General features: G+C 66.9%; 105 protein-coding genes and 1 tRNA gene (2 of these 106 cut by a window edge). 50 read left to right on the top strand and 56 right to left on the bottom strand.

Going from position 1 to position 113,591, the window contains the following annotated elements; all coding sequences use genetic code 11:
• Together C1927_RS06360 and radA are read right to left on the bottom strand one after the other, a co-directional pair.
• Positions 1–1,705, bottom strand: the 5' portion of a protein-coding gene (locus C1927_RS06360; RefSeq protein ID WP_079221119.1) for an ATP-binding protein. 152 nt of this gene lie to the left of the window's left edge; only the first 1,705 of its 1,857 coding nucleotides appear in the window; the start codon lies at positions 1,703–1,705; its stop codon lies off the left edge, out of view.
• 173 nt (positions 1,706–1,878) lie between these two features.
• Complete coding sequence (gene radA, locus C1927_RS06355; RefSeq protein WP_079221118.1) at positions 1,879–3,258, bottom strand: DNA repair protein RadA; 1,380 nt, start codon at positions 3,256–3,258, stop codon at positions 1,879–1,881.
• A 203-nt stretch (positions 3,259–3,461) separates the two neighbouring features.
• Here radA and C1927_RS06350 point away from each other — a divergent pair, with 203 nt between their 5' ends.
• Positions 3,462–5,519, top strand: coding sequence for an EAL domain-containing protein (locus tag C1927_RS06350; RefSeq protein ID WP_108746208.1), 2,058 nt, complete (start codon positions 3,462–3,464; stop codon positions 5,517–5,519).
• Between the two features lie 363 nt (positions 5,520–5,882).
• Here C1927_RS06350 and cyoD read toward each other — a convergent pair whose 3' ends face one another.
• The 15 genes from cyoD to C1927_RS21340 form a co-directional block, all read right to left on the bottom strand.
• A complete protein-coding gene (gene cyoD, locus C1927_RS06345; protein WP_079221116.1) occupies positions 5,883–6,224 on the bottom strand; it encodes a cytochrome o ubiquinol oxidase subunit IV in 342 nt (113 codons plus the stop codon).
• On the bottom strand, positions 6,224–6,862 hold the full coding sequence (cyoC, locus tag C1927_RS06340; protein WP_108746207.1) for a cytochrome o ubiquinol oxidase subunit III: 639 nt from the start codon (positions 6,860–6,862) through the stop codon (positions 6,224–6,226). The genes cyoD and cyoC overlap by 1 nt, the downstream gene beginning before the upstream one ends.
• Positions 6,859–8,856 (bottom strand): cytochrome o ubiquinol oxidase subunit I, encoded by a 1,998-nt coding sequence (gene cyoB, locus C1927_RS06335; protein ID WP_108747782.1) that lies wholly within the window; start codon positions 8,854–8,856, stop codon positions 6,859–6,861. Before cyoB ends, cyoC begins: the two co-directional genes overlap by 4 nt.
• A gap of 2 nt (positions 8,857–8,858) precedes the next feature.
• A complete protein-coding gene (gene cyoA, locus C1927_RS06330; protein WP_108746206.1) occupies positions 8,859–9,908 on the bottom strand; it encodes a ubiquinol oxidase subunit II in 1,050 nt (349 codons plus the stop codon).
• 304 nt (positions 9,909–10,212) lie between these two features.
• Positions 10,213–11,463 (bottom strand): hypothetical protein, encoded by a 1,251-nt coding sequence (locus C1927_RS06325; protein ID WP_159095310.1) that lies wholly within the window; start codon positions 11,461–11,463, stop codon positions 10,213–10,215.
• 107 nt (positions 11,464–11,570) lie between these two features.
• Positions 11,571–11,927, bottom strand: a complete 357-nt coding sequence (locus tag C1927_RS06320; RefSeq protein ID WP_079221112.1) for a hypothetical protein — start codon at positions 11,925–11,927, stop codon at positions 11,571–11,573.
• Positions 11,928–12,478: 551 nt separating this feature from the next.
• Positions 12,479–13,003 carry a hypothetical protein gene (locus tag C1927_RS06315; RefSeq protein ID WP_108746204.1) on the bottom strand — a complete coding sequence of 175 codons (525 nt, stop codon included), beginning with the start codon at positions 13,001–13,003 and terminating at the stop codon, positions 12,479–12,481.
• A 299-nt stretch (positions 13,004–13,302) separates the two neighbouring features.
• Positions 13,303–14,985: a TonB family protein gene (locus tag C1927_RS21590; RefSeq protein WP_216821170.1), complete on the bottom strand. Its 1,683-nt coding sequence runs from the start codon at positions 14,983–14,985 to the stop codon at positions 13,303–13,305.
• Positions 14,982–16,409 carry a DNA-binding protein gene (locus tag C1927_RS06305; RefSeq protein ID WP_108746203.1) on the bottom strand — a complete coding sequence of 476 codons (1,428 nt, stop codon included), beginning with the start codon at positions 16,407–16,409 and terminating at the stop codon, positions 14,982–14,984. Before C1927_RS06305 ends, C1927_RS21590 begins: the two co-directional genes overlap by 4 nt.
• A gap of 4 nt (positions 16,410–16,413) precedes the next feature.
• A complete protein-coding gene (locus C1927_RS06300; RefSeq protein WP_108746202.1) occupies positions 16,414–17,154 on the bottom strand; it encodes a PP2C family serine/threonine-protein phosphatase in 741 nt (246 codons plus the stop codon).
• Positions 17,155–17,171: 17 nt separating this feature from the next.
• Positions 17,172–17,852: a VWA domain-containing protein gene (locus C1927_RS06295; RefSeq protein ID WP_079221108.1), complete on the bottom strand. Its 681-nt coding sequence runs from the start codon at positions 17,850–17,852 to the stop codon at positions 17,172–17,174.
• A gap of 351 nt (positions 17,853–18,203) precedes the next feature.
• Complete coding sequence (locus tag C1927_RS06290; protein ID WP_159095309.1) at positions 18,204–18,644, bottom strand: hypothetical protein; 441 nt, start codon at positions 18,642–18,644, stop codon at positions 18,204–18,206.
• A gap of 91 nt (positions 18,645–18,735) precedes the next feature.
• Positions 18,736–19,215 (bottom strand): hypothetical protein, encoded by a 480-nt coding sequence (locus tag C1927_RS06285; protein ID WP_079221106.1) that lies wholly within the window; start codon positions 19,213–19,215, stop codon positions 18,736–18,738.
• On the bottom strand, positions 19,212–19,427 hold the full coding sequence (locus tag C1927_RS21345; protein WP_159095308.1) for a hypothetical protein: 216 nt from the start codon (positions 19,425–19,427) through the stop codon (positions 19,212–19,214). The genes C1927_RS06285 and C1927_RS21345 overlap by 4 nt, the downstream gene beginning before the upstream one ends.
• A gap of 256 nt (positions 19,428–19,683) precedes the next feature.
• Positions 19,684–20,283, bottom strand: a complete 600-nt coding sequence (locus tag C1927_RS21340) for a hypothetical protein (protein WP_159095307.1) — start codon at positions 20,281–20,283, stop codon at positions 19,684–19,686.
• Positions 20,284–20,662: 379 nt separating this feature from the next.
• Between C1927_RS21340 and C1927_RS21335 the strand changes: the two genes are divergently transcribed.
• Complete coding sequence (locus C1927_RS21335) at positions 20,663–21,565, top strand: hypothetical protein (RefSeq protein ID WP_159095306.1); 903 nt, start codon at positions 20,663–20,665, stop codon at positions 21,563–21,565.
• Between the two features lie 306 nt (positions 21,566–21,871).
• Here C1927_RS21335 and C1927_RS06270 read toward each other — a convergent pair whose 3' ends face one another.
• The 6 genes from C1927_RS06270 to C1927_RS06255 all read right to left on the bottom strand — a co-directional run bounded on the left by C1927_RS06270 (position 21,872) and on the right by C1927_RS06255 (position 28,306).
• Complete coding sequence (locus C1927_RS06270) at positions 21,872–22,525, bottom strand: DUF2971 domain-containing protein (protein ID WP_159095305.1); 654 nt, start codon at positions 22,523–22,525, stop codon at positions 21,872–21,874.
• 81 nt (positions 22,526–22,606) lie between these two features.
• The gene (locus tag C1927_RS21330) at positions 22,607–22,963 is read right to left on the bottom strand and encodes a hypothetical protein (RefSeq protein ID WP_159095304.1); all 357 of its coding nucleotides are present in this window, start codon (positions 22,961–22,963) and stop codon (positions 22,607–22,609) included.
• Positions 22,964–23,158: 195 nt separating this feature from the next.
• Positions 23,159–23,989, bottom strand: coding sequence for a hypothetical protein (locus C1927_RS21325; protein WP_159095303.1), 831 nt, complete (start codon positions 23,987–23,989; stop codon positions 23,159–23,161).
• A 240-nt stretch (positions 23,990–24,229) separates the two neighbouring features.
• Positions 24,230–24,305, bottom strand: a tRNA-Thr gene (locus C1927_RS06265).
• A 36-nt stretch (positions 24,306–24,341) separates the two neighbouring features.
• Positions 24,342–25,346: a 2-hydroxyacid dehydrogenase gene (locus C1927_RS06260; protein WP_108746197.1), complete on the bottom strand. Its 1,005-nt coding sequence runs from the start codon at positions 25,344–25,346 to the stop codon at positions 24,342–24,344.
• A 74-nt stretch (positions 25,347–25,420) separates the two neighbouring features.
• Positions 25,421–28,306 carry an autotransporter domain-containing protein gene (locus tag C1927_RS06255; protein WP_108746196.1) on the bottom strand — a complete coding sequence of 962 codons (2,886 nt, stop codon included), beginning with the start codon at positions 28,304–28,306 and terminating at the stop codon, positions 25,421–25,423.
• A 162-nt stretch (positions 28,307–28,468) separates the two neighbouring features.
• Between C1927_RS06255 and C1927_RS06250 the strand changes: the two genes are divergently transcribed.
• The 4 genes from C1927_RS06250 to treA all read left to right on the top strand — a co-directional run bounded on the left by C1927_RS06250 (position 28,469) and on the right by treA (position 34,652).
• Positions 28,469–29,071, top strand: coding sequence for a sigma-70 family RNA polymerase sigma factor (locus tag C1927_RS06250; protein ID WP_174208676.1), 603 nt, complete (start codon positions 28,469–28,471; stop codon positions 29,069–29,071).
• Positions 29,068–30,036 carry a FecR domain-containing protein gene (locus tag C1927_RS06245; RefSeq protein WP_108746195.1) on the top strand — a complete coding sequence of 323 codons (969 nt, stop codon included), beginning with the start codon at positions 29,068–29,070 and terminating at the stop codon, positions 30,034–30,036. The genes C1927_RS06250 and C1927_RS06245 overlap by 4 nt, the downstream gene beginning before the upstream one ends.
• A 10-nt stretch (positions 30,037–30,046) precedes the next feature.
• Positions 30,047–32,818, top strand: coding sequence for a TonB-dependent receptor (locus C1927_RS06240; RefSeq protein ID WP_108746194.1), 2,772 nt, complete (start codon positions 30,047–30,049; stop codon positions 32,816–32,818).
• 214 nt (positions 32,819–33,032) lie between these two features.
• The gene (gene treA, locus C1927_RS06235; RefSeq protein WP_108746193.1) at positions 33,033–34,652 is read left to right on the top strand and encodes an alpha,alpha-trehalase TreA; all 1,620 of its coding nucleotides are present in this window, start codon (positions 33,033–33,035) and stop codon (positions 34,650–34,652) included.
• Between the two features lie 93 nt (positions 34,653–34,745).
• Here treA and C1927_RS06230 read toward each other — a convergent pair whose 3' ends face one another.
• From C1927_RS06230 to murJ, 7 genes are all read right to left on the bottom strand, one after another.
• Positions 34,746–35,423 (bottom strand): lysoplasmalogenase, encoded by a 678-nt coding sequence (locus C1927_RS06230; RefSeq protein ID WP_108746192.1) that lies wholly within the window; start codon positions 35,421–35,423, stop codon positions 34,746–34,748.
• The gene (locus tag C1927_RS06225; RefSeq protein WP_079221077.1) at positions 35,420–37,303 is read right to left on the bottom strand and encodes a M61 family metallopeptidase; all 1,884 of its coding nucleotides are present in this window, start codon (positions 37,301–37,303) and stop codon (positions 35,420–35,422) included. Before C1927_RS06225 ends, C1927_RS06230 begins: the two co-directional genes overlap by 4 nt.
• Positions 37,304–37,517: 214 nt before the next feature.
• Positions 37,518–38,468, bottom strand: a complete 951-nt coding sequence (ispH, locus tag C1927_RS06220) for a 4-hydroxy-3-methylbut-2-enyl diphosphate reductase (protein ID WP_108746191.1) — start codon at positions 38,466–38,468, stop codon at positions 37,518–37,520.
• 27 nt (positions 38,469–38,495) lie between these two features.
• Positions 38,496–39,020, bottom strand: coding sequence for a signal peptidase II (gene lspA / locus C1927_RS06215; RefSeq protein WP_079221075.1), 525 nt, complete (start codon positions 39,018–39,020; stop codon positions 38,496–38,498).
• The gene (gene ileS, locus C1927_RS06210; protein ID WP_079221074.1) at positions 39,020–41,851 is read right to left on the bottom strand and encodes an isoleucine--tRNA ligase; all 2,832 of its coding nucleotides are present in this window, start codon (positions 41,849–41,851) and stop codon (positions 39,020–39,022) included. The genes lspA and ileS overlap by 1 nt, the downstream gene beginning before the upstream one ends.
• Positions 41,848–42,795 (bottom strand): bifunctional riboflavin kinase/FAD synthetase, encoded by a 948-nt coding sequence (locus C1927_RS06205; RefSeq protein ID WP_079221073.1) that lies wholly within the window; start codon positions 42,793–42,795, stop codon positions 41,848–41,850. Before C1927_RS06205 ends, ileS begins: the two co-directional genes overlap by 4 nt.
• A gap of 75 nt (positions 42,796–42,870) precedes the next feature.
• Positions 42,871–44,475, bottom strand: coding sequence for a murein biosynthesis integral membrane protein MurJ (murJ, locus tag C1927_RS06200; protein ID WP_108746190.1), 1,605 nt, complete (start codon positions 44,473–44,475; stop codon positions 42,871–42,873).
• Between the two features lie 117 nt (positions 44,476–44,592).
• On the opposite strand from murJ, the gene rpsT reads away from it, so the two are divergent.
• A complete protein-coding gene (gene rpsT / locus C1927_RS06195) occupies positions 44,593–44,862 on the top strand; it encodes a 30S ribosomal protein S20 (RefSeq protein WP_079221071.1) in 270 nt (89 codons plus the stop codon).
• A 162-nt stretch (positions 44,863–45,024) separates the two neighbouring features.
• Here the strand turns inward: rpsT and cgtA are convergent, their stop codons facing one another.
• The 3 genes from cgtA to rplU form a co-directional block, all read right to left on the bottom strand.
• Complete coding sequence (gene cgtA / locus C1927_RS06190) at positions 45,025–46,077, bottom strand: Obg family GTPase CgtA (RefSeq protein WP_079221070.1); 1,053 nt, start codon at positions 46,075–46,077, stop codon at positions 45,025–45,027.
• A 174-nt stretch (positions 46,078–46,251) separates the two neighbouring features.
• Positions 46,252–46,515, bottom strand: coding sequence for a 50S ribosomal protein L27 (rpmA, locus tag C1927_RS06185; protein WP_004148333.1), 264 nt, complete (start codon positions 46,513–46,515; stop codon positions 46,252–46,254).
• An 11-nt stretch (positions 46,516–46,526) separates the two neighbouring features.
• Positions 46,527–46,844 carry a 50S ribosomal protein L21 gene (gene rplU / locus C1927_RS06180; protein ID WP_004148331.1) on the bottom strand — a complete coding sequence of 106 codons (318 nt, stop codon included), beginning with the start codon at positions 46,842–46,844 and terminating at the stop codon, positions 46,527–46,529.
• Between the two features lie 310 nt (positions 46,845–47,154).
• On the opposite strand from rplU, the gene uvrA reads away from it, so the two are divergent.
• The 4 genes from uvrA (at position 47,155) to C1927_RS06160 (ending at position 52,179) form a co-directional block, all read left to right on the top strand.
• A complete protein-coding gene (gene uvrA / locus C1927_RS06175) occupies positions 47,155–50,148 on the top strand; it encodes an excinuclease ABC subunit UvrA (RefSeq protein ID WP_108746189.1) in 2,994 nt (997 codons plus the stop codon).
• On the top strand, positions 50,148–50,555 hold the full coding sequence (locus tag C1927_RS06170) for a thioesterase family protein (RefSeq protein WP_108746188.1): 408 nt from the start codon (positions 50,148–50,150) through the stop codon (positions 50,553–50,555). The genes uvrA and C1927_RS06170 overlap by 1 nt, the downstream gene beginning before the upstream one ends.
• Before the next feature lie 90 nt (positions 50,556–50,645).
• The gene (locus C1927_RS06165) at positions 50,646–51,371 is read left to right on the top strand and encodes an enolase (RefSeq protein ID WP_108746187.1); all 726 of its coding nucleotides are present in this window, start codon (positions 50,646–50,648) and stop codon (positions 51,369–51,371) included.
• Between the two features lie 58 nt (positions 51,372–51,429).
• Positions 51,430–52,179: an enolase gene (locus C1927_RS06160; protein WP_079221066.1), complete on the top strand. Its 750-nt coding sequence runs from the start codon at positions 51,430–51,432 to the stop codon at positions 52,177–52,179.
• A gap of 92 nt (positions 52,180–52,271) precedes the next feature.
• On the opposite strand, the gene C1927_RS06155 is transcribed toward C1927_RS06160, so the two are convergent.
• Positions 52,272–52,718, bottom strand: a complete 447-nt coding sequence (locus C1927_RS06155; RefSeq protein WP_108746186.1) for a copper chaperone PCu(A)C — start codon at positions 52,716–52,718, stop codon at positions 52,272–52,274.
• A gap of 34 nt (positions 52,719–52,752) precedes the next feature.
• Between C1927_RS06155 and C1927_RS06150 the strand changes: the two genes are divergently transcribed.
• From C1927_RS06150 to C1927_RS06135, 4 genes are all read left to right on the top strand, one after another.
• Complete coding sequence (locus C1927_RS06150) at positions 52,753–53,529, top strand: enoyl-CoA hydratase/isomerase family protein (RefSeq protein WP_108746185.1); 777 nt, start codon at positions 52,753–52,755, stop codon at positions 53,527–53,529.
• 138 nt (positions 53,530–53,667) lie between these two features.
• Entirely contained in the window at positions 53,668–54,576 is a 909-nt protein-coding gene (gene tesB, locus C1927_RS06145; protein ID WP_079221063.1) for an acyl-CoA thioesterase II, read from the top strand.
• Positions 54,577–54,579: 3 nt separating this feature from the next.
• Entirely contained in the window at positions 54,580–55,089 is a 510-nt protein-coding gene (locus tag C1927_RS06140; RefSeq protein ID WP_108746184.1) for a pathogenicity-like protein, read from the top strand.
• A gap of 144 nt (positions 55,090–55,233) precedes the next feature.
• Positions 55,234–56,454, top strand: a complete 1,221-nt coding sequence (locus C1927_RS06135; protein ID WP_108746183.1) for a sigma-70 family RNA polymerase sigma factor — start codon at positions 55,234–55,236, stop codon at positions 56,452–56,454.
• Positions 56,455–56,513: 59 nt separating this feature from the next.
• Here the strand turns inward: C1927_RS06135 and C1927_RS06130 are convergent, their stop codons facing one another.
• A complete protein-coding gene (locus C1927_RS06130) occupies positions 56,514–57,089 on the bottom strand; it encodes an EF-hand domain-containing protein (protein WP_108746182.1) in 576 nt (191 codons plus the stop codon).
• A gap of 163 nt (positions 57,090–57,252) precedes the next feature.
• Here C1927_RS06130 and C1927_RS06125 point away from each other — a divergent pair, with 163 nt between their 5' ends.
• The 3 genes from C1927_RS06125 to C1927_RS21320 all read left to right on the top strand — a co-directional run bounded on the left by C1927_RS06125 (position 57,253) and on the right by C1927_RS21320 (position 59,645).
• Positions 57,253–58,008 carry an arginyltransferase gene (locus C1927_RS06125; protein WP_108746181.1) on the top strand — a complete coding sequence of 252 codons (756 nt, stop codon included), beginning with the start codon at positions 57,253–57,255 and terminating at the stop codon, positions 58,006–58,008.
• 38 nt (positions 58,009–58,046) lie between these two features.
• On the top strand, positions 58,047–59,261 hold the full coding sequence (locus tag C1927_RS06120; RefSeq protein ID WP_079221058.1) for an endonuclease/exonuclease/phosphatase family protein: 1,215 nt from the start codon (positions 58,047–58,049) through the stop codon (positions 59,259–59,261).
• A 225-nt stretch (positions 59,262–59,486) separates the two neighbouring features.
• Complete coding sequence (locus C1927_RS21320; protein WP_159095302.1) at positions 59,487–59,645, top strand: hypothetical protein; 159 nt, start codon at positions 59,487–59,489, stop codon at positions 59,643–59,645.
• An 88-nt stretch (positions 59,646–59,733) separates the two neighbouring features.
• On the opposite strand, the gene purT is transcribed toward C1927_RS21320, so the two are convergent.
• Positions 59,734–60,921: a formate-dependent phosphoribosylglycinamide formyltransferase gene (gene purT / locus C1927_RS06115; RefSeq protein WP_108746180.1), complete on the bottom strand. Its 1,188-nt coding sequence runs from the start codon at positions 60,919–60,921 to the stop codon at positions 59,734–59,736.
• Between the two features lie 132 nt (positions 60,922–61,053).
• Here purT and C1927_RS06110 point away from each other — a divergent pair, with 132 nt between their 5' ends.
• The 6 genes from C1927_RS06110 to C1927_RS06085 are packed head-to-tail and all read left to right on the top strand — an operon-like array spanning position 61,054 to position 65,033.
• On the top strand, positions 61,054–61,935 hold the full coding sequence (locus tag C1927_RS06110; RefSeq protein ID WP_079221056.1) for an SPFH domain-containing protein: 882 nt from the start codon (positions 61,054–61,056) through the stop codon (positions 61,933–61,935).
• A gap of 41 nt (positions 61,936–61,976) precedes the next feature.
• On the top strand, positions 61,977–62,156 hold the full coding sequence (locus C1927_RS06105; protein WP_079221055.1) for an Arc family DNA binding domain-containing protein: 180 nt from the start codon (positions 61,977–61,979) through the stop codon (positions 62,154–62,156).
• Positions 62,153–62,332 (top strand): DUF4177 domain-containing protein, encoded by a 180-nt coding sequence (locus C1927_RS06100; RefSeq protein WP_079221054.1) that lies wholly within the window; start codon positions 62,153–62,155, stop codon positions 62,330–62,332. Before C1927_RS06105 ends, C1927_RS06100 begins: the two co-directional genes overlap by 4 nt.
• Before the next feature lie 2 nt (positions 62,333–62,334).
• Entirely contained in the window at positions 62,335–63,624 is a 1,290-nt protein-coding gene (locus tag C1927_RS06095) for an alpha/beta fold hydrolase (RefSeq protein ID WP_108746179.1), read from the top strand.
• Positions 63,621–64,214, top strand: coding sequence for a PH domain-containing protein (locus tag C1927_RS06090; RefSeq protein WP_108746178.1), 594 nt, complete (start codon positions 63,621–63,623; stop codon positions 64,212–64,214). The genes C1927_RS06095 and C1927_RS06090 overlap by 4 nt, the downstream gene beginning before the upstream one ends.
• Positions 64,215–64,223: 9 nt before the next feature.
• Entirely contained in the window at positions 64,224–65,033 is an 810-nt protein-coding gene (locus tag C1927_RS06085) for a M15 family metallopeptidase (RefSeq protein ID WP_108746177.1), read from the top strand.
• Between the two features lie 46 nt (positions 65,034–65,079).
• On the opposite strand, the gene C1927_RS06080 is transcribed toward C1927_RS06085, so the two are convergent.
• The 4 genes from C1927_RS06080 to C1927_RS06065 all read right to left on the bottom strand — a co-directional run bounded on the left by C1927_RS06080 (position 65,080) and on the right by C1927_RS06065 (position 68,693).
• A complete protein-coding gene (locus C1927_RS06080) occupies positions 65,080–65,451 on the bottom strand; it encodes a DUF423 domain-containing protein (protein WP_108746176.1) in 372 nt (123 codons plus the stop codon).
• Between the two features lie 102 nt (positions 65,452–65,553).
• Positions 65,554–66,627: an SRPBCC family protein gene (locus tag C1927_RS06075; RefSeq protein ID WP_079221049.1), complete on the bottom strand. Its 1,074-nt coding sequence runs from the start codon at positions 66,625–66,627 to the stop codon at positions 65,554–65,556.
• Between the two features lie 231 nt (positions 66,628–66,858).
• Positions 66,859–67,500 (bottom strand): response regulator transcription factor, encoded by a 642-nt coding sequence (locus C1927_RS06070; RefSeq protein ID WP_108746175.1) that lies wholly within the window; start codon positions 67,498–67,500, stop codon positions 66,859–66,861.
• Positions 67,500–68,693, bottom strand: coding sequence for a sensor histidine kinase (locus C1927_RS06065; protein ID WP_108746174.1), 1,194 nt, complete (start codon positions 68,691–68,693; stop codon positions 67,500–67,502). The genes C1927_RS06070 and C1927_RS06065 overlap by 1 nt, the downstream gene beginning before the upstream one ends.
• A gap of 151 nt (positions 68,694–68,844) precedes the next feature.
• Here C1927_RS06065 and C1927_RS06060 point away from each other — a divergent pair, with 151 nt between their 5' ends.
• The 5 genes from C1927_RS06060 to C1927_RS06040 are packed head-to-tail and all read left to right on the top strand — an operon-like array spanning position 68,845 to position 71,876.
• Positions 68,845–69,441 carry a GNAT family N-acetyltransferase gene (locus C1927_RS06060; protein WP_079221046.1) on the top strand — a complete coding sequence of 199 codons (597 nt, stop codon included), beginning with the start codon at positions 68,845–68,847 and terminating at the stop codon, positions 69,439–69,441.
• Positions 69,442–69,449: 8 nt separating this feature from the next.
• Positions 69,450–70,241, top strand: coding sequence for a septum site-determining protein MinC (minC, locus tag C1927_RS06055; RefSeq protein WP_174208675.1), 792 nt, complete (start codon positions 69,450–69,452; stop codon positions 70,239–70,241).
• Between the two features lie 35 nt (positions 70,242–70,276).
• A complete protein-coding gene (gene minD, locus C1927_RS06050) occupies positions 70,277–71,086 on the top strand; it encodes a septum site-determining protein MinD (protein ID WP_079221045.1) in 810 nt (269 codons plus the stop codon).
• A 2-nt stretch (positions 71,087–71,088) separates the two neighbouring features.
• A complete protein-coding gene (gene minE, locus C1927_RS06045) occupies positions 71,089–71,349 on the top strand; it encodes a cell division topological specificity factor MinE (RefSeq protein WP_079221044.1) in 261 nt (86 codons plus the stop codon).
• Between the two features lie 47 nt (positions 71,350–71,396).
• Entirely contained in the window at positions 71,397–71,876 is a 480-nt protein-coding gene (locus tag C1927_RS06040; protein ID WP_108746172.1) for a hypothetical protein, read from the top strand.
• Positions 71,877–71,961: 85 nt separating this feature from the next.
• Here C1927_RS06040 and C1927_RS06035 read toward each other — a convergent pair whose 3' ends face one another.
• From C1927_RS06035 to C1927_RS06025, 3 genes are all read right to left on the bottom strand, one after another.
• Entirely contained in the window at positions 71,962–73,185 is a 1,224-nt protein-coding gene (locus C1927_RS06035; RefSeq protein ID WP_108746171.1) for a DUF819 family protein, read from the bottom strand.
• Positions 73,186–73,335: 150 nt separating this feature from the next.
• Complete coding sequence (locus tag C1927_RS06030) at positions 73,336–75,414, bottom strand: S9 family peptidase (RefSeq protein WP_108746170.1); 2,079 nt, start codon at positions 75,412–75,414, stop codon at positions 73,336–73,338.
• A gap of 202 nt (positions 75,415–75,616) precedes the next feature.
• Complete coding sequence (locus C1927_RS06025; RefSeq protein WP_079221040.1) at positions 75,617–77,581, bottom strand: oligopeptide transporter, OPT family; 1,965 nt, start codon at positions 77,579–77,581, stop codon at positions 75,617–75,619.
• A 295-nt stretch (positions 77,582–77,876) separates the two neighbouring features.
• On the opposite strand from C1927_RS06025, the gene C1927_RS06020 reads away from it, so the two are divergent.
• From C1927_RS06020 to C1927_RS06010, 3 genes are all read left to right on the top strand, one after another.
• Positions 77,877–78,401: a hypothetical protein gene (locus tag C1927_RS06020; RefSeq protein WP_254051541.1), complete on the top strand. Its 525-nt coding sequence runs from the start codon at positions 77,877–77,879 to the stop codon at positions 78,399–78,401.
• A gap of 91 nt (positions 78,402–78,492) precedes the next feature.
• Positions 78,493–79,641 (top strand): heparan-alpha-glucosaminide N-acetyltransferase domain-containing protein, encoded by a 1,149-nt coding sequence (locus tag C1927_RS06015; protein WP_108746169.1) that lies wholly within the window; start codon positions 78,493–78,495, stop codon positions 79,639–79,641.
• A 128-nt stretch (positions 79,642–79,769) separates the two neighbouring features.
• A complete protein-coding gene (locus tag C1927_RS06010) occupies positions 79,770–81,524 on the top strand; it encodes an oligopeptide:H+ symporter (RefSeq protein WP_108747779.1) in 1,755 nt (584 codons plus the stop codon).
• Between the two features lie 20 nt (positions 81,525–81,544).
• Here C1927_RS06010 and C1927_RS06005 read toward each other — a convergent pair whose 3' ends face one another.
• The 3 genes from C1927_RS06005 to C1927_RS05995 form a co-directional block, all read right to left on the bottom strand.
• Entirely contained in the window at positions 81,545–83,533 is a 1,989-nt protein-coding gene (locus tag C1927_RS06005) for a prolyl oligopeptidase family serine peptidase (protein WP_108746168.1), read from the bottom strand.
• Positions 83,534–83,603: 70 nt separating this feature from the next.
• Positions 83,604–85,592 carry a S9 family peptidase gene (locus C1927_RS06000; RefSeq protein ID WP_079221038.1) on the bottom strand — a complete coding sequence of 663 codons (1,989 nt, stop codon included), beginning with the start codon at positions 85,590–85,592 and terminating at the stop codon, positions 83,604–83,606.
• 183 nt (positions 85,593–85,775) lie between these two features.
• Positions 85,776–86,411 carry a LysE family transporter gene (locus tag C1927_RS05995; RefSeq protein ID WP_079221037.1) on the bottom strand — a complete coding sequence of 212 codons (636 nt, stop codon included), beginning with the start codon at positions 86,409–86,411 and terminating at the stop codon, positions 85,776–85,778.
• A 137-nt stretch (positions 86,412–86,548) separates the two neighbouring features.
• Between C1927_RS05995 and C1927_RS05990 the strand changes: the two genes are divergently transcribed.
• From C1927_RS05990 to C1927_RS05980, 3 genes are all read left to right on the top strand, one after another.
• The gene (locus C1927_RS05990) at positions 86,549–87,454 is read left to right on the top strand and encodes a LysR family transcriptional regulator ArgP (RefSeq protein ID WP_079221036.1); all 906 of its coding nucleotides are present in this window, start codon (positions 86,549–86,551) and stop codon (positions 87,452–87,454) included.
• A gap of 123 nt (positions 87,455–87,577) precedes the next feature.
• Positions 87,578–88,162 (top strand): hypothetical protein, encoded by a 585-nt coding sequence (locus tag C1927_RS05985; RefSeq protein WP_079221035.1) that lies wholly within the window; start codon positions 87,578–87,580, stop codon positions 88,160–88,162.
• A 43-nt stretch (positions 88,163–88,205) separates the two neighbouring features.
• Complete coding sequence (locus C1927_RS05980; RefSeq protein ID WP_079221034.1) at positions 88,206–88,652, top strand: GNAT family N-acetyltransferase; 447 nt, start codon at positions 88,206–88,208, stop codon at positions 88,650–88,652.
• Between the two features lie 17 nt (positions 88,653–88,669).
• Here C1927_RS05980 and C1927_RS05975 read toward each other — a convergent pair whose 3' ends face one another.
• The 3 genes from C1927_RS05975 to C1927_RS05965 form a co-directional block, all read right to left on the bottom strand.
• On the bottom strand, positions 88,670–89,629 hold the full coding sequence (locus C1927_RS05975) for a hypothetical protein (protein ID WP_152027046.1): 960 nt from the start codon (positions 89,627–89,629) through the stop codon (positions 88,670–88,672).
• Between the two features lie 81 nt (positions 89,630–89,710).
• Positions 89,711–90,208 (bottom strand): hypothetical protein, encoded by a 498-nt coding sequence (locus C1927_RS05970; RefSeq protein ID WP_152027045.1) that lies wholly within the window; start codon positions 90,206–90,208, stop codon positions 89,711–89,713.
• The gene (locus C1927_RS05965; protein WP_237772014.1) at positions 90,193–91,320 is read right to left on the bottom strand and encodes a PAAR domain-containing protein; all 1,128 of its coding nucleotides are present in this window, start codon (positions 91,318–91,320) and stop codon (positions 90,193–90,195) included. The genes C1927_RS05970 and C1927_RS05965 overlap by 16 nt, the downstream gene beginning before the upstream one ends.
• 216 nt (positions 91,321–91,536) lie before the next feature.
• On the opposite strand from C1927_RS05965, the gene mqo reads away from it, so the two are divergent.
• The 11 genes from mqo to C1927_RS05910 all read left to right on the top strand — a co-directional run bounded on the left by mqo (position 91,537) and on the right by C1927_RS05910 (position 104,412).
• Positions 91,537–93,225, top strand: a complete 1,689-nt coding sequence (gene mqo / locus C1927_RS05960) for a malate dehydrogenase (quinone) (RefSeq protein WP_108746167.1) — start codon at positions 91,537–91,539, stop codon at positions 93,223–93,225.
• A gap of 331 nt (positions 93,226–93,556) precedes the next feature.
• On the top strand, positions 93,557–95,752 hold the full coding sequence (locus C1927_RS05955; RefSeq protein ID WP_108746166.1) for a TonB-dependent siderophore receptor: 2,196 nt from the start codon (positions 93,557–93,559) through the stop codon (positions 95,750–95,752).
• Between the two features lie 284 nt (positions 95,753–96,036).
• Complete coding sequence (gene mdcA, locus C1927_RS05950; protein ID WP_079221028.1) at positions 96,037–97,680, top strand: malonate decarboxylase subunit alpha; 1,644 nt, start codon at positions 96,037–96,039, stop codon at positions 97,678–97,680.
• Between the two features lie 10 nt (positions 97,681–97,690).
• Positions 97,691–98,011 (top strand): malonate decarboxylase acyl carrier protein, encoded by a 321-nt coding sequence (gene mdcC, locus C1927_RS05945; protein ID WP_108746165.1) that lies wholly within the window; start codon positions 97,691–97,693, stop codon positions 98,009–98,011.
• Positions 98,008–98,916, top strand: coding sequence for a biotin-independent malonate decarboxylase subunit beta (locus C1927_RS05940; RefSeq protein ID WP_079221026.1), 909 nt, complete (start codon positions 98,008–98,010; stop codon positions 98,914–98,916). The genes mdcC and C1927_RS05940 overlap by 4 nt, the downstream gene beginning before the upstream one ends.
• Entirely contained in the window at positions 98,913–99,623 is a 711-nt protein-coding gene (gene mdcE / locus C1927_RS05935) for a biotin-independent malonate decarboxylase subunit gamma (RefSeq protein ID WP_079221025.1), read from the top strand. Before C1927_RS05940 ends, mdcE begins: the two co-directional genes overlap by 4 nt.
• On the top strand, positions 99,616–100,257 hold the full coding sequence (gene mdcG, locus C1927_RS05930; protein WP_079221024.1) for a malonate decarboxylase holo-[acyl-carrier-protein] synthase: 642 nt from the start codon (positions 99,616–99,618) through the stop codon (positions 100,255–100,257). Before mdcE ends, mdcG begins: the two co-directional genes overlap by 8 nt.
• Positions 100,254–101,111: a triphosphoribosyl-dephospho-CoA synthase MdcB gene (gene mdcB / locus C1927_RS05925; protein WP_108746164.1), complete on the top strand. Its 858-nt coding sequence runs from the start codon at positions 100,254–100,256 to the stop codon at positions 101,109–101,111. Before mdcG ends, mdcB begins: the two co-directional genes overlap by 4 nt.
• Positions 101,108–102,028 (top strand): malonate decarboxylase subunit epsilon, encoded by a 921-nt coding sequence (gene mdcH, locus C1927_RS05920; protein ID WP_079221022.1) that lies wholly within the window; start codon positions 101,108–101,110, stop codon positions 102,026–102,028. Before mdcB ends, mdcH begins: the two co-directional genes overlap by 4 nt.
• Positions 102,029–102,132: 104 nt before the next feature.
• Positions 102,133–103,500, top strand: a complete 1,368-nt coding sequence (locus tag C1927_RS05915; RefSeq protein ID WP_079221021.1) for an SLC13 family permease — start codon at positions 102,133–102,135, stop codon at positions 103,498–103,500.
• 192 nt (positions 103,501–103,692) lie between these two features.
• Positions 103,693–104,412 (top strand): GntR family transcriptional regulator, encoded by a 720-nt coding sequence (locus C1927_RS05910; protein WP_079221020.1) that lies wholly within the window; start codon positions 103,693–103,695, stop codon positions 104,410–104,412.
• Positions 104,413–104,485: 73 nt separating this feature from the next.
• On the opposite strand, the gene C1927_RS05905 is transcribed toward C1927_RS05910, so the two are convergent.
• Complete coding sequence (locus tag C1927_RS05905; protein WP_079221019.1) at positions 104,486–104,812, bottom strand: hypothetical protein; 327 nt, start codon at positions 104,810–104,812, stop codon at positions 104,486–104,488.
• A 31-nt stretch (positions 104,813–104,843) separates the two neighbouring features.
• Positions 104,844–105,314 carry a hypothetical protein gene (locus C1927_RS05900; protein WP_108746163.1) on the bottom strand — a complete coding sequence of 157 codons (471 nt, stop codon included), beginning with the start codon at positions 105,312–105,314 and terminating at the stop codon, positions 104,844–104,846.
• A gap of 154 nt (positions 105,315–105,468) precedes the next feature.
• Here C1927_RS05900 and C1927_RS05895 point away from each other — a divergent pair, with 154 nt between their 5' ends.
• Complete coding sequence (locus C1927_RS05895; RefSeq protein ID WP_108746162.1) at positions 105,469–106,416, top strand: nucleoside hydrolase; 948 nt, start codon at positions 105,469–105,471, stop codon at positions 106,414–106,416.
• 4 nt (positions 106,417–106,420) lie between these two features.
• Here the strand turns inward: C1927_RS05895 and C1927_RS05890 are convergent, their stop codons facing one another.
• The 5 genes from C1927_RS05890 to C1927_RS05870 form a co-directional block, all read right to left on the bottom strand.
• The gene (locus tag C1927_RS05890) at positions 106,421–107,680 is read right to left on the bottom strand and encodes an MFS transporter (RefSeq protein ID WP_079221016.1); all 1,260 of its coding nucleotides are present in this window, start codon (positions 107,678–107,680) and stop codon (positions 106,421–106,423) included.
• Positions 107,681–107,755: 75 nt separating this feature from the next.
• A complete protein-coding gene (locus C1927_RS05885; protein ID WP_108746161.1) occupies positions 107,756–109,069 on the bottom strand; it encodes a HAMP domain-containing sensor histidine kinase in 1,314 nt (437 codons plus the stop codon).
• A complete protein-coding gene (locus tag C1927_RS05880) occupies positions 109,066–109,806 on the bottom strand; it encodes a response regulator transcription factor (RefSeq protein ID WP_079225131.1) in 741 nt (246 codons plus the stop codon). The genes C1927_RS05885 and C1927_RS05880 overlap by 4 nt, the downstream gene beginning before the upstream one ends.
• 60 nt (positions 109,807–109,866) lie before the next feature.
• A complete protein-coding gene (locus C1927_RS05875) occupies positions 109,867–110,412 on the bottom strand; it encodes a redoxin family protein (protein ID WP_079221014.1) in 546 nt (181 codons plus the stop codon).
• Positions 110,413–110,415: 3 nt separating this feature from the next.
• Positions 110,416–111,210, bottom strand: a complete 795-nt coding sequence (locus C1927_RS05870; RefSeq protein ID WP_108746160.1) for an alpha/beta hydrolase — start codon at positions 111,208–111,210, stop codon at positions 110,416–110,418.
• Positions 111,211–111,592: 382 nt separating this feature from the next.
• Between C1927_RS05870 and C1927_RS05865 the strand changes: the two genes are divergently transcribed.
• The 3 genes from C1927_RS05865 to C1927_RS05855 all read left to right on the top strand — a co-directional run.
• Positions 111,593–112,237, top strand: coding sequence for a DoxX family protein (locus C1927_RS05865; protein ID WP_079221012.1), 645 nt, complete (start codon positions 111,593–111,595; stop codon positions 112,235–112,237).
• A 90-nt stretch (positions 112,238–112,327) separates the two neighbouring features.
• Positions 112,328–112,804 (top strand): EF-hand domain-containing protein, encoded by a 477-nt coding sequence (locus C1927_RS05860; RefSeq protein WP_079221011.1) that lies wholly within the window; start codon positions 112,328–112,330, stop codon positions 112,802–112,804.
• 56 nt (positions 112,805–112,860) lie between these two features.
• Positions 112,861–113,591, top strand: partial view of a DUF692 domain-containing protein gene (locus C1927_RS05855; RefSeq protein WP_108746159.1) — the 5' portion only. 115 nt of this gene lie beyond the right edge of the window; 731 of the gene's 846 nt are visible here — the first part of the coding sequence; it begins with the start codon at positions 112,861–112,863; its stop codon lies off the right edge, out of view.

The following is a 113,591-nucleotide window of genomic DNA, read 5'->3' as shown; positions in this document are numbered from 1 at the left end:
GCGCATGCCCCTCGCGCTGTGCCTGCAGCAAGGCCTGCACGGCCGGGTTGTCCAGGTTGAGGTACAGCCGCGATGGTGCGCGCGCCTCGATGCGGGCGGTGAACTGGCGGGCCAGCCGCAATGCCGCCATCGACACGCGCTTGTCGTTCTCGTCGTCTTCCAGGCGCTGCTTCAGTTCGGCTTCGCGGTCGGGCACGACCACCACCGGCAGCGCTTCGGGGCTGAAACGCGCCGGCAACAGCTGCTCGCCATCGCCCAGGTGCTCGCCCAGCCAGGCCAGCTGCGCCGCATCCAGGCTGTCATCGGTGCGGAACAAGGCGCGGTTGCCCTGCTCGGTGCCCAGTTCGACCAGGCGCAGGCCCTTGGCCTGGGTCCAGCGGCGCAGGAACGGCACCACCGCATAGCGGTGGCCGTGCGCGACCGGCACGCCCATCGCACGGAACAGCATTTCCTCGAAGCCGCCGCCGTTGTCGAGGATCACATGCACGGCGCCGCGCGACGGCAGCGCGCTGGCCGGCAGGTCGCCCTGCGAGGTCGGCACGCGCACGTGTTCCAGCAGCAGCTCGAACAGGCGCTCATCGCACAGCGCCGCACCGAGCAGTGCTTCGTTGTGGCGGGCCAGCACGCGTCGCCAGGCTTCGGGCTGCTGCCGCGCGACCTCCGCCAGGCCGTCGATCAGCGCTTCCAGCAGCGCATGCTGCACGGCGCGGTACTGGTCGTCGCGCTGCAGGTCCTCGCGGCTGGCGGTCGGGGTCAGGCGCGAGGATTCGATCACCCCGCCGATGAAGCCCGCCCACGGCGGCAGCAGGTCACGCGCATCGTCATCCAGCAGCATGCCGCGCACGAACACGGACAGGTTGCGGTTGTCGCTGGTGCCGTAGGTCGCGCCATCCTGCACCCACAGCATGCCGGTGGCATCGCTGTCGGCGTCGGCGCGCAGCGGCAGGGTCACGATCGGCTCGAAGTCATGCTCGAACCGCGCAGCGAACTGCAGTGCCTGGCGGCGCGCCTGCACCGGATGCAGCGCCACGTCGCCCTGCCCGCGCCACGGCGGCGGCTCGGGGTTGAGGGCCTCGGCCGCAGCGCCGATGAAGATCGGCTCGGACAGCAGCGCGCAGTAGCGGCCCAGCACCTCGTACAGGCGCGCCTCGTTGGCCAGCGGCAGGAAATCCGAATGCAGTTCCAGTTCCACCTCGGTGCCGATGGCGCGTGCCGGCACTTCGCTGACGGTGTACTGCTCGGCGTTGCTGGACACGTAAAGGTGGCCCAGCTCCGGCGTCTGGTACGAGGTGGTGCGGACACTCACCCGCCGCGCCAGCACGAAGGCCGAGAGGAAGCCCAGGCCGAACATGCCGATCAGGCCGTCCTGGTCGTCACCGCCCTGGCGCAGGCCACGGGTGTAGCCGACACCGACGGTCGCCAGGTAATCGTGGATTTCCTGGCGGGTCAGGCCGGCACCGGTATCGATGATGCGCAGCACGCCGGCGGCGGCATCCACCCGCACCTCGATACGCGAAGGCAGCTCGATGCCCGGCTGTTCAAGGCGGCGGCGGATGATTGAATCGTGCGCGTTCTGCACCAGCTCACGCAGGGCCACCATCGGGGTGGAATACAGGTGCTTGCCCAGCACCGTCATCAGTCCATTGAGATCGACCCCTGCGCGACGGATTTCGGCGGCGGGGATGCTGAGCGTCGGGTCCTGCATGAAATCGGTTACTCCTTGCCACACAAGGCGCCACGGGGCGCCGTCGTCGAGCGGGAAAACTAGCACAGTGAAGCTGACCGTTACTGCATCGGATGCGTGTAGAGCCGAGCCCATGCTCGGCTGCCGTTGGCGGAAAAGCAGCCGAGCATGGGCTCGGCTCTACAGGACCGATGTCACGCTGCGTCGATGGCCTCGGACAGGCGCTCGACCGCGATCACTTCCATGCCCTTCACCGTACCGCCCTTGGGCGCATTGGCCTTGGGCACGATGGCGCGCTTGAAGCCGTGGGTGGCGGCCTCGCGCAGGCGGTCTTCGCCATTGGGCACCGGGCGGATCTCGCCGGACAGGCCGACCTCGCCGAAGGCAATCGTTTTCTCCGCCAGCGGCCGGTCCTGAAGCGACGACAGCACGGCCAGCAGTACCGGCAGATCGGCGGCCGTCTCCTGCACGCGGATGCCACCCACGACATTGACGAACACGTCCTGGTCACCCACCAACACGCCGCCATGACGGTGCAGCACCGCCAGCAACATGGCCAGTCGGTTCTGTTCCAGGCCGACTGCGACACGGCGCGGGTTGGACAGCGGCGAGGCATCGACCAGCGCCTGCACTTCCACCAGCAGCGGCCGGGTGCCCTCGCGGGTGACCATCACGCAGCTGCCTGGCTGATGGGTACTGGCACCGGACAGGAAAATGGCCGACGGGTTGGAGACTTCCTTCAGGCCCTTGTCGCCCATGGCGAACACGCCCAGTTCGTTGACCGCGCCGAAGCGGTTCTTGAACGCGCGCAGCAGGCGGAAGCGGCTGCCGCTCTCGCCTTCGAAATACAGCACGGCGTCGACCATGTGTTCGAGCACGCGCGGGCCGGCGATACCGCCTTCCTTGGTCACGTGGCCGACCAGGAACACGGCGGTGCCGGTTTCCTTGGCAAAGCGCACCAGCCGCGCAGCACTCTCGCGTACCTGGCTGACCGAGCCGGGGGCGGCGGTGAGGGTTTCGGTCCACAGCGTCTGCACCGAGTCGGCCACGATCAGCCGCGGCCCTGCCTTGGACGCGTGCTGCAGGATCGACTCGACGCCGGTCTCGGCCAGCGCGTTCACACCGTCCAGCGGCAGTTCCAGCCGGTGCGCACGCCCGGCCACCTGGGCCAGCGACTCTTCGCCGGTGACATACAGCACCGGCAGCACGGCCGCCATCTTCGCCACCGCCTGCAGCAGCAGGGTGGATTTGCCGATGCCCGGGTCGCCACCGACCAGCACCACCGCGCCTTCGACCAGGCCGCCGCCCAGCACGCGGTCGAACTCACCGATGCCGGTGCTGACCCGGCGGTGCTCGGTCTGCTCGACATCCTTCAGCGCCGTGATCTTCGGCGGATCGATCTTGCCGGCCCAGCCGGCCCGGCGCGACGCAGGCGCCTTGGCCGCCGCCGCGCTCTCCAGCACGATTTCCGACAATGAATTCCAGGCGTTGCACTCGGTGCACTGGCCCTGCCACTTGCTGTACTCGGCGCCGCATTCGTTGCAGACGTAGGCAGTGAGGCGGGCTTTGGCCATGGGGCAGGACTTCGGTGCGGGGAGGTGAAGGAGGATAGCCGAGGCCAGTCGCAGGCGCTGCGACCCCCGGCATGAGGGCGACCCGGTCATGACATTCTCGAATATGAGATGAACATCACACTTTAATGCTCTAAGGTTGCGCTCCACGCAGCCGCTATAGTCCGCGCCGCTGCGCCCCCTCCACGCCCCCCGAAGGACCCTCAATGACTGGCACCTACAGCCAGAGTCTGGTTGTTTTTTCGCTGCTGGTCGCCATCCTGGCGTCCTATACCGCACTGGACATGGCCGGGCGCCTGGCCACGACCGAGGGCCGGGTGGCGCGCTGGTGGCTGGCCGGCGGCGCCACGGCCATGGGCCTGGGCATCTGGTCCATGCACTTCGTGGGCATGCTGGCGTTCAACCTGCCGATCCCGATCGGCTTCGACCTGGCCATCACCCTGTACTCGCTGGCGGTGTCGGTCTGCGCCTCGGCCTACGCCCTGTGGCTGGTCTCGCGGCCGCAGCTGCCGCGCCGCCGCCTGCTGGCCGGTGCGGTGCTGATGGGGCTGGGCATCGCCACCATGCACTACCTGGGCATGACCGCGATGCGCATGCAGCCGGGCATCGATTACGACCCGCTGTGGTTTGCCGCCTCGATCCTGATCGCCATCGGTGCCGCCGGTGCGGCGCTGTGGATCGCCTTCCGCCTGCGCAAGGAGGGTGAGCGCACCCTGCGCCTGCGCCTGCTGGCCTCGCTGGTGATGGGCCTGGCCATCGTCGGCATGCACTACACCGGCATGGCCGCCGCCCGCTTCCCCGAAGGCAGCCTCTGTGGCGCGGTGATCGACGGCGGCATCGACAGCCGCTGGCTGGCGATACTGGTCATCGTCACCACCCTGGGCACCATCGGCATCGCGCTGGTCGCCTCGCTGTTCGACCGGCAGATGCGCGAGCGCACCGGCCTGCTTGCCGAATCGCTGGAAAAGGCCAACGACAAGCTGCTGCAGGCGGCCCTGCACGACCCGCTGACCCAGCTGCCCAACCGCATGCTGCTGCAGGATCGCATCGAGCAGTCCATCGAGAAGGCACGCCGCCGCAACCACGGCCTGGCGGTGATGTTCTGCGATCTGGACGGCTTCAAGGCGGTCAACGATGCCTATGGCCACCAGCTGGGCGACCGCCTGCTGGTGCGCATGAGCGAGCGTGTCAGCGGCCTGCTGCGCCCGCAGGACACCTTCGCCCGGCTGGGCGGCGACGAGTTCGTGATCGTGCTGGCCGTCGACGAACCGGACGATGCGGTGGTGGTGGCCGAGCGCATCATCGCGGCGGTGGCCGAGCCGTTCCTGATCGACGCCGCCGAGCTGCAGGTCAGCGCCAGCCTGGGCATCGCCCTGTACCCCGACGACGGCGCCACCGAACGCGAACTGATGGCACACGCCGACGCGGCGATGTACCACACCAAGGATGCCGGCCGGAACGGCTATACGTTCTTCACCCCGTCGATGCAGGTCAGCGCCAACCGCCAGCTGCGACTGCTGCAGGACCTGCGCCGCGCCGCCGACCGCGGCGAGCTGCGCCTGCACTACCAGCCCAAGTTCGTCGCCGCCGGCACGCCTGCCGTGGGCGCCGAAGCACTGCTGCGCTGGCAGCACCCGGAGCTGGGCATGCTCGCGCCGGATGTGTTCATCCCCATCGCCGAGCGCAGCGGGCTGATCCTGCCGATCGGCGACTGGGTGCTGGACCAGGCCTGCGCGCAGCTGCGCAGCTGGCACGATTCGGGCCACCCGGAATGGACGATGGCAGTGAACCTGTCGCCGCTGCAGTTCTCCTCGCCGTCGCTGGTGGACAACGTGCGCGACGTGCTGGCGCGCCATGCGATCGCGCCGGAACGGCTGACCCTGGAGATCACCGAAACCACGGCGATGAAGGACGTGGAAGCCAGCCTGGCCATCCTCAACGACCTGACCGCGATGGGCGTGCATATCTCCATCGATGATTTCGGCACGGGCTATTCCAGCCTGTTGTACCTGAAGCGCATGCCGGCGACCGAGCTGAAGATCGATCGCGCGTTCGTGCGCGACCTGGAGCAGAACGCCGAAGACGCGGCGATCGTGTCGTCGATCGTGGCGCTGGGGCGCTCGCTTCAGCTGCAGGTGGTGGCCGAGGGCGTGGAGACGCGCGAGCAGCAGGAGTACCTGAGCGGGCTGGGCTGTGACCAGTTGCAGGGGTACCACCTGGGCCGGCCGATGGATCCGGACGAGTTCCTGCGCAAGGTGGGGTGAGCCGGCGGTTCATCCACGCATGGCGTGGATCTACTGCTGCCGGCCAGCGGCCGGCACTACCAGCGCGCCCCAACCCGTGCCGCCGGGCATGGCCCGGCGCTACCAGCGCTCGCCCCAACCCGTGACGCCGGGCCATGCCCGGCGAAACGCACACCCGACATCCCCCGATAGCGCCGGGCCATGCCCGGCGAAACGCGCGATTGCCGGCCAGCGGCCGGCACTACCCCCCGGAAGAACACGCAACCGACTTCCCCTGGTAGCGCCGGCCGCTGGCCGGCGAACGCACCGGACGCCCCACCCGACCCAAACAAAAAGGCCGCCCCGAAGGGCGGCCTTTTCGCATGTGGCAACGTCGCGAAGACGTCAGTGCATCATGTGCACGTTCATGTTGTGCATGACCCACAGGGTGCCGATCACGATGATGCCGATCACCACGACGGTGAAGGCAGCAGCGTTGACGTTCCAGCGGCTTTCCGAAGAGCGGTCCAGGTGCAGGAAGAACACCAGGTGGACCAGCATCTGCAGCACCGCGGTGACCGCGATGACCACACCGCTGACAGTGCGCGAGAAGTCGCCGGACATCACCACCCAGAACGGGATGACGGTCAGCACCACCGCCAGCACGAAGCCGATCAGGTAGGACTTGACGCTGCCGTGGCTCTCGCCACCGGCCGCGTGGTCGTGTGCATGGTTGTCATGTGCCATTACAGCGCTCCATTGAGGTAGACGACGGAGAACACGCCGATCCAGATGAGATCCAGGAAGTGCCAGAACAGGCTCAGGCACGCCATGCGGGTCTTGTTGGTCGGGGTCAGGCCGTACTTCTTCAGCTGCACGAACATCACCAGCAGCCACAGCAGGCCGGCGCTGACGTGCAGGCCGTGGGTACCGACCAGGGCGAAGAACGCCGACAGGAAGGCACTGCGGTCCGGACCATAGCCCTGATGGATCAGGTGATGGAATTCATAGACTTCCATGCACATGAAGCCGAAGCCCAGCAGCCAGGTGACGGCCAGCCACAGGAACATCTGGCCGACCTGCTTGCGGTGCATGGCGATCATGCCCAGGCCGAAGGTCAGCGACGAGGTCAGCAGCAGCGCGGTTTCCCACGCCACGAACGGCAGCTCGAACAGATCCTTCGGACCCGGGCCACCGTCGGTGCCGCCGGCCAGCACCACGTAGGTGGCGAACAGCGAGGCGAAGATGAGGCAGTCGCTCATCAGGTACACCCAGAAACCGAAGACGGTGTTGCCGCCGGTATCGTGGTGCTCGTGGTCGTCATGGCCATGGGCCGCCGCATGCGCGGCGTGCCCGTGGCTCAGGGTCGAGGTATTGGTGCTCATGCCTTCAGCTCCGACTTCACCAGGCCCTGGTTTTCCAGGTGCTTGCGGTGTTCGTTCTCGATGCGTTCCACCTCGGCGGCCGGGACCCAGTAGTCCACGTCCTGGTCGAAGGTGCGGTAGATGAACGTGGCGATCATGCCGACGAAGCCAATGATGGCCAGCCACCAGATGTGCCAGATCATCGCGAAGCCGAACACCAGGCTGAAGGCACCGATGACAACGCCCGTGCCAGTGTTGCGCGGCATGTGGATGTCGGTGTACTTGGCCGGCTTCGGCCAGGCTTCACCACGCTGCTTGCGCTCCCAGAAATCGTCCAGCTCGGTGACTTCCGGCAGGGCGCCGAAGTTGTAGAAAGCCGGCGGCGAAGAGGTTTCCCACTCCAGCGTACGGGCATCCCACGGGTCGCCGGTCAGGTCGGCGGTCTTCTTGCGGTCGCGGATGGACACGGCCACCTGGATGATCTGGCACAGGATGCCGGCACCCACGATGAAGGCGCCCACGGCGGCAACCAGCAGGAACGGCTCGTAGGCCGGGTTGACGGTGCTCTGCAGGCGACGGGTCATGCCCATGAAGCCCAGCACGTACATCGGCATGAAGGTCACGTAGAAGCCGATGAACCAGCACCAGAACGCGCACTTGCCCCAGAACTCGTTCAGGCGGAAGCCGAACATCTTCGGCCACCAGTAGGTGATGCCGGCGAACATGCCGAACACCACGCCGCCGATGATGACGTTGTGGAAGTGGGCGATCAGGAACAGGCTGTTGTGCAGCACGAAGTCGATGGCCGGGATCGCCAGCATCACGCCGGTCATGCCGCCGATGGTGAAGGTGACCATGAAGCCGATGGTCCACAGCACGGGCGTGGTGAACTGCACGCGACCGCGGAACATGGTGAACAGCCAGTTGAAGATCTTCACGCCGGTCGGGATCGAGATGATCATCGTCGTGATGCCGAAGAAGGCATTGACGTTGGCACCCGAGCCCATGGTGAAGAAGTGGTGCAGCCACACGATGAACGACAGCACGCCGATGCAGGCGGTGGCGTAGACCATGCCCTTGTAGCCGAACAGTGCCTTGCGCGAGAAGGTCGCGATGACTTCGGAGAACACGCCGAAGGCCGGCAGGACCAGGATATAGACTTCCGGGTGGCCCCAGATCCAGATCAGGTTGATGTACAGCATGGCGTTGCCGCCACCATCATTGGTGAAGAAGTGCGTACCCAGGTAACGGTCCAGGGTCAGCAGCACCAGGGTGATGGTCAGCACCGGGAAGGCAGCGACGATCAGCACGTTGGTCACCAGGGCAGTCCAGGTGAACACCGGCATCTGCATCAGCTTCATGCTCGGGGTGCGCATCTTCAGGATGGTAATGAAGAAGTTGATACCACTCAGGGTGGTACCCAGGCCCGCGACCTGTAGGCCCCATATGTAGTAGTCCATACCTACATTGTTGCTGTACTCGATACCCGACAATGGTGGGAAGGCCAGCCAGCCGGTGGCGGCGAATTCACCGATCCACAGCGACAGCATGATCAGCACCGCGCCGGACACGAACAGCCAGAAGCTGAGCGAGTTGACGAACGGGAACGCGACGTCGCGCGCACCGATCTGCAGCGGCACGGCCAGGTTCATCAGGCCGGTGATGAGCGGCATCGCCACGAAGAAGATCATGATCACGCCGTGGGCGGTGAAGATCTGGTCGTAGTGGTGCGGCGGCAGGTAACCCTCGGACCCGCCGACGGCGATGGCCTGCTGGGTACGCATCATGATGGCGTCGGAGAAACCGCGCAGCAGCATGACGAAGGCGACGATGAGGTACATCACGCCGATCTTCTTGTGGTCCACCGAAGTGAACCACTCTTTCCACAGATAGCCCCACAGCTTGAACTTGGTGATCAGGGCCATGACGCCCAGGCCACCCAGCACCGCGCCGACCAGGGTGGTCAGCACGATCGGATCGTGGGGGATCGACTCAAGAGAGAGTTTTCCCAACATGTTCATTCTCCCGAACCCGCGTGGCCTTCATGGCCCGCGTGTTCGTCAGCGTTATGTCCGGCGTGTTCGGCCGGCGCGGCAGCAGCGTCACCGTGGGCTTCGTGGCCCTCGTGACCCGCATGGGCGTCGTGGCCTTCGGCAGCGGCACCGTCGGCCGGGGCCTTGTGCTCGTGCTTCATGCCGTAGTGCCTGTTGTCACCCATGTGCTTGGCGAGGACCCAGTTGAACAGGCCTTCTTCCACGGTGCCGTAGTAGGTGACCGGGTACCACTCGGAGTTCTTCGCTTCGCCCAGGGCCTTGAAGGTGGCCTTGTCCAGCGTTTCCGTGCCGGCGCGGACCTGGTCCAGCCACTGGCGGTACTCGGCATCGGTGACCGAATACGCGGTGAAATGCATCTTGGCGAAGCCCAGGCCGCTGTAGTGCGAGGACATGCCCGGGAATTCACCGGTCTCGTTGGCGATCAGGTGGAGCTTGGTCTCCATCGCCGCCATCGAATAGATCATGCTGCCCAGGTGCGGGATGAAGAAGGCATTCATCACCGTGTCGGACGTGATCTTGAAGTTCAGCGGGGTGTTGACCGGGAACTTGATCTCGTTGACGACCGCAACCTTCTCTTCCGGATAGATGAACAGCCACTTCCAGTCCAGCGAGATCGCCTCGATGGTGACCGGCTTGACGTCCGATTCCAGCGGCTTGTACGGGTCAAGCGCGTGCGAGGACCGCCAGGTCAGCACCGCCAGGACCAGCACGATCATGCAGGGGATCGACCACACCACCACCTCGATCGCCGTCGAGTGGGACCACTTCGGCTCGTAGCGGGCCTTGGTGTTGGAGGCGCGATACTTCCACGCGAAGGTCAGGGTCATGATGATGACCGGGATGACGACCAGCAGCATGAGCACGGTGGCCGTGATCAGCAGGGTCTTCTCATCCTGGCCGATCTGGCCCTTCGGACTGAGGATGGCCACTGCATCGCAACCGGTGAGCATCACCAGCAACGACAGCAGCAGGCCCGGGCGCAACCAGCGCCCAAGGGTTTTCAACGGAATCATCGGTCGATCCAATTGCGAGGGAATGCCGTTCCCCGTCCTGCCCGCTCCGGCCAAAGCCGGTCCCGCCTGCGGTTGAGACAGGCAGTGAGGTGGGGTCGAGTCAGCCTTTCAATTTTAGGCCGTCACGCAACATTTAAGAAGGGCATTGACAATGATCCAGCGCAGGAAGTGGCCGGATATCGCTGCGACACGTTGTCGCACCGGGTGCGCAGGGGGCGGGGATGCCGGAATCGGCAAAGCCCGATGAACGTATTCAGGGATGCAGCCAAGGCGCGTGTCGTCCGGCTGCATGGCTGGGCGCCCCTTACCGCGCCGCAGCGCCATGGGGCGCGGGGTACTCGAAGCGCAGCTCGCGCTGGCCCTCCCCCACCACCGGCAGCAGCGGATCGACGCCCACGCAGCCGGCGCGCAGCCGCAGCTGATCCGCCGCAGGTACCCGGCCGCAGGTTCCGAAGCTGCTGACCTGCACGCCCGACAGCATCGTCCTGAAGAACGCCTCTGCCTCCCGGCGCGCCTGCTGGCGGCTGGCTGTCGCCGCCTCCACGCTGTAGCGCAGCTTGATGGCGTACATGCGGTCAACCGCAAAGATCATCACCGAGCTGTACGCCTTGCCCTTGCTGCTGTAGCTGAAGTCCAGCGCGTTCGCGTCCACCCGCGCCGGTCCGCCGGTGCCGAGACTGGCCACCGGCACCACCAGCCGCTGCAGCGCGGACATGTCCCGTTCGCTGGCCATCAATTCCTTGCGCGCGTCCAGCAGCGACTCGCGCTCGCCCTCGGCCATCGTCTGTTGCTCGGCCGGCTCCTGCAGGCCGACGGGATAGAAATACAGGTCGATCCAGCCGCTGGTGTCGCCCGGCCGCGCGAAGCGGATGGAAGCGCCACCGAGCACATCGTCGTACCGACGCTCATCCACTGCGTGCCACTGGCCCACCTGCATCGGGTAGACCACGCTGGTGCCGCGCAGGAAGTCCCCCAGGAACGGTCCCCGGACAGGCGGCGCTGCATAGTCCGCGTCCAGTCTCAGGGTTTCCCTGGGAGCATCGCCGCTGCACTTTTCCTCAAGGACCGCCGCCACATGCGCGCGCAGGGTGCCGGCCTTCTGCAACGCAGCCAGGTGATCCACGCCCGGGATCTTCAACGAGGGATCAGCCTTCAAAAACACCGCGTAGGCCTTGAGTGCACTTTCCACGCCGGCCACCTGCCGGTCCACCTCGTCGCCGTCACTGCCCTCCGTGATCTGGTAGGCCAGATTTCCGAACATCTGCTGCGCGAGTATTTCCGGAGCGATCGAGGTCTCCTCATCGACGGTCTCGGGCAGCCCAAGGACCGGGCAGATAATCACCTGATAATCCGGCGTTTCCATCGTCCAGTCGAGCAGCCACCGGCGCATGTCCTGCGCACCGGGCTGCAGTGGAGCGGCTTCCAGCTGCCGCGCTTCCCGTACGAAACGCGTGGTCTCGGCCTCCTGCGCGGCCCATGCCAGCGCAGGAAGCGCTACCGGAACCACAAGGGCTGCGGCAAAGATGGTTCGGCGCAACACATTCCCTGATGCCATGGCACACGATCCCTGAGACCCCGCGACGGGGCGCGCTGGCGCAGCGTATCAGGCAGCCCCGGGCCAGGACAGCGGGGGTATACGATCCCGCTTGCCCCGCCAGGACGTCAGGACGGCCTGATTTCCCGGCACACCAGTTCCGCCAGCTCGCGGCAGGCGAAGAAAAGCCCTTCCACCACGCCCTCATCGAGGTGGCGGCGGGGCGTGGCCATGGTCTTGCAGCGGTTGGCCGCATGCAGCATCTCCGCCGCCGTGAGGATCGCCACGGCCGCACGGTCGATACGTGCCAAGGATTGTCTGCGGCCGTCGGACAGGTTTTCTTCTGGCCAGAGCATGCCATCGGAGCCTTCGCCATCCCGGATGCGGGTGAGGCAGCCCTGGAAGGTGCTGATATCGGAGGTGGGGTCTTCATCGTCGTTGACGGCATCAACAACATGGAGCGGCGGGTTCTTGCGCGTGGTCATGGCATCGGCTTCCGTGGCTGTATTTGACAGCGCCACCGCGCGGAGGCGGGTGGCGGACGGTGCGGGTTGCAAACCGGGACAGAGAGTTACCATTGACCGGCGGATCCGAAGATCCCCACGCACCGCCCGCCATAAAGGCCGACGGATTGCCAGCCGGCACCGCTTCAGGACGGTGCCGGCTGGCAAGCGTTTACAGCTATGCTCGGGTTTGCACACCCGGCCACCCTTTTTCGGTGGCGCGCCATGTTGTCTACGCCTGCACGTTCGATTCAATGAGAAAAATCCGAAAGGTTCGGAGGGAATCGAGAGTGCGGTGGGAAGTGTTGCATGCGGGGTCAGTGGCGGTGACGACAAGGGAAGTCGCGAGCGGACTGGCGTAGAGGCTTATGCGACACGTGGAGCCGCAAAAAGCTCGATAACCGGCCAGGTGCGTGACGTTTCTCGCTTACTACTAGTTGTATGAAGCGACGTGAGTGAATGCATGAAAGACGGGTGGCTTGAGGCAATCTGACGCAATCGACCGATTTACCGTGCCGGAAGCGACAGCCAATTCAACTGGGTGTCGCATTTATCACCTGCGCGAATTGCTCGATGACCGCGTTGAGCTGCTCGCCAGTGAACTCAGCGAAGTGAATTTCGTGGGTCGCCGCTGCCAGGTCGCTATATGGCAAATCTTCAACTGGCGATTCAAGACGCCATAGCACGCAGAACGCGCCCGTCTCGTTGCGGTAGGCGAAGACCGTATAAACGTCGAACAACGTGCCGCACTGAAGAAGATAGGAATAAGCGTCCTCTCGAGAATCAGCTGCCGCACATTGATCGCTCAGGCGCAGATCATCATCGAGCGCATGAAACAACGCAGCCCCCTGCAAGTGCGCGTAACGTGCATGCAGAGTCCCTTTTCGACGCAAGTCGTGCAGACAGCCCATCACATAGCCGTCCAGATAGACAAGCTCCTCAATGCTGCCCAGGGATGCATTGCCGAGCCAGAATCGGGAATAGCCCATCATCATCGAGGCACTCGTGATGCAGTATTCCAATGCGAGGGTCGATGGTTTACCGATGACCGTCGTCATACATCACATCCTCTCGCTTACAAGATAATTCACTGGCCAGCTGCCTGCGGCACCCTGTTGGGCGCGGTCGAACTGATTCCATCAGCTGGTATGAAGCAGCGCGACGGGAAGCAGGGAAGACTGATGGCCTGGGGCGATCTGACGCAATGGGGGATTCAGCGTACAGGACGCGATAGGTGATTGGCTTCGGCTCTGCCAGCCATGGGCTGGCACTACAGCTGTTTCTGCCGGATACGCGGCCGGGGTCTGACGACCTTGGATCTTCCTGTACTCCCCGTGGCCATGGCGGATGAATCCGGTCAGCGAAGGAGAGGCGGCTCGACACGCGGCGGCAGGAACTCGACTGCCACCCCTCGCCGCTCCCCGCCAGCCGGCACCTTGCCCGCACTGCGCCAGCCGGCCGCCGCCGCCCGCGCTGCCTGGTCCAGCGCGAGGACGCCACTGCTCTTCTGCACAAGGACCGAGGTCACCCGCCCGTCCTCCCAGACATCAACCACCAGCAACACACGCGCGTGGTGGGCAACGACGACGCCGGCCGGCAGAGGCGGCAACGGCTCAGGCATGAAGCCGGCTGCGGCCAGATCCAACCGCAGCGTTCCTTGATCGCCCTCCGCCACATTTGCCGGCACGCCGTCTTCCTGCGCTGGGGCTGCGGACGCCCTGGGTCGCGGCGGCACCCACAAGCCGGTGCCATCTGCCAGCGTTCCGCGCGGCGGCAGTGCACGCTCTGCGCCGGGCTCATCCACGAGTGGCATCACCGACACCACTGGCACGCCCGGCTCTTCCGTCGGGCCAGGCGAAGCCGCAGTGTCGTTGCTGGCGTCATCACGTGCACCGTCATCAGCCTTGTCGGCAACCGGCCCCAGCAGCACGCGGGCCCGCGCCTCCAGAATCCGGGAGCGCTCCCTGGAGCCGCTCGAAATCATGATGGCCGCCAGACGCACGTCGCTGCCCAGCAGGATATAGCCGGTATTGAGGTAGTCACGCTCGTCGACGCCGCTGCGCAGCCGCTGTTCCAACTGGCCGGCCACCACGCGCGCGCCCAGCGCCAGTTCCTCGTCCTGGTCGGCCATCACATCGCTGTAGGCCTTCCACACAGAAGCTTCGTTGGGCGCGTAGGCCAGCACTTGGTCCAGGAGGGTCTGGATCCGATAGACGCGCTCCTGCAGTGGCAACTCGTCCAACGCAGGGGGCGGCTGCCGCCTGCCGAAGAAGCTTCGCATCGACAGCGCTTTCATGTCCTCGGTCAGCAGCGCCAGGGCGATGGCCGGGCGGCGTGGCGAAGCGGCCCACATCTGCCGAAGCAGTTCGGTCGATTCCGCGTCCAGCGCCTTGTATTCCGGGCTCCGCCTTGCATCCAGCACACTGCGATCGGTGGCGCCGTTGCGGCTGGGCGGCGAAAGTGCGTTCATCTTGTCCACCACTGCGCTGTACTGGTCGCGCAGGCGCGCGTATTCACGCGCATGGTCAGACGCGCGCGGCCACAGCTGGGCAGATGTCTTCAGCTCGCTCAACAGGTGATCGACCTCCACCAGGTCTCCACGGGCGCCGGCGCGCATCGCCGCTTCCACTGTCTGCAGCGAACTCTGCTCGAATGCCTCGCGCGAACTCCATTGCCGCTGATCACGCGCCAGGTCGTTCGCCCCGACGTAGACCTCGCGTGGCCCGTCGCGATCAGCAGGGCGTTCGCCACCGGAGAACACCACCACTACGCCAAAAGCCAGACCCAGCATCAGCGCCGCCACCAGGTAATCGCCGGACCGGTCCACCCAGGCCACGCGCAGCAGCGACAGCACCGAAACCGTGCCGCCCAGCATCACCGCTGCGCGGAAGGCAGCGCGGCCATCGCTGATGGTTGGGCGGGCACCCAAGTGGCCCAGCACATCAAACGCGGAGTAGACCAGACTGCCCAGCCACGCCCACAACGGCGTCAGGCCAATCAGAACCGCCAGCAGCACGGCCAGCCAACCCAGCCACTTCACGGCCGCTTCCCCAGGATCAAGACCGGCACACACACGATGTAGAACAGCACGCCCAGCAGGAGCATGCCGGACTGCACGGCCAGTTCAAAGCCATCCCACCAGCCCGGCGAGGGCAGCTCGCTGTAGGCACGCCAGGCCGGCATGCCCCAGCCGGCCACCCAGCCCAGCAACAGGGTGCCAACCGCCGCCATCGTCACCCGCGACCCCAGGCCGGGAAGCTGACTGGTTGTAGCGGCAGCGCCAGGAGCTGCCGGCCTCGCTACGGGCCTCGCTAACGGACGTGCGGCTGCCGGCTGCCGCAGGGGCGAGGCCGTGCGGGTACGTTTCCGCTTGCGACCGCGGCCCTTGCCGCCCTTCGCCTGCTGTGCCACCCGCGCTACCTGCGCACTGCGTGCGACCAGGCCGGCACGCGCGCATGCCGCGCAGGGCAGCCCGGCGAAGTGCTGGTGGCTGGCCTCCTTGCTGCACGCCACCAACTGGCCGCCACTCCGCTGCGCGTAGCCCATCAGCAGCGACGACCACTCCTGCGCCGATGGACGGTGCTGCGGCTGCGCAGAGAAAGCGCGGTCAAACAGATCGCGCAGGGCCAGCGGGAACATCTCATGGCCACTGACCGGTGAGGGCAACAGGCGGCTGCTGCCACGCCGGCCATAGGGGTACAGCCGCGCAGCGATGCGCCCAGGCAGGTCGTTGGGCACGTCGGCACCCTGGGGACGCCCGGCATACGGATGCAGCCCCGAATTGAGCAGCTGGAATACGATCACTGCCAATGCGAAGCGATCCTGCGCCTCTTCCTCGCCCGGCTTGACCCCACGCTGCTGGAACTCGGCCGCCAGATAATCGGTGGTCACCTGGCCGGCCGGGAAACGCTCGCCCTTGCCCTGGATGCTGAAGCCATCGCAATCAAGCATGGCGATGTACAGCGAATCGCGGTAGAAGCGTACATTCAGCGGCTTGAGATCGACCACGTAGTGCTGGCAGCGGTGCAAGGCCGCGAGGGCTGCGGCCAGATTCGCAGCCAGGGTCATCTTCGCGCCCAGACCAGTGGGCAACTTTGCGGCACGTGCCTGCCGTTCCTGCAGTACGTGCTCCAGATCGGTGGTGGCCGACACGTCCAGGATCGGCATGCTGAAGCCGATGAAGCGCCCGCCACGGTCACGGAGCAGGCCGGTCGGCCAGGCGATCTGGACCCGTTCGCGCCCACCCTCACGAAGCGTCGGCAGATCCGGCTGCAGTTCCAGCATTGCCCGCAACTTGCGCTCGTAGAGCGGCGCATCCTTGGCCGAGTGATAAAGCTTGGCGACCTCGCGCGGACGCTCCTGCAGAGTGAACACACTGCCGGCGCCACCGCTCTTGAGCAGGCGCAGCAGGGTCAGCGGCTGGCGCCGCTGGTCGAAGATGGTTTCTCCACTGCGCCCAGGCATGTGTTCAGCCCGGCAGTGCGATCAACAGGGTCTTGTCGTCACCGGTAATGCCATCGGTGCGCGGGTCGGACAAGGTCGCCTGCAGAGCCTGGCTGCCATGCACTTCATCCACGGCAGAGAGATAGCGCAGCACCGGCGCGAAGAACGGCTGGAACAAGGTGTCCCCACGGCGCGTCATCGCAAAGGGCTGCACGCCGTCGGACATCAGCACCAGCGCCTGCACCGGCCCTTCAAAACGGGTCAGCCGCAACTGTTGCCGCCAACTGGCTCCGGTGACGAACCAGGTTTCGTTGGCATACTCGCCATTGGCCGGCAGCGACACTGCATCGGCAGATTCATCGTTGAACGCGCACGCGGCCACCCCATCGCCGACATGGAAGAACCAGCCACCACGCGCATCGGCTACTACCCCTACCAGGGTGCAGGCATGATCGGACAGGCGCAGGCCACGTCCGGCAGCCAACAGCGCCAGTTCACCGCGTGCGTCATCGATGGCCGTTTCGATGATCGGCCGCAGTACGTCCACGGGCACCGCCAGTGGTGCATGGCCCAAGGCGGGTGCCGCCGCCACCGCAGCAGCGACGCTACGCGACACGTGTTGCGCCCCGACATCGCTGTGCGAGGCCGAACCTGCACCATCGCAGACCACCGCCGCCAGCAGCGCGCCGTTGCATACGGCGGCATGCGCGTCCTGGCAGGGCTGCCCGCGATCAACGTGCGACCGCCCCGTAGCCGAGGCAGCCATAACTCGCCAGCCCACGGTCAGACCGGCGCGTGCGACCAGCTATCGGTCGCCGGCAATTGAACCTGCCCGCCGGGCGTCGAATTGGACACCACACGCATGCTCGCGCTGAGCCACATGAACAGCTCCTTGAACTGCAGGCCCTGCAAGCGCTTCACCCCGCGCTCGCCATTTCGGCTGAACTCGCCAAGCACACCGAGATCGGCATCGCCCACTGCAATCGGGAAAACCGCCACCCTGTTCTGTTCCTCGGCACCGCGGCACTGCTCGGCCACCGACTGCCAGGCATCGGTCGGCTGGCCATCGGACATCAGGAACAACCATGGCCGCGTGTAGGCCACGCCAGCCTGACGGAAGCGCTGCTTCTCATCTTCGATTTCCTGCAGGGCAAGCTCCACCGCCGCGCCGGTAGGGGTGGTGCCGTTGGCCTTCAGCGCCGGCGCGGTGAAATCCATTGCATCACACCAGTCACCACGTACGGCGGCAGTGTCCATGCCACCGTATTCCACCAGCAGCACGCGCACGCGCTTGGCCGCTATCACGTCGTCCTTGAGCTCCTTCTCCAGCAGCTTCAGGCCAGCGTTGAGCTGTTCGATCGGCCCGCCCCCCATACTGCCGGAGCAGTCGAGCACCAGTATCAGCGGCGTGCGCTGTTCGCTGTTATCGACCAGCGAAACGTCAGGAATCGCGCCAATGGACATCGTGGTAAGCCTCCGTGCTATGGAATCGGGCCGCTGCATGCGGTTACGCCGAGTATAGGCACAGGGGGCGGATGGATGCCATGAACCGACGTCCGATACAACGCGCCACCGCATGCCTCATATCCCGGTGTGCCTGGAATCGGTAGCGGCCCCGGCGCTATGGACAGCGAACTGATTCCTTGCCGGTACCACCCTCCTGGATCATTCATCCAGGGGCAAGACCGCCTTTACGGTGCAGATGCGACAGCGGAGCGGGCTGCATCCAGCAGTCACGGCGGCCGACCATGGGTTGGCACTACGGGTGCCCACAGGTTCCATCGGGCATGGCCAGGCGCTACCAGCTCCGACACTTCAAGGGATACGGGCACGCAGCATCGGCTCTACCAGATCCAGCCCCTCCTCCAGCCGTCCCTCATCCAATGCCTCCATCGCAAGCAAGGAGATCGCTTCATACTCCTGATCCAGCTGCCGGTACGACAACAGCGCGAGCAGCCCCAGCAACTCGGATCGGTGAAGTCGACCCTGCGCGTACAGCCCGTGGACCAGACGCATGTGCAGCGAAGGGTGGGAGCCGGACAAAAAATGGTTGCGCACGACCCAGAGGGCGGCAGCAATAAGCGCCTCGGTATCGGCACGGGTCAAATAAGCGGTGACGTCGGCATCAATCGGCATAGGAAGCCCGATTTCTCCCGACCAGTAGGCATCTGCCTGAGCAGGGTCGATTTCGTTGCCGACAGCCAGCACACCTGTTTCAAGCAGATGTGCAAGAAAGGCATATTCGTCAGTTCCCATTGGCAACAACCCTCGATAGCGTGCTACCGCAAAGACCTGATTCAGCCAAGACCCCAGCACTGATCCTGCATTGGCGCACCCAGCGCCCAGTCTAGGGCAGGACTTTGGCATCTTGAATGACGCCAATCCGGTCGATATCCAGAGGGTCCGCCCTGCCCTTGGATAGATGAAATTTACCTCTGATCACAACTCTGGCAGCAAGATTCCTCTGACGGAGGCTGGATACCACCTCATCCCCATAGATGACCATGGACGAAACGGACTCACCATCCTCCATTGCCTCCCTTGTAGGAAAAACGAGGGCGGCGCCGTCAACGACTCGAACCCAGGCAAAGAACTCGACATCCCTACTGTCAAATTTCTCAGGATGTGACATCAGATAGATGTAGGAAATGGAGCAGATTTTCTCACCAGCAGCGTTTCCACGATATCTACATGCATCGAAGTCTGGCTGCGCGGCACATCCCGAGAGTGACATTAGAACCAGCAAGCGCAACGAGATGCGCAGCCCCCTCATCACCGGACCACGAAGAACAAATTGGCGAAAGGATTCGATGAGAAACACCATCATGATTTTTGAAGTTCCTGCGTGATTGCAGACCAGGGACGCTGCACATTGAGTTCGCCCCTCAGCATGAGCGCTGAGCGATCTGGCCCTATGACATGCAGCGGCAGGTCAGCCAAAACAAACACGGTGGGACGGACGCGCTTCTTGCCGCGATTGCACCGCTCGCTCATGAAGGTTCCGGATTCGGTTCCGAAATTTCCCAAGCGGATCGACACAGGGTATTCATCGCACGCAATCGCGCAAAGACTCTGATGGCCGCAGCAAAGCCAGCTACGGTGTCCAGGCCAGGTACAGCGCGAACAATAAAGTGCCTGAGAGGACGGATCTGGGCAACCACGGGGGTCGAAAGTCCGTGCCGCCGAACAGCGGTCGGCACTACAGGAGACCCCTCCTGGTCGTCCCGCGCGCCCATGGCTGGCAAGTACATCTTTGAAAACACACGAGTCCAATGATGCATGTGGCTGTCAAGGCTCAGGTTGCAATGCGAGCCATGAAATCGGAATGGTCAACGAACCAGCTTCGATAGATATCGAAATACCGATCTAGCGGATGGGTCAGAACTTCCCCGTGGTATCCAAAGCCTGTCATTAAAGGAAGATGATGAATATTCGCCGGATGACGATCATGGTAGATAATGTCCTGAAACGACAGCGGCTCGAGACCCGCTCTCCGATTCATGGAAGAAAGAACCGTCGCATCAATAACCTGACCATCCTGCAACGTGATCCACGCGTGTGCGTGGGCCGGAACGCCTACCGGGTAGCCGCTCTCATCGCAATCAATCCGGTACCCCGCACGAAGATCCCTTTTTAAGCGCTGACGACTAAGTGAAACGTAGGGACCATCAGGAAGCAGGACATCTCCAATGGTAACTTCGTGCCCCAAGCGTAAATCCATCAGGACGTAGGACACTTCCCTGACCACCTGAAAACAGCGCCCAGCCAGACCCGCAGTGTTTTCCATGAATTCCTGAAAGTCCAAGGCAAGTGCGTCGGTGACGCCCGAGATATCAACTTGGCAGCTTGAGTCCACCCTCATGCGCTTGCCGGGCTTGGTCGCGGGCTTGATCAAGCGTCAGGTGCTCGACCGACCCTAACGTACGACGCTTACCGTGCGCCCAGGTCACGATCCAAGCTTTGTGCCCTGAGGGCTGGACGCGAAGGATCAAACTACGAACCTGAGCATCCCTGAGCTCGTAGGGGCGATCTCGGGGCTCAGCTGTGAGAACAATGCGCTTGGTAAGGGCGGATGACATCAGGCAACCTGTCCATAAGTGGCGATAGAGCCAACTTAGGAAAGGATGCGAGGCGATGTTTGGATGCGGATCGTCCGCGGCTACTTACCGAGTTGACCTACGCCCCTGATACAGTTCGAGTCCTCACTTACCTGGACAGAAGCATTCCGGGCACGGAGCATCTCACGGCATTAACAAAGGTTCGGGATCAACATGATGACGATTGAACACCATGGAGTCTCAAGCGCCGCATTACACATGGCGGGCAACGACTGGCTGAAGAAGGAAATCCTCTTTTACGACAAGGTTTCACTACTTCACCTAAATCAAGCGATCCATGAACTACGTCATGGACGACACCAAAGGCTTACACGCGCCGCAGAGCTTGAATACCTCGTTGACGAGGGGATAATTATTGAAGGACGACTCCCCAGCGACACATCAACCGACGAAAAGATACTTTCAGCCTACAGCGACGCCACGAGATCAGACGACAGAATCGATGAATTGCTCGCAAGCAAAGTCCGCGACCAGAACTGGGAGAACGAGCTCCAGAGGGCCATTCAAGCTAGGGACGCATTCCTTATCAGAGCATGCGCAATTGCGACCAACAATGAGGGAAGAACGATCTCAACAGCACTAGTTTCGCCAAACTCATTTGATGATATAAGCAGAGAGACTTCTCAAGTTCGAACGGCACGTGTAGTGCTTAACAACTTCCCTATCCCCGGCGACGGCACCTCTTTTCAGGACATCATTCACCTTCGACAGGACTCAGAGCTACAGGAAATGAAGAGATCGCTACGACGCTGGATAAGGAACCTCGACACATCTCGATGGACTGACGGGGAATTGCAGGAGGAGATCACCGACCTAATGGAGCAGTACCGCAGTTATATGAGGTTGCAGAAGATAAAGCACGAGCGTGGAAGCCTCAGTGGACTTATCAAGGTTGTTGCAACCACACTCGAATCGACGGCGAAGCTGAAGCTTGCGAAGCTGGCTGAATTAGGAGTCGACATTATTCAGGGGAATTCCGCCCTCACTGAAGCGGAACGCGTTGCACCCGGACGCGAGCTCAGCTACGCAATCAAGCTCCACGATCGCATCAAAAGGTAGGCTCTCGGGCGTGATGATTCGACCAGGAGAGCTATTCGAGACAACCTTACAATGTAAGTTCACAGCAGCGAGGATTTCCTCGAGGTCGGTAAGGCGCACCTGAACGGCGCACCTTGTAGGCTAGAGTGCCTTTTCTGCCGCTTCGTAGAACCTGAGCGCCCCTGAGCTCATAGGGGCTACCCCGGGGCTCCGACGAAAGAGCGAAGCGTTTGGTGGGCACGGATGACACCGGGCGGGGCCGTAAGTGGCGATGGAGCCACCTCCGGACAGAATGCGAGGCAACGCTTGGATCAAGATCGCCTGCCCCTACACATCCTCTTCGTCGTCAAAATCGAGAGGCTCTGGCGATTTGTAGAGAACAGAGCGCCCCACTCTTCCTTTGAACTTCAGCTTCTTCTCAAAATAGAATTTAAATGCATCAACAAGCGCATCCGGCGCCCTAGGATCCAGAAGTATTCGGTTAACCAAACCATGCGCGTCAATAGGCACTTTAATACCCTTTTCGCTATGGTGACCTAGTTTTCCTGGATGATATACCGCCGCCCTCCACTCACTCTCATGCTGGAAAGCCTCTCTCTTCATGTAGAGCATCTCCACCGCGTGCTTGGCTTTGAAATCCCTTCGCAGCCTTCCTGCCAAGGCTCTACAATCTTCGTCTAACTTGAACTGAGGAAGGTACGCAACCGGCCCGCCCCTCCATCTAAGGCCATCCTTCAGGATTCCAGCCCTGACCTGCTCCTCCAACTTCGCCGGGAAAGTAGAAATCCTGACACCCATGCCATGTTGTGAGTAGATCCTCCACATCGCGTCCGAGGCCGCAAGCTGGCACCAGCACTGTGCGAAGACCCCTCCACCACTCAGAGGAATGCCTCTCTTCTCGTATGGGTCGTCCCACTCTGAAGGATTGGCAAAATACAGTTCGTTAGTGTCAAAAAGCTCAACGACACGCGCGAAGTCCATGATGCGATAGATAGAACCAGAACTCTTTATATCTGACATATCGACTAATCTATATTGAGTGGAAATTAGTCAAATAAATCTCTAAATTGACCATTGATTGTGCACCAACGTTACCTGATTAACCCAGTAGATGATCCTTTCGACATCCCGTCTAGAACCAATAAGAAAACGTATCTTTTCAGCAGCAGAGAATAATCCTTCCCCAGGGTTGTTACCCCCACCTTTATGCACGACCAAGACGGTCAGCATCGACCTTCCTTGCGCATGCACGTAAATAACAATGTCTTCAAGCCTTCTCGCAGTCTCTTCATGGTCAGCGTCCAGTGCCATGTCAAGTTCGATCAATGGAGCGACATCTCCGTATATCGCGAGAGATCCATCGATTGCAAGCTTAACTGGCATTTCGTACAAAACATGATCGATGGCAATAACATCCATAGTTCCACCCTAAGTCTGCAATTCTCACGCACATCTAATTTCGCGACATCCGTCAGCGAAGAACTGGTCCACCGAGTTCCTGTCCTTGCAGCCACTCCGTCCAAAAGCCTAATGATGCCTTCAAACAGAGATGAGTCTGATTTGCACTTATGTGCCACTGCAATAGCGATCAAAACTATATCGTTGCCAGTAGTTCTACAGATGACCAGCGCCTGCACCAGCGCGCTCCAGCCCTACCACTATCAGGTAGCGCGGTGATCCAATCGCACAGAACAATCTAAGCGAACAGACGAGTAGACGACCCGCCTCACCGTCGACCCAATCGACGCGAATCTCGTGAAGCGCGTCGCTCGGTGGCAGTTCCTCGTGCCAGCAACCGATCAGTCGGTTAGACAGAGGCTCATCGCCCTTGATGATGTCCAGCACGAGAGGGGCGAATGAGTTGACTCCTAGTTCAGCTATTGCAAAACAGTGCGCAATCTTTGCAAGCATCCTCAAGAATGATTCAGGATGAATCGAGCCGATATGAGCACTGCCTCCTTCTTGAAAGCCACTAAAGAACTTTGGGTCATAACTACCCCAAGTCCACAACTGGCAATCAAGCGCTTCAGTGTTCTCTGCACCACTGATGATGGTCGGAAGTGGCATCGTGAGCGCTATGTACAATCCTGGCACGAGGTCGACGTCCCAGTCTTGCTTTCGCCCTAGCGGGCGAATCTCGCCATCCACTCTATCTGCAAGCCAAAGCCCTACGTTGTCTTTACGCTTTCGTGGCCGCTTTGTCGGAGCGCCAATGACTTCGCGAAAGATACCGATACTCTGCTTTGTGTAGCGTGCCTCAAAAGCGCTTGTCATCGATGCACAAGGTCGACAACTTGATTTCGGTAGAACCAATGCGTCCCCGGCCAGGCTCTCCGGCAAAATGTGCTCGTCTTCAAGCCCTTCCGTTGCACCGCAGTACACGCATACCCCAAGAGCAGGGTACTCCTTGGCCTTGGCCGGTCGCCAGATGGCTTTACGAGGCATCCATCCCCTCCCTCTGATGGGGGAGCAACGGTAGCGCTGCTCGTGAATTCCATCATAAGGCTACCGGAAGCCGGATTACGGACCGTTCCCTGCATGAGCTTCAAGGATGCGTACCATCCGCAACTAGTAGCAGGGACGCCGAGCAAGCAGTCTGTCCGGCAACAAATCCCTCACCAATCAATCAATTCCAACGCACCACAAACAAAAAAGCCCCGACCAAGGCCGGGGCTTTTCTACAACTGGTGCCGGAAACAGGAGTCGAACCTGCGACCTACGCATTACGAATGCGCCGCTCTACCAACTGAGCTATTCCGGCTGAGCAGGCGATTTTACGGGTAGCCCACCCCGCTGGTCAATCCGCCCCTACCCGGTTGCCACAGGCCCGCCCGGCGGCGAAATCAGCCAGGTTGCCCAGGGTGATGGCCGAGATCTCCTGCAGCGCCTCCACGGTGAAGAAGCCCTGGTGGCCGGTCACCAGTACGTTGGGGAAGGTCATCAGGCGCTGGAAGGCCTCGTCGTCGATGATCTCGCCGGACAGATCCTGGAAGAACAGCGCGCTTTCCTGCTCGTAGACGTCGATGGCCAGGTGGCCCAGCCGGCGCGACTTCAGCGCGCGGATCACCGCGTGGGTATCCACCAGGCCGCCACGCGAGGTGTTGACCAGCATCGCGCCGGGCTTCATGCGCGCCAGCGAGGCGTCGTTGATGAGGTGCTGGGTGTCCGGGGTCAGCGGGCAGTGCAGCGAGACGATGTCCGCGCGCGCCAGCAGTTCGTCCAGCGCCACCATCTCGCCCAGCCCGGCGAAGTCCGGCGACGGATAGGGATCATGGCCAAGCACCGTACAGCCCATGCCACGGAAGATGCGCGCGGTGGCCAGGCCGATCTTGCCGGTGCCCACGATGCCCACCGTGCGCCCGTGCAGGGTGCGGCCCAGCAGACCATCCAGCATGAAGTTGCCTTCGCGCACGCGGTTGTAGGCGCGGTGGGTCTGCCGGTTGAGGGTCATCACCAGCGCCAGCGCGTGTTCGGCCACCGCTTCGGGCGAATAGGCCGGCACGCGGGCAACGAACAGGCCCAGGCGCGCGGCCTCGGCCAGGTCGACGTTGTTGAAGCCGGCACAGCGCAGCAGTACCGCGCGCACGCCCAGCGCGTGCAGGGCCTGCAGCACGGGGGCATCAAGGCGGTCGTTGACGAATACGCAGACGGCGGCGCAGTCCTGCGCCAACGCGGCGGTGTGTACGTCCAGCGTGGCATCGAAGTGGACGAACCGGAAGCCCTGCCCGGCGCCATCGCGCGCGTTGGCTTCTTCCAGGAAGCGGCGGTCGTAGGGACGGGCGCTGAAGACGGCGATCTGCATGGGCGGGCCTGCACGGGAATCCTGCGCAGACCATAGCGCACCGGCGGCAATGCTGCCGCCGGTGCGCCCTTTACTCAGAACGCGTAGCCGAGACCCAGCATCACGCCGTTCTGTACCTGGCCATCGCGGCGCTCGCCCACGTAGTCCACCATCACCGACAGGCGGTCACTGGCACGGCTGGTGACGCCCAGGTTCCAGGCCAGCACCTGTTCGCCCAGGGTCTGGCTGCTGCTGCCGAACACCAGGTCCGGGGCCGCGGCGAAGCCGGTGCTGTAGCGGGCCTGGGTGTCGCCCAGTTCCTTCTGCCAGACCACGCGCGCGCGCGGGGTGATGCGCTCGCCGTTGGCACGGTTGAAGGTCTTGAACAGCTGCAGGCCGGCACCCACCCGGATGCTTTCCAGGCTTTCGCCACGGCCGGCCAGTGCGCCCGCGCCCTGCCCTTCGTTGAAGCGGGTGGCCGAGGTGCGCGCGTAGTCCACCACCGGCAGCAGCGGCTGCACCACCAGCCCGTTGCCGGTGGTGAAGCTGAAGCCGTGCTCCAGGCGCGCGGAGATCGCATCGTTGTTGTACTTGGCGCGCAGCGAATCGTTCAGGCCGTCGATGCCGGCAATGCCGCGGCGGGTGTCGTGGCGCAGGTCGGTGTAGCGCACGGCGGCCGACAGGTAGCCACGCGCGTAGGTGGCATCGATGTAGCCACCGATATCCAGCGCGCGCACGTCACCGGTGAAGCCGGAACCATCGCGCGCCTTGGTCGACATGTCCGCCGCCGCCACGCTCACGCCCAGGCTCACGCGGTCATCGGCCACGCGCGTATCGGCGCCCAGCACGATGCCGCCCACGGTGTGGCTCAGGCCGGCCACGCCGCCTTCGCCGTCGATGCGGCCATGGCTGCCGAAGCCGCGGCCCCAGAAGCCGTGGTTGCGCGCACCGGCGCCGCTGTCGGTACCGGCCACGGCCTGCGCGGCGGGCTCGACCAGATGCATGGCCAGCTGGTTGAACAGGCTGCCGCTGGCCATGCCGGGCTGCGCTGCAGCCGACTGCGCCGCCTGCGCCGCCAGGCCGCCGGCATCGCCGCTGCCGCTGCGCAGGCCGGCCTGGTGCTGCGTCACCACGCTGCCGATGCTGCCCAGCAGGGCGTTGTCGGCCAGGCGCAGGCTGGCGTGCCCGTCACCACGCAGGGCACCGGCCTGCTGCGCGATGACATCGCGGTCGGCAAACTGCAGCGCGCCCAGCAGCGACTTCAGGCGGGCATCCTGGCGGTCACCCGCCGCGGCCAGGGCAACGCCCAGGCTCTGGTTGCCGTTGCTGGCGGTCAGCTGTGCCAGCTGGTCGAAGCCCGGGTTGGCGGTCAGCGACAGGCCGTCTTCGGTCTGGTTGATGTTGAAGCTGAGCAGCGAGTTGTGGCGCGGGCGGAAGACTTCGTTGTCGGTGATGCTGGCGCTGTAGCCCGTATCACCCAGGCGCACGGCGTCGGCGAAACCGTCCTCGTAGATCGGCCCGGTGACCAGTTCGCGCTGGTAGTTGCCGGCATAGAAGCCCTGGGCGACGTTCAACTCCAGGTGCGCGCCGGGCGAGATCACCAGCGCGCCATCGGTCTGCCCGCCGTCGAAGAAGGTGCCCACGCGCAGGCGGCCGGTATCGCTGCCACCGGCTTCGGTGACATCGAACAGCACGTTGCCGCCCGGCATGATGTTGACGTAGCCGTGGGTGACCAGGTCGCCACCGCGCGGCATCAGGGTGCCGTACACGCGCAGGCGGTTGAAGCCGTCCTCGCGCAGCGACGGGCCGGTCGCGCCGAGCAGCGCATCGGTATCGGTTTCCAGCGAGGCGATGTCGCCGTGGCCGACCACCATGCCACCAGGCATCACCCGCACTTCCGGTGCGCGCAGCGCGCCACCTTCCAGCGCGATGGTGCCGCCGTCGACCAGCATGAAATCGGCGCCGGTGGTGGCCGAGGTGCGCCAGGTGCCACCCTTGGCCACGCGGATCACGCCGGCCGAGTTGGCCAGCGCGGAGGCATCGAGTTCACCCAGGCGCAGCTTGCCCAGCAGCAGCTGCTGGATGCCCGGGTCATTGAGGTAGTCCTGCACCGAGGCATCGCCGATGCCATTGGGGCCGTCGCTGGCGGCGTTGTAGATGCTGACCGCAAGGTTGATGTAGGTGGTGGCGTAGCCGGCATCGTTCCAGCGCGAGAAGTCGTCCTCGACGAAGGCCTGCAGCTGGCGGGCGGTGGACATGTAGCCCGGGTTGATGTCACCGCTGACGTTGCCGGCGACGGTCAGGGTATCGCCGGGGTTGCGGTAACCGGCCTCGGTGATGATGTTGTTGCTGTAGATGTCCTGGCCCGGGAAGAGCTGCAGGCTGCGGCCGCTGCCATCGGGATCGAAGCTGACCGACGTGCCGTTGGTGCGGGCCGGGTCGCGGAACACCAGCAGGCCGTTCGGCGCCACCACTTCATACATGGCCTTGTGCAGCAGGCCGGCATCCATGCCGCCGCCGTAGTTGTCGGTGTAGATCTGGGTCATGCGCGGCGACGGCGCGTAGGTGATGCGGCCGCCGCTGCTGGCGGCGTGGATCTGCACCGAATCGACCGTCGGCAGATCGCCTGCCAGATAACGGTTGACGCCGCCGGACTGCATGATCGAGCACGACGAGATGCAATGCCCGGACACGATGGTATCCAGGCCGTTGGTGCGGATGATGGCCTGCAGCCACTCACCGGCAATCAGCGCGCCACCGTTGGAGGTGCGCAGCACGACTTCGCGGATCGGCCGGCCTTCGGCCTGTGCCTTGGCCAGCAGGGCCGGCAGCGCGACCACGTCGGCGAAGGTGACGCCACCACTGAGGACGACGCGGTCGTCCTGCACGTGGTAGTTCATCGCCCCTGCGTTGCCGATCGCGCCCAGCGTTGCCATACCCACCAGGCCGGCCAGGGCCAGGCTCAACTTCGAATGCTTCATTGCGGTCTCTCTCTCCAAACCCGCACCACGCGGGACGAAAGCAGAACGCCGCAGCGCGCCGATCTCCCCCAGTGCATCGCGCACGAAAATCTGAATGCGTTCACATAACGCATTGGCATACGACACGGACTTCCCCCTTTGGTCATCGTCTTGTAAAACTCGATGACGCGTTCGTCGTTCGAGGCCCTTCCCCTGTCCGCCCCCTCCCCCCTGCCCCGTCGCGCGCCGGACCCGGCCGGGGTTCCGGATGCCTTCATCGCCTTCATCCGCGAGGAACGCGCGCCGCTGTGCGCTTTCCTGCGCATGCGTGGCGTCGGCCCGGACGATGCCGAGGACATTGCACAGGACAGCATGGAGCGGCTGATCCGCTACCGCGGGCACAGCACCGACGAACTGCGCCTGCTGCTGTACCGCATCGCCCGCAACCGCCTGGCCGACCGCGGGCGCTCGTCGCAGGCGCGCAGCCACCTGCCGCTGGGTGAACGCGATGGCAGCGAGGAGCCTCAAGGCACTTCTCCCGATCCACTGCGTCAGGCAGAATCCGGCCAGATGATCGCGCTGCTGCGACAGGCACTGTTCAAGCTTCCCGAACGTGCCCGCGAGGTGTATCTGCTCAACCGCATCACCGGGATGAGCTACGCACAGATCGCCCGGCACTGCGGCATCACCGCCAAGACGGTGGAAAAACACATCGCCCGTGCCCTCCAGGGCCTGCGCAAGGAGCTGGGCAGCAATCCTCTCCACACTGATGGAGATAGTGAGTGACCCGCGACGCCTACATGGATGACACGTTGCTGTTCGAGCGCGCAAGCGCCTGGGTGGCCCGGCTGGAAGCCCCTGACTGCACGTCGATCGAGCGCGAAGCGTTCGAGGATTGGCTGGCCGAGCACCCTTCCCACGTCAGCGCCTGGGCACAGGCCGAGACGCTGCACCAGCGCAGTGCCGGCCTGTCCGGCGACCCGTGGCTGCGCACCGCCGCCAGCCGTGCCGCCCGCGTGCCGGTACGCCGCTGGCTGCCTTCGGTGGCGGCAGCGGCCGGCGTCTGCCTGGCAGTGGGCATCGGCTGGATGGTCTTCACCGATGGCAACCCGACGCCGCAGATCTACGCCAACGCCAGCCACCAGCCGCAGGTGCGCACGCTGGCCGATGGCAGCGTCGCCACCCTCGATGCCGGCACCACGCTGAGCGCCCGCTTCGGCTGGCGCAAGCGCGAACTGGAGCTGGAGCGTGGCCGCATGCAGCTGCAGGTGGCCGCATCCTCGCGCGCGCTGCGGGTGCAGGCCGGCGGCAGCAGCATCCGCGATATCGGCACCACCTTCCAGGTCGAGCGGCTGACCGATGGCCGGGTGGAAGTGGCGCTGCTGGAAGGCGCCGTGGAAGTGACCAGCGGCAGCGCCCAGCACACGCTGGCCCCCGGCCAGCAGCTGCAGGTGTCGCCGTCCGGCCGCATCCAGCCCGGCCCGCAGCTGTCCACCACCGCCGCCGCCGAAGCATGGCCCGAGGGCCGGCTGGTGTTCGACGCCACGCCGCTGTCCACCGTGGTCGAGCGCATGAACCGCTACGGCAGCACGCCGCTGGTGATCGCCGACCCGGACATCGCCGACCTGGCGGTGAGCGGCACCTTCCGTGCCGGCGATGCGCACGAACTGCTGTCCGCCCTGGAACTGGGGTGGTCGATCGCTGGCCAGCCGCGCAAGGATGGCGCGCTGGAACTGCGCCGCACCTACTGAGGCGGCGCGGATGCCCAGCCCCGGGGCACTGCGACAGGGCCTGATGGTCCTGCTGTGGCTTGCCCTGGCCGGCGCCACGGCCGCTGCAGATGCACCCGCCACCGCACCCACCGAGTACCGCATCGCCGCCGGCCCACTGGTGCCGGCGCTGCAGCAGTGGGCACGGCAAAGCGGCCAGGCGCTGGTGTTCGATGCACGCGAACTGGCCGATCTGCGCACCCCTGGCACGCAGGGCCCGCAGGAACCTGCCGCTGCACTGAAAGCGCTGGTGGCCGGCAAGCCGGTCAACATCCTGCGCACCCCCAGTGGTGGCTTCGTGCTGCGCCGCCATGCCGTGGCTGCGGCACCGCCGGCCCGGGTCGTGCCGGCCCCGCCGCCGCGACCGCAGCGACCGGCGCAGGTGGAACTGGCACCGATCCATGTCACCGGCAGCCGCCTGCCACGCAGCTCGGTGCAGACCACCCTGCCGGTGACGGTGATCGAACGCGAGGACATCCTGCGCAGCGGCTACGGCACGCTGTTCGATCTGCTGCGCCACCTGCCCGGCATGAACGGCCACCCGCCGCTGAGCACCTCGCGCGGCGGTGATTCGCTGTACCTGCCGGTGGGCGCCGCCGCCACCACCAGCCTGGACGGCATGGGCCCGCGCGCCACCCTGTTCCTGGTCAACGGCCGCCGCCTGCCGCGCTACCCGATGGTGTCGCTGGAGGAAGGTGGCCTGACCGACCTGGGCGGCATTCCGCTCAGTTTCGTCGAGCGCATCGAACTGGTGCGCGGGGGTGCATCGGCCATCTACGGTGCCGACGCGATGTCCGGCGTGGTCAACATCATCCTGCGCGACCAGGCCGACGGGCCGGAGGCCACCCCGCAGACCGGCGCCAGCAGCCGCGGCGACGGCGACCAGCACCGCGTGCAGGCCGCCACCGGCGGCGTGCGCGGCAACGGTGACCGCTGGTTCGCCGGCCTCGACCTGCACCGCCTGCGCCACGTCGCAGGCGACCGCCGCCGCTGGCATGCCGACAGCGAGCTGTACCCGATCGGGCTGATCCTCGCCAACGGTGATTACTACCCCGCCAGCGAATGCCACGCGCCGCTGCAGGAGGAAGAGGATGGCTGCTGGTACGACAGCGTGCGCCCGCGTTCGCTGCAGCCAGCATCGGACACCGTGGCCGGCTACCTGCGCTACCGCCACGAGCGTGGCGATGGCCGCTATGCCTATGTGGAGGCGCGCGCCAGCCACAACCGCCAGCGATTCGAACTGGGGCCGACCGCAGTCGCACTGAACTTCAATCGCAACGCCCTGCTCAACGTGGTGCTGCAGGAGGGCGGCGAGGTGCAGCCGCGGGTGCGGGCCAGCGAAGGCGACCTGACCGTGGGCATCGGCCGCGACCAGAGTGGCCGCAGCTGGGAGGCCGGCCTGAGCGCGCAGCGCAGCCAGGTGGACCTGCGTACCGGGGGCGCCGTGCGCAGCGAACGCCTGCTGGAGGCTGCGCTCGCGCTGGACTTCCTGCCCGGTTTTTCCACGCTGCCACCGGGCCTGGCCGACGAACTGTTCCCCGACATCCGCAACCGCGGCCGTACCAGCCAGCTGCAGGGCTGGTGGGGCGTGCAGCGCGAACTGATGAACCTGCCCGGCGGCAAGGCGCAACTGGCCACCGGCATCGACCTGCGCCAGGAGCGCTGGACGTCGCTGCCCGACCCGCTGCTGGGCAAGGGCGAGCTGGCGCTGGGCCTGCCGCTGGAGCAGCGCCGGCTGTCGCGGCCGAGCAGTGCGGCCTACGCCGAAGTCGGCCTGCCGCTGGCCTCGACACTGCGCCTGGACCTGGCGGCACGGCTGGACCGCGATGATGGCGACAGCGCGTTCTCGCCGCGCGCCGGCCTGCGCTGGAGCCCCAGCCCGCACTGGTCGTTCCTGCTGGCCAGCGGCCGTGGCTTCCGTGCGCCCAGCCTGTTCGAGCGGCGGCGACCGCCGGCCTACTTCGGCCTGCTGGCGCTGCCCGCATCGGACACCCTGCCGCCGTGCGCACTGCCGCTGCGCGGCGGTGGCTGCGCGGTGGAAGTGGATGTGGTGGAGAACGATGCACTGCGCGCCGAGACCTCGCGCAGCCATTCGCTGGCGGCCAGCTGGACGCCCACCGACGCGTTCTCGCTGTCGCTGACCCACAACATCGTCGAGCTGCGCAACGAGATCCTCGCCCTGCAGCCAAGCGATGCACTGTGGAACCCCGACACGTGGGAACTGGATGAGCAGGGCCGCCTGCGCGACCTGCGCCTGTCGTTCGACAACATCGGCCGCACCACCTCGCGCAACTGGGTGCTGCGCGGCGAATACCGCATCGATGCCGGCCGCGATGGCCAGTGGTTGTTCTCGCTGGATGGCCTGAAGCAGCAGGAACTGCGCCGGGACCGTGCGCATGGCCAAGCGGTGGACCTGCGCGGCCACGCCACGCCCACGTTCGCCGGCATCGTCAATGTGCAGTGGCAGAATCCCTCGTGGGACATCGCCCTGCGTGGCAACCGCGTCGGCCGCACGCGTGCGTGGCTGGCCGGTGAGGACTGCCCGCAGCAACAGCACGATGATCGCCGCTGCATGAATCCGGCACAGCTGCGCTGGAACCTGCACGTGGCACGCAAGCTGAGCCCGCGCGTGGTGGCCGCGCTGGACGTGCACAACGTGCTGGACACCGCGCCGGTGAACTACCTGGTTGGCAGCGGCGGGCAGATGGCCGGGCTGGATGATCCGCTGGGCCGCTACTTCCTGCTGACCCTGCAGTTCCGCTGACCTGCTTTTGTAGCGCCGAGCCATGCTCGGCTGCCGCTCCTCCTGTAGAGCCGAGCCATGCTCGGCTGCCCCACCTCCTGTAGAGCCGAGCCATGCTCGGCTGCTTCTGCCAACAGCAGCCGAGCATGGCTCGGCTCTACAAGTTCGCGGCCCCCGCAAACCGCTTTCACGCATGCGGGGCTACAGTGGCCGCACACCCTTCTGGAGGCACGCCATGCGTCCCTCGATGTTCCAGGCCGGTGCGTCGCTGGCACTGGTGCTCTGCATCGCCAATGCAACAGCCAAAGAAGCCGCCCGCGCCCCTGAGCCGCCCGACCAGCCGCTCGCGCCGTTGTTCCAGCAGGTGCAGCGCGCCCATCTGTTTGCCGACCAGAAGACCTTCGCCGATGCCGTGCCGCATCAGCCGGCTGCGGCCGTGCTGGCCGACTGGCAGGCCGCACAGCGGCAACCCGGCTACACGCTGCGCGATTTCGTCGCGACCCGCTTCACGGTACCGGGCGATGCGCCGGCCTACGTGCCACCCGCAGGGGAAACACTGCGCGCGCACATCGAAGGCCTGTGGCCAGTGCTGCAGCGGCACACCACCACCGTCGATCCGCACGGTTCGCTGCTGCCCTTGCCGCACCCGTACGTGGTGCCCGGCGGCCGCTTCCGCGAGGTCTACTACTGGGACAGCTACTTTACCCTGCTCGGCCTCGCGTCCAGCCAGCGCTGGCAGCAGGTGCGCGACATGGTCGACAACTTCGCCTGGCAGCTGGACCAGTACGGCCACATTCCCAACGGCAACCGCAGTTACTACCTCAGCCGTTCGCAGCCGCCGTTCTTCAGCCTGATGGTGGAACTGCTGGCCCGCCACGAAGGTGACGATGCATACCGGCGCTACCTGCCGCAGCTGCGCATCGAACACGCGTTCTGGATGCACGGCGCCGAGGGCCTTGCACCCGGCCAGGCGCGCGAACGCGTGGTGCGGTTGGCCGATGGCCAACTGTTGAACCGCTACTGGGATGCGCGTGCGGTGCCGCGTACCGAATCGTGGACGGATGACCTGGCGACCGCGGCGCAGGCATCACGGCGACCGTCATCGCAGGTCTACCGCGATCTGCGCGCCGGTGCCGAATCCGGCTGGGATTTCAGCTCGCGCTGGCTGGATGACCCGGCGCAGCTGTCCAGCATCCGCACGACCGCCATCGTGCCGGTGGATCTGAACAGTCTGCTGTTCCAGCTGGAACAGACGTTGGCACGTGCCAGCACCGCATCAGGCGCGCGTGAGGATGCACGCCACTACCAGCAGTTGGCGGCCTCGCGCCGCGTGGCCATCAATACGCGGTTGTGGGATGCGCGCCAGGGCTACTACGTCGACCGCGACCTGGACAGCGGCCAGCAACGCCCTGCCCTCACCGCCGCAGCGCTGTTTCCGCTGTGGCTGAAGGTTGCCGACGCAGCACAGGCGCGGCGCACCGCCGATGCCGTGGAAGCCGGCCTGCTGCGCTCAGGCGGCCTGCTGACGACCCAGCACGATACCGGGCAGCAATGGGACGCCCCGAACGGCTGGGCGCCGCTGCAGTGGGTGGCCGTGGATGGGCTGCAGCAGTACGGCCAGCAAGCGCTGGCGCGGACGCTGGGCGTGCGCTTCCTGCGCACGGTGCAATCGGTCTACGACCGCGACGGCAAGCTGGTGGAGAAGTACGTGGTGGATGGCTCGGCCAGTGGCGGCGGTGGCGGCGAATACCCGCTGCAGGATGGCTTCGGCTGGAGCAACGGCGTGACCCTGGCCCTGCTTGATCGCCTGTGCGCGCCGGAGCGCACCTGCGAAAGCGCGGCCGACGTCGAATGAGCGCGTTGTAGAGCCGAGCCATGCTCGGCTGCGCTTTTGTAGAGTCGAGCTTGCTCGACTGCTGTTGGCAGAAGCAGTCGAGCAAGCTCGACTCTACAAAGGCCGCCTGCCCACCGAACGGGCGATGGCGTACTGCGCGGCATAGTACGTGGACAGCACCAGCAGACTGGCCAGCGGCAGGCCGCCAGCGAAACGGTCCCAGGCCAGCAGTGAATCGCTGGCGACGAACAGCACGGCGCCGATCGCGGCCCAGCGTGCGCTGCACGATTCCGGGGCTGCCGGCTGCGGCCGCGCCCACGCGCGTGCCAGCGCCAGCACAGCCATCGAGGCAAGCACCACCACGTAGGCGAGCACTGGAATTCGCATCGGCGCCGGCAGGTGCGACCACAGGCCCAGCACGTTGAGCGTGGCGAACGCGCCCAGCAGCACCAACGCAGCCCACAACCCAGCGCCCGCACGCAGGCCAGCACGGAAGGCGACGATGTAGCAGACGTGGGCCAGCAGGAATGCCACCAGCCCCGGAACGAACGCATCCACCGGCAGCATCAGCGCGACATCGCCCACGCAGGACAGCAGCATGCCAGCCAGCACCGCGCAACGATAAGACGGCGATGCCGCCGGACGTGCCTGCCAGGCGATGGCCGCGATCAGCAGCGTGGTTGCCGGCTTGGCGAGCCAGTGCAGCCAGCGGCCATCACCGTGCAGGAAGGCGCCGACGATGGCCAGGATCGCTGCCAGCAGGACCAGGCCTTCGCGGCGCCACGACATCATCGTGCCTTCCACAGCTCGGCAAGACGGTCCGGCTTGCCCGCGATGCGTTCCAGCACCGGGTACTGCAGGCCACCGTGGTAGTCGATGCGCATCGTGTCGATGCGGTCGAACTGCTTGACCAGCAGCACGATGGGCGCCTTGTCCGTGGCCGCGGCGGACACCGCATCCTTCAGGCGTTCGCTGCTGTACTCGCGGCCACCGACGGCAATCACCTTCATGCCCGGTGCCAGGCCCGCGTTGAAGGCCGGGCTGTCCCAGATCACATCACCGACCACGCCGGTGTCGAGCACGGTCGCACCCAGCGAGTACGCCAGCAGGGCCGCCTTGGCGCGCTTTTCCTGCGCCTTGTAGGCCTCGTTGGGCGTATCGCGGTAGGCCAGCTTCCAGCCGGCCAGTTCCAGGCCACCGGTCAGCGAACCGTGGCCGTCCAGGCGCTGACGCAGGAAGCTGGCCCAGTCATACGGGGCGATGCCGTTGAGGGTCGCCACCACGTCCTCGAAGGTGTACGGCTTGACGTTCCAGTCGCCATTGCCGACGCCGAAGAACGCGCGCGCGAAATCATCCAGGCTGCGGCGGTTGCCGCTCAGATCGCGAAGCTTGCCTTCCACTTCCAGCCACAGCATCTGCCCGCCGGAGTAGTAATCCTCGCTCATCTGGTAGTTGCGGTAGGCCAGCCCGCGGCGCTGGGCGATGGTCGGGTCGTTGGTGGTGTCCTGCAGCGCGCGCCAGGCCAGGCCGGGGCGGCCCCGGTCATAGGTGGCCGCCACATTGGCCAGCGTGTCGCGGGTCTGCTCGGCCGACCACAGGCCCGAGCGCGCGGCCAGTACCTGGCCCCAGAACTGGGTCTGGCCCTCGTACACCCACAGCAGGCTGTCGCCCATCGGCACGTTGAAGTTGGCCGTCGCCAGGTCCGCGCCGCGGCGGTACTTGCCGTTCCAGGAATGGGTGTACTCGTGCGGCAGCAGGTCGCGCATCCACGCGTTGCTGTCCCACTCGGTGAAGTAGCCGGGGGCGGCGCTGTTCTCGCTTGAGCGATGGTGCTCCAGGCCGATGCCGCCGAGTCGGTCGGTCAGCGCCAGCAGGAATTCGTAGTGGTCATAGTGGCGCGCGCCGTACAGCTTGTCGGCCTGCTGCACCAGCGCTCGATGCAGCTTGATCTGCGCGTCGGTCGGCTTCAGCGACTTGGCATCGTCGGCAAACACGTTGAGGTGCACCGGCACCTTCGCGCCCGGGTCGAGGTCGATGCGCTGGTGGTGCTCACCGGCAAACAGCGGCGAGTCGACCAGGTGGTCGTAGGAGATGGGCTTGAACACCACGGTATCGCCGTCGCGGCGCGCGGTTTCCAGTGCGGTGGCGTAGGCCCAGCCCTTGGGCAGGGTGACGCTGGCCTGCGCCTGCAGGTTGCGCGCGTCGACGCCGGCCGGGTACAGCGAATTGGCGTTCCACTGCAGGTTGAGCATTTCCGGGGTCATCACCACCCGGCCCTGGCTGCCGCCCTGCGAGGACAGGAAATCGAAGTGGGCGACGATCTCGCTGACACCTTCGGGCACGTCGACCTTGAACGCGTAGACGTTGAACTGGTCGCGCTGCCAGGCCAGCGGCTTGCCATTGGCGGTGACGCGCAGGCCGGCCAGCTTGTCGATCGGGCCGGTGGGCGAATGGTTGCCGGGAATCCACTGCGGGTACAGCAGGGTGACCGGACCGGGCTTGACCGGCACGGTGGCGGTCACTTTGAAGATGCGGCGAGCCAGGTCGCGTGCATCCACATCGATGCGCAGCAGGCCGGGGGCCGCGGCATCGCCCGGCGGCGAGGTCTGCGCCAGCGCAGGCGTGGCAGCCAGCGCGAACAGCACGGACATCACCAGGGCACGGGTCTTCATCAGGCAGGTTCCAGCAGCGGTAGAACCTTCGATGCTAGGCCTGTGTGGTGCGTGGCCCCATGGCCAAAGGTCATGGGCGCGCGCCCATCCACGCATGGCGTGGATCTACCGGGGATGCGATGCGATGCCCCGGCCGGATGCAGTAGATCCTCGCCATGCGTGGATGACACACACCCGGTAGCGCCGGGCCGTGCCCGGCGAACGCCCTGCCCGGTCAGTCGACCAGGCGCAGGCGCAGTTCCTTCGGCAGCGCGAACACCATCGATTCCGGCTCGCCGTCCAGCTCGCCGACACCGTTGGCGCCCAGCTCGGCCAGGCGGGCCAGCACGCCATCCACCAGCACCTGCGGTGCCGAGGCACCGGCAGTCACGCCGATGTGCTGCTTGCCTTCCACCCAGCGCGGGTCGATCTCGTGCGCGCCGTCGATCAGATAGCTCTCCACGCCTTCGCGGCGGGCCAGCTCACTCAGGCGGTTGGAATTGGAGCTGTTCGGCGAACCCACCACCAGCACCAGGTCGCAGCGCTTGGCCAGGTCGCGCACGGCATCCTGGCGGTTCTGCGTCGCGTAGCAGATGTCGTCGTTCTTCGGGCCCTGCATCTCCGGGAACCGCTCGCGCAGTGCATCGATGATGCCGCGCGTGTCATCCACCGACAGCGTGGTCTGGGTGGTGTAGGCGAAGTTCGTCGGCTGGTTGATCACCAGCGTGGAAACCTGCTCCACGTCCTCGACCAGGTAGATCTGGCCGACACCGGCTTCGCGGTTCCACTGGCCCATCGTACCTTCCACTTCGGGATGGCCGGCGTGGCCGATCAGCACCACGTCACGGCCGGCACGGCAGTGGCGGGCCACTTCGAAGTGGACCTTGGTCACCAGCGGGCAGGTGGCGTCGAACACCTTCAGGCCACGGCGATCAGCTTCCTGGCGCACGGCCTGGGAGACGCCGTGCGCGCTGAAGATGACCGTGTTGTTGTCCGGCACTTCATCGAGTTCTTCGACGAAGATCGCGCCACGCTGCTTCAGGTCGTCGACCACGAAGCGGTTGTGCACCACTTCATGGCGGACATAGATGGGCGCGCCCAGCGTTTCGATCGCGCGCTTGACGATCTCGATCGCACGATCGACACCAGCACAGAAACCACGCGGGTTGGCGAGCAGCACATCCATCAGTTCAGTCTCCCGGCAGCGGCCGGCTTACGGTTTCGGGGAGGCATTATCCGCCTTTTTGGCGGACTTGCCGTCGAACAGGCCAAACAGGGCGATGCCCACGGCACCGACCACGATGGCCGAATCGGCCACGTTGAACGCCGGCCAGACGTGGTCACCGATATACCACTGGATGAAATCGACCACGTGACCGTGCACCTGGCGGTCGATCACGTTGCCGATGGCACCACCGATGATCAGCGCGTACGGCACCGCCGCCTTCCAGTTGCCGCGGGCGGTGGCACGCAGCCACCACGCCATCAGCGCGCTGATGGCGATGGCCAGCACGGTGAAGAAGTGCTTCTGCCAGCCGCCGGCGTCGCTCAGGAAACTGAACGCCGCACCGGTGTTGTAGGTGCGGTACCAGTTCCAGAAGCCGTCGATGACCACCACCGGCTGGAACTCCGGCAGGCTCGACAGCACCCAGGCCTTGGACCACTGGTCCAGGCCGATGATGGCGGCCGACAGCAGCAGCCAGACCAAGGCGTTCGGATGCGGACGGGGCGCGGCCATCAGAACCAGCTCCGCACTTCACCGGCACCGGTGATGTTGCCGGCGCAGCGGCCGCACAGTTCCGGGTGATCGGCGTTGCTGCCGACGTCGGCGCGGTGGTGCCAGCAGCGCACGCACTTGGTCTTCTGGGTCGGCTGGGCGCTGACGAACACCTCGTCGGTGGTCGCCGGGCGCACCTGCACGTCGCCGCTGATGAACAGGAAACGCAGTTCATCGGCCAGCGGCTGCCACTTCGCGGCCTGCTCTTCGCTGGCGGCGATGGTGATCTCCGCTTCCAGCGCGGCACCGATGGCACCGTTGGCGCGCATCGGCTCGAGCACCTTGGCCACCTGCTCGCGCACGGCCAGCAACTGGTCGAAATCAGCGGCGTTGAGCTGTGCGTCGGCCGGCAGCGGCGCCAGGCCGTCGTACCAGGTGGTGAACAGCACGTGCCCGGTGCGCTCGCCCGGCAGGTAACCCCACAGCTCGTCGGCGGTGAAGGTCAGGATCGGCGCGATCCAGCGGGTGAACGCTTCGGCGATGTGGTACATCGCGCTCTGTGCCGAACGACGACCGTGCGAATCGGTCGGCATCGTGTACAGGCGGTCCTTGGTCACGTCCAGGTACAGCGAACCCAGGTCCACGCTGCAGAAGTTCAGCAGCAGCTGGACGATCTCGGCCATGTTGTAGCTGTCGAACGCAGCCTTGATCTTTTCCTGCAGTTCCCAGGCGCGATGCACGATCCAGCGGTCCAGCGCGACCATCTCATTCAGCGGGCGCAGGTGCTGGGCCGGATCGAAACCGTCCAGGTTGCCCAGCAGGAAGCGCGCGGTGTTGCGCAGGCGGCGGTAGGCATCGGCGTTGCGCTTGAGGATTTCCTGCGACAGCGACATCTCGTTGCTGTAGTCGGCCGAGGCGATCCACAGGCGCAGGATGTCCGCGCCCAGCTTGTTCATGATGTCCTGCGGCTCGATGCCGTTGCCCAGCGACTTGGACATCTTGCGGCCGTGCTCGTCCACGGTGAAGCCGTGGGTGAGGCACTGCTTGTACGGCGCGCGCTGGTCGATGGCCACGCCGGTCAGCAGCGAGGACTGGAACCAGCCACGGTGCTGGTCCGAACCTTCCAGGTACAGGTCGGCCGGCTTGCCGAAGCCACGCGCGGCCAGCACGCCTTCATGGGTGACGCCCGAATCGAACCAGACGTCGAGGATGTCGGTGACCTTCTCGTAGTCGGCCGCTTCGGCGCCCAGCAGTTCTGCGGCATCCAGCGAGTACCACACGTCGATGCCCTCGGCTTCGACGCGGTCGGCGACCTGCTGCATCAGCTCCACCGTGCGCGGGTGGATCTCGCCGGTCTGGCGATGGGTGAACAGTGCGATCGGCACGCCCCAGGTGCGCTGGCGCGAGATGGTCCAGTCCGGGCGGCCGTCGACCATGCTCTGGATGCGCGCCTTGCCCCAGCTCGGGAACCAGCCCACGGTATCGATGGCGGCCAGCGCATCGTTGCGCAGGTTGGCCTTGTCCATCGAGATGAACCACTGCGGGGTGGCGCGGAACACCACCGGCGTCTTGTGGCGCCAGCAGTGCGGGTAGCTGTGGCGGATCGGGTGGAAGGCCAGCAGCGAACCGTTCTCGCGCAGCACGCCGACGATGGCGTCCTGCGCCTTCCACAGGTGCTGGCCAGCCAGCACCACGTCACCGGCCGGCGGGGTCGATTCCAGGTACACGCCACGGCCGTCGATCGGGGTCACCTGGCCGGCGTTGTACTTGTCGAGCAGGCCGTACTTCTGGCTGACCACGTAGTCTTCCTGGCCGTGGCCGGGGGCAGTGTGCACCGCACCAGTACCGTCCTCGTCGGACACGTGCTCGCCGTTGAGCACCAGGATCTCGCGCTCCGGGTAGAACGGGTGCGCCAGCAGCTGGTTTTCCAGCGCCGCGCCGGTGGCTTCACCGTGCAGCACCACGTTTTCGACGCCATAGCGCTGCAGGGCGCGCTCGGCCAGGGCGGCGGCCAGCACCAGCCAACGGCGCTTGCCGTTGTGCGCCGGGCCTTCGGCCAGCACGTAGCGGATCTCCGCGCCCAGCGACACGGCCAGCGAAGCCGGCAGCGTCCACGGGGTGGTGGTCCAGATCGGCACGGCCACTTCGACGTCGCCCGGCAGGCTCACACCGAAGGCCTGGGCCACGGCCTGCGCATCGCGCGCGGCGTAGGCCACGTCGATCGCCGGCGATTCCTTTTCCTGGTATTCGATTTCCGCCTCGGCCAGCGCCGAACCGCAGTCGAAGCACCAGTAGACCGGCTTGGCGCCACGCACCAGGTGGCCGTTGGCCACGACCTTGGCCAGCGCACGGATCTCGTTGGCTTCGAAATCGAAGCTCAGGGTCTTGTACGGGTTGTCCCAGTCACCGGTCACGCCCAGGCGCTTGAAATCGGCGCGCTGGATGTTGATCTGCTCTTCGGCGAACTCGCGGCACTTCTGCCGGAATTCGACGGCGTCGAGCTTCACGCCGACCTTGCCCCACTTCTTTTCCACCGCGATCTCGATCGGCAGGCCGTGGCAATCCCAGCCCGGCACGTAGGGCGCATCGAAGCCGGCCAGGTAGCGCGACTTGACGATGATGTCCTTGAGGATCTTGTTGACCGCGTGGCCCAGGTGGATGCGGCCGTTGGCGTACGGCGGGCCGTCGTGCAGCACGAACAGCGGGCGGCCGGCGGCGTTGTCACGCAGCTGCTGGTAGAGCCCCTGCTCTTCCCACCGCGCCAGAATGCCCGGCTCGCGCTTGGGCAGGTCGCCGCGCATCGGGAATTCGGTGGCTGGCAGGTTCAGGGTGGTCTTGTAGTCCTGGCTCACGCAGTGGCTCGCAATCTATGTTCGGAAAGGATGGTGCGCGCCTGGTCGGCGTCGCGGTGCATCTGGTCGGTCAGTGCCGCCAGATCATTGAATTTTTCTTCGTCGCGCAGCTTGGCGACGAATTCCACGTCGATGTGCCGACCGTACAGGTCGCCCTGGAAATCGAACAGGTGGGCTTCCAGCAGCGGCTCCACGCCGTCCACTGTCGGCCGCGTGCCGAAGCTGGACACCGAGGGCCACGGCTGGTCGAACACCCCGTGCACCCAGGTGGCGTAGATGCCCGACAGCGCCGGCGTCTTCGGGAAGCGCAGGTTGGCGGTGGGGAAGCCCAGCGTGCGGCCGAGCTGGCGCCCACGCACCACCCGCCCGCTGATCGCATAGGGGCGGCCGAGCAGATCGTTGGCATGGGTGAAATCGCCCGCCTGCAGCAGCTGACGGATGCGGGTGCTGGAGATGCGCTCGCCGTGCAGGTCGACGGCTTCGATCTCGCCGGCGGTGAAGCCGAGCTCGCCGCCCATCGCCTGCAGCAGGGCCAGGTCGCCGCGGCGGCGGTTGCCGAAGCAGAACTCCGGGCCGATCCACACTTCGCGCGCGCCCAGGCGCTGCGCCAGCAGCTTATGAACGAAGTCTTCGGCCGGCATGGCGGCCATCGCCGCGTCGAAACGCAGCAGGCCGATCGCATCCACGCCCAGTTCGCGCAGGATCTCGACCTTGCTGCGGGCCAGGGTCAGCCGCGGCGGCGGCGTGCCCTGGGCAAAGAATTCACGCGGCAGCGGCTCGAACGCCACGGCCACCGCGGCCACGCCCAAGGCGCGCGCGCGGGCGACCGCGTGGCGGACCAGCGCACGATGCCCCAAGTGGAGGCCGTCGAATGCACCGATACAGACCACGCTTCCGTTGGGGAACAGCTCCCCGCCCTCGACGCTTCTGAACAGCCTGCTCATCAACTCTCGTTCCGGCCCACCCGGGGCCGCCGCTTCAATGGTGTAACCCTGAAGTATAGCCGCCGTAGGCCACGATCAATGCCCGCGCAGGTCGCGGGGGCGGAAGCCCATCGCCAGCATGGCCACCCCGTAGGTGGCGCCGCCGCCGCCGACCAGCAGCGCCAGGGCGCCGATCCGCTCCCACACGCCCATGGCCGAGAAGGCCGGCAGCCAGTGCAGCAGGGCCAGCAGCACGCCGACCATGGCCACGCAGGCCACCAGCAGGCGCACCAGGTAGCCGCCCCAGCCCGGCCGGCGCTGGTAGACATCGGTCTTGCCCAGCCAGTACCAGAGCAGGCCCAGGTTCAGGTAGCTGGACAGCGCGCTGGCAATGCCCAGCGCCAGATGCAGGCCCGGCTGCTTGCCGATGGCCGCCATCACGCCCTGCGCCTTCAGCTCGTCGGGCACCATCACCTGGTACAGCACGGCCAGCAGGGCGAAGTTGAACACCATGTTGGCCACCAGCGCAGCCACACCCGCGCGCACCGGGGTCCGGGTGTCCTGGCGGGCATAGAACGCCGGCAGCACCACTTTCAGCAGGGCGAACGCCGGCAGGCCGAAGCTCAGGCCGTACACCGACAGCGCGGTCATGCGGGTATCAAAGGCGCTGAACTGGCCGTGCTGGAAAATGGTGGCGATCAGCGGCTCGGCCAGGAACAGCAGGCCCAGCATGGCCGGCACCGAGATCAGCAGGGTCATCCGCAGGCCCCAGTCCAGCGAGCGCGAGAAGCCCTCACGGTCGGTACTGACGTGGTGGCGGGCCAGCGCCGGCAGGATCACCGTGCCCAGGGCCACGCCGAACACGCCCAGCGGCAGCTCCAGGAAGCGGTCGGCCAGCGACAGCCACGACTGCGAGCCATCGGTCAGCTTGGCGGCGATGACCGTATCCAGCAGCAGGTTGATCTGCGCCACCGACGAACCGAACAGGGTCGGCACCATCAGCGTCATCACCTTGCGCACGCCCGGGTGGTGCCAGCCCCAGCGCGGCAGGGTCAGCAGGTTGATGCCCTTCAGCGAGGGCAGCTGGAACAGCAGCTGCAGGATGCCGGCGGCCAGCACCGCCCAGCCCAGCGCCAGGATCTGCTTTTCCGGGGTGCCGCCCAGCCGCGGCGCCAGCCACAGCGCGCCGGCGATCATGCACAGGTTGAGGATGACCGGGGTCAGCGCCGGCATGGCGAAGCGCTGGAAGCTGTTGAGCGCGCCACCGGCCAGGGCGGTGAGCGAGACGAACAGCAGGAACGGGAAGGTCAGGCGGAACAGGTCGACCAGCAGGCCCTGCTTGACCGGGTCGGTATCAACGCCGCTTGAGAAGACCGAGGCCAGCTGCGGCGCGAAGATCAGCGCCACGGCAGTCACCAGCATCAGGATGCCGCCCAAGGTGCCGGCCGTGCGCGCCATCAGTTCGCGCAGTTCGGCATGGCTGCGGGTTTCTTTCACTTCCGTGAACACCGGCACGAAAGCGGTCGCGAACGAGCCCTCGGCGAACAAACGGCGCAGGAAATTGGGTACCCTGAAGGCGACCCAGAAAGCATCAGTGATGGCGTTGGTGCCGAACGTGGTGGTCACCACGAAGTCCCGGACAAGTCCGAGAACGCGCGAGACCATGGTCATGCTGCTGAACGACAGCAGGCCCCGCAACAACTTGGGTGAACTCACTCAGCGTCCCTCTTGACAATCGACTTGACGTGCATTTCTTACGCCATCATACTAGCTAGCTTGCTGTTCCCATAACACCGATTTTTTCAGGAAACCACCACCGTGGCCAATATCAAGTCCGCCAAGAAGCGCGCCAAGCAGACCGTCGTGCGCAACGCGCGCAACGTGGCTCAGCGCTCGATGCTGCGCACCGCTGTCAAGAAAGTGATCAAGGCGCTGGACGCCAACGATGCCGCCGGCGCCCAAGCCGCCTTCGCCGTTGCCCAGCCGATCCTGGATCGTTTCAGCGCGCGTGGCCTGATCCACAAGAACAAGGCTGCTCGTCACAAGAGCCGCCTGAACGACCGCATCAAGGCCCTCAAGGCCGCCTGATCCGGCGTTGCCGCCCTGCCCTTCGGGGTCGGGCAGCAGACAAAAGCCCGGCCCCGGCCGGGTTTTTTGTTGCCTGCGATCCGGTAGTGCCGGCCGCTGGCCGGCAACACCCAACAAAAAACCCGGCCGAAGCCGGGTTTTTCGTGCGGAACCACAACACCATCACAGCGCGTTGCGGGCTTCCAGTTCGTCTTCCTTCTGGCGATCGAAGAACGCCATGACCCGGCTCATGATCGGGAAGGTGCCTTCGCGGCCCAGCGCCGACACCAGGAACCACGGCTCCTTCCAGCCCAGCTCGGCGACGATCTGCTCGGCCGCGGCCTTGGCCTCGTCCTCGAACATCAGGTCAGCCTTGTTCAGCACCAGCCAGCGCGGCTTCTGCAGCAGCTCCGGGTCGTGCTTTTCCAGTTCGCGCTCGATGGCACGCACCTGCTCGACCGGGGAAATGCCTTCCACGCCACCTTCCATGGGGGAGATATCCACCAGGTGCAGCAGCAGGCGGGTGCGCTGCAGGTGGCGCAGGAACTGCGCGCCCAGGCCGGCACCGTCGGCCGCGCCCTCGATCAGGCCCGGAATGTCGGCGATGACGAAGCTGCGGTAGTTCTCGACCTTCACCACACCCAGGTTCGGGTACAGCGTGGTGAACGGGTAATCGGCCACCTTAGGGGTTGCCGCCGAGACGGCACGGATCAGGGTGCTCTTGCCGGCGTTGGGGAAGCCCAGCAGGCCGACGTCGGCCAGCAGCTTCAGCTCCAGCTTCAGCGTGCGCTCTTCGCCCGGCTCGCCCGGCAGCGCCTGGCGCGGCGAGCGGTTGGTCGAGCTCTTGAAGTGCATGTTGCCCAGACCACCACGGCCGCCCTGCGCCACCAGCAGGCGGTCGCCATGCTGGGTCAGGTCGCCGATGATTTCGTCGGTGGCCACGTTGATGATCACGGTGCCGACCGGCACGGTGATGGTCAGGTCTTCGCCACCCTTGCCATAGGCCTGGCGGCCCATGCCGTTCTCGCCGCGCTGCGCCTTGAAGATGCGGTCATGGCGGAAGTCGACCAGGGTGTTCAGGTTTTCGTCGGCGCGGATGTACACGCTGCCGCCCGCACCGCCGTCGCCGCCGTCCGGGCCGCCGAGCGGAATGAACTTCTCGCGACGGAAGCCAATGCAGCCGTTGCCGCCGTTGCCGGCGAACACTTCGATTTCTGCTTCGTCTACCAGTTTCATTGTTTCGATGCCTGCGATGGGCGCGGCCTGCGTGCCGCCGCCTTGCTTGAATGTCGGGCCGTGCCCGTTGTACCACTGATTCCAACGAAAAGCCCCGCCGAAGCGGGGCTCTTCACGCAGCGTGCGATTCGACCAGCAGGGCCATGCCAGGGCATGGCTGCCAGCCAAGCCTTATCAGGCTTCGACCGACACGACGCTGACGGTGCGGCGCTTCTTGGCGCCCTTCACCGAGAACTCCACCTTGCCGTCCACGAGGGCGAACAGGGTGTGGTCGCGGCCGAGGCCGACGCCCGAACCCGGGTGGAACTGGGTGCCGCGCTGGCGCACGATGATGTTGCCGGCTTCAATGGCCTGGCCACCGAAGATCTTGACGCCCAGGTATTTCGGGTTGGAGTCGCGACCGTTGCGCGAAGAGCCTACGCCTTTTTTATGTGCCATGACCTATCTCCTTACTTGCTGCCACCGGCAATGCCGGTGATCTCGATTTCGGTGTAGTACTGACGGTGACCCTGACGCTTCATGTGGTGCTTGCGGCGACGGAACTTGATGATCCGGACCTTGTCAGCACGACCCTGGGACAGGACGGTGGCGGTGACCGCTGCGCCGCTCAGGGCGTCGCCGATCTTGATGCCATCGCTGTCGCCGAGCAGCAGGATGTTGTCGAACTTGATCTCGCTGCCGACTTCGACTTCGAGCTTTTCAATGCGGAGCTTTTCGCCCTGCGCCACGCGGTATTGCTTACCGCCGGTGACCAGTACTGCGTACATGACCAGACTTCCTCTGTAGTTATTGTGGTCTATGGACTGTCGCCATCAAGGGCGGACAGGAGCGGGATTGTACGCAGATCAATGCGGCGGGGTCAAGTCAACCCCTGCCTGCCCCGGTGGAACGGGGTCAGATCCCTTTTCACAGCGTGAAAAGGGATCTGACCCCTTCATAAAGCCTTGTCTCACAAGGTGAGACACCGGGCTGGCATTGTCGCCCATTGCCCCCATCTGGTCACCTCGGTAGGCTGACCGATTGCCGTCCCCCTGCTGGCCCGGCACCCAGCCAACGCCCCCCATAACCGGATCCCCCATGGCGATGGATTTCATCCGCATCCGCGGCGCGCGGACGCACAACCTCAAGAACATCGACCTCGACCTGCCCCGCGACAAGCTGATCGTGATCACCGGCCTGTCCGGCTCGGGCAAGTCCTCGCTGGCGTTCGACACCATCTATGCAGAAGGCCAGCGCCGCTACGTCGAGTCGCTGTCGGCCTATGCGCGGCAGTTCCTGAGCGTGATGGAAAAGCCGGACCTGGACCACATCGAGGGCCTGTCCCCGGCCATCTCGATCGAGCAGAAGTCGACCTCGCACAACCCGCGTTCGACCGTCGGCACGATCACCGAGATCTACGACTACCTGCGCCTGCTGTACGCCCGCGTCGGCACCCCGCGCTGCCCGGACCACGGCTACCCGCTGGAAGCACAGACCGTCAGCCAGATGGTCGACCAGGTGCTGACCCTGGACCCGGAACAGCGCTACATGCTGCTGGCCCCGGTCATCCGCGACCGCAAGGGCGAGCATGCGCAGGTCTTCGACCAGCTGCGTGCGCAGGGCTTCGTGCGCGTGCGGGTGGACGGCGAGCTGTATGAAATCGACGCGGTGCCGCCGCTGGCGCTGCGCCAGAAGCACACCATCGAAGCGGTGATCGACCGTTTCCGCCCGCGCGAGGACATCAAGCAGCGCCTGGCCGAGAGCTTCGAGACCGCGCTGAAGCTGGGCGACGGCATGGCCTCGGTGCAGAGCCTGGACAACGCCGAAACCGCGCCGACCCTGTTCTCCTCCAAGTATTCCTGCCCGGTCTGCGATTACTCGCTGCCCGAGCTGGAACCGCGCCTGTTCTCCTTCAACGCGCCGATGGGCGCCTGCCCCGGCTGCGATGGCCTGGGCATGGCCGAGTTCTTCGACCCGGCGCGCGTGGTGGTGCACCCGGAACTGTCGCTGGCCGCCGGTGCGGTGCGCGGCTGGGACCGCCGCAACGCCTATTACTTCCAGCTGATCGCCTCGCTGGCCAAGCACTACAAGTTCGACGTCGATGCGTCGTGGAACTCGCTGCCGGCCAACGTGCAGCAGGCCGTGCTGTACGGCAGCGGCGATGATGCGATCACCTTCACCTACTTCACCGAAGCCGGTGGCCGCACCCAGCGCAAGCACCGCTTCGAGGGCATCATTCCCAACCTGGAACGCCGCTACAAGGAAACCGAATCGGCGGCGGTGCAGGAAGAACTGGGCAAGTACATCAGCGAACACGCCTGCCCCGAGTGCAAGGGTGCGCGCCTGAACAAGGCCGCGCGCAACGTGTTCGTGGCCGACCGCCCGCTGCCGGACCTGGTGGTGCTGCCGATCGACGAAGCGCTGAAGTTCTTCAGCGAACTGAGCCTGCCGGGCTGGCGCGGCGAGATCGCCTCGAAGATCGTCAAGGAAATCGGCGAACGCCTGGGCTTCCTGGTCGATGTCGGCCTGGATTACCTGACCCTGGAGCGCAAGGCCGACACGCTGTCTGGTGGCGAAGCGCAGCGCATCCGCCTGGCCAGCCAGATCGGCGCCGGCCTGGTCGGTGTGATGTACGTGCTCGACGAGCCGTCCATCGGCCTGCACCAGCGCGACAACGAACGCCTGCTGGGCACCCTCACCCGCCTGCGTGACCTCGGCAACACGGTCATCGTGGTCGAGCATGACGAGGATGCGATCCGCCTGGCCGACTACGTGCTGGACATCGGCCCGGGCGCGGGCGTGCATGGCGGCGAGATCGTCGGCCAGGGCACCCTGCAGGACATCCTGGATGCACCGCGCTCGCTGACCGGCCAGTATCTGTCGGGCAAGCGCTCGATCGAGATCCCGGCGCGCCGGCACAAGCCGAACCCGAAGATGACCCTGCACCTGCGCGGTGCCAGCGGCAACAACCTGAAGGGCGTGGACCTGGCGATTCCGTCGGGCCTGCTGACCTGCGTGACCGGCGTGTCCGGCTCGGGCAAGTCGACCCTGATCAACGACACCCTGTTCTCGCTGGCCGCCAACGAGATCAACGGTTCCTCGCACCCGATCGCCCCGTACAAGGAGATCGACGGCCTGGACCTGTTCGACAAGGTGGTGGACATCGACCAGTCGCCGATCGGTCGTACGCCGCGCTCGAACCCGGCCACCTACACCGGCCTGTTCACGCCGCTGCGCGAGCTGTTCGCGCAGGTGCCCGAAGCACGTGCGCGCGGCTATTCGCCGGGCCGCTTCAGCTTCAACGTGCGCGGCGGCCGCTGCGAGGCCTGCCAGGGCGACGGCCTGATCAAGGTCGAGATGCACTTCCTGCCGGACGTGTACGTGCCCTGCGACGTCTGCCACGGCAAGCGCTACAACCGCGAGACGCTGGAGATCCTGTACAAGGGCTACAACATCAACGACGTGCTGGAAATGACCGTCGAAGATGCACTGAAGCTGTTCGAGCCGGTGCCGTCCATCGCCCGCAAGCTGGAAACGCTGGTGGACGTGGGCCTGAGCTACATCAAGCTGGGCCAGAGCGCGACCACGCTGTCCGGTGGTGAAGCGCAGCGCGTGAAGCTGTCCAAGGAACTGTCGCGCCGCGATACCGGCCGCACCCTGTACATCCTCGACGAGCCGACCACCGGCCTGCACTTCCACGACATCGAAGCGTTGCTGGGCGTGCTGCACAAGCTGCGCGACGAAGGCAACACGGTGGTGGTGATCGAGCACAACCTGGACGTCATCAAGACCGCTGACTGGATCGTCGACCTGGGCCCGGAAGGCGGCCACCGCGGTGGCACCATCCTGGTGACCGGCACGCCGGAAGACGTGGCGGCCTGCCCGCAGTCGTACACCGGCCAGTTCCTCGCCCGCATGCTGCCCTCCACCAGCGCGCGCCCGGAACGACCGGCCGCCGTGGCCAACAAGCCCGACGCCCGCCCGCCGCGCAAGGTGAAGCCTGAAAAGCCCGCCAAGGTGGCGAAGAAGGCCGTGGCCGCCAAGAGCACCGGCAAGGCCAGCAAGAGCACGACGAAGAAGAAGGACGCCTGATGAGCAGCGAACACAAGATCCTGGCCCGCATCCCGATCAGCGTGCGCTGGCGTGACATGGACAGCATGGGCCACGTCAACAACGCCAAGTACATTTCCTACCTGGAAGAAGCGCGGGTGCGCTGGATGCTGGGCGTGGAAGGCGTGTCGATGACCGACCGCATCGCACCGGTGGTGGCCGCGACCAACGTCAACTACCGCCTGCCGATCGTGTGGCCCAACGACATCCTGGTCGAGCTGTTCGTCGAGCGCCTGGGCAACAGCAGCGTGACCATCGGCCACCGCATCGTCGACCAGCAGGATGATGCGAAGCTGTACTCGGATGGCAACGTGGTGGTGGTCTGGATGGACACCCAGACCGGCAAGAGCGCGCCGCTGCCGGAGGCGATCCGCAACGCCTCTACCTGAAGGTAGTGCCGGCCGCTGGCCGGCAACCTCCAGATGTATCGCGGATGCCGGCCAGCGGCCGGCACTACCGACACCATTCAAGGGACTGAGATGATCCACCGCACCGAACTGCGCGACCTGCTGCCCGGCATGGTCCCCTTCCCCACCGACGTCTTCCCCGCCGACCAGGCCTGGCTCGGCCAGCACCTGCTGCCGCTGCTGAAGATCGACCTGGGCGTGCTGCGCCCGGAGCTGGCCGGACAGGTGGCAACGATGCTGTGCCCGATCGAGCCGTATGACGGCTGCATGGGCGAGACGACGGAAGCGCACCACAACGACTTCACCGGCACCAACTGGATCGCCTTCGAACTGAGCGCCGACAACCAGATGCGCTTCCTCGGCAACGAGGGCTATTTCATCGGCGACCCGGGCAATGACAAGCATGCGCAGGAGCACATCGCACAGATGCGCGAAAGCTATGCCAAGGCGCGTGACTACCACGCCGCCCATGGCCGGCTGGCCTGCTACTCGCGCTTCGGCAAGGGCGAGCCCAGCGAGCGCGATTACCTGGATACGCTGGGTGGTCAGATAGGTTTCGGCAACTGGACCGAGACCGCGGAGATTCCCGCGGCATTCGAGCTGGGCTTCACCGAAGCTGCCGATGACCCCAACGCGGCGGACGATGCCGAAACAGTGATCATCACCCGCAATGGCAACAAGTTCTTCGCCGTCGCCGAAGTGTCCGGCTACAACTGGTGCGCCACCGGTGCCGATGCCATCGTGATGCTGTACGAGCCGGTAAGCCGCACGGTGCTGTTCTCGTACGACTGGTCGTAAGCCAGCCTGGTAGTGCCGGCCGCTGGCCGGCATTGCCGACCCGATCCAAGGGACTGACATGATCCACCACACCGATCTGCACGACCTGCTGCCCGGCATGGTCCCCTTCCCCACCGACGTCTTCCCCGCCGACCAGGCCTGGCTCGGCCAGCACCTGCTGCCGCTGCTGAAGATCGACCTGGGCGAGCTGCGCCCGGAGCTGGCCGGCCAGATGGCAACCCTGCTGTGCCCGATCGAACCCTATGAAGGCTGTATCGGTGACGACACCACCGCGCACCACAACGCGTTCACCGGCATCAACTGGGTCGCCTTCGAGCTGACCGCGGGCAACGAAATGCGCTTCCTGGGCACGCAGGACTATTTCCTCGGCGAGGCGATGGAGGGAGAAGAGGCCCGCGCCCACATCGTCGAAATGCACGAGAGCCATGCCAAGGCGCGTGCGCATTTCCTGCAGCATGGGCGCCTGGCCAGCTGCTCGCGCTACGGCGAGGGCGAACTGGACGAACAGGCGTGGCTGCAGCAACTGGGCGGCCCCATCTGGTTTGGCAACTGGTCCGACTACGCCCCGCTGCCTGCGGCATTCCAGCTGCAGGATCTGGCGGGCTACCGGCAGCGTGGCAGCCTGCGGTTCCGCAATGACAGCAGCCACCTGCCTGACGATGGCCTGCAGCTGACCCGCGACGGCCATGCGTTCTTCCATGTGGCCAGCGTGCCGGCCAGCCACTGGGTCGCGGCCGGTGCCGATGCGATCGTGATGTTCTACGAACCAGCCAGCCGCACGGTCCTGTTTACGTTCGACTGGTCGTAAACCCTCGCCGGGCATGGCCCGGCGCTACCCAGGCATGATCGCCGGACCATCACCGGTAGCGCCGGGCCATGCCCGGCGAAACGAGCGACGTGTTACGGCGCAGCCTTGCGCACCGCCAACGTCGCGCCGGCCTCGCCACCGCCCTCCAGCTGCAGCTGCAGCGGCACGGCCTCACCTTCCTTCAACGCGCCCTTGCCCTCCATCAGCATCAGGTGCAGGCCACCGGGCTTGAGCTCGGCGCGGGCGCCCGGCGCCAGCGGCAGGCGCTCGACCGCGCGCATGCGGCTGACCCCATCGACGATCGTGGTTTCGTGCAGCGACACGTCAGCGAAGCGGGCACTGCGTGCACCGGTGATGGCCACTGCCTTGGCACAGCCGTTGTGGATCACGCCGTAGCCGGCGGTCATCGGCATGGCCGGGTTGGGCGGCAGGCGTGCCCAGCCCTGCTGCACGGTGACGCAGGCCGGGACAGCCGTCGCCGCCGATGCTGCGCCCGCACACAGCAGCCACAATACGCCAACGAATGGTTTGGTTATCATCGCCTCAGATTCCTGTCCGCAACGAGACCGCAGCATGACGACGCTCATCGAGGTGATCAACCATGGCCCCATCCGCGAACTGCGCCTGGCGCGGCCACCGGTCAATGCACTGGACACCGAACTGTGCCGCCAGCTGATCCACGCCGTCGAACTGGCCATGGCCGAGGACGTGCACGGCATCGTGCTGTCGGGCAGCGAGCGCATCTTCACCGGCGGCATGGACGTGCCGCACCTGCTCTCCCACGGCGATGACAAGCACAAGCTGCTGGACAGCTGGAACGCCTTTTTCGGCGCGGTGCGTACCGTGGCCGAGAGCCGCATCCCGGTGGTGGCGGCACTCACCGGCCATGCGCCGGCCGGCGGCTGCGTGCTGGCGCTGTGCTGCGATTACCGGGTGATGGCGCGCAGCGCCGACCCGGCCCGCCCGTATGCCATCGGCCTGAACGAGGTGCAGGTGGGCCTGGTGGCGCCGGAAGGCATCCAGCGCCTGCTGCGCCGCGCCGTGGGCGTGCACCGCTCCGGCATCCTGCTCAGCACCGGCGCGCTGGTGCCGGCCGAACAGGCGCTGCAGATCGGCCTGGTGGATGAACTGGCCGAGGGCGACCTGGTGGTGGCACGCGCCATCGCCTGGCTGCAGAACCTGCTCAAACAGCCGCGCCAGCCGATGCTGCTGACCCGCGCCATCGCCCGTGCCGACCTGCACGAGGCGCTGCACCCGGACCTGATCCAGCTGGACCGCTTCGTCGAAGCCTGGTTTGCACCGGATGCGCAGAACGCCCTGCAGGCGCTGGTGGCCCGGCTGGGCAAGTAAACGGTAGTGCCGGCCGCTGGCCGGCAGCCGCAGGCACCCCAGAGGATCACGAGGCTGCCGGCCAGCGGCCGGCACTACCGATGATGGGCCACCCCTGACCGGTATAATCGAGCCTTCTTCATTGCTGTGGCCGCCCCCTTGAACGACACGCCCGAACCCGTCGTCTCCGAGCTGATCGACCTGCTCACCCTGGAGCGGCTGGAGGACAACCTGTTCCGCGGGCAGAGCCGCGACATCGGCACCAAGTACGTGTTCGGCGGCCAGGTGCTGGGCCAGGCGCTGGCGGCGGCACAGGCCACGGTCGACAACGGTCGCCACGTGCATTCGCTGCACGCCTATTTCCTGCGCGCCGGCAACATCGACCACCCGATCGTCTATGACGTGGACCGCACCCGTGATGGCGGCAGCTTCTCCGTGCGCCGGGTCACCGCGATCCAGCACGGCAAGGTGATCTTCTTCTGCGCGGCCTCGTTCCAGCAGGCCGAAACCGGTGCCCAGCACCAGCACAAGATGCCCGAGGTGCCGCAGCCGGAGGACATCGAGCCGAACCGCCCGCTGCCGGCCGAGGTGCTGGAGCGGCTGCCGATCAAGGTGCAGCGCTGGCTCTCGCGTGGTGGCCCGTTCGAGTTCCGCCACGTGTACCCGCGCGACGAACTGAACCCGCCCAAGCGCCCGCCTTACCACCAGGTGTGGCTGCGCCTGAGCGAACCGGTGGGCGATGCGCCCGAGCTGCACCAGGCCCTGCTGGCCTATGCCTCGGATTTCCACCTGCTGGGCACGGCCACCTTCCCGCACGGCATCAGCTACTACCACCCGCACGTGCAGATGGCCTCGCTCGACCACGCGATCTGGTTCCACCGCCCGTTCCGCGCCGACGACTGGCTGCTGTATTCGCTGGACAGCCCCAGCGCGCAGGATTCGCGCGGCCTGGCCCGCGGCCAGTTCTTCACCCGTGACGGCGTGCTGGTGGCCAGCACCGCCCAGGAAGGCCTGATCCGCGTGGTGCCGGACCAGGATGCCGCCGCCGCCGTGCCGGCCAAGGAGTAAGCAATGCGCCAGATTTTCAGCAGCCAACGCGTGGAAACCGTCGAGGGCGTGGCCGAGCTGCTGCGCAGCCACGACATCGAAGTGAAGGTGACCAACGGCCGCTCGTACAAGACCCGCCGCCGTGGCCAGTTCAGCTATACCGACCTGGGCAACAGCCAGGGCTATCCGGCGGTCTGGATCGTGCGTGCCGATGACCAGCCGCGTGCGCGCGAGATCCTGCGCGACGCACGCCTGCTCGACACCACCCGCCGCGACCACCCCACGGCCGAGTTCGCCTTCCGCGATACCGCCGAGACCTCGGGCAGTGGCCGCGACTGGGCCTGGCGCATCCGCATCGCCCTGCTGGTGGTGATCGCCGGCGTGGCGCTGGTGATCGGCCTGCGCCACCGCGGCGCCCCGGCCCCGGCTGCCCCGGCCCCGGCCCCGCAGGTGCAGCCACAGCCGGCACCCACCGCCCCGCAGGCTGAACCGGAAGAAGAGGAAATCCGCGTCCGTATCCCGCCGTCGACGTAACGACGCCGGTAGCGCCGGGCCATGCCCGGCGAGCGCAGCGGACAGACAAGCCGCCGGGCATGGCCCGGCGCTACCGGGAAGCGGACCGGTCACAAACTGCACGCAGCGCCGTCTTGGGACACAATCCCAGCAGGAGCTGCCGCCATGACAACCTTCGCTGCAACGATCGACGAGACGCTGGAACGCGAGCTGCCGGCCGCCAGTGATGGCTGCCAGCAGGCGTATGGGCGCATCGTGCTGGCCTGCCAGAACACGGTGACCGCCATCGCCCTGGCGATCACCCGCGACCGCCACGCCAGCGAGGACATCGCCCAGGAGGCCTTCGTCAAAGGCTGGCAGCAGCTGCACCGGCTGCGCAGTTCCACCAGCTTCCTGCCGTGGCTGCGGCAGATCACCCGCAACCTGGCCCGCGACTGGCTGCGCGCGCAGCGCGGCCGCCCGCTGACCGGCGACGCCGCCGACGTGGCCTTGGGCATGGCCGCCGACCCCGCGCCCGGCGCCGCCGACCGCCTGCAGCGGCTGGAAGAAGAAGTGGCCGCCGAGGACATCATCTCCGCCCTGCCCACCGACAGCCGCGAAGTGCTGCTGCTCTATTACCGCGAGGGCCAGCGTTCGCAGCAGGTGGCCGACCTGCTGGGCCTGAGCGACGCGGCCGTGCGCAAGCGCCTGTCGCGTGCCCGCGCGCAGGTACGCGACGGCCTGCTGCAGCGTTTCGGCGAATTCGCCCGCAGCAGTGCGCCGAGCGCCGCCTTCGCGACAACGGTCGTCTCGATGGTGCTGATCGCCGCGCCCGGTACGGCCAGCGCGGCGATACTGCTGGGTACCGGCGTGGGCGTGGGTGGCAGCAAGCTGGGCCTGGGCGGCGTCAGCGCCGCCGGTGGTACTGCGCTGGGCTCGCTGACGGCCGCCATTGGCGAGAGCCCGCTGGTCGGGAGCGGCTTCAACGCTGGCCTGGTGGTTGGCGGGGTGATCGGCGGCTTCGTCGGCTGCTATCTCGGCGGGCGCTACCTGCTGCGCTTCACCGAAACGGCGATCGAACAGGCGCAGATCATGCGCTTCGTGCGCTACAGCACCTTCACCGCGATGGGCACCGGCCTGCTGGTACTGATCGGCGAAATGCTGAAGGCGCCGATGTGGATGATGACCTCGTCGCTGCTGCTGGGCATGGGCGTGGTCAGCTACCAGTGCCTGGGGCCGCTGCAGCGGATCATGGCGCCGCTGATCGCCCGCGACAACGCGCGACGCGGACGCACGGGCCGCAACTGGGTGTACGAATCCATGTACGGGCGATCGGCGATCATCAGTTGCTGCGTGTTGATGCTGCTGGTCGTCGCCGGCCTGCACTGGCTGGAATCATTCGGCTGATCCAGCAACGGACAACGCCGGCAGGGCGCCGGCGTTGTCGTTGTTCACTACCGCAGGTTTCAGCGCGGCGGCTTCGGTGCCGTGCCATCACGCGGGCCACCGTGGCGCGGGCCGCCATGCATCGGGCCCTTGGCAGCATCGAACTCGGCCTTGCTCAGCTGGCCATCCTTGTTGGTATCGGCGGCAGCGAACCAGGCATCACGGTGCTGCTTCATGCGCAGCTCGCGGTCGGCCTTGTCCAGGTAGCCGTCCTTGTTGACGTCCATCTGGTCGAAACGCGCCGCCAGGCGCGGGTCGGCCTTGGCTTCCTCGCGGCTGATGCGGCCGTCCTTGTTCACGTCCAGCTTGGCCATCCAGGCGCCATGGCCACCGCGACGGCCATGCTTCCAGCGCGGCAGCTCGTCACGCGACAGCTTGCCATCCTTGTTCTTGTCCAGCGCGTCGAACTTCGCGGCCAGGCGCGGGTTGGCGGCGGCTTCGCTGCGGTCGATGACGCCATCGCCATTGGTGTCCAGCTTGGCATGGCGCTGCGCCGGGGCATTGGCCGCGCCCGTGGCCGGGGTATCGGCGGCCAGGGCGATGCCGGTGGCGGAGGTGCCCAGCAGCAGGGCCAGCAGCAGGGGGGTACGGATCATGGAGTCACTCCTGGTAGGGGGATTGCGGTGTTGCGTCGAGGCGATCACTTCACCCTCGGGGGACAACAACGCCTGGCCGCGACATCGGTTGACGCAGACGCCGATTCCGTTCATCCGGCGGACAGTCGCGGCCATTGCGACACGCTGGGGCTATGCTGTGCCCATGGCGATCCACGGCGACAGAGACGACGAACTGAGACTGTTCCAGACCGGCGAGCACCCCTGCGGGTACTGGTCGGACCGCGTTGCGCGCGATCTGGTGCTGGATCCGCAGGATCGCCGCCTGGGCGGGCTGTACCCGCTGGCCCTGAGCTGGGGCTTCCGCCGCAGTGGTGACCTGGTCTACCGCCCGCACTGCGCGCAGTGCCATGCCTGCGTGGCCGTGCGCATCCCGGTGGCGCGCTTTGCCGCCGACCGCAGCCAGCGCCGCTGCGCCGCGCGCAATGCCGACCTGGAGGTGCGCATCACCGCCGCCATGCCGCGCCAGGACCTGTTCGACCTGTACCACCGCTACCTGACCCATCGCCACGCCAACGGCGGGATGGATGACCACGGCCCGCACGAGTTCGAGCAGTTCCTGATCGGCAGCTGGTCGCATACCCGCTTCCTGGAAATGCGCCTGCCCGGCCTCGACGGCCAGCCCAGCCAGCTGCTGGGGGTGGCGGTGACCGACGTGACCGAGCACGGCCTGTCGGCGGTCTACACCTTCTTCGACCCGGACCATGCCGCCCGCGGCCTGGGCACCTTCGCCATCCTGCAGCAGATCGAGTGGGCCCGCCGCGAGGGCCTGCCGCACCTCTACCTCGGCTACTGGATCCGCGACCACCAGAAGATGGACTACAAGCGCCGCTACCGCCCGCTGGAGGCCTACGACGGCCGCCGCTGGCATGATTTCGACAGCGAACTGGACGGACGCTGACAAACCGCTGACACCGGGCCGGGTGCACAATACGGCCCATGAACATCACCCGCCGCCATCCCCTGATCCTCGCCCTGGCCCTGCTCTGCGGCGCCAGCGCCCCCGCCTACGCCAAGTCCCCTGCGATGACCGAAAAGCCGTCCTCGACGCTGCGCCTGGCCACCTACAACACCTCGCTGTATTCGGATGATGCCGGCGGCCTGATCAAGGAACTGGAAGGCGACAGCGAGCACGCGCGCAAGATCGCTGCGGTGCTGCAGCAGGTGCGCCCGGACCTGGTGCTGCTGAACGAGTTCGATTTCGACGACGCGCACCGCGCCGCCGACCTGTTCCAGAAGCGCTACCTGGAAGTGGCCCAGCCCGGCGGCGGCAAGCCGCTGCACTTCGCCTACCGCTACCTGGCGCCGGTCAACACCGGCGTGCCCAGCGGCCTGGACCTGGACGGCAACGGCGTGGTGGGCGGCGAAGGCCGCAGCCGCGGCAACGATGCCTGGGGTTACGGCCTGCACCCGGGCCAGTACGGCATGCTGGTGCTGTCGCGCTACCCGATCGACGAAGCCAAGGTGCGCAGCTTCCAGCTGCTGAAGTGGAGCACGATGCCCGGCGCGATCCGCCCGGTCGACCCGCGCACCGGCAAGAGCTTCTACAACGACCAGGTGTGGTCGCAGCTGCGTCTGTCCTCGAAGTCGCATTGGGACGTGCCGGTGAAAACCCCCGCCGGCGTGGTCCACGCCCTGGTCTCGCACCCGACCCCGCCGGTGTTCGACGGCCCGGAAAAGCGCAATGCCGCGCGCAACCACGACGAACTGCGCCTGTGGCAGGAATACCTGTCGGCCGGCGACAAGCCCTGGCTGTGCGATGACAAGGGCCACTGCGGCGGCCTGGCCCAGGATGCGCGCTTCGTGATCTTCGGCGATCTGAACAACGATCCGGTGGATGGTGACGGTCGCCACGACGCCATCGTCAACCTGATCGAGAATGCGCGCGTGCTGCGCTACCCCACCCCGCGCAGCGTGGGCGGCGAGCAGACCAGCCTGGCCTATGCGGCCAAGGGCATCGTGCGCAAGGGTGCGCCGTTCCATGCCACCGGCGATTTCGGCCCGAAGTCCGGCACGATGCGCCTGGACTACGTGCTGCCCTCGACCGGCTTCGAGTACGTCGGCAGCGGCGTGTTCTGGCCGGCCAATGAAAGCCCGGAAGCGAAGATCGCCGACGGCAGCGACCACCACCTGGTGTGGGTGGACGTGCGGTAACGGAAAACGTACCGACCAACGGTCGGTACCTACCGGGGCAAGGAGTACTGCTGGGGATGGTGTAGAGCCGAGCCATGCTCGGCTGCTCCCTCGCCCCTTTCCCGGTTCTGCTAGATTGCCGGTAAAAGGACACGATGCCGGGGGTGGGCAGTGCACAGGAACGTGGTACTCATTCTTGCGGTTTTCAGTACCGTCGCCGTGGCGTGCTGCGTGGAGCCGCGGTTGATGCAACTGGCAGCCCTGGTCCTGATCGGATTGATCCCGGCAGGCGTCGCTTGTTGGAAGGGCTACGGCGACCGCTTCGGCACCTGGTGGATGTATGGCTCGGTGCTGTGGGCGGTGGCCATGATCCACGTGACCGTGCTGCCCTGGCGCCATCGCTGACGCCCGCAGCCTGCTGGGGATGGCGTAGAGCCGAGCGTGGGCTCGGCTCTACAGACGGTTCGCGCCGGGCATGGCCCGGCGCTACCTGTTACGGGCGCAGTTCGACGCCGATGGCTTCGGCGGCATCACGCGCGATCGAACGCGCTTCGTCGATGGTTTCCGCGCGCGCCAGGGTCACGCCCACGCGGCGGTGACCATGCACGCTCGGCTTGCCGAACAGGCGCACGGCGGTATCCGGCACCTGCAGCGCGGCGGCCACGTTGTTGAAGTACGGCACGCCCTCGCCATGCGCCAGCAGCGCGCACGAGGCCGACGGGCCGCTCTGGCGGATCACCGGAATCGGCAGGCCAAGGATGGCGCGCGCATGCAGGGCGAATTCGCTCAGCTCCTGCGAGACCAGGGTGACCAGGCCGGTGTCGTGCGGGCGCGGCGACACTTCGCTGAACCACACCTCGTCGCCCTTCACGAACAGCTCCACGCCGAACAGGCCCCAGCCACCGAGATCGTCGGTGATCGCGCGCGAAATCTCTTCGGCACGCGCCAGCGCTGCACTGGACATCGGCTGCGGCTGCCAGCTTTCGCGGTAGTCGCCGTCCTTCTGCAGATGGCCGATCGGCGCGCAGAACGAGGTGCCGCCGGCGTGGCGCACGGTCAGCAGGGTGATCTCGTAATCGAAGTCGATGAAGCCTTCGACGATGCAGCGGCCGGCACCGGCGCGGCCACCGGTCTGCGCGTAGTCCCACGCAGGGGCGATGTCCGCCTCGCTGCGCAGGGTGCTCTGGCCCTTGCCCGAGGAGGACATCACCGGCTTGACCACGCACGGCAGGCCGATGGCGGCCACGGCGGCGCGGTATTCGGCTTCGGTATCGACGAAGCGGTACGGCGAGGTCGGCAGGCCCAGGGTTTCGGCGGCCAGGCGGCGGATGCCTTCACGGTCCATGGTCAGGCGTGCGGCGCGCGCGGTCGGGATCACCCGCAGGCCCTGCTCCTGTTCCAGCTGGACCAGGGTCTCGGTGTGGATGGCTTCGATTTCCGGCACCACCAGGTGCGGCTGCTCCTGGGCGATCAGCGCGCGCAGTGCCATCGCATCGAGCATGTCGATCACGTACGAGCGGTGCGCGACCTGCATCGCCGGCGCATCGGCATAGCGGTCGGCGGCAATCACTTCCACGCCCAGGCGCTGCAGTTCGATGGCCACTTCCTTGCCAAGTTCGCCCGAACCCAGCAGCAGCACGCGGGTAGCGGAGAGGGACAACGGGGTTCCAAGCTTGGCCATGGCGGGGGTCCGGCAGCGATGTGAAGGCGGGTGGGCATTCTAGCCGGTCTACCCCCTGCCAGCCGACGAACGGCACTTGCGGACTGATATCAATTTGATATCTTTTCATCGAACCCTCAAGGACGTACCGCCATGAAAGAGAAGTCGCTCTCCTCCCCCAACGGCCTGGGCATGCTGGCCCTCGCCCTGCTGGTCGTACTGGCAGGCGGCGCGCTGTTCGTGCTCGGCATCGCGGCCAAGGCCAGCACCGGCTCGCCCAACCTGGTGATGCTGTTCGGCGGGCTGCTGATCGGCGCGCTGGCGCTGTTCGCCATGGCCGGCCTGTACACCGTGCAGCCCAACCAGGCCGCCGTGCTGAGCCTGTTCGGCAAGTACGTGGGTACCGTCAAGGACAACGGCCTGCGCTGGAACAACCCCTTCTACAGCAAGCGCCGGGTCAGCCAGCGCGTGCGCAACTTCGAAAGCGGCAAGCTGAAGGTCAACGAGCTCGATGGCAGCCCGATCGAGATCGCCGCGGTGATCGTCTGGCAGGTGATCGATGCCTCCGAGGCGGTCTACAACGTGGACGACTACGAAAGCTTCGTGCACATCCAGTCCGAATCGGCGCTGCGCGCGATGGCCACCAGCTATCCCTACGACCAGCATGAAGAAGGACAGCTGGCCCTGCGCAGCCACGCCAGCGAGATTTCCCTGCACCTGAAGAACGAGCTGGCCGAGCGCCTGGCCGATGCCGGCGTGCAGGTGATCGACGCGCGCATCAGCCACCTCGCCTACGCCGCCGAAATCGCCCAGGCGATGCTGCAGCGCCAGCAGGCCAATGCGGTGATCGCCGCCCGCACCCGCATCGTCGCCGGCGCGGTGGGCATGGTCGAAATGGCCCTGGCCGAACTGCAGAAGAACGGCGTGGTGCAGCTGGATGAGGAGCGCAAGGCACACATGGTCAGCAACCTGTTGACCGTGCTGTGCTCGGACCGTGGCACCCAGCCGATCGTCAACGCTGGTTCGCTGTACTGAACCTCGCAACGGGGCGCCCCACCGCCCCGCCAGGAGCTTGCATGAGTGAGAAGAAAGCCTATCCGCTGCGTATCAACGCCGATGTCCTGGCCGCCGCGCAGCGCTGGGCTGACGACGAGTTGCGCAGCCTCAACGCGCAGATCGAATACGTGCTGCGCGACGCCCTGCGCAAGGCAGGACGCCTGCCGAAACCCAAGCCATCGTCGGAGGACAAGGAATGAGCAAGCGTTGGAGCTACCTGACCGTTGAAGTCAAAACGTCGCTGATGGGCCTGCAGAAGCCGGAGGACATCCAGGCTGAGTTGAACCGCCAGGGCCAGCTCGGCTGGGAACTGGTCAACATCATCATCCCGGCGCCGATGCGCCCGGCCATGCTGGTCTTCAAGAAGGAGCAGTGACCATGCGCCTGCGCCCCACCCTGTTCGCCGTCGCACTGGCCGCCTTCAGCGGCGGTGCCCTGGCCGCCGAGCCGCAGCAGGTCGCCACGCAGCTGCTGGACCACCTGCAGGCCGGGCGCATCGCCGAGGCCGAAGCGATGTTCACCGAGAAGATGGCCAGCGCCGTGCCGGCCGAAAGGCTGCAGGGACTGTGGCAGTCGCTGGGTGAACTGAAGCAGCGTGGCACCGCCCACAGCAGCGAACAGCAGGGCGTGCACCTGGTGGAAGTGCCGCTGCAGTTCGCCAGCGGCGCAGTGATCGCGCAGGTGGCGGTGGATGCGCAGGACAAGGTGGCCGGCCTGCTGCTGCGCCCTGCCCCGGCAGCCAAGGCCGCGCCGCCACCGGCCGACGCGAACTACAGCGAGGCGGATTTCGGTGTGCCGCAGGCGCGCGGCGCATTGCCGGGCACGCTGGCCCTGCCCAAGGGCAAGGGCCCCTTCCCCGCCGTGGTACTGGTGCATGGCTCGGGCCCGCAGGACCGTGACGAAACCATCGGTGCCAGCCGCCCGTTCCTGGATATCGCCCGCGGCCTGGCCGCGCAGGGCATCGCCGTGCTGCGCTACGACAAGCGCACCTTGGCCCGCCCGCAGGATTTCCGCGGCGGCAGCTTCACCGTCGATGATGAAACCACCGACGACGCCGTCGCGGCCCTTGCCGCACTCGCAGCCGATCCGCGCATCGATGGCCGCCGTGTCTTCGTGCTCGGCCACAGCCAGGGCGGCATGCTCGCCCCGCGCATCGCCAGCCGCTGGCCGCAGGCGCGTGGCGCGATCCTGTGGGCGGCACCGGCACGCACCCTGCTGGATCTGCTGCCCGAGCAGAACCGCTATCTGCTCGGCCTGGACGGTGACATCAGCGCGCCGGAACAGGCGTTCCTGGACCGGCTCGATGCGCAGATCGCCGCTGCCCGTGGCAGTGCACCGGTCGCCGCCAGCGAACTGCCGCTGGGCGTGCCGCAGACGTTCTGGAAGAGCATCGAAGCGGTCGACGCACGTGGCGATGCCAAGGCGCTGCACAAGCCCCTGCTGATGCTGCACGGTGGCCGCGATTTCCAGGTGCCCGACGCCGATTGGGAGCTGTGGAAGCAGGCGCTGCAGGGCCGCAGGGATGTGCAGTGGCAGGCCTACCCGGCCCTGAACCATATCGGCGTGCCCGGCAGCGGCCCCAGCTCGCTGAAGGAGTACGCGCAGCCGGGGCACGTCGACACGACCCTGATTGCCGACGTGGCGCGCTGGGTGGAGGCGCAGCGATGAGCGGCAGCGACCCACGCACGTTCGACGTTGCCGAAAGTTCGCCGCTGCGCGTGCTGTGGATCCTCGGTCCGGTGCTGGTGGTCTTTGCCCTCTGTGTCTGGGCCGAACTGAAGGACGCGCCGGCCGATGCGCCATGGATGGAGATCACCCTGTCGCCACCGTTCTTCCGGATGTGGGGCAGCGCGGCCTGGAGCCTGGCGACGCTGGTGCTGATCGGCGCCGGGCTGGGTGCCACGTTCTTCCGCCGCCGGGTCAGCCTGGACGGTGATGTTCTGGACGTGCGCTCGACGCTGTACCGGCGTCGCACGCCGGTCGCGCAGATGCAGCTGGACCAGGCCGAAGTGGTCGACCTCAGCCGTGACCGCCGCTATGGCCTGCGCCTGAAGACCAACGGCTACTCGATGCCGGGCTTCTACTCGGGGCACTTCCGCCTGCAGGGAGGCAGCAAGGGCTTTGCCCTGGTCACCGACCGCCAGCACACGCTGGTGATTCCGGTGCGCGGCGGCAGCACGCTGCTGCTCAGCCTGGACCGGCCGCAGGCCCTGCTGGACGCACTGCGCAAGGTGGCTGCGACCGCGCCCCCGCAGTAAGCTGCGGGCATGCACCGTCGCGCCCCCCTGCTGATCAATACCGAGGCCGTGGAACTGTGGCCGGCCGCCCTGCTGCGCGCGCGCAGCAACCTGGATGCGCGCCTGCTGGCACGTGCGCGCTGGGTGCTGCGGCGCAAGCGCGATGGCCGTTACCTGGCCGCGGTGCTGCCACAGGGCGTGCACTCACTGGTGCCGCACCTGCCGCGCGAACCCGGCGTGGACGAAGCGCTGGCGCTGCTGGAGGGCGGCGCCGACGCGCGCCCGTTTGCGGCGCACCTGGAGGCGCAGTGGCTGCCGCTGGCCGGCCTGCAGCAGCGCCTGCAGCAGCTGGGGCTGGATGCAGGGCAGTATGCACAGGACAGCGGCCTGGCCCTGGAGGCCGAACCCTGTTTGCTGCATTTCGCCGGTCGTGACCGCTTCGGCCGCCCGCTGTGGCTGCGCCGTGGCGCCGCGCAGGGCTGGCGGCGCATGCGCCTGCACGCCGCGCGCGACGGCGTGGCACTGGATGCGATCTCCGGCTTCCGCAGCCACGCCTACCAGCTGGGCATCTTCGAACGGAAGCTGGCCCGAGGCCTGGGTGTGGCCGACATCCTCAAGGTCAACGCGGCACCGGGTTTCAGCGAACACCACAGCGGCCATGCGCTGGACATCGGCACGCCGGGCGACGCGCCGGCCGAGGAAACCTTCGAGGCGACGGACGCGTTTGCCTGGCTGCAGGCGCACGCCGGCACCCATGGCTTCAGCCTGAGCTACCCGCGCGACAACCCGCACGGCATCGTCTACGAGCCGTGGCACTGGTGCTGGAACGGCACCCGCTGACCCGGTAGCGCCGGGCCATGCCCGGCGGTCGTAGTCGCAACGGCCGTCAGCGCCTCAGCGCATTGAACGCCAGCAGCACCCAGCCCGCCATCAACGTGGTGCCACCTACCGGTGCCAGCCGCGTCGGCCACTGCCACAGCGCCGCGCCGGCCAGGCTGCCGGAGAACAGCAGCACGCCCAGCAGCAGCGCATACAGCCCCAGGTGGGCGATGGCCCCCTGTGCGCGCGGCCCCAGCGCCAGCAGCACCGCACCGTGGGCGAAGGCATACAGCGCGGCCATGTTCAGATGCTGCTGGGCCAGCGGCTCGGCCACGCCGTGCGAGGCGTAGGCGGACAGGCCGATCGAGGCCGCCGCCAGCAGCGCGCCCAGGCAGGCCAGCAGGGAAGGCTTACGCGCGCGTCGTTCCGGATTGAACATCACTGCTCCTTGCGCAGCGCCCCACCGGGCGCAGATGAAAAAAAAACGCGCCGCAGGAAGCGGCGCGTTTTCGTATCCAACATTACATGGGTCAGCCGAAGCTTACTTGACGGCCCAGTAGATGTCGTAGGTGCCTTCCGGGGTGAACGACTTGTCCAGGCCGTCCTTCCAGGTTTCGTACGGGCGATCGATCACTTCCGAACCGTTGGTCACAGCCCAGGCACGCAGGGCGTTGCGGGCAACGTCCAGGCCAGCCATGTGGCCGGTGTAGGCCGCGTGGGCCGAACGGTGCGCAGCAACGCGCTGGTACTTGACCGGTGCGCCACCGTCGATCTTGACGCTCAGTTCTTCAGCGCCAGTGCCTTCGGTACCCTTCTTCTTCACCGGCTGGGCGATGTCGAAAGCGTACTTCTCAGCACCGAAATCGGTGGTGATGATGCGGAACGGGCCAGCGGCTTCGAGGCCATTGGCATCCATCACGCGCTTGATCCACTCTTCGTTGTCCTTGATGGACTTGGTGATCGTCTCCTGGCCGCGATCGACGTTACCGGCGTTGACGACCAGCAGGTCTTCGGCCGGCACTTCCACGATGGCCAGATCGGTCAGCGGGGCTTCGGCAGTGCGGTAGTCGACGTTCGGCACGGTGGCCAGCATGTTCGCCATGCGCGACAGACCCATCTTGATGTCGTCGCCGATCTGGCGGCTGACATACAGGCCTGCGTAGCGGCCGAACAGGTCGAAGCCGTACTTCACCGAGTAGTCCTGGGTGATCTTGACGTTACGGCCACCCTTGCCGGTCGGCTCCAGGGTGAAGGTGGTGACCTTGTCGTGGCCCTTGGTCGGGTCTTCGATGGCGATCACAACGCGCTTGTTTTCTTCCGACTCGGTGATCTTCCAGGAACCGTTGCCCAGGTCCTTGGAGGAGAAGTCGAGCGTGGCACCCTTGCCGGAGGCCGGGCCGGACAGCTTCAGATCAACGGCGGGATCGCGCAGAACCAGCGGGTTCCAGTCCTTGAAGCGGCGCAGGCTGTTGACCGTGTCGTACACGATCGTCATCTTGCGGTTGGTCTCGATGCTTTCGGTGATGTGACGCTCGCCCGGCAGACAGACGCCAATAATGACGAACAGGCCAGCCACGATCCCCAAGGCGATCAGGAACTCGATAATACGGGTCATTCAGAGAGTCTCCGGGGCCGATCCCACGGCCGGGTTGATTGAAGCGAAGCGCCAATCCTAGCAGGCTTCGCAGGCATTGTTATCGGATTGGCGCACCGGTTTCCGTGCCGGCTGCGTATTTGTATGGACAAAGATTTTGAAGAGTAACGCATCCGGCCCCCCTGGATGTAGGGGGGCATTCTGGCCCGGCACTCGGGATTTCGCCCAAACCTTTGTCGCAAAAGGCTTTTTTCAGACCAGCTGGAGTTCGAACGCCTTCAGCACGGCGCGGGTGCGGTCGCGCACCCCCAGCTTGGACAGGATGTTGGACACGTGGTTCTTGATGGTCCCTTCGGCGACCCCCAGCGAATTGGCGATCTCCTTGTTGGAGAAACCGCTGGCCATCAGCCGCAGGATCTCCGTTTCGCGGTCGGTCAGCGGGTCCGGGCGGTCCAGGCTGACGAAATCGTTGCGCATGTGCTCCAGGCCCGACAGCAGGCGCTGGGTCACCGCCGGCTGCACCAGCGAGCCGCCGTCGGCCACGGTGCGGATGGCACCGACCAGCTGCGCCAGGGTGACGTCCTTGAGCAGGTAGCCCTTGGCACCGGCCTTCAGCCCGGCCAGCACCAGCTGGTCGTCGTCGAAGGTGGTGAGGATGATGGTCGGCGGCAGCTGCTCCTGGCGCGACAGCACCTGCAGCGCCTCCAGCCCGGACATCACCGGCATGCGCATGTCCATCAGGACCACGTCCGGACGCACCTGCGGTACCAGCTCGACGGCCTGGCGGCCATCGGCGGCCTCGGCCACCACCTCGATACCGTCGTCGAGCGCCAGCAGGGAGCGGATTCCCTGCCGCACCAGGGTTTGGTCATCGACCAGGCAGACGCGAATCATCAACGCACTCCTTCAGGAACCTCGGTGAGGGCCGCCAGCACCGTTGCCGGTACCGTGGCCCGCAGGCGGAAGCCTTCGCCGGGGTGGGTATCCACCTGCAGCTGGCCGCCACATTGTTGCAGGCGTTCGCGCATGCCGCGCAAGCCATTGCCCGCATTGACCATTGCCGCGCCGACGCCGTCGTCGCTGGCCTCCACCACCACCCGGCCCGGCGCCTCACGGTACACCCGGATCCACAGGTGGCGTGCCTGGGCGTGGCGCACCGCGTTGGTGATGATCTCCTGGGTGCAGCGCAGCAGCACGTGGGCGCGCTGCGGGTCTTCCACGTTCAGCGGCTCCTCCACGTCCAGCACGATGTCCAGCGAGGGCACGTTATCGGTGAGCGGGCGCAGCGCGGCGGCCAGGTCGATGGCACCGGTCTCGCGCAGCTGGCTGACCACCTCGCGCACGTTGCCCAGCAGCAGCTTGGCCAGGGTATGCGAGCGCTTGACGTGTTCCAGCGCCTGGCCCTCGGCCAGATGCCCGGCCACTTCCAGGTTCAGGGTCAGCGCGGTCAGCTGGTGGCCCAGCACGTCGTGCAGCTCGCGCGAGATGCGGGTGCGCTCGTTGACCCGCGCGCTCTCGGCCAGCAGGGCCCGGGTCGCGCGCAGCTCGGCGTTCAGCCGGCGCTGCTCGTCGCGGGCCTCGGTCTGCTGCCGCGCCACCAGGCTGGTCACGAAGATGAACATGGAGAAGCCGCCGTACAGCAGCGACTGCATCACCGCCTCGAACAGCGGGAAGCGCAGGAGCATGTAGTAGACCGGCGCCACCGCCAGCTGGCTGACCAGCAGCCACAGCACGCCCAGCCGCACCGAGAGCATCCACGGGATGACGCCGGCGGCCACCATCATCAGGATGCTGCCCAGGCCCGAGCCGCTGAGGAAGCTGACGCCAAGCGCCGAGACGGTGAGCAGCAGCAGCAGGCCGCGGTCCAGCCAGGTGGTGTGGCTGTCGCTGCGCAGCGAGCGGGTCAGCCGGAAGTAGGCCGCGCCGAAGGACAGGTAGGCCAGGAACAGCAGCACCGCCCAGCCGCCCATGTCGGCACGGGCGTGCAGGTTCTCGAACTGCGAATAGGCCAGGGGCAGGCCGACCATGACCCAGGTAAACAGGCCGGCCAGTCGAAGGACACGCGTATGGCTGAGGACTCCCAACATGCCAGCACTCTACGGTTGAACCCCGTCCGCTGCACTCTGGCGGAAGTCATGCCTGCCCTTCCCCCTGTTCATGCCGCAGCCCGCCCCGGGCATGCAATAATCGTGCGCAGGGTCCGTTGATGGACCAACCGCGTTACCCCACGGAGTCACAATGTCGATTGTCATCCGCGACGTGCGCGAGCACGAGCTCGATTCCGTCCTGGCTTTGAACAACAATGCTGGCCTGGCCATCCTTCCGCTGGATGCCGCACGCCTGCACCTGTTCTACGATACCGCTGAGTATTTCCGCGTCGCCGAGCGCGACGGCAACCTGGCCGGCTTCCTGATCGGCTTCGGCAGCGACAGCCAGCACGACAGCAGCAACTTCGCCTGGTTCAAGCAGCAGCTGGCCACCCCCTTCTTCTATATCGACCGCATCGTGGTCGCCAGCCGCCGTCGCGGTGGTGGCGTCGGCCGTGCGTTCTATGCCGATGCGCAGAGCTTTGCCGAGCTGCGCTACCCGCAGATGACCTGCGAGGTGTTCCTGGACCACGGCGCCGACGCCGCCCTGCTCTTCCATGGCAGCTTCGGCTTCCGCGAGCTGGGCCAGAACACCATGCCGCATGTCGACGTGCGCGCCAGCATGCTGGCCAAGGAACTGTGCAGCTACCCGTGGGTCCAGGAGACCTACGGCGGCAAGCTGCCGGATGTGGCATGGGCGCGTGACCGGCAGCTGCCGGTGCAGGCACAGCGGCCGACGGGGACCTGAGCGTGGCGGTGAATTTCGATTACGAACAGGCCGGTGAACTGAAGATCGGCCAGGTGGGCATTGCCAACCTGCGCATCCGTACCCTTGATGTCGAACGCCTCGTGCAGGAAATGCAGGAACGCGTGAACCGTGCGCCGAAGCTGTTCGGCCGCGCGGCGGTCATCCTCGATTTCGGCGGCCTGAGCCAGGTGCCCGACGCGGCCACCGCGCAGGCGCTGGTGGATGGGCTGCGCAGCGCCGGCGTGCTGCCGGTGGCGCTGGCCTATGGCACCACGGCGGTCGACCTGCTCTCGCAGCAGCTTGGCCTGCCCCTGCTGGCCAAGTTCCGCGCCCAGTACGAACGCGCCGAGGCCGAACCGGCCCCGCCTGCGCCCGCGCCGCCTGCAGCCGAACCGCGCCGTGCCGCCAAGGCCGAACCGGCTCCGGCTCCGGTCGCCCCGGTGGGCAACGCCGCCGATGCGGCCGCGCCGCAGCCGGGCCGCATGCAGCTGGGCAACGTACGCTCGGGCCAGCAGCTGTACGCGGAAAACTGCGACCTGACCGTGATGGCCACCGTCGGCGCAGGCGCCGAGGTCATCGCCGACGGCAGCATCCATATCTACGGGACCCTGCGCGGCCGCGCGCTGGCAGGGGCCCAGGGCAACACCGCGGCGCGTATTTTCTGCCGCGATTTCCATGCGGAACTGGTCGCCATTGCAGGCCATTACAAGGTACTGGACGATGTGCCGGACAACCTGCGCGGCAAGGCCGTGCAGGTGTGGCTGGAACAGGACCAGATCAAGATCGCTGCGCTGGACTGACGCAGCCCCCAAACAGAATCATCAGGAGAAGTCCTTTGGCTGAAATCATCGTAGTCACCTCCGGCAAGGGCGGCGTCGGCAAGACCACTTCCAGCGCGAGCCTGGCCTGCGGCCTGGCGCGCCGCGGCAAGAAGGTGGCCGTGATCGACTTCGACGTCGGCCTGCGCAACCTCGACCTGATCATGGGTTGCGAGCGCCGCGTGGTGTACGACTTCGTCAACGTCGTGCACGGCGAAGCGACCCTCAAGCAGGCCCTCATCAAGGACAAGCGCTTCGACAACCTGTACGTGCTGGCTGCCTCGCAGACCCGCGACAAGGATGCGCTGACCCAGGAAGGCGTGGGCAAGGTCCTGAAGGACCTGGCCGCCGACGGCTTCGAGTACATCATCTGCGACTCCCCGGCCGGCATCGAGAAGGGCGCCTTCCTGGCGATGTACTTCGCCGACCGCGCCGTGGTGGTGGTGAACCCGGAAGTGTCCTCGGTGCGCGACTCGGACCGCATCATCGGCCTGCTGGATTCGAAGACCCACAAGGCCGAATCGGGTCAGAACGTGCCGGCCTTCCTGCTGCTGACCCGCTACACCCCGGTGCGCGTGGAAAGCGGCGAGATGCTGAGCATCGCCGACGTCGAGGAAGTGCTGGGCCTGAAGGCCATCGGCGTGATCCCCGAATCGGGCGACGTGCTCAATGCCTCCAACAAGGGCGAGCCGGTCATCCTGGACGGTGAATCGGCGGCCGGCCAGGCCTACGACGATGCCGTTGCACGCATCCTCGGCGAAGAGCGCCCGATGCGCTTCACCAACGTCGAGAAGAAGGGCTTCTTCAGCAAGCTGTTCGGAGGGTAAGCATGGGCCTGTTCGATTTCCTCAAAGCGAAGAAGACCACCGCCGAAACCGCGAAGAACCGCCTGCAGATCATCATCGCGCAGGAACGCAGCAACCGCGGTGGCCCCGATTACCTGCCGCTGCTGCAGCGCGAGCTGCTGGAAGTGATCAAGAAGTACGTCAACATCGACGTCGACGCGGTGAAGGTCGACCTGGTGAAGGATGGCCAGCACGACGTGCTGGACATCTCCGTGGCGCTGCCGGAAGGCCCGGAAAAACCCTGACCCCCTGCCCCGCCCGTGCCTGCATGGGCGGGGCCGCGTGACCCCGCATGACCGACACCGCACCCGAACCGAACGTGACCCGCGTCGGCGATATCGCCTTCGCCGATGCGCAGCGCCTGCTGGCCGCGCATGATCTGCGCCTGCACCACGTCGCGGCCGGCGAGCCCATTCCCGGCAGCTACTGGGGCGAACCCGAAGCCGGCATCATCGCCAGCGACGTCTACGTGCGCGACGACACGCCGGTGCATTCGATGCTGCATGAGGCCTGCCACCTGATCGTGCTGCCCCCGGAGCGGCGCGCGCAGGTGCATACCGACGCCACCGATTCGGTGCCGGAGGAAGACGCCACCTGCTACCTGCAGATCGTGCTGGCCGGCCAGCTGCCCGGCGTGGGCAGCGAGCGGCTGATGGCCGACATGGATGCGTGGGGATACACCTACCGGCTGGGGTCCACGAAGGCGTGGTTCGAGCAGGATGCCGAAGACGCGCGTGCGTGGTTGATCGAACGCGGCTTGCCGGTGGCGTGATGCACCGGTAGTGCCGGCCGCTGGCCGGCAACCTCATGAACCCGTGAAGCATTACCTGGTTGCCGGCCAGCGGCCGGCACTACCTCTACGCGGCCAGCGCGCGCAGGGTGATGCCGACGATGTAGGCCAGGTACGTGCCGGTGGCATAGCCCATCGTGCCCAGCAGCACGCCCACCGGCGCCAGCGCCGGGTGGAACGCCGCGGCCACCACCGGCGCCGACGCCGGGCCGCCGATGTTCGACTGCGAACCGATGGCGAAATAGAAGAACGGCACCTTCAGCACCTTGCCCAGGCACCACAGCAGGGCGATGTGCACGGCGATCCAGATGATGCCCAGCAGGAACAGCCACGGGCGATCCAGCAGCGCCAGCAGGTCCATCTGCATGCCGATGCAGGCAATCAGGAAGTACAGCAGCAGCGAGCCCAGGCGCGAGGCACCGGCCCCTTCCAGGGTGCGCGCACGGGTGAAGCTCAGGCTCAGGCCCAGCGTGGTGGACAGCACCACCACCCAGACGAACGGCGCATCCAGGCTGAACTGCGATGCCCAGCTGACATGCACCTTGAACCACGCCGCCAGCGGCGCGCCGATGGCGTGCGACAGACCGACGCCGCCGAAGGCCACCGCGACGATCAGCATCAGGTCGGTGAGGCTGGGAATGCGCTCGTGCTCGGCTTGGAAGCGCGCGATGCGCTCCTTCAGTTCATCGATGGCCGAGGTATCGGCGCCACTGCGCGCATCGATCTTCGCCGCGCGCCCGGCCAGGAAGATCAGCGCGGCCATCCACACATAGCCCACGCCGACATCGACCACCGCGAACTGGCCGAAGGTGGTCGCGTTGACGTCGAACACTTCGCGCATGGCCAGCATGTTGGCGCCACCGCCGATCCAGCTGCCGGCCAGTGCGGCCATGCCGGCCCAGGTATCGCCGGCCACGGTTTCAGGATGGATCGCGCGCATCACCAGGAAGGCCACCACCGCGCCCAGCATGATGCTGGCCGAGGCACCCAGATACATCAGCACCAGCTTCGGGCCGAGCCGCAGGATGCCCCTGATGTCCACCGCCAGGGTGAGCAGGATCAGCGCTGCCGGCAGCAGGATGTCGCGCGCGATCGGGTTGTAGAGCTTGGTGTTCTGCCCGTCGATGAGGCCGACGGTGTTGTAGATGCCGGGAATGAGGTAGCACAGCAGCAGCGCTGGCACGAAGGTGTAGAAGCGCTTCCACGCACCCTGTTCGCGCGAGGCGGTCCAGAACACGGCGCCGAGAGTGGCGGCGATCAAGCCGAAGACGACGATGTCGTTCTGGATCATGCAGGCGCTCTTGTAGAGCCGAGCCATGCTCGGCTGCTGTTGGCAAAAGGCGTGCCGACCAACGGTCGGCACCCACCAGTAAAGCGGATGGCGGCCGCCACCCACCGGCGAAAACGAAAGCGCCGCCCCGAAGGGCGGCGCTGGTAACGCTTATTCGCCGATGTGCTGCTTCAGCCAGGCGTTGACGGTGTCATGCCACAGGATGCTGTTGTTCGGCTTCAGCACCCAGTGGTTCTCGTCCGGGAAGTACAGGAACTTCGATTCGATGCCCTGGCGCTGGGCAGCAGTGAACGCGGCCAGGCCCTGCTCGACCGGAATGCGGAAGTCCTGCTGGCCATGGATGACCAGGATCGGCTTCTTCCAGTCGGCCACGTGGTTGACCGGGTTGAACTTCTCGAAGTTGGTCGCCTTCTCGTACGGCGTGCCGCCCTGCTCCCACTCGGTGAACCACAGTTCTTCGGTGGCGTAGCCCATCATGCGCTGGTCGAACACGCCGTCGTGGTTGACCAGGCACTTGAACGGGCTGTTCCAGTTGCCGGCGATCCAGTTGACCATGAAGCCGCCGTAGCTGGCGCCCAGTGCGCAGGCCTTGTCACCGTTGAGGAAGGAATACTGCTTCAGCGCGGCGTTCCAGCCCTTCTGCAGGTCTTCCAGCGGGCGGTCGCCCCAGTGCTGGCTGATCGCATCGGTGAAGGCCTGGCCGTAGCCGGTGGAACCGTGGAAATCGATCATGACCACGGCGTAGCCCTGGCCGGTGTAGGTCTGCGGGTTCCAGCGGTAGCTCCAGCCATTGCCGAAGCTGCCCTGCGGGCCGCCGTGGATGAGGAACGCGACCGGGTAGGACTTGCCTTCCTGGTAGTTGTGCGGCTTGACCACGTAGCCGTGCACGGTGTCGTTGTTCCAGCCCTTGAACTCGAACTGTTCGAAGTCGCCGAAGTTGACGTCCTTCAGCACGTCGCCGGCGGCCGGGGTCAGCGCGCGCAGTTCGCCGATCGGCTGCCCGGCAGCCGGCAGCATGCCGACCAGCACCTGGTCATTGCTCTTCAGGCTGTTGCGGGTGATGGCCACGCTGTTGCCGGCCACGCTGACCGCAGACACGGTGCCATCGCCGATGACCTTGGTGGCCTTGCCGCTGGCCACGTCGATCTGGAACAGCGGGTGCTCGCCCAGGTCGTCGGTGGTGGTGTAGATGCTGGCGCCATCGGCGGAGAGGTTGATCTCACCGGCCGAACGATCCCACTGCGGGGCGATCTCGCGGGTCTTGCCGCTGGCCACGTCCATCGCCATCAGGCCGAAGCGGTCGGCTTCGAAGCCCGGGCGCTTCATGGCGCGGTAGAACAGGGTCTTGCCGTCGGCGCTGAACACCGGGCCGGCATCCCAGGCCGGGTTGGCGGCGGTCAGGTTGACCGGCGCCTGCTTGCCGGCGGCATCGAAACGGTACAGGTCGAAGTTGGTCGACCACGGTTCCTGCTTGCCGGCCACGCGGATGCTGGCCACCACGCTGGCGCCGTCCGGCGACCAGGTGAAATCGTCATTGCCGCCGAACGGCTTGGACGGTGCGTCGCCGTCGATGGTCGCGCTCAGCGCCGAGGCGCCCTTCACCGGGCCGGCCTTGGCCGCCGGCAGCGGGGCCACGAACAGGGTGTTGCGGCGGCCATCGTTCCAGGTGTCCCAATGGCGCACGAACAGCGAATCGAAGACCTTGCCGCTGGCCTTGGCATCGGCCACGTCCTTGAGCTTCTTCTCGGTGCAGGCCAGGTCCGAGGCACAGGCCTGGAACACGCCGGCGCTGAACAGCACGCGGTCGTCCTGCGGCGAGACGTGGTAGCTGTCCACGTCCACCGCGAAATCGGTCAGCTGGCGCGGGGTGCCGCCGCTGATGGCCTGTGCGTACAGCTGCTGGCTGCCGTTCTTGGCGCTGAGGAAGTACACGGTCTGGCCGTCGGCCGAGAGCGAAGCCGAGTTGACGTTCCAGCCGGCCGGGGTGATCTGCTTCGGCGGTGCCGCATCGCGGGTGCGCAGGTTGCGCGCGAACAGCGCGGTGCTGGACTTCAGGTTGGCATCGGTGCTGCGCTTGGCAAACACCACGGTGCCGCCGTCGGCGGTCAGGACCGGGGCGGAGACGCGATCCATGGCCACCATGTCGCGGACTTCCAGGCCACGGGCAGCGGCGACGCTGGGCAGGGCGGCCAGCAGGCTCAGTGGCAGCAGGGCATGACGCAGTTTCATCGGGGTCTCCGCAGGACGGCAAAAAACCGATGGTAGGCCCGTGCGGGCGGGGCTGCCAAGGCCATCGGTCATGGCCGCCCGGCCGGGGTTGCCGCGCCGCCAGAAAAAGCAAACCGCGCCGTAGCGCGGTCTGCGGTAGTGCCGGCCGCGGGCCGGCAATCTGCCTGGGTTGCCGGCCAGCGGCCGGCACTACCCCATTCCCTTACGCCATGGCGCGCTTGCCGGTGCGGTAGATCAGCAGGCCCACCAGGAACAGCACGGCCAGGCCGAACCACTGCGCGGCCGGCAGGTGGAACGGCAGGGCCAGCACGTCGGCGCGGCTGCTGACCACGATCGGCACGGCAATGGCGATACCCATCAGGGCCTCGCCGGTGATCAGGCCGGCGGCGAACAGCACGCCCGGCTTGTGCACGCGGTCGCGGCCTTCTTCGTCATCGCCACGCACCTTGTGGAAGCGCTCGACCAGGTAGGCGATCAGGCCACCCAGGAAGATCGGCACCATCAGTTCCAGCGGCAGGTAGATACCGATGGCGGCGGCCAGCACCGGCACGCGGAAGCGCGAATTGCGCGACTTCAGCCAGCTGTCGAAGGCGATGATGACCGCACCGACCACGGCACCGATGCCGATGAAGGTCCACGGCAGTTCGCCACCGAACAGGCCCTTGGCCACCGACGCCATCAGGTTCGCCTGCGGGGCGGCCAGCGCGTTCGGGTGCAGCTCGGACTTCACGCCGATGCCGTAGGCGGTCGCCAGCAGGTTCAGCACCGGGGCCATGATCAGCGCGCACGAGAACGCGCCGATGCCCAGCATCAGCTGCTGCTTCCACGGGGTGGCACCGACGATGTAGCCGGCCTTGAGGTCCTGCAGGTTGTCACCGCCCACCGCGGCGGCGCAGCAGACCACCGCTCCGATCATGATGGCGGCCACCGCACCCAGCGGCGCACCGCCGGCACCGACCGGCTTGAGGCCGTCGGCGCCCAGCAGCACCACCAGCACGGCCGAAGCGAACAGGATGGTGGAGATGGTGATGCCCGAGACCGGGTTGTTGGACGAACCGATCAGGCCGGCCAGGTAAGCCGAGACCGACACGAACAGGAAGCCGGCGACGATCATGATGATGGTCATCGGGATCGACACGTGCCACTGGCCGACGATGGCCTGGTACAGGGCCAGCAGCGGCAGCACGAAGACCACCAGGGCCACCAGCATCCACTTCATCGGCAGGTCGCGTTCGGTGTGGGCCAGCACCGGGCCGCCACTCTTGCGCGCGGCAGCAAAGCCGCTCTTGACGCCGTTCAGCAGCGACTTGCGCAGCGAGATCAGGGTCCAGATGCCGCCGATCAGCATCGCGCCGACGCCGAGGTAACGCATCTTCGCGCCCCAGATGGCGAACGCGGCCTCGGTGGACGAGGCGGCTGCGACCGACGCGGCCAGGGCCGGATCGGTGTTCATGAAGAACGCCTGGTAGATCGGGATGGCGATGTGCCAGGTCAGGATCGAACCGGACACGACCACGATGCCGACGTTCAGGCCAACGATGTAGCCCACGCCCAGCAGGGCCGGCGACAGGTTGGTGCCGATGAAGGCGGTGATCTTGGAGCTGCCGACGTAGGCCGAGGTCGACCAGGCATCGGGGATCAGGCGCAGGCCGCTTTCGGCGGCCAGCTTGACGAAGGCGCCGATGACGGCCGACAGGCCGAGGATCTTCAGGCCCGGGCCGGGGTTCTCACCGGCCTTGAGCACTTCGGCCGCGGCCTTGCCTTCCGGGAACGGCAGCGGGTCTTCGACGATCATCGAACGGCGCAGCGGCACCGAGAACAGCACGCCCAGCAGGCCGCCCAGGCCGGCGATGCCCAGCACCCACCAGTACTTGAAGTCCGGCCAGTAGCCCATGATGACCAGCGCCGGGATGGTGAAGATGACACCGGCGGCGATGGACGAACCGGCCGAAGCGCCGGTCTGGACGATGTTGTTTTCGAGGATGGAACCACCGCCCAGCAGGCGCAGCACGCCCATGGAAATGACCGCCGCGGGAATGGCGGTGGCGATGGTCAGGCCTGCGAACAGACCGAGATAGGCGTTGGCCGCCGACAGCACCACCGCCAGCACGATGGCCAGGGCCACTGCGCGGAAGGTGAGCTGCTTGGGCGCAGCGTCATGGTTCATGGAAGCCCCTGCTGGCAAAAAATCCCTTGCACGCTAGCGTTCAGGGGGCGGCAAGTCCAGTGCGGTTCGGGAGGGTTGCGGGCAGGTGACCAGTGGGATAGTCGCATTTGGCCAAACTCCGCCAACACACCCAGCCGGTCAGGCACATCCCGGTGGGCTGCCTCGCGCCGCTGACGCCTTGTCCTGCACGGGCCGGGCCAGTCGGTACTGCAGCTTTCCAGCCCACACCGTTTGAAGTGCATCACCGCCCCATGCATCGTGTTCACGATCTGAACGCATGCCGCCGAGGCACCCCATGAACAACGCACTTCGGGTCCGCCCGATCAAATCGCCAGCCCTGGCCATCGCGGCCCTGTTCTGCCTGATGCCACTGACTGATCACGCCTCTGCCTGGAGTCGCGTTGGCGCGGTCGAGGTCACCGACCATGCCGGCACACCCTGTTTCGGGCTACCCAAGAAGGAGCGCAAGCGTATCGGCAAGACGCCGCAGGTGTTCGGTGTGGAGGTGCATGACGCGATTACGCCACCACTGCAGCGGCAATGGTCTTTCTACTTTGAGCATCCCGCGTCACTGCCGCTTCCACCCGGAGCCTGCGTGCTTTACGGCGAAGTGCCTGGCAACGCTGTTGCAACGCAAACGGCCATGCCACTGCAGCCTGGGCGCCTGTACGACGTCTCGATGTCGGCCACCAGAACCGGCGCTACCCAATTCCACCGCGCCCGATTCTGCGTGAAAGCGAACGCGGACGGGAGCCAGCGAGCGATCGAGGTCAAGTACGACAAGGCGCTGGGCTGGAGTCCCGCGGTCTGCCTGCCCTGAGCGGGCAGGTACTCGCGTCCACAGCTCCCGGAGCGTGCTGGAAACACGTTGTTGTTATGTTATATCCTGTCACGCCGGTCGAGCATCTCGCGTGCCCCCTTCCCCCTCCCCACGGCTGGCCTCCATCGACCAGCTGCGCGGCACCGTGATGCTGCTGATGCTGCTTGACCACGTGCGCGAGACCTTCTTCCTGCAGCACCAGGTCGGCGACCCGATGGATGCGGCCAGCGTGTCCCCTGCCCTGTTTGCCTGCCGCCTGCTGGCGCACCTGTGCGCCCCGGTGTTCGTGCTGCTCACCGGCCTGTCGGCGTGGCTGTACGGCCAGCGCCAGGCCGACCCGCGCCGCGCCATCGCCGCCTTCCTGCTCAAGCGCGGCCTGTTCCTGGTCGTGCTGGAACTGACCCTGGTCAACTTCGCCTGGACCTTCCAGTTCCCGCCGGACACGCTGTACCTGCAGGTGATCTGGGCCATCGGCCTGAGCATGATCGCGCTGGCCGGCCTGCTGTGGCTGCCGCGCCCGGCGCTGCTGGTGCTGGGCGTGCTGCTGGTGGCCGGCCACAACCTGTTCGATGGCGTGCGCGTGGAAGGCAACGGCGTGCTGGCCGTGCTGTGGAAAGTGCTGCACCAGCGCGACTGGATCGAAACCGGCGTGCTGCGCCTGCGCACGTCCTACCCGGTACTGCCGTGGATCGGCGTGATCGTGCTGGGTTACCTGATGGGGCCGTGGTTCGCCCGCGACCGCGACCCGGTGCAGCGCCAGCGCTGGCTGCTGTGGTCCGGGCTGGGCGCACTGGCGGCCTTCGCCCTGCTGCGCCTGGCCAACGGTTACGGCGAAGCGCCGTGGCAGCACCAGGACAGCGCCCTGCGCACCTGGATGAGCGTGTTCAACGTGACCAAATACCCGCCGTCGCTGCAGTTCCTGCTGCTGACCCTGGGCGTGGGCCTGTTGCTGCTGCGCCTGTACGAATGGCCGCCGGTGGCCCGCGCCCTGCGCCCGCTGGCCGACATCGGTGCGGCGCCGATGTTCTTCTACCTGCTGCACCTGTACGTGCTGAAGCTGCTGTACGTGGCCGCGCTGGCCATCTGGGGGCCCACCCACGGCAGCCTGTACGCGCTGGATTCGGTGGCCGGCCTGCTGCTGGTGGCCTGCGCGCTGGCGGTGGCGATGTACCCGCCGACGCTGCTGTTCGGCCGGTTCAAGGCGCGCCGCCGCGACCTGGCCTGGCTGCGGTACCTGTAATCGACCGCGCGTGATGAGCCCCATCCACGCATGGCGTGGATCTACTGGGGCTGCTGGGCCATGCCCGGCGTTGCGTAGAGCCGCCGGGCATGGCCCGGCGCTACCCGGCACGCGCCTATAATCCGCCGATGAATTCTGCCGCTATCGCTTCCGACGACTTCCTCGGCCACCCGAAAGGCGTCTACGTCTGCTTCTTCACCGAAATGTGGGAGCGCTTCTCCTTCTACGGGATGAAGGCGCTGCTGCTGCTCTACCTCACCAAGTACCACCTGTTCGGCGACAAGGCCGGCCTGGACCTGCTCGGTGCCTATGGCGGCCTGGTCTACTGCATCCCCGTGTTCGGCGGCATGCTCGCCGACCGCTGGCTGGGCATGCGCCGGGCGGTGCTGTTCGGCGGCATCCTGCTGGTGCTGGGCCACCTGGGCATGGCCTTCGAGGGCCACGCCGCGTACCGGGTCAACGGCGAGGTGGTGCGCGATACCTCGGCGCTGGCCGTGACCTACCTGTCGCTGGCACTGATCATCATGGGCGTCGGCTTCCTCAAGCCGAACATCTCCACCATTGTCGGCAAGCTCTACCCGCAGGACGACCCGCGCCGCGATTCGGGCTTCTCGCTGTTCTATGCCGGCATCAACCTCGGCGCGCTGTTCTCCTCGCTGGTCTGCGGTTTCCTCGGCGAGGCCTATGGCTGGAAATACGGCTTCGGCGCGGCCGGCATCGGCATGCTGGCCGGCCTGGCCATGTTCCTGTGGGGCCAGAAGTACCTGCAGGGCCACGCCGAACCGCCGCAGCCGGCCGCACTGAAGCAGAAGGTGCTGGGCCTGCCGCGCGAATGGCTGATCTACCTGTGCGCGGTGATCGGCGTGCTGCCGGTGGCGTGGTTGATGTGGGCCGCCGGCAACGGCGCCTTTGCCCTCGGCGGCGAGATCAGCCTGGCGCTGATGCTGATGCTGGTGGTGCTGGGCGGCGTGCTGGTCTGGTTTGCCTGGTTCACCGGCAGCAAGTGCACCCCGGTGCAGCGCCAGCAGATGATCGCGCTGATGGTGCTGATCTTCATGGCGCTGGTGTTCTTCACCCTGTACGAGCAGTCCTACGGCTCGTGGGTCACCTTCACCGATCGCCTGCTGACCAAGGACATCGTGCCGGCGCTGGTCATCACCGGTGGCACCCCGCTGCCGTGGTCGATCGTCTCGCTGCTGCTGGCACCGCTGGGCTTCGTGGTCAGCGCGCGCCTGTCCGAGCGTCGCCCGGGTTCGAACGCGCCGCGTGCATTCTTCATCGCCATCGTGGCGCTGATGCTGGTGCTTCTGGTGCGCGACTGCCTGGTGATTCCGCAGACCGCCGGCTCGCTGACCTATCTGGGCGGCCTGTTCCTGGTGCTGCTGGCCCCGGCCTTTGCCGCGCTGTGGACCTGGATGGACCGCCGCGGCTGGGAGCCGGGCAAGCCGGTGAAGTCGGCCTGGGGCCTGGTGATCGGTGCGCTGTCCTTCGTGCCGCTGGCGCTGGCCGCGCAGCAGGTGGGCGCCACCGGTGAAATGGCCAGCGTGTGGTGGCTCGTGCTGGCCTACTTCCTGCTGGCCAGTGGCGAAATGTGCCTGTCGCCGGTCGGCCTTTCGGCGGTGACCCAGCTGGCCGTGCCGCGGGTGATGAGCCTGATGATGGGCACCTGGTTCCTGGCGACCGCGTTCTCCGAAACGCTTGCCGCACTGTTCGGCAAGCTGGCAGCGATCGAGGTGCCCGAAGGTGAATCACTGGACATGGTGGCGGCTGCAGGCGCCTATGCGCACCTGTTCTGGCTGCTGATGTGGATCGGCCTGGGCTGTGCGGTGCTGGCCTTCATCGCCGCGCCACTGCTGAAGCGGATGATGCACGGGGTCAAGTAACCCCGTGCACCGGCGCCCGCTCAGGGCGCCTTGGCCTTGCCCGCCGCTGCAGGTGCTGTTGCGGCGGTGGCGCCGCCCAGGCTGCGTGCGAGGAACGCCAGCAGCCGGGTGTAGTAGTCGCGCCGGTTGGCCTCGCCGTACAGGCCGTGCCCTTCGCGCGCGTAGTAGGCCGCTTCCACCGGCACCCCGGCCTGCTTCAACGCCGCTTCCATGCGCTCGGTGTGCTGCACCGGCGCACGCTGGTCTTCGCGCCCCGCCGCCAGCAGCACCGGCACCTTGATCCGGGCCGCCAGGTTCACCGGCGAAACCTCCGCCAGCGTTGCCGGCTCGCCCAGCCAGTCGCGCAGGTAGTTCACGCCCGACGTGCGGTCCTGCACATCGCCGCGCTTGAACATCAGCGGCAGGTCGTACACGCCCACATAGCCGGCCGCGCAGCGGTACAGCGCCGGCTCGCGGGCGACACCCATCAGTGCGGAGTACGCGCCGTAGCTGGCGCCGTAGATGCAGATGCGCCGTGCATCGGCGATGCCTTCGGCGATGGCCCAGCGCGTGGCATCGGTGACATCGTCCTGCATGGCGCGGCCCCACTGTTTCGCGGCGGCCTGGGTGTGCGCGCGGCCATGATTGCCCGACCCCCGGAAGTTGACCTGCAGCACCGCATAGCCGGCCGCCGCCAGCAACTGGTTGTCGCGCTCGAAGCTGCCGTCGTCGAACTCGCCGATGGGGCCTCCATGCGGCTTCACCACCATCGGCAGCCCGCGGCCATCGCTGCCGTGGGGCACGGTAAGGAAGCCGTGCAACGGCATGCCATCGCGTGCGGCCAGGGTGACAGGACGCACGCTGGCACCGCCGTCGCGGTCGAACCAGCGGTTGCGCGCGGTCAGGAACGCCGCTTCGCGGGTGGCCGTATTGAACAGGAACCAGTCACCGGGATTGTGTCCCGAGTCGACCTTGACCAGGATGCGCGCATTGTCACGGGTGGCCGACAACAGGCTGACCACGTGACCAGGGAAGGCTTTTTCCAGCATGCGCTGGATGCGCGCGGTGGGCGACTGCTCGTCGAAGAACGCGCTGCGCGGCGCCGCACCCACGAACTGCACACCGACCGGCACCCGCGTGCCCGGCTGGTGGATGATGTAGGTCGGATCGACCGCTGCATCCTGCAGCAGGGTGCGGCGCTCGTTGGTCTGCGGGTTCCAGCTGACCACCACATCGGGCCCGCTGGCCTGCTGCACCACCAGGTAGGCCAGCTGGTTGTCGGCGGAAAAACCGATGGGACGTTCGATGCGGTAGCTGCTGTCTTCATCGTTGAGCAGCGTCCAGCGGCCGTCATCCTGGCGGTAATACAGCTTGTTGACGTTGTCTTCGCCAGCGCCACGGGCAAAGCGCAGCACGCCCGCGTTGTCGGTGGTGAACGTGGCCCGCTGCACCGGCGAGCGCGAGACCAGCACGCGGCGGCCGGTGACCACATCCAACCGTTCCAGCCGTGCACTGGTGTCATTGGCAAACGGCCACAGCGAGATCAGCACGTTGCGGTCATCGCCCTGCAGCGGGTCGGCGAGGAAGGCCGCCACCGGCTCCACCCTGCGGCCGCTGACCAGGCCCGGCTCGTCCGGGCGTGCGCGATAGCCGACCAGCAGGTCACCGCGCTTGCCGTTGGCATCCATGGCATACAGCTCGCCGGTGGGCCGCGGCGCGTCCAGCGCGCCCCACTTCTCGGCCAGGCCGATCAGCAGGCGGTTGTCACTGACCCAGTCGACGCTGTCGGCGTGGTTGTTGCGCGGCGGCCGGAAGTTGCCGACCAGTTCCATGGTGCTGGTGCGCAGGATGGCGACGGCGGTCGCATCTTCCAGCGGCAGGGTCATCGCCAGGTACTCGCCGGTGGGCGAGAGCTGGATGTCATTGAACTCGGCGCGGCGCAGGTAGTCGTCCAGCGCGAGCTCGGCCGAACGGGCCTGGCCGGCGCCACACAGCGCCAGCATCCCGGCCAGCAGGAAAGAAGGTTTCATGGTGTCCCCTGGCCGGGCAGCCGTGGCTGCCCGGCATGCTGAAGCGCACGCGCGGCGTGCGCGGTTGGACTTACGGAGCCTTGCCGCTGCCCGTCGGCGTGGCCGCACTGGCGGTGGCCCCGCCCAGGCTGTTGGACAGGAATGCCAGCAGGCGGGTGTAGTACTCGCGGCGGTGCTCGGGGCGGTAGAAGCCATGCCCTTCGGTGCTGTAGTACAGCGCCTCGACCGGCGAACCGACCTTCTTCAGTGCCGCCTCCATGCGCTTGGTGTGCTCGATGGGGGCGTTCTGGTCTTCGCCGCCGGCGGCCAGGAACACCGGCACCTTCACCTGCGCGGCCAGCGTCGTTGGCGAATAGGCGCCAAGTGTCTTGGGATCACCCATCCAGTCGCGCAACCAGGTCATGCCCCAGTCGGCCGACTGCGCCGCGCCCTTGGTGAAGCGCAGTGGCAGGTCGTAGATGCCGACGTAGCCCGCCGCGCACTGGTAGAGCCCCGGCTCGCGGATGGGACCCATCAGCGCCGCATAGCCGCCGTAGCTGGCACCGTAGATGCAGATGCGGTCCTTGTTGGCGATGCCTTCGGCGATGGCCCAGCGGGTCGCGTCGGTCACATCGTCCTGCATGGTCCTGCCCCACTGCTCGGCCGCCAGTTGCTTGAACGCGCGCCCCTGGTTGCCCGAGCCGCGGAAGTTGACCTGCAGCACGGCATAGCCGGCATCCGCCAGCAGCTGCGTTTCCGGATCGTAGCTGCCGTCGTCGAAGACGCTGATCGGCCCGCCGTGTGGCACCACCACCATCGGCAGGTTGCGGCCGTCACTGCCGTGCGGCAGGGTCAGGAAGCCATGCAGGGTGAGCCCGTCGCGCGACTTCAGCGAGAACGGACGCACGCTGGCGGCAGCCTTGGGGTCGATCCACTCACTGCGGCTGATGAGGAACTCGGCGTTCTTCGCCTTGGTGTCGTACAGGTAGAACTCGCCCGGAATGCTGCCCGACCACGTCTGGACCACCACCTTGCTGCCATCGCGGGTGCTGGACGTGATGAACACCGGACCACCGAAGGCGGCTTCCAGGCTGCGGTACTGCCGCGCGTCCGGGCCCTGCTCGTCAAAGAAACGGGTGCGCGGGGTGTCGCCCAGGATCAGGGCACCGACCGGGACACGGGTGCCGGGCTGGTAGATCACCTGGGAAGGATCGAACTGCTCGTCGCGCAGCACCTGCACGCGCTCGCGGGTCTGCGGGTTCCAGCTGACGATCGCATCGGGGCCCTGCGGCTGCTGCACCTGCAGGTAGGCCAGCGTGCCATCGGCGGAAAAACCGATCGGGGTATCGACCCGGTGGGTCACGCCTTCATCGTTGAGCAGCTCCCACGACGCGCCATTGCTGGCGCGGTAATAGAGCTTGCTGATGTTGTCCGATGCGGCGCCGTGGGCGAAGCGTACGTTGCCCTGCGCATCGGTGGCGAATTCGGCACGCCGCACGGGCGAACCGGAGACGCGCACGCGCTGCCCGGTCTGTACGTCCAGCCGCTCGACACGGGTATAGGGCTCATCGGAGAACGGCCACACGGCGATGAGGACATTGCGGTCGTCACCGGGCAGATCGTCGGTGAGGAAGGCCGCGACATCCTCGACCTTCTTCGGCTGGATGCGCGTGCCGGCGCCGCGGCCCTGCACGCGGTAGCCGACCAGCAGCTCGCCGCGGTTGCCATCGGCGTTGACCGCATACAGTTCGCCGGTGGGCCGCGGCTGGTCCAGCGCGCCCCATTTTTCGGCCAGGCCGACCAGCACGCGGTCGTTGCTCACCCAGTCGAAGCTGTAGGCATGGTTCTTCGCCTGGGGCCGGAACACGCCTGCCGGCTTGCGGTCGGAAGTACGCAGGATCACCAGCGCGGTCGCATCTTCCAGCGGCACCGTCGCGGCCAGATAGTCACCCCCGGGTGACAGCTTTACATCGGTGAACGATTCCTGCTTCAGGTACCGGTCCAGGTCCACCCCGCCGCTACCGGCCGATACCCCACCGGCCACCGCGCACAACAGCGCGGCACTCATCATCCTGCGCATCCTTCCCCCTGTTGCTGCCGGACACCCTGTCCAGCCTCCGCGATTCTAGGCAGGCGACGGCCGCGGCCGCCAGTGGCGGTGCAGCAACGGCAGAAAAAACGACGGCACCGTTGCCGGTGCCGTCGCTGCCACTACCTTGGAGAGAGAGTAAGGACGTGGGGTTCGGGATGGCCTGCGCCGGGGTCAGTGGACCCCGCGCACCGCCAGGGTGAGGGCCAGGATGCTGAGGATGACGGCGATGGTGCCGTCAAGCACGCGCCAGGTGCTGGGCTTGGTGAACAGCGGTGCCAGCAGGCGGGCACCCAGGCCCTGCGCGGTCAGCCACAGGCAGCTGGCGGTGACCACGCCGGCGGCGAACGCCATGCGCGCATTGCCGAAGTTCTCGGCAATCGAGCCGATCACCATCATGTCCAGCCAGAAATGCGGGTTGATGAGCGAGAAGCCGACCGCGGCCAGCAGCACCGCGCGGCGGCTGCCGTCGTCACTGTCGGCCTCGCCCATGCCACCACCACCGGCGAAGGCACGGCGCGCGGACTTGACCGCATACCAGGCCAGGAAGGCCACGCCGGTCCACAGCACGGCGCTGGTCAGCCACGGCAGCGCCGAGGTAAGCGTGCGCAGGCCGGCCACGCTGGCGAAGATGAAGATCGCATCGATGGCCGCACAGGTGGCGACCACCGGCACGATGTGCTTGCGCAGGATGCCCTGGCGCAGGATGAAGGCGCTCTGGGCACCAACCACGGCGAACAGGCCGACGCCGGTAGCTGCACCAGAGAACCAGGCACCGAGGCCGGTGCTGGCGGAGATGACCGAGAACATGGGATTCACTGCCTTGTCTTGCTGGGGGGACGGTGCCTCGCGGAGGCGGACAGCACCGGAACGGGCGCCATTGTCGCGCCGCAACATTTAAAAGACGAGCTAAACTTACTAAACCAACATTAGCGGAGCTTAATTCGATGCGCATCGACCATGCCCAGCTGCGGGCCCTGGCCGCGGTCATCCGCGAAGGCAGCTTCGACCGCGCCGCGCAGTCGCTCAATGTCACCCCATCGGCCATCTCGCAGCGGGTGAAAGCGCTGGAGGACCGGATCGGCCGCCTGCTGGTGAAGCGCGGCACGCCGGCCACCGCCACCGCCGAGGGTCAGCTGCTGGTGCAGCTGGCTGAACAGACCGCGCTGCTGGAGCACGACGCCCTGCACCGCATGGGCCTGGCCGACGAGGACCTGCCGCAGGCCAGCATCCCGGTGGCGGTGAACCACGACAGCCTGGAAACCTGGTTCCCGCAGGCGGCGCAGCAGTTCGCGCAGCGCACCGGCACCACCCTCGACCTGCGCGTGGAGGACCAGGACCACACGGTGGAGCTGCTGCGCCAGGGCACGGTGCTGGGCGCAGTGACCACGCTGGACGAGCCGGTGCAGGGCTGCCAGATCCATGCGCTGGGCAGCATCCGCTATGCGGCCACCTGCACGCCGGAGTTCCGCGAGCGCCATTTCGCCAAGGGCGTGACCGCGCAGGCGCTGGCGCAGGCCCCGGTGCTGGTGTTCAACCGCAAGGACGACATGCAGTCACGCTTCGCCCGCCGGATGGCTGGCGATGAGCTGCCCAGCACGGCGCCGACGTGGTGGATTCCATCCACCCGGGCCTTCGTACAGGCCAACTTGGGCGGGCTGGGCTGGACGATGAACCCGCTGCCGCTGGTCAAGCGCCACCTGGATGCCGGGCGCCTGGTCTATGTGCGGCAGCGCGCGTGGGAGGACGTGCCGCTGTACTGGCAGCACTGGAAGGGCGATGTGCAGACGATGGCCCTGCTGACCCAGGCGGTGCTGGAGGCATCGAGCACGCTGGTCCGACGCAAGCGGTGACGCGGGGGGCTGCCGCCCTGGGTACTGCTGCTGGTGGGTGCCGACCGTTGGTCGGCACGGGGCCGGATCCCGTGAGACCCGTTTCTGTGCCAGCATCACCGCAACCGACGAGGGAGCTGGGTGATGCAGACCGAACCGGTATTCCTGCATATCCGCGTGGTGATGGGCATCATCCTGGGCCTGTCGATCACCACGCTGCTGAAGGGCCTTGCGCAGATCATCGAGCACCCGCAGCGGCGCGGCTGCTCTGCCCTGCACCTGTGCTGGGTCGCGTGGACGCTGGTTTCGCTGGTCACCTTCTGGTGGTGGGAATTCCGCCTGATCGAGGTGCACCGCTGGACGTTCGAGACCTACCTGTTCGTGATCGGCTACAGCGCCACCTGGTTCCTGCTGTGCGCCCTGCTGTTTCCCGATGACCTGCGCGAATACGGCAGCTACGGCACCTACCTCATGCACCGCCGGCGCTGGATCTTCAGCGTGATCGCCACGCTGTCGCTTTTGGATCTTGTGGATACCGCGATCAAGGGGCAGAGTCGCTGGCGGCTGCTGGGCGAGGCCTATCCGCTGCACACGGCGCTGATGCTGGTGGTCTGCGTGCTGGGCTGGAACCTGCGCACGGCGCGCGCACAGATGGTGCTGGCCGGGGTGGCACTGGCCTACCAGATTGGCTATTTCGCCGCGGAATACTTCACCATTGGCAGTGATTGAATACCCGCGCCCGGCATCGCCCGGCGCCACCGAAGGAGCACGGATGCCGATCCACTACCGCCCTGCACGACCCGATGATGCGGCCGCCTGCATCGACCTGCGCGGGCGCACCCGCGAGAACGCCTTCAGCGCCGCACAGCTGGCCGAACTGGGCATCACCGTGGACAGCTGGGCCGCGGGCATCGCCGAGGGTGACTTCATCGGCCGCATCGCCGAAGACGACGGCACCGTGGTCGGCTACGGCTTCGCCGACCGCGACAGTGGTGAAGTGCTGGTGCTGGCCCTGCTACCGGACTACGAGAACCGCGGCATCGGCAAGCGGCTGTTGCAGGAGGTGGTCGAGCTTGCCCATGCGGCCGGGCATTCGCGCCTGTTCCTCGCCTGCTCGGCTGATCCGCGGTCCCGCTCGCACGGTTTCTATCGCTACCTGGGCTGGCGACCCACCGGCGAGGTTGACGAGGCCGGTGACGAGATCCTTGAACTGGGCTGACGCCTGGCCAGCTGACGCTATCGCTGGAGCTGCTGCGTGATCCTGATGCGGCGCTTTACGTGGTGTCCTTCTTCGCGCGGATTCTGTGGCGCGGGATTGAGCGAGAACTCCACGCTTACGTCGACCGGGTGCTGCGCGAACGCCTGCAGAAAGTGCGGCATGACCGACCGGGTCATCCGGATCGACTCACCCGGCGCGAGCGGCTCCAGTTCGCCGATCAGGGAACGATCCCGGGGTGGCGTGCGCAGCCAGGTCGACGCGCCGGACTGGTTGTCCGTCACCTGCGCTCGCGGCCCCATGCGGCGCAGGTAGCGGATTGGCAGCTGCACGCTTTGCTGGCCATCATTGCGAAGTTCGAGTTCCACCACGATCTCCTCGCCGGTGAAACGGCAGGTCGGGTTATCGATGCAACGGGCGGTGAGGACGATACTCCCAGCTGGCTCACCGGCAGTTGCGCCGCCCGGGACCGCGATGAGCGAAGCCTGCGTGCTGCCCGCCGGGTCGGTGATGCGCAGTTCGCGGCTGGCGATGTGGGCCTGGCCAGCCCGCGCACCCGGCGTCAGGTTGACGCTGAACACCGCCGACACGTCGATCGGGCGCGGGGCGAAACGGCTGATCTCCGTCGGCAGGATGCGCCAGGGGAACCGGAAGGACTGCCCCGGCCGCAGCGTCTGCAGTGACTTCAGCAGGCGCGCGTCGGGCGGGTTGCTGGCCAGCGACGTTTCCTTGCCGGACTGGCGGTCCACCAGCTTCACGCTGGGCCCGCGCCGGCGGTAGAACTCGGCCGGCACCCGCACGTCCTCGCTGCCGACATTGCGCAGCTCCAGTTCCACGCGGATATCCCCGCCAAGGAAGTGACACGGCGCATTGTCGATGCAGCTGGCGTGGAGTTCGATCCCGGGGGACGTGTCCTGGCAGGACGCGGCAAAAGGCGTAGCGGCCAGGGCGAGGGCAAGCGACACCGCGAGACGGTGCATGTGATCTCCTGGACGGTATCGCGGGCCCGCAGCTACGCGTCGTGTCCGATGGTGCAGCACCGGCATGGCCGCGTCATGCAGTCATCCGGCCGGGTCGGCGTCGACCACTTTCAACTGCGCCTGGACCAGCTGGGCCTCGGCGCCCTGTGCACCGGGCGTCAGGTTGACCGAGAACTGCAGGGTCACGTCCATCGGGCGCAGGGCAAAACGTGTCAGCTCCTGCGGCTTGATCGGGAAGCCGATGCGCAGGGACTGGCCCGCACGCAGCTCCTGCATCTGGTCCCGCAGCGCGGCGGCGGCCATGCCTGAGCGCAGCGCAGTGACCTTGCCGGAATGGTTGTCCTTCACCTTGACCGAGGGGCCGCGGCTGCGGATGTACTCCAGGGGCAGGGTCACAGACTCGCTACCGCCGTTGCGCAGCTCCAGTTCCACATTGAGCGTATCGCCCCGGAAACGGCACTGGGCATCGTCCACGCAGCGCGCATGAAGTTCGATCACGGGAGGGAGCTCCTTGCTGTGGGCCGGCAGCGCGGTGGCGGCGGCAAAAGTGGCGATCAGTGAAATCACTTGACGGTACATGTTATCTCCCTGCCGATGTCGCGACTGAGAAGCTCGCGTACCTCGCGCGCGATGTTCCAGGCATGACGCGGCTTGGTTACAGCACAGTCCACTGCATTCATGATGGTCGCTGCCGGATCGGACAGCGCGCGCGAATCGGGAACCGCAACCAGCACTTCCGGATCAAGCGTGCCATCGGGCTGGATGTAGCGCACGGTTTCCTCGTCCGGATCGTTGTACGAGTATTCATCCGGCACACCTAGTGTATGGGCGAATTCGTGGGCGAACGTCCACGGCGTGGTCGATACCGAAACGTCGATATCCGGAAACTCGACCTGCTCGCGGTCATAGCTGCGGTGAATGACCAGCTTGTAGTCGCTGCCGCCCTGGACCCAGCGCACTTCGTAGCGGATGGGGAAGCTGCGGGTACCACACTCGGGGTCATGCACGTCCAAGGTGAAACGTCCGTTCCAGAACTGCTCGATGCCCTGCTCCATGCGGGCCTTGGTCGCGGCGACCTCGGCAACGGTGACACCGGCCTGCGGCATCGGCTGCACCTTGATCGACACCACGACGTCCCCCTGCGCCTGCAGCGGAATCTCGATGCGGTAGCTGACCGGAAACAGGTAATCGTGCTTGTCGCCGTTGATGTCGTAGGCTTCGTAGTAACGACCGTCGACATCGCGATCGACCAATGCGTCGTGGTCCTTCACCCAGCACTGCGGCGCGACCGGCGCTTCCGGCGCGGCCGTACCCGGAGGCGCGAACGGCGGGGTCTGCAACGGCAACGTCTTCAGCAGCGGCGCCACGATGCCGGCCACCTTGGCCAGGGTGCCCAGCGCGGAACTGCTGCCACCACCACCACCACCACCACCACCGGCGACGACATGCGCACGCTGCTGCTGGCCCGCCACCAGGGCGCAGCCACAACTGGCCTTGTCGCCATCGCGCGCCACCGGCTGGCCGTCGATCACCAGGCTCGCATCGCCACTGACAATGGAACCCGGCCCGTGGCGGGCACAGATCACCCGGTCCCCGACGCGGGCAACCGCGCGGCCTTCGATATCGGTATGGGGCGACCCTGAAAGGACCGAGCCGCCCGTCTGCAGGGCGTCGCCAACTACGATCAGCATCCGTGACATCGGTGCGCGGCCCCTCCGTGGCCGGTCGTTGCGGGGTATCAGCCGCCTAGTGTAACGCGGTGGCCCGATGAGCGGGATGCTGCATCGCACCAAAACAAGACCAGAAAGGGTTAAAATCCCGGCAGGTTGCTGCAAGGCATTGTTTCTTCACGCCATTTGCCGTCACGGCGCGCATCCTGCCCCCTTCCCCACGCCCAAGTCATTCCCATGAAGAAATTTGGCAAGGCTCTTATCGCCCTGCTCGTGCTGCTGTTGCTGGCCGCCGCGCTGTTCCTGTACTGGCCGCTGACCCAGCGCTCGGTGCCCGCCGCCAGCAACGACAAGCCGGTCGACGTCGTCCTGGTCGGCGCCGGCATCATGAGCGTCACCCTGGCCACCTACCTGCAGGAACTGCAGCCGGACTGGAACATCCAGGTCTACGAGCGGCTGGACACGGTCGCCGGCGAAAGCTCGGACGGCTGGAACAACGCCGGCACCGGCCACTCGGCATTCGCCGAACTGAACTACACCCCGGAACTGCCCGACGGCAGCATCGAGACCAAGCGCGCGGTCGGCATCGCCGAATCGTTCGAGGTCTCGCGCCAGTTCTGGTCGCACCAGGTGAAGGAAGGCCGGCTGAGCCAGCCCAGCGACTTCATCAACCCGACCCCGCACATGAGCTTCGTCTGGGGCGATGACAACATCGCCTACCTGCACAAGCGCCAGCAGGCGCTGGTGAAGAACCCGCTGTTCTACGGCATGCAGTATTCGGAGGATCCGGCACAGATCAAGCAGTGGGCACCGCTGCTGATGGAAGGCCGCGACCCGAAGCAGAAGGTCGCTGCGACCTGGATGCCGCTGGGCACCGACGTCAACTTCGGCGTGATCACCCGCCAGCTGACCGCCGGCCTGCAGCGCAGCCCGAACTTCGGCCTGCACCTCAACCATGAAGTGCGCGCCCTGCGGCAGAACGCCGACAAGAGCTGGAACGTGACGGTGAAGGACCTCAAGGCCGATACCGAGACCACCACCCATGCGCGCTTCGTGTTCATCGGTGCCGGTGGCGCTGCGCTGAAGCTGCTGCAGATGTCCGGCATTCCCGAATCGAAGGATTACGCCGGCTTCCCGGTGGGCGGCCAGTTCCTGGCCTTCCAGGGCGCGGACGTGACCTCGCGCCACCACGTGAAGGCCTACGGCATGGCCGAAACGGGCTCGCCGCCGATGTCGGTGCCGCACCTGGATGCGCGCAAGCTGGACGGCAAGCCGGTGATCCTGTTCGGGCCGTTCGCCCTGTACAGCACCAAGTTCCTCAAGCACGGCTCGTGGTGGGACCTGTATTCCTCGGTCAACCACAACAACGTCGGCCCGATGCTGTCGGTGGGCAAGGACAACCTGGACCTGGTGCAGTACCTGATGGGCCAGGCACGCCTGGACGATGCCGACCGCCAGGCCGAACTGGTGAAGTACTTCCCCAACGCCAAGCCCACTGACTGGAAGCTGGTGACCGCCGGCCAGCGCGTGCAGATCATCAAGCGCGACCCGCTGAAGGGCCCGGTGCTGCAGTTCGGCACCGAGATCGTGACCGACAAGGACCACACCCTGGCCGCGCTGCTGGGTGCTTCCCCGGGTGCCTCGACCTCGCCGCCGATCATGCTGGACCTGATGGCCAAGGCCTTCCCGGAGCAGATGAAGGCCGGCTGGGAGACCCGCCTGCGCGAGATCGTGCCGTCGTACGGCCGCAAGCTCAACGACAGCGCAGCGCTGACCAACGAGATCCGCACGCTGACCAGCCAGAGCCTGCACCTGCCCTACCTGGAGGTGCCGCTGGAGAACGCCGCGACGCCGGCGCTGGCCCCGGCCACTGCGCCGGCCGCGCCGGAAAAGCGCAACGCCAACGAGGAACTGCAGGCCCTGTAAGCCCGCACGTTCAACGCAGGACACGGACGGCCACCTTCGGGTGGCCGTTCGCGTTTGCGGGTTCCGGCGGTTGGGGTCAGAGCCCTTTGCTTCGGCAAAGGGATCTGACCCCGGGGTCGGATCCCTGCGCCGCAGGCGGAGGGCTCTGACCCCGTTCTGGATGCGCAAAGACCATTTCGCCGTGTCACGAATTGTAATGTTGTTAAGAACGATTTACATTTGCGTCCCGCACGACGCCCGCATGCCTCCAGATGGATCTGAGCCCACCCGATGCCGCCGCCCGGGTGCTGGTTGACGGCTGCCTCCCCCCGCCCACGTCCTCGAGCTCTCCATGACCCTGCCCGCCCGCTCTTCCCTGCCCCGCCGTGCGCTGCTGCCGGCCGCCCTGCTGTCCTGCCTTGCCGTGGCCGCGCCCGCCGCTTCGGCTGCCGACGCAGGTGCCGATGCCTCCGACGCCAAGACCCTGGACCGGGTGAGCGTGCGTGCCGAGCAGTCGGCGCCGCCGTCGAGCACCACCCGCCTGCCGATCACGCTGCAGGAAACCCCGCAGTCGTCCACGGTGATCGGCCTGCAGCGCCTGCAGGACGAATCGCTGTTCAGCATCAACGACGTGATGCGCAACGTCACCGGCGTCAGCGTGTCCTTCTATGACACCCAGCGCCCGCTGTACTACGCGCGTGGTTTTGCCATCACCGATTTCCAGGTCGACGGCATCCCGACCTACAGCGGCTCGACCAACCAGGAATACGACACCGCCTTCTACGACCGCGTGGAAGTGATCCGCGGTGCCAATGGCCTGCTCAGCGGCGCCGGCGTGCCGTCGGCCACGGTGAACCTGCTGCGCAAGCGCCCGGGCAAGGAGTTCGATGCCTCGTTCTCGGTCAGCGCCGGCAGCTGGGATTACCGCCGCATGGAGGCCGACGTGACCGCGCCGCTGACCGCCGACGGCCGCTTCCGCAGCCGCGTGGTCGCCGCCTATACCGATCGTGATTTCTATTACGACCGCTACAAGGAAGACAAGATGGCCGGCATGGCCGTGCTGGAAGGCGACCTGACCGACAGCACCACCGTCACCGTCGGCTACCAGACCCAGGACAACAACCCGGTGGGTTCGACCTGGGGCACCGTGCCGTTCTTCGACAGCCAGGGCAATTTCGCCCACCTGCCGCGCTCGACCAACCTGTCGCCGAAGTGGAGCTACTGGCAGCGCGAAACCAGCACCGTGTTCGCCAACCTGGAGCAGCGCTTCGGTGACGACTGGCTGCTGAAGATCAACACCTCCTACACCCGCGGCAACGTGCAGAACGTGCGCCTGTACGGCACCGGCAACCCGAACCCGGTGGACGGCTCGGGCATCTTCCTGCGCGCCGCCGCCGGCGATGCCGAAGACACCCGCCGCAACGTCGATGCCTACCTGACCGGCACCTTCAACCTGTTCGGCCGCGAGCACGACGTGACCCTGGGCACCCAGTGGTCGGACCTGGAAGCCACCACCAACACCACCACGCTCAACTTCCCCACCGACTGGGCACGCTGCGGCGGCGATCGCTGCTACTACATCCCCAACGTGTACGACTGGAATGGCGACATTTCCGAGGTGACCTACACCCGTACCGGTGGGCGCCGCGTGGCCAAGACCACCCAGAGCGGCATCTACCTGGCCACCCGCCTGCGCCTGGCCGATCCGCTGTCGCTGATTGCCGGCGCGCGCCTGAGCCGCTGGGAAACCCGCAGCCGTTCGTACAGCACCACCGGTGCATACACCGGCACCAGCGGCGCCTACAAGGTCAGCGATGAAGTGACCCCGTACGTGGGCCTGGTGTACGACATCACCCCGAACGTATCGGCGTATGCCAGCTACACCGAGATCTTCAACCCGCAGAATTTCAAGGACAAGAACGAGAACCTGCTGGCCCCGGTGCAGGGTTCGAATGTCGAAGCGGGCATCAAGACGCAGTGGCTGGATGGCCGCCTGACCGCCAACGCCGCGGTGTTCGAAGCCAAGCAGGACAACTACGCGGTGCGTGACATGAGCGTGCCGGACGGCTCGCTCAGCGATGGCACCTCGGCCTACATCGGCGTGAACGGCACCAAGGCACGTGGCTGGGAAGTGGACGTCAACGGCGAGATCCTGCCGGGCTGGACGGTCAACGCCGGCTACACCCACGTCAAGGTGACCCGCGCCACCACCGACCTGCTGTATGCCAACCCGGCCGAAGACCTGCTGCAGCTGAATACCCAGGTGCGCCTGCCCGGCGCGCTGGACCGCCTGAGCGTGGGTGCCGGCGTGCAGTGGCAGAGCAAGGTGCAGGGCTACAACATCCCTTACCCGCTGGGTGGCACGGTGACGGTGAACCAGCCGGCGTACGCGCTGGTGCAGTTCAACGCCAACTACCGCATCAGCGACAACTGGACGGCGACGCTGAGCGTGCGCAACGCGCTGGACAAGACCTACTGGGCCAATCTGGACTACAACAACTACGGCGAACCGCGCTTCGTGGCGGCGAGCCTGCGCTGGAAGTTCTAAAGCGCCTGCAGAACGGTGGGTGCCGGCTTTCGGTGGGTGCCGACCGTTGGTCGGCACTCCCTGCCCTCCGCCACGACCAACGGTCGTGGCCTACCGGAATGGGCCAGCCTGCGCTGGAAGTTCCAGGCAGCCCTGTAACTGGTGGGTGCCGACCGTTGGTCGGCATACCTCTCAACCCTGAATGGGCCCGCCTGCGCGCGGGCCCTTCTTTTTGCTGCGCTGCGGGTTGCACACCCCTCCATAATTATGCCGTAATTATCCCAACACCAATCGGAAGCCGGTCGATGAACCCGAGCTGGGACACGTTGGAACGCAGCCGCCAGGCCCGCCTGGAACGCGCCGCGCCATGGGCCAGGGGCCGCGAAGTCGCCGCCGCAGACGTGGGTGCGCTGCTGCACGCCCTGCTGGAGCCGGGCGACAAGGTCTGCCTGGAGGGCAACAACCAGAAGCAGGCCGATTTCCTTGCCCAGGCCCTGGCCGACCTGGACCCGGCACGGGTGCACGACCTGCACATGGTGCAGTCGGTGCTGTCGCTGCCCTCGCACCTGGACGTGTTCGAGCGCGGCATCGCCTCCAAGCTGGATTTCTCCTTCTCCGGTCCGCAGTCGGTGCGGCTGGCCAACCTGGTGGCCGAAGGGCGCATCCAGATCGGCGCCATCCACACCTACCTGGAACTGTTCGGCCGCTACTTCATCGATCTCACCCCGCGCGTGGCGCTGGTCGCCGCACAGGCTGCAGATCGCCACGGCAACCTCTACACCGGCCCGAACACCGAAGACACTCCGGTGATCGTCGAAGCCACTGCCTTTGGCGGCGGCATCGTCATCGCCCAGGTCAACGAAATCGTCGACACCCTCCCCCGCGTCGATATCCCCGCTGACTGGGTCAACTTCGTGGTGCAGGCGCCGCGCCCGAACCACATCGAGCCGCTGTTCACCCGTGACCCGGCGCAGATCTCCGAGATCCAGGTGCTGATGGCGATGATGGCCATCAAGGGCATCTACGCCGAGTACGGCGTCAACCGCCTCAACCATGGCATCGGCTTCGACACCGCGGCCATCGAACTGCTGCTGCCCACCTATGCAGAGTCGCTGGGGCTGAAGGGAAAAATCTGCCAGCACTGGGCGTTGAACCCGCACCCGGCGCTGATCCCGGCGATCGAATCTGGCTTCGTCAAATCCGTGCATTCGTTCGGTTCGGAACTGGGGATGGAGAAATACATCGCCGCCCGTGGCGATGTGTTCTTCACCGGTGCCGACGGGTCGATGCGCTCCAACCGCGCGTTCTCGCAGACCGCCGGCCTGTATGCCTGCGACATGTTCATCGGCTCCACCCTGCAGATCGACCTGCAGGGCAACAGCTCCACCGCCACCCGCGACCGCATCGCCGGCTTCGGTGGCGCGCCCAACATGGGCTCCGATGCACGCGGCCGCCGCCACGCAAGCGATGCCTGGATCAAGGCCGGGCAGCAGGCCGCGCGACCGGGTGAAATGCCGCGCGGGCGCAAGCTGGTCGTGCAGATGGTGGAAACCTTCCGGGAGCACATGGCACCGGCCTTCGTTGAACGACTGGACGCCTGGGAACTGGCCGAGCGCGCGGACATGCCGCTGCCGCCGGTGATGATCTACGGCGACGACGTCAGCCACGTGCTGACCGAGGAAGGCATCGCCAACCTGCTGCTGTGCCGCACGCCGGAGGAGCGCGAACAGGCGATCCGTGGCGTGTCCGGTTACACCGCCGTGGGCCTCGGACGCGACCGCGCGATGGTGGAAAACCTGCGCGACCGCGGCGTGATCCGCCGCCCCGAAGATCTCGGCATCTCGCCGCGCGATGCCAGCCGCGACCTGCTGGCTGCGCGTTCGGTGAAAGACCTGGTGCGCTGGTCTGGCGGCCTGTACGACCCGCCCAAGCGCTTCCGCAACTGGTAAGGGACTGAGCATGGAAACCCTCGACTATCGATTCGACGGCCGCACCCCGGTGCAGTTCCCGCGCGATGCGGTGCTGGTGGGCGTGCTCGCCTCGGGCAACCTGGAAATCCTGCTGGAGCCCGCCGCGCAGGACGGCGCGATGACGGTGCGGATCATCACCGCCGCGCAGGGCTTCGGCACCATCTGGCAGGCGGTCATCGCCGATTTCGCGCAGCGCCATCCGCTGCGCGACGTGCGCATATCGATCAACGATGCCGGCGCGACCCCGGCCGTGGTCAGCCTGCGCCTGGACCAGGCCGTGGAAACCCTGCTGGCCGGAGGCACGCCATGAGCCACGTACAACGCCACAGCTACTACGAAGCCGACGCACGCGAACGCATTGCCGGGCTGGTCGATGCCGGTTCGTTCCGCGAGTTCCTCGGCCCGGCGCGACGGGTGATGAGCCCGCACCTGGCCCAGCTCGACCAGCCGGCCGCATTCGACGATGGCATCATCGTTGGCGAAGCCACGCTGCAGGGCAGGCGCGTGCTGCTGGCTGCGCAGCAGGGTGAATTCATGGGCGGTGGCGTCGGCGAGGTACACGGCGCCAAGCTGACCGGCCTGCTGCGCCGCGCGGCGCAAACACGCCCCGACGGCGTGCTGCTGCTGCTCGACACCGGCGGCGTGCGCCTGCACGAAGCCAACGCGGGGCTGATCGCCATCTCCGAAATCATGCGTGCAACGCTGGGCGCACGCGCCGCTGGCGTGCCGGTGGTCGCCCTGATCGGCAGCGGCAATGGTGCGTTTGGCGGCATGGGCATCGTCGCCCGCTGCTGCACCACCGTCATCATGTCCGAGGAAGGCCGGCTGTCGCTGTCCGGGCCGGAAGTGATCGAGACCGTGCGCGGCGTGGAAGAATTCGACTCGCGCGACCGCGCCCTGGTATGGCGCGTGACCGGCGGCAAGCACCGCTACCTGATCGACCAGGCGCAGGTGCTGGTGCCCGACGCCATCGAAGCGTTTGCACGAGCCGCCGCTGATGCACTGCAGGCCGACGCCGCCAGCGGCGATACCGATACCGCACTGGATGCCCTGCAGGCCCGCCATGCCGCACTGAAGGCACGCGTGCAGGCCTGGGGCGATTGCCGCGATGGACTGGAGATCTGGGCACGCCAGGGCATCGCCGAACCCGAGCGCCTGCCGCTGCTGGACACCGACGCCTTCCTTGCCGCCACCGCCGACCGGAGCCTGCCATGAGCGCCCCGCTGCAGACCCTGCTCGATGCCCTGTTCCCGCGCGGGCACCGCATCGACGTGCAGGATTCGGTACTGACCGGCACGGCCACCACCGAGGATGGCGAGGTGACGGTGATCGGCACCACCGACCGCATCGAGGTCGGCGTCGACCATGCACTGGCCCTGGCCGACACCGTGCTGGCCAGCACCGCTGCGCATCCGCAGCGACCGATCGTGATGCTGGCCGACACCGCTGGCCAGCGCCTGGCCCGCCGCGATGAACTGCTGGGCATCAACGGCTACTTCGCCCATCTCGCGCAGACCCTCGACCTGGCCCGCCGACGTGGCGCGCGCCTGGTCACCCTGGTCTACGGTGAGTCGGTGAGCGGTGGTTTCCTGTCCTTCGGCCTGATGGCCGACCACATCCACGCCCTGCCCGATGCGCAGGTGCGGGTGATGGACCTGCGCGCGATGGCGCGGGTGACCAAGCAACCGCTGGAGAAGCTGCAGGCACTCAGCCAGAGCTCGCCGGTGTTCGCGCCGGGCGTGGCCAACTACGTGTCGATGGGCGCGGTCGATTCGCTGTGGGACGGCGACCTGGCCCAGCACCTGCTGCAGGCGCTGCGCACGCCCAGCGAAGGCGACCTGCGTGCCGCACGCGGCGTAGAGCGTGGCGGCCGTGCGCTGGCAGCGGATGTCTGCACTGCGGTGGCCCGCGGCGATGCCTGACCGGCCCGCCCGCCACACGCTGGCCTGGCTGTCGGCCAATGCCGACTGGCGGGCCGACGTGGCCGCGCACGAACCGCGCCTGGCGTCGTGGTTTGCGCAGGGGCTGCCAGCGATGGTGGCGCGGCGCGCCGTGGATGATCCCGACCCGCGCCTCCGCCTTGGCGTGCCGCTGCCGCCAAGCGAAGGCAAGCAGCGCATCGCCCTGCGCGTACCGCTGCACGATGTCGTGCGCCAGCAGCCGCCGCCGACACTGGAAGCGATCCTCGCCACCGGTGTTGCCCATGACTGGCAGCTGGCGCTGCACGCATTGGCGCACATTGCGCCAGCACGCGTGTTTGGCGCCTTCGCCTGGCAGCATCTCAGTGGCCTGCCCTATGTGCATGCCGCTTCGGATATCGACCTGCTGTGGCAGGTGGATGCCGCCGCGCAGGCCGACGCGGTGGTCGCGCGCCTGCAGGAGTGGGAACGCGAGTACGGCCGTCGCGTGGATGGCGAACTGTGCCTGGGCGATGGCGCTGCCGTGAACTGGCGCGAATACGCCGGTGGCAGCCGCCAGGTGCTGGTGAAGCGCCTGGAAGGCGCCGCGCTGGAAGCCCGCGAACGCCTGTTCGTCGCCACCGGAGTGGCCGCATGAACGCCCTCGCGCATGCCAGCCCGCACATCGCGCGCCGCGTCGACAGCGCGCGCCTGGGCCGGCTGGCCATCGCCAGCCTGCATGCTGAACTGGCCTGCGCGCCGAAGCCGGGCCTGGTTACTCCGTTCGACAGCGGCAGCCATGACGACATGGACGCCGGTACGTTCCTGCGCAGCCTGTTCGCGCTGCGCCACTACTTCACCGCAATTGCCAGCGCCGGTGCCGACGATGCGCCGTTCGCTGCCCTGCGCGCGCATGGCCTTGCCGCCGAGCGCGCGATGCTGCGCGCCACCGGCGGCATCAACACCCATCGCGGTGCCATCTTCAGCCTGGGCCTGCTGGTGGCCGCTGCCGCGCGCAGCCGCCGCCAGCACGGCCACGCCGCGCCCGCCGCGCAGGTCTGCCTGGCCGTGCAGCACTGGGCCGATGACTTCGCCGCTGCGCCGCTGGATGCATCCAGCCCCGGCCAGCGCGCGCGCCTGCGCCATGGCGTGCCGGGCGTGCGTGAGCAGGCCGCCGCCGGTTACCCCGTGCTGCGCGACCTGGCTGTACCGACCCTGCGCCATGCCTTGCACAGCGGCCTGGCGCGCGACGCGGCCCTGTGCCAGACCCTGATGCAGCTGGTTGCGCAGGTGGATGACCTGAACCTGCTGCACCGTGGTGGCGCCGACGGGCTGGCCTGGGCCCAGCAGCAGGCACACAGCTTCCTCGCAGGCGGCGGCGCATTCGCACCCGGCTGGCAGGCACGCCTGCACGCCCTTGGCGAGGGCTTCGTGGCCCGTCGCCTGAGCCCCGGCGGCAGTGCCGACCTGCTGGCCTGCGCCTGGTTCCTGCTGCAGCAGGAGGGCGCATGAGCCTGGCCCTGCTCTGCCCCGGCCAAGGTGCGCAGCATGCGGCGATGTTCGACCGCGTGCGCGATCTGCCTGCGGCCCGCGATGTCCTGCACGCCGCGGGCGCGGTGCTTGATCGTGATGTCTTCGACGCCGCTGCCGATGGCGCGCGCTTCGACAATGCGCTGGCGCAACCGCTGCTGTGCGCGGCCACGCTGGCGCACTGGCAGGTGCTGCGCGACGGCCTGCCCGCGCCGGTGGTCGTGGCGGGTTACAGCATCGGTGAACTGGCCGCACATGCGGTTGCCGGCAGCGTCGACACCGCAACCTGCCTGGCCTTGGCCGCACAGCGCGCGCGGCTGATGGATGCCGCCAGCCCCGCCAATGCGGGCATGCAGGCGGTGCTGGGGTTGCAGCGCCACACCCTGCAGCCACTGTGCGATGCACACGGTGCCCATGTGGCCATTGCCAACGGGCAGGATCATTTCATCGTCGGCGGCACGCAGGCGTCACTGCAGGCGCTGGCCGATGCAGCACGCACACAGGGTGCGGAAATCCGCCCGCTGCCGGTGCACGTGCCTGCACATACCCCGCTGCTGCAGGCCGCCGTCGCGCCGTTTGCGGCCGCGCTGGATGCTTCGCCGCTGCAGGCGCCGCGCCTGCCGCTGCTGGCCGGCATCGATGCGCGCCCGGTGCGTGATCGCGCGGCAGCGGTGCACACGCTGTCGGCGCAGCTGGCACAGACCATCGAGTGGGCGCAGGTGATGCGCCAGGCCTTCGAGCGCGGCGCGCGGGTGTTCCTGCAGCTGGGCCCGGGCAACGCATTGGCGCGCATGGTCGCGCCGTCCTACCCGTGCTGCGAGGTGCGCGCGGTGGAAGAGTTCCAGAGCCTGGACGGCGCCGCGGCATGGGTCCGCAGCGCGCTGGAGCGGCTGCAGTAACGGGTTCGAGCAGTACGTATCACGCATCACGTTGTACGACGCCTTACCCCGGGATGGCGGGTCTCCATCCGAGCTGTACGCGAGTCACGTGTCTGGGAGGGCGCATGAGTCCACAAATCGCAACGATCATCGGCCTGGTGATCATGTTCATCGTCGCTACCGCGATGCCCATCAACATGGGTGCGGTGGCCTTCGCCCTGGCCTTCATCGTCGGCGGCGTCTGGGTCGGCATGGGGGGCAAGGAAGTGCTCGCCGGCTTCCCGGGCGACCTGTTCCTGACCCTGGTCGGCATCACCTATCTGTTCGCCATCGCGCAGAAGAACGGCACCATCGACCTGCTGGTGCACTGGGCGGTGAAAGCCGTGCGCGGCCACATCGTGGCCATCCCGTGGGTGATGTTCGTCATCACCGCCGTGCTGACCGCCTTCGGCGCGCTGGGCCCGGCCGCCGTGGCCATCATCGGCCCGGTCGCGCTGCGCTTCGCCAAGCAGTACAACATCAATCCGCTGATGATGGGCCTGCTGGTGATCCATGGTGCGCAGGCCGGTGGCTTCTCGCCGATCAGCGTGTACGGCAGCATCACCAATGGCGTGGTGCAGAAGGCCGGCCTGGAAGTGACCGAGATGGCGGTGTTCCTGACCAGCCTCGGCTTCAACTTCATGATGGCGATCATCTGCTTCCTGGCTTTCGGCGGCATCGCCCTGATGCGTCGTGGTTCGATCACTGCCGCCGGCACCGTGGGCGGTGCTGACCTGGCCATGGCCGGTGGCCCGCAGGCGTCGTCGCGGCAGTTCGCCATCGAGGGCCACGGCGCGCTGGTGGCCGCCGGTGGTGGCACGCTGTCGAATGATCCGGCCGCACTGGATGCGGTGGGCTTCACCCGCGAGCGTCTGTTCACCCTGATCGGCCTGCTCGGCCTGGGCGTGGCCGCACTGATCTACAACCTCAACGTCGGCCTGGTCTCGATCACCGTTGCGGTGGCGCTGGCCCTGCTCTCGCCGCAGAGCCAGAAGGGTGCGGTCGATGGCATCAGCTGGTCGACCGTGCTGCTGATCTGCGGTGTGGTGACCTACATCGGCGTGCTCGAACATGCCGGCGCGGTGGACTTCATCGGCCATGGTGTGTCCAGCATCGGCATTCCCCTGCTGGGTGCGCTGCTGGTCTGCTACGTCGGCGGCATCGTCTCCGCGTTCGCCTCGTCCGCCGCCGTGCTGGGCGCGACCATTCCGCTGGCGGTGCCGTTCCTGATGCAGGGCCACCTGGGGGCCGCCGGTGTGATCTGCGCGCTGGCGGTGTCGTCCACCATCGTCGACGTCAGCCCGTTCTCGACCAACGGCGCACTGGTGGTGGCCTCGGCAGCGAAGGAAGAGCGCGAGACGCTGTTCCGCCGCTTCCTGGTCTACAGCGGCCTGGTAGTCGCGTTCGGCCCGCTGCTGGCCTGGCTGGTGTTCGTGGTGCCGGGCTGGATGTGATTTTGAAGGGGCGCCGGAGGATTCCGGCGCCCTTCGAATCGGGGGGGAGAGTCGACCGTTGGTCGACTATCGCGCGCAGCGCGGGATCTTCGGGATCCATGCGAAGGGCAGTCGACCAACGGTCAACTCTACCAAGTCGTATTTTCCCACCCCGTTACAGGTTCCACGCAGGGAGGCAGTACACTTTCCACCATGGCCATTGCTCCCGCCCCGCGTTCACCCAAGAAGCGCGCACCTCTGTACGAAGAGGTGGCCGAGCATGTGCGCGAGCGTATCTACGACTACCGGCTGCCGCCGGGCGAATGGATCGACGAGCCGGCACTGTGCGAGGAACTGGGCATCAGCCGTACGCCGCTGCGCGAGGCGTTGAAGCTGCTGGCCGCCGAAGGGCTCGTGCAGATCGATGCTGGCCGCGGCGCGCGGGTCACCCGGCTCACGCTGGAAGACCTCAACCAGCTGTTCCCGGTGATGGCGATGCTGGAAGGCCGCTGCGCGCATGAAGCGGTCAGGCACATCGACGATGCCGGCGTGCAGCAGCTGGAAGACCTGCACGCAGCCATGGAAGCGGCCGCCGCCAACGGCAACATCGCCGAGTACTACCGCAACAACTACCTGATCCACGAAACCGTGCAGCACTACGCCGGCAACCCGTGGCTGATCCGCATCACCCACGACCTGCACCGCATCCTGAAGATGCACCGTGGCCGCCAGCTGCTGGCACCGGGCCGCACCGCGCAGTCGCTGGCCGAGCACCGCGAGCTGATGGACTGCTTCCGCCGCCGTGACGCGCAGGCGGCCGAACGCACGATGGAACGCCACCTGCTGAGCCAGGGCCAGGCGCTGGCCGCCTACGTGGCCGATGGGGGGTTGTTGAACGTGCCCGCACCGTTGCCGACCGAAGGCGGCGGCTGAGCTGTTCTGTAGAGTCGAGCCATGCTCGACTGCTTTTTCGGGGCAGTCGAGCATGGCTCGACTCTACAAAAGCTCAATCGCTGCAGCTGCCACCATCGCCGCCACCACTGTCGCTGCTGCAGTCCGAGCCGCTGTAGCTGTGGCTGTTGTGGCTGTCACTGGCGTAACTGCCCGAGGAATCGTAGCTGCCCGCGAAGCTGCCCTCGCTGCGGCTGACCGAGCCATCGGCGGTGGCGATCGCCATGCACAGGATCGCGCCCACCAGCGGCAGCAGCCAGACCAGCAGCAGCTGCACCGCCCGCCCTCCCACCGACACGCCATCGCGCCGCACCACCACGTACGTGGCGACGAGGTTCAGTCCCAGCACCAGGGCGATCAGGACCAGGGTCACCACCAGCATGGCGTGCCTCCGCAGCAGCGAACCGGCGCGGTCATGGCGCCACCATCAATGACTGGATCTGCGCGCGCTCATCCAGCGGCCGCTGGAAACCCACCGGATAGACCGGTGCATGGCGCTCGCCCTTGAGCAGGAACAGGCTTTCGCTGCCCAGCGTGGCCTCGCGGATATGGCCCAAGGTGTAATGCCACATCGTCCACAGCGGCACCCGGATCGTCGCCGGCACCCTGCCCTCCCGCGGCCGCAGCACTTCCTGCACCTGCAGGACCAGGCGGATCTCGTTGTCCAAGCCTGGCCCGGTGCGCGATCCGGGATCGGTCAGCGGCCGTCCCTTGCCATCGACCATCTCCACGTCGACCACCTTGGCGCGGACGATCTGGTCGGCTTCCGCCACCATTTCCGCCACCATTTCCGCCAGCGGTTTCGGCGCCACCGAGGTGGCCAATGCAGGCGCGACGGCGCCCAGGCACAGCAGCCCGGCCAGCAGGATCGCGGGGGTCTTCATGGCGGTGCTCCCTCCCTGGATACCCCCTGACGATAGCACCACCGCGGCGGTTCGCCCTGCCTGTCATGAAGATGGGACAATGTAGGGCGCGCCGGCCCGGCCCCCTGGGGCCCGCCGGCCCCCTTGCACCACACGGAAGAAGAAGAACAACAACATGCTGAAAGTCATTTTCGATACCGACCCGGGCGTCGACGACGCCCTGGCCCTGCTGTACCTGCACAAGCACGCGCAGATCGACCTTGTCGGCGTCACCACCACCTTCGGCAACGCCTCGGTGGAATCAACCACCCACAACGCGCTGTACCTGAAGCAGGCCTGGGGCTTTGCCGCCCCGGTCGCGCGCGGCGCTGCGGGCCCGCTGCAGCCCGAAGCCACGCCGGAAGCCTGGCCGGTGCACATCCATGGCCACAACGGCCTGGGCAACCACCCGGTGCCGACCGCGCTGGACGTGGCCGCCGATGCGCGCCCGGCCCACCAGCTGATCATCGACCTGGTCCGCGCCCACCCGGGCGAAGTGACCCTGGTGGCGGTCGGCCGCATGACCAACCTGGCCCTGGCCCTGCAGCACGCCCCGGACATCGCCGGCCTGGTGCGCGGCGTGGTCCTCATGGGCGGCGCCTTCCACGTCAACGGCAACATCACCCCGGCCGCCGAGGCCAACATCTGGGGCGACGCCGAAGCGGCCGACATCGTGTTCACCGCGCAGTGGCCGGTCACTGCCATCGGCCTGGACGTCACCACCCGCGTGGAAATGGACCGTGACGGCCTGGACAAGCTGGCTGCCATCGGCGGAGCCGACGCCGAGCTGGTGCGTGCGCTCTCGCAGGACTACGTGGACTTCTACCTGCAGGCCGGGCACAAGGGCATGGTGGTGCACGACTGCTGCGCCTGCATCGCCCTGACCCGCCCGGAGCTGTTCCAGTTCGAGCGCGCCAGCGTGCGCGTGGCCACCGATGGCGTGGCCCGCGGCATGACCATTCCCAAGCCGGAAGGCCTGGCCTTCGGCCCCAGCGTGTGGGATGGCCACGTGCTGCAGTCGATCGCCATCGGCGTGGATGCCCCGGCCGTGCTGGCCGACATCGAGCAGACCCTGGCGGTCTGATCGCCTAGCGCTTGGCCCTGCCCGGGGTCGTCTCGGGCAGGGTCCACAGCACCGGCAGCACCAGCACCGCCACCAGCGCGATCATCGCACCCGGTGCCGCTGCCCAGCCGCTGCGTTCCACCCACCACTGCGCCAGCCACGGTGTCGCCCCGCCGAACACCGCCGTGGCCATGGTCACGCCCAGTGCCAGCCCGCTCACCCGGCCTTCGCCCGGGAACTGCTCGGCCGTGGCGGGTGCGGCCACCGCGCTTACACCACCCGCCACGCAGGCCAGTACCACCGCCGCCAGCGCGATGCCCAGCGGCGCCGCCTCGGCCATCCAGCCGAACATCGACAACGGCAGCAGTGCCGCCAGTACGGTCAGGCCCAGCAACAGCGGACGCCGCCCAAAGCGATCAGACAACATGCCGCACAGCGGCGTGATCGCGATGACCGCCACCGCGGCCACCGTGGACAGCCACAGCGCATCGCCTTCGTCGTGCCCCTGTGCGTGCAGGAAGGCTGGCACGTAGGTGATGCCCACGTAGTAGGTGATCGAGCCCAGCGCGGAAATCGCGAACGTGCGCGCCACCGCGCCGGGATGGTTGCGCAGCACGTGGCGCAGCGGCGTGGCCGGAATGCTGCCCTCGCGGCGCTGGCGCTCGAACTCGGGCGATTCATGCATGCCCGACCGTGCGATGAGGATCACCAGCGCCAGCGCGGCACCGACGAAGAACGGGATGCGCCAGCCCCAGCCATCCAGCTGCGCGGGCGTGAGCGTCGCCACCGTCACCGCGGAGATCGCCACCGCCAGCAACGCGCCCACCTCGCTGGCGGCCGAGGCCAGCGACGTGACCAGGCCGCGTCGCCGCGCCGGTGCGCTTTCCAGCAGGTAGGCCACCACCCCGGTGTATTCACCGCCTACCGAAAAGGCCATCACGCAGCGCAGGACCAGCAGCAGGATGCCGGCCGTGGTGCCCGCCGTCGCTGCGGTCGGCAACAGCGCCGTGGCCAGCATCGCCGCCGCCATCAGCGCCATCGAGGCCAGCAGCATCCAGCGCCGGCCGAGGCGATCACCGAGGTGGCCGAAGCACAGCGCGCCCAGCGGACGCATCAGGTAGGACACCGCGAACCCGGCCAGGGTGACCAGCATGGCCTGCTCGCCACCACCGAAGAACACCCGCGACAGCACGGTCGCGAAGTACAGGTAGAGGGTGAAGTCGTACCACTCCACCACGGTGGACAGGCCTGCCACCCACATCGAGCGCTGCCGCGCCGCGGTCATTTCAGTCATGGGCGGAGGGTGTCACGCGCAGGGTGACGGCGCGGTGCACCTGCAGGCCGGGTCGCACCGCGCCCATCAGCCCGGCAACTGCAGCACGGCCTGCAGGCCACCGCCGTCCCGGTTGCGCAGCTGCAGCGAACCGCCCAGCGACTGTGCCAGCTGCACGGCGATGGCCAGGCCCAGGCCGGTACCGCCGGTATCGCGGTTGCGCGAGCTCTCCAGCCGGTGGAAGGGCGCCAGCACCGCCTGCAGCTGGTCTTCGGGAATGCCCGGGCCCCGATCAGACACGCTGATCCACGGCTTGCCGGCAGCATCACGACCGGCATCGATCTCGGCGCTGCCGGCATAGCGCAGCGCGTTGTCCACCAGGTTGCCGACCACCCGGCGCAATGGCTGCGGCCAGGTCTGCACGGTCAGCCCCGCCGGCGCACCGCCGGACACCGGCTTGCCCATGTCCTCGTAATCTCCGACCACGCTGGCCAGGAACGCGGCAAGGTCCATCGCCATCGGTGCACCGCTTGCCACATGGCTGCTGCGCGCATAGGCCACGCCTTCGCGCACCAGTAGGCCGAGGTGGTCCAGGTCGTCCAGCAGGCGCTGCTGGGTGGCATCTTCGGGCAGGGTTTCCACGCGCAGCTTCATCCGCGTGATCGGTGTCTGCAGGTCGTGCGAAATGGCTGCCAGGATCTGCAGGCGCTCGCTGACATGGCCGCGGATGCGTGCCTGCAGCGCGTTGAGTGCGGCCGCAGCCGCGCCTACTTCGGCAGGGCCATCCTCGGGCAGCACCGCTGCATCCTTGCCCGGCTGCAGGTGCTCGACCGCGTGCGACAACTGCTGCAGCGGGCGCAGCGCCAGCCGCACCGCCAGCCACGCGCACAGCAGCAGCAACGCCAGCTGCACCAGCAGCACGGCCGGCAGCCAGCGCGCCAGCGGCAGGCCGGACGGGGTCACTTCGATGGTCAGCGGTGTGCCATCGCGCAGGCGCAGCTCCACCTCGAAACGTTCGGGCAGGCGCGCGACCTGGCGTGCCTGCAGCGGATAGCGATGCTCCAGGCTGTCATCGATGATGGCGGTGACCTGGCGCGCGCGCCCGGTTTCCAGTGCCGGCCCGGACGCAGCCGGACGCAGCAGGTAGCGATAGGTGCGGCGTTCCAGCCGCGGCACCCAGGCCTGGCGCTGGTCCGCTGGCAGGTGTTCCAGCAGGGCCACGCTCACCGCCACGTCCTCGTCCAGGTTGCGCAGCATCATGCTGCGCGTGGCCTGGTAGCGCTCGAAGAACAGAAGGCCGAACGACAGTGCGTGGGCCAGGGTCAGCCCGCCCAGCAACAACAGCAGCAGGCGCGCGGACAGCGTGCGCGGCCACGGCAGGCGGCGCGCGGCAGCGTTCATTCCTCCGGCCCCAGCAGCTGCACCGGCACGCTGAACACATAACCTTCGCTGCGCACGGTCTTGATGTAGGTCGGCTCGCGCGCATCATCGCCCAGGCGCTGGCGCACGCGGCTGACCAGCAGGTCGATCGAGCGATCGAACAGTTCCGCATCGCGGCCCTGGGTGAGGCTGAGCAGCTGGTCGCGGCTGAGCACGCGGTTGGCGTGGTCGAGGAACACGCGCAGCAGGCGGAACTCGGCACCGCTGAGCGGATAGGCGGTGTCCTGCGCATCCAGCAGGTGGCGCGCGGTGGTATCCAGGCGCCAGTCGCCGAAGGCCAGCTGGCGGCCGGCTTCGCTCACCTGCAGGTTGGGCGGCAGCATCTGCGTGCGGCGGATCACCGCGTTGATGCGCGCCAGCAGTTCGCGCGAGGAGAACGGCTTGGTCACGTAGTCATCGGCGCCCATCTCCAGGCCGATGATGCGATCGGTCTCGTCGTCGCGCGCGGTCAGCAGCACCACCGGCACGGCGCGGTGCTTGCCGGCCCGCAGGTTGCGGCACAGGCTCAGGCCATCCTCGCCGGGCATCATCACATCCAGTACCACCAGGTCCACGGCGTGGGTGTCCATCAGCGCGCGCATCGCGCGGCCGCCATCGGCCTGGCTGACGCGCAGGCCGTTGCGCTGCAGGTAGTCGGCCAGCATCTGGCGGATGTCGCTGTCATCATCGACGACAAGGATGTGCGGTACGTGGTTCATTGCGTTCTCGATGATGGCGGCGGAGGACAAGGCCGCGCGGCGCGGCCATGGTAGCGCGGCTCACGGGCTGGCCAGCAGGCGCTGGATCTCGCTTTCGGTACGTGCATAGTCGCCTTCGCCGTAATGGCGGTAGACCACCCTGCCCTGCCGGTCGACCAGGTACAGCGCCGGCCAGAACCGGTTACCCCAGGCATTCCAGATGCGGTACTGGTTGTCCTGCACCACCGGCCAGGTGATGTCGAGGCGGTGGATCGCGTGGCGCACGTTGCCCTGCAGTCCCTCATAAGCGAATTCGGGGGTGTGCACGCCGATCACGCGCAGGCCCTTCGGTGCATAACGGGCATGCCACCGGTGCACGTACGGCGCGACATTGAGGCAGTTGCTGCAGCCATAGGTCCAGAACTCGACCAGCACCACCTGCCCCCGCAGCTGCTCCAGGGCCAGCGGCGGGCTGTTGTGCCACGGCCCGCCGCCGTTGAAGCCCGCAGCCGGTGCGGCCTCGGCGGTCTGTGCGCCGGCTTCGGGGCTGGGCCAGGCCAGCAGCAGCGCAGCACCGCCGAGCAGGGCCAGCAACAGCGGCACGGTATAGGCGCGAAGCGTGGCCATCGCTCAGCCTCCCTGCTCGGCCAGCGGCAGCTCGGCCGGCTTCACCCCGGCCGCTTCCAGGATGCTGTCGGCCACCTGCGCCGGGTGCGAAAGCAGCGACACATGGCTGCTGCCGATGGACTGCAGCTGCGCGCCGATGCGATGCGCAGTGGCAACCTGCAGCTGCGGCGACAGCATGCGGTCATCGCGGCTGACCACGTACCAGCTCGGCTTGCTGCGCCACGCCGCCGTGGTCACGGCCTCACCCAGCGCGCTGGCTTTCAACGGCACCTGCGTGCTGTACAGCAGGGCTGCGGTCTTCTTCATCACGTCGGGTGCGAAATCCTGCGCTATGGCATCGGCCGGCAGGGTCAGGTAACCGTCCTTCTCCTGCAGTCGGGTCAGCCCGGGGCCGACCGGGAAACCTTCGCCCTGCTGCGCCGAGGACTGGCCCGCATCCGGTGCGAACGCGGCCACGTAGACCAGCGCCTGCACCTTGGGATCGTTGCCCGCTTCGGTGATGACCGTACCGCCCCAGCTGTGGCCGACCAGCACCACCTTGCCCGGTGCAGCCGCAATGGCGCGGCGGGTGGCGGCCACATCGTCGGCCAGCGAGGTGAGCGGGTTCTGCACGGCCACCGCCGGCAGCTTCCAGTCGCGCAGGGTGGTGATGACCTTGTTCCAACTGGAGCCATCGGCAAAGGCGCCGTGCACCAGGACGACCGTGGGCGGCGCGCCGGCATCGGCCTGCGCAGCGAAGGCGGGGGTGGCGGCGCCGGCCAGGGCCAGGGCGGCGGCAAGCAGGGTGGTACGGATCATGGGTGGCACTCCGGTGTTGGGAGTGGCCATTTCCGCCGGTGGGTGTATCGCGGCTGTTTCGCTGTGGCGCCGAGTTGTACCGGACTGTAGGGCGACGGCGGGTTCCTACAGTGGGATACATTCGGCCGCCGGGCATGGCCAGGCGCCATGGGGTGGATATCGTTCCCCGCACGCGGGCGCGAGGGGATCCTGGCGCGTGGCCCTCCCCGGTAGCGCCGGGCCATGCCCGGCGAACGCCCCACCGCGGCGTCTTTGTATCCGACTGTACGAAACCCCTGCCGCGGCGACAGTCGCTGACAAAACCCCGGGCAACGGCACACGTTGCCGATACCTGCGCCGCCTGAAATGGCCTCCATCGACCACTGGCCCGCAGGACACCTCCATGATCAGCACCGCCTCCTCCCTCTACACCCCGCGCCTGGATGCCGTCGGCCGCTGGCTCTCGCCGCTGGCCCTGCGCACGCTGCTGGCCTGGGAGTTCTTTGAATCCGGCCGCGAGAAGCTGGGCGGACAGAACTGGTTCGCCGATCTGGAAGGCCGCTTCCCGTTTCCTTTCTCGACCCTGCCCGCTTCGCTCAACTGGCAGCTGGCCACGTGGCTGGAACTGGTGGGCGCGGTGATGCTGCTGCTGGGCCTGGCCACACGCTCGGTGGCCTACATCTTCTGGGTGCTGACGGTGGTTGCCATCGCCGCCGTGCACTGGCCCGACCAGTGGAACGGCCTGGGCGAACTCTGGCAGGGCTATGCAATCACCGACCAGGGCTATGGCAACTTCAAGCTGCCGCTGCTGTTCCTGGCCATGCTGCTGCCGCTGATCCTCAACGGTGGCGGCGCACTCAGCCTGGACCGCCTGCTGGCCGGCCCGCAACGCGCCATCGCCGGCGATGACGGCCTCGGCTGGGGCGTCAGCCTGGTCGCGCTGCTGCTGCCCATTGCCGCGCTGCTGCCCGGCATCGGCTTCGGTGGTGCCCTGCTCGGCGCTGCTCTGCTGCTGGCCTACGTGCTGCGCCGTCGCCGCAGCGCCTGATCCGCTCCATCCCTGTCCACGTCTCTTTTCCGTCGCCTTGCAGCGGCGTCCATCCCGCACGCCTGGCGTGCAATCCCAAGGAGTCATCCCATGTCCGTCTCGACCAAGAACACCACCGCCTCCCGCCTGCCGCGCATCGGTGCCATCGGCATCGCCCTGGCCGGGGGCCTGCTGCTGGCCGGCCAGGCCGCCGCGATCCAGCCGTTGGCGATCAGTGCCGTGGCCATGAGCGCCGCCGCTGAAGGCAAGTGCGGCGAAGGCAAGTGCGGTGCCAACAAGGCTGCCAGCAGCAAGCCCGCCGGCAAGGCCAAGGTGGCCGAAGGCCAGTGCGGCGAAGGCAAGTGCGGCGACGCCTCGTTTGCCCGCACCGACCGTGACCACGACGGCCGGGTCTCGCGTGCCGAGTTCAACGCCGTGGCCGCCAAGCGTGCCGCCGAGTTCGACCGCATCGACACCGACCACGACGGCTACATCAGCGAACAGGAAGCGCACGACTACCTGCGCAGCGTCTACACCGCCAACGGCAAGCCGATGCCGAAGGGCTTGTTCTCCCGCGTCAACGACTGATGGCCCACCCTCCGGCGCCGCCCCCGTGGCGGCGCCATTGCCCTGGAGTACCGCGCATGTCCCTGCCCCTGCCTTCCGCCAGCGCTGGTCTTGGCCTGCGCCGCGGCCTGATCGACGAACTGCTGGCGATGCCGGCCGATGCCATCGACTTCCTCGAAGTCTCGCCCGACAACTGGATCGGCGTCGGCGGTGCCCACGGTGCCGCGCTGCGCCAGCTGAGCGAGCGCCATCGCCTGACCTGCCATGGCCTGTCGCTGTCGCTGGGCGGCCCGGACCCGCTGGACCGCGCCCTGCTGGCACAGACCCGCGCCTTCCTCGACCTGCACCAGGTGCAGCTGTACAGCGAGCACCTGAGCTACTGCGCTGCCGGAGGCCACGTCTACGACCTGCTGCCGCTGCCGTTCACCAGTGAAGCCGTGCACCACGTCGCCGGACGCATCGCCCAGGTGCAGGACATGCTGGGCCGGCGCATCGCGGTGGAGAACATCTCCTACTACGCAGTGCCTGGCGCGGACATGAGCGAGATCGATTTCATCAACGCCGTGCTGGCCGAAGCGGACTGCGACCTGCTGCTGGACGTCAACAATGTCTTCGTCAACGCCTGCAACAACCACTACGACGCCTTCGATTTCCTCGCCCGCGTCCCGGCCCATCGCGTTGCGTCCCTGCACGTCGCCGGCCATTTCGACGAGGACGATGGCTTCAAGATCGACACCCACGGCGCGCCGGTGAAGGGCGTGGTCTGGGCGCTGCTGCGTGAAGCGTATGCGCGCGTCGGCGTGCGCCC

This window comes from Stenotrophomonas sp. ZAC14D1_NAIMI4_1, assembly GCF_003086775.1.
Classification (GTDB): Bacteria; Pseudomonadota; Gammaproteobacteria; order Xanthomonadales; family Xanthomonadaceae; genus Stenotrophomonas.
This window is presented reverse-complemented; position numbering and strand designations above follow the sequence as displayed.

Excerpts from the sequence above, each read along its gene's own strand:
- radA (WP_079221118.1), bottom strand. The coding sequence starts at position 3,258 with ATGGCCAAAGCCCGCCTCACTGCCTACGTCTGCAACGAATGCGGCGCC.
- C1927_RS06350 (WP_108746208.1), top strand. The coding sequence starts at position 3,462 with ATGACTGGCACCTACAGCCAGAGTCTGGTTGTTTTTTCGCTGCTGGTC.
- cyoD (WP_079221116.1), bottom strand. The coding sequence starts at position 6,224 with ATGGCACATGACAACCATGCACACGACCACGCGGCCGGTGGCGAGAGC.
- cyoC (WP_108746207.1), bottom strand. The coding sequence starts at position 6,862 with ATGAGCACCAATACCTCGACCCTGAGCCACGGGCACGCCGCGCATGCG.
- cyoB (WP_108747782.1), bottom strand. The coding sequence starts at position 8,856 with ATGTTGGGAAAACTCTCTCTTGAGTCGATCCCCCACGATCCGATCGTG.
- cyoA (WP_108746206.1), bottom strand. The coding sequence starts at position 9,908 with ATGATTCCGTTGAAAACCCTTGGGCGCTGGTTGCGCCCGGGCCTGCTG.
- C1927_RS06325 (WP_159095310.1), bottom strand. The coding sequence starts at position 11,463 with ATGGCATCAGGGAATGTGTTGCGCCGAACCATCTTTGCCGCAGCCCTT.
- C1927_RS06320 (WP_079221112.1), bottom strand. The coding sequence starts at position 11,927 with ATGACCACGCGCAAGAACCCGCCGCTCCATGTTGTTGATGCCGTCAAC.
- C1927_RS06315 (WP_108746204.1), bottom strand. The coding sequence starts at position 13,003 with ATGACGACGGTCATCGGTAAACCATCGACCCTCGCATTGGAATACTGC.
- C1927_RS06305 (WP_108746203.1), bottom strand. The coding sequence starts at position 16,409 with ATGCCTGGGCGCAGTGGAGAAACCATCTTCGACCAGCGGCGCCAGCCG.
- C1927_RS06300 (WP_108746202.1), bottom strand. The coding sequence starts at position 17,154 with ATGGCTGCCTCGGCTACGGGGCGGTCGCACGTTGATCGCGGGCAGCCC.
- C1927_RS06295 (WP_079221108.1), bottom strand. The coding sequence starts at position 17,852 with ATGTCCATTGGCGCGATTCCTGACGTTTCGCTGGTCGATAACAGCGAA.
- C1927_RS06290 (WP_159095309.1), bottom strand. The coding sequence starts at position 18,644 with ATGGGAACTGACGAATATGCCTTTCTTGCACATCTGCTTGAAACAGGT.
- C1927_RS06285 (WP_079221106.1), bottom strand. The coding sequence starts at position 19,215 with ATGATGGTGTTTCTCATCGAATCCTTTCGCCAATTTGTTCTTCGTGGT.
- C1927_RS21335 (WP_159095306.1), top strand. The coding sequence starts at position 20,663 with ATGACGATTGAACACCATGGAGTCTCAAGCGCCGCATTACACATGGCG.
- C1927_RS06270 (WP_159095305.1), bottom strand. The coding sequence starts at position 22,525 with ATGGACTTCGCGCGTGTCGTTGAGCTTTTTGACACTAACGAACTGTAT.
- C1927_RS21330 (WP_159095304.1), bottom strand. The coding sequence starts at position 22,963 with ATGGATGTTATTGCCATCGATCATGTTTTGTACGAAATGCCAGTTAAG.
- C1927_RS21325 (WP_159095303.1), bottom strand. The coding sequence starts at position 23,989 with ATGCCTCGTAAAGCCATCTGGCGACCGGCCAAGGCCAAGGAGTACCCT.
- C1927_RS06260 (WP_108746197.1), bottom strand. The coding sequence starts at position 25,346 with ATGCAGATCGCCGTCTTCAGCGCCCGTCCCTACGACCGCCGCTTCCTG.
- C1927_RS06255 (WP_108746196.1), bottom strand. The coding sequence starts at position 28,306 with ATGAAGCATTCGAAGTTGAGCCTGGCCCTGGCCGGCCTGGTGGGTATG.
- C1927_RS06250 (WP_174208676.1), top strand. The coding sequence starts at position 28,469 with ATGACGCGTTCGTCGTTCGAGGCCCTTCCCCTGTCCGCCCCCTCCCCC.
- C1927_RS06240 (WP_108746194.1), top strand. The coding sequence starts at position 30,047 with ATGCCCAGCCCCGGGGCACTGCGACAGGGCCTGATGGTCCTGCTGTGG.
- treA (WP_108746193.1), top strand. The coding sequence starts at position 33,033 with ATGCGTCCCTCGATGTTCCAGGCCGGTGCGTCGCTGGCACTGGTGCTC.
- C1927_RS06230 (WP_108746192.1), bottom strand. The coding sequence starts at position 35,423 with ATGATGTCGTGGCGCCGCGAAGGCCTGGTCCTGCTGGCAGCGATCCTG.
- C1927_RS06225 (WP_079221077.1), bottom strand. The coding sequence starts at position 37,303 with ATGAAGACCCGTGCCCTGGTGATGTCCGTGCTGTTCGCGCTGGCTGCC.
- ispH (WP_108746191.1), bottom strand. The coding sequence starts at position 38,468 with ATGGATGTGCTGCTCGCCAACCCGCGTGGTTTCTGTGCTGGTGTCGAT.
- lspA (WP_079221075.1), bottom strand. The coding sequence starts at position 39,020 with ATGGCCGCGCCCCGTCCGCATCCGAACGCCTTGGTCTGGCTGCTGCTG.
- C1927_RS06205 (WP_079221073.1), bottom strand. The coding sequence starts at position 42,795 with ATGAGCAGGCTGTTCAGAAGCGTCGAGGGCGGGGAGCTGTTCCCCAAC.
- cgtA (WP_079221070.1), bottom strand. The coding sequence starts at position 46,077 with ATGAAACTGGTAGACGAAGCAGAAATCGAAGTGTTCGCCGGCAACGGC.
- rpmA (WP_004148333.1), bottom strand. The coding sequence starts at position 46,515 with ATGGCACATAAAAAAGGCGTAGGCTCTTCGCGCAACGGTCGCGACTCC.
- rplU (WP_004148331.1), bottom strand. The coding sequence starts at position 46,844 with ATGTACGCAGTACTGGTCACCGGCGGTAAGCAATACCGCGTGGCGCAG.
- uvrA (WP_108746189.1), top strand. The coding sequence starts at position 47,155 with ATGGCGATGGATTTCATCCGCATCCGCGGCGCGCGGACGCACAACCTC.
- C1927_RS06170 (WP_108746188.1), top strand. The coding sequence starts at position 50,148 with ATGAGCAGCGAACACAAGATCCTGGCCCGCATCCCGATCAGCGTGCGC.
- C1927_RS06165 (WP_108746187.1), top strand. The coding sequence starts at position 50,646 with ATGATCCACCGCACCGAACTGCGCGACCTGCTGCCCGGCATGGTCCCC.
- C1927_RS06160 (WP_079221066.1), top strand. The coding sequence starts at position 51,430 with ATGATCCACCACACCGATCTGCACGACCTGCTGCCCGGCATGGTCCCC.
- C1927_RS06155 (WP_108746186.1), bottom strand. The coding sequence starts at position 52,718 with ATGATAACCAAACCATTCGTTGGCGTATTGTGGCTGCTGTGTGCGGGC.
- C1927_RS06150 (WP_108746185.1), top strand. The coding sequence starts at position 52,753 with ATGACGACGCTCATCGAGGTGATCAACCATGGCCCCATCCGCGAACTG.
- C1927_RS06140 (WP_108746184.1), top strand. The coding sequence starts at position 54,580 with ATGCGCCAGATTTTCAGCAGCCAACGCGTGGAAACCGTCGAGGGCGTG.
- C1927_RS06135 (WP_108746183.1), top strand. The coding sequence starts at position 55,234 with ATGACAACCTTCGCTGCAACGATCGACGAGACGCTGGAACGCGAGCTG.
- C1927_RS06130 (WP_108746182.1), bottom strand. The coding sequence starts at position 57,089 with ATGATCCGTACCCCCCTGCTGCTGGCCCTGCTGCTGGGCACCTCCGCC.
- C1927_RS06125 (WP_108746181.1), top strand. The coding sequence starts at position 57,253 with ATGGCGATCCACGGCGACAGAGACGACGAACTGAGACTGTTCCAGACC.
- C1927_RS06120 (WP_079221058.1), top strand. The coding sequence starts at position 58,047 with ATGAACATCACCCGCCGCCATCCCCTGATCCTCGCCCTGGCCCTGCTC.
- C1927_RS21320 (WP_159095302.1), top strand. The coding sequence starts at position 59,487 with ATGCAACTGGCAGCCCTGGTCCTGATCGGATTGATCCCGGCAGGCGTC.
- purT (WP_108746180.1), bottom strand. The coding sequence starts at position 60,921 with ATGGCCAAGCTTGGAACCCCGTTGTCCCTCTCCGCTACCCGCGTGCTG.
- C1927_RS06110 (WP_079221056.1), top strand. The coding sequence starts at position 61,054 with ATGAAAGAGAAGTCGCTCTCCTCCCCCAACGGCCTGGGCATGCTGGCC.
- C1927_RS06105 (WP_079221055.1), top strand. The coding sequence starts at position 61,977 with ATGAGTGAGAAGAAAGCCTATCCGCTGCGTATCAACGCCGATGTCCTG.
- C1927_RS06100 (WP_079221054.1), top strand. The coding sequence starts at position 62,153 with ATGAGCAAGCGTTGGAGCTACCTGACCGTTGAAGTCAAAACGTCGCTG.
- C1927_RS06095 (WP_108746179.1), top strand. The coding sequence starts at position 62,335 with ATGCGCCTGCGCCCCACCCTGTTCGCCGTCGCACTGGCCGCCTTCAGC.
- C1927_RS06090 (WP_108746178.1), top strand. The coding sequence starts at position 63,621 with ATGAGCGGCAGCGACCCACGCACGTTCGACGTTGCCGAAAGTTCGCCG.
- C1927_RS06085 (WP_108746177.1), top strand. The coding sequence starts at position 64,224 with ATGCACCGTCGCGCCCCCCTGCTGATCAATACCGAGGCCGTGGAACTG.
- C1927_RS06080 (WP_108746176.1), bottom strand. The coding sequence starts at position 65,451 with ATGTTCAATCCGGAACGACGCGCGCGTAAGCCTTCCCTGCTGGCCTGC.
- C1927_RS06075 (WP_079221049.1), bottom strand. The coding sequence starts at position 66,627 with ATGACCCGTATTATCGAGTTCCTGATCGCCTTGGGGATCGTGGCTGGC.
- C1927_RS06070 (WP_108746175.1), bottom strand. The coding sequence starts at position 67,500 with ATGATTCGCGTCTGCCTGGTCGATGACCAAACCCTGGTGCGGCAGGGA.
- C1927_RS06065 (WP_108746174.1), bottom strand. The coding sequence starts at position 68,693 with ATGTTGGGAGTCCTCAGCCATACGCGTGTCCTTCGACTGGCCGGCCTG.
- C1927_RS06060 (WP_079221046.1), top strand. The coding sequence starts at position 68,845 with ATGTCGATTGTCATCCGCGACGTGCGCGAGCACGAGCTCGATTCCGTC.
- minE (WP_079221044.1), top strand. The coding sequence starts at position 71,089 with ATGGGCCTGTTCGATTTCCTCAAAGCGAAGAAGACCACCGCCGAAACC.
- C1927_RS06040 (WP_108746172.1), top strand. The coding sequence starts at position 71,397 with ATGACCGACACCGCACCCGAACCGAACGTGACCCGCGTCGGCGATATC.
- C1927_RS06035 (WP_108746171.1), bottom strand. The coding sequence starts at position 73,185 with ATGATCCAGAACGACATCGTCGTCTTCGGCTTGATCGCCGCCACTCTC.
- C1927_RS06030 (WP_108746170.1), bottom strand. The coding sequence starts at position 75,414 with ATGAAACTGCGTCATGCCCTGCTGCCACTGAGCCTGCTGGCCGCCCTG.
- C1927_RS06025 (WP_079221040.1), bottom strand. The coding sequence starts at position 77,581 with ATGAACCATGACGCTGCGCCCAAGCAGCTCACCTTCCGCGCAGTGGCC.
- C1927_RS06020 (WP_254051541.1), top strand. The coding sequence starts at position 77,877 with ATGAACAACGCACTTCGGGTCCGCCCGATCAAATCGCCAGCCCTGGCC.
- C1927_RS06010 (WP_108747779.1), top strand. The coding sequence starts at position 79,770 with ATGAATTCTGCCGCTATCGCTTCCGACGACTTCCTCGGCCACCCGAAA.
- C1927_RS06005 (WP_108746168.1), bottom strand. The coding sequence starts at position 83,533 with ATGAAACCTTCTTTCCTGCTGGCCGGGATGCTGGCGCTGTGTGGCGCC.
- C1927_RS06000 (WP_079221038.1), bottom strand. The coding sequence starts at position 85,592 with ATGCGCAGGATGATGAGTGCCGCGCTGTTGTGCGCGGTGGCCGGTGGG.
- C1927_RS05995 (WP_079221037.1), bottom strand. The coding sequence starts at position 86,411 with ATGTTCTCGGTCATCTCCGCCAGCACCGGCCTCGGTGCCTGGTTCTCT.
- C1927_RS05990 (WP_079221036.1), top strand. The coding sequence starts at position 86,549 with ATGCGCATCGACCATGCCCAGCTGCGGGCCCTGGCCGCGGTCATCCGC.
- C1927_RS05985 (WP_079221035.1), top strand. The coding sequence starts at position 87,578 with ATGCAGACCGAACCGGTATTCCTGCATATCCGCGTGGTGATGGGCATC.
- C1927_RS05980 (WP_079221034.1), top strand. The coding sequence starts at position 88,206 with ATGCCGATCCACTACCGCCCTGCACGACCCGATGATGCGGCCGCCTGC.
- C1927_RS05975 (WP_152027046.1), bottom strand. The coding sequence starts at position 89,629 with ATGCACCGTCTCGCGGTGTCGCTTGCCCTCGCCCTGGCCGCTACGCCT.
- C1927_RS05970 (WP_152027045.1), bottom strand. The coding sequence starts at position 90,208 with ATGTACCGTCAAGTGATTTCACTGATCGCCACTTTTGCCGCCGCCACC.
- C1927_RS05965 (WP_237772014.1), bottom strand. The coding sequence starts at position 91,320 with ATGCTGATCGTAGTTGGCGACGCCCTGCAGACGGGCGGCTCGGTCCTT.
- mqo (WP_108746167.1), top strand. The coding sequence starts at position 91,537 with ATGAAGAAATTTGGCAAGGCTCTTATCGCCCTGCTCGTGCTGCTGTTG.
- C1927_RS05955 (WP_108746166.1), top strand. The coding sequence starts at position 93,557 with ATGACCCTGCCCGCCCGCTCTTCCCTGCCCCGCCGTGCGCTGCTGCCG.
- mdcA (WP_079221028.1), top strand. The coding sequence starts at position 96,037 with ATGAACCCGAGCTGGGACACGTTGGAACGCAGCCGCCAGGCCCGCCTG.
- mdcC (WP_108746165.1), top strand. The coding sequence starts at position 97,691 with ATGGAAACCCTCGACTATCGATTCGACGGCCGCACCCCGGTGCAGTTC.
- C1927_RS05940 (WP_079221026.1), top strand. The coding sequence starts at position 98,008 with ATGAGCCACGTACAACGCCACAGCTACTACGAAGCCGACGCACGCGAA.
- mdcE (WP_079221025.1), top strand. The coding sequence starts at position 98,913 with ATGAGCGCCCCGCTGCAGACCCTGCTCGATGCCCTGTTCCCGCGCGGG.
- mdcG (WP_079221024.1), top strand. The coding sequence starts at position 99,616 with ATGCCTGACCGGCCCGCCCGCCACACGCTGGCCTGGCTGTCGGCCAAT.
- mdcB (WP_108746164.1), top strand. The coding sequence starts at position 100,254 with ATGAACGCCCTCGCGCATGCCAGCCCGCACATCGCGCGCCGCGTCGAC.
- mdcH (WP_079221022.1), top strand. The coding sequence starts at position 101,108 with ATGAGCCTGGCCCTGCTCTGCCCCGGCCAAGGTGCGCAGCATGCGGCG.
- C1927_RS05915 (WP_079221021.1), top strand. The coding sequence starts at position 102,133 with ATGAGTCCACAAATCGCAACGATCATCGGCCTGGTGATCATGTTCATC.
- C1927_RS05910 (WP_079221020.1), top strand. The coding sequence starts at position 103,693 with ATGGCCATTGCTCCCGCCCCGCGTTCACCCAAGAAGCGCGCACCTCTG.
- C1927_RS05905 (WP_079221019.1), bottom strand. The coding sequence starts at position 104,812 with ATGCTGGTGGTGACCCTGGTCCTGATCGCCCTGGTGCTGGGACTGAAC.
- C1927_RS05900 (WP_108746163.1), bottom strand. The coding sequence starts at position 105,314 with ATGAAGACCCCCGCGATCCTGCTGGCCGGGCTGCTGTGCCTGGGCGCC.
- C1927_RS05895 (WP_108746162.1), top strand. The coding sequence starts at position 105,469 with ATGCTGAAAGTCATTTTCGATACCGACCCGGGCGTCGACGACGCCCTG.
- C1927_RS05890 (WP_079221016.1), bottom strand. The coding sequence starts at position 107,680 with ATGACCGCGGCGCGGCAGCGCTCGATGTGGGTGGCAGGCCTGTCCACC.
- C1927_RS05885 (WP_108746161.1), bottom strand. The coding sequence starts at position 109,069 with ATGAACGCTGCCGCGCGCCGCCTGCCGTGGCCGCGCACGCTGTCCGCG.
- C1927_RS05880 (WP_079225131.1), bottom strand. The coding sequence starts at position 109,806 with ATGAACCACGTACCGCACATCCTTGTCGTCGATGATGACAGCGACATC.
- C1927_RS05875 (WP_079221014.1), bottom strand. The coding sequence starts at position 110,412 with ATGGCCACGCTTCGCGCCTATACCGTGCCGCTGTTGCTGGCCCTGCTC.
- C1927_RS05870 (WP_108746160.1), bottom strand. The coding sequence starts at position 111,210 with ATGATCCGTACCACCCTGCTTGCCGCCGCCCTGGCCCTGGCCGGCGCC.
- C1927_RS05865 (WP_079221012.1), top strand. The coding sequence starts at position 111,593 with ATGATCAGCACCGCCTCCTCCCTCTACACCCCGCGCCTGGATGCCGTC.
- C1927_RS05860 (WP_079221011.1), top strand. The coding sequence starts at position 112,328 with ATGTCCGTCTCGACCAAGAACACCACCGCCTCCCGCCTGCCGCGCATC.